The organism is Streptomyces gelaticus (assembly GCF_014649535.1).
Taxonomy (GTDB): domain Bacteria; phylum Actinomycetota; class Actinomycetes; order Streptomycetales; family Streptomycetaceae; genus Streptomyces; species Streptomyces gelaticus.
In genome coordinates this window covers 1-115,343 of the sequence record NZ_BMTF01000019.1, presented here as the reverse complement: position 1 = coordinate 115,343, position 115,343 = coordinate 1, and the positions used below count along the sequence as shown (strand labels likewise).

At 70.5% G+C, this 115,343-nt stretch carries 93 protein-coding genes, 5 tRNA genes, 4 pseudogenes and 1 CRISPR repeat array (1 of these 103 running past the window's edge); of the genes and pseudogenes, 46 read left to right on the top strand and 56 right to left on the bottom strand.

Going from position 1 to position 115,343, the window contains the following annotated elements:
• Both IE107_RS24865 and IE107_RS24860 read right to left on the bottom strand, forming a co-directional pair.
• A protein-coding gene (locus tag IE107_RS24865; protein WP_189546423.1) for a metallophosphoesterase crosses the window boundary here: on the bottom strand, positions 1 to 835 show its 5' portion. It extends 224 nt beyond the left edge of the window; 835 of the gene's 1,059 nt are visible here — the first part of the coding sequence; it begins with the start codon at positions 833 to 835; its stop codon lies off the left edge, out of view.
• A 173-nt stretch (positions 836 to 1,008) separates the two neighbouring features.
• Entirely contained in the window at positions 1,009 to 2,121 is a 1,113-nt protein-coding gene (locus IE107_RS24860; RefSeq protein WP_189546422.1) for a LacI family DNA-binding transcriptional regulator, read from the bottom strand.
• Between the two features lie 374 nt (positions 2,122 to 2,495).
• Here IE107_RS24860 and hisC point away from each other — a divergent pair, with 374 nt between their 5' ends.
• The 5 genes from hisC to IE107_RS24835 all read left to right on the top strand — a co-directional run bounded on the left by hisC (position 2,496) and on the right by IE107_RS24835 (position 11,881).
• Positions 2,496 to 3,575 carry a histidinol-phosphate transaminase gene (gene hisC, locus IE107_RS24855; RefSeq protein ID WP_189546421.1) on the top strand — a complete coding sequence of 360 codons (1,080 nt, stop codon included), beginning with the start codon at positions 2,496 to 2,498 and terminating at the stop codon, positions 3,573 to 3,575.
• 279 nt (positions 3,576 to 3,854) lie between these two features.
• Positions 3,855 to 5,363 (top strand): cytochrome ubiquinol oxidase subunit I, encoded by a 1,509-nt coding sequence (locus IE107_RS24850; protein ID WP_189546420.1) that lies wholly within the window; start codon positions 3,855 to 3,857, stop codon positions 5,361 to 5,363.
• 18 nt (positions 5,364 to 5,381) lie between these two features.
• Positions 5,382 to 6,383 carry a cytochrome d ubiquinol oxidase subunit II gene (gene cydB / locus IE107_RS24845; RefSeq protein ID WP_189546419.1) on the top strand — a complete coding sequence of 334 codons (1,002 nt, stop codon included), beginning with the start codon at positions 5,382 to 5,384 and terminating at the stop codon, positions 6,381 to 6,383.
• A gap of 106 nt (positions 6,384 to 6,489) precedes the next feature.
• Positions 6,490 to 10,047, top strand: a complete 3,558-nt coding sequence (cydD, locus tag IE107_RS24840) for a thiol reductant ABC exporter subunit CydD (RefSeq protein WP_189546418.1) — start codon at positions 6,490 to 6,492, stop codon at positions 10,045 to 10,047.
• A 130-nt stretch (positions 10,048 to 10,177) separates the two neighbouring features.
• Positions 10,178 to 11,881 carry a GAF domain-containing sensor histidine kinase gene (locus IE107_RS24835; RefSeq protein WP_189546417.1) on the top strand — a complete coding sequence of 568 codons (1,704 nt, stop codon included), beginning with the start codon at positions 10,178 to 10,180 and terminating at the stop codon, positions 11,879 to 11,881.
• 110 nt (positions 11,882 to 11,991) lie between these two features.
• Here the strand turns inward: IE107_RS24835 and IE107_RS24830 are convergent, their stop codons facing one another.
• The 6 genes from IE107_RS24830 to IE107_RS24805 form a co-directional block, all read right to left on the bottom strand.
• Positions 11,992 to 12,858, bottom strand: coding sequence for a Cof-type HAD-IIB family hydrolase (locus IE107_RS24830; RefSeq protein WP_229867222.1), 867 nt, complete (start codon positions 12,856 to 12,858; stop codon positions 11,992 to 11,994).
• Between the two features lie 116 nt (positions 12,859 to 12,974).
• Positions 12,975 to 13,886 carry an LLM class flavin-dependent oxidoreductase gene (locus IE107_RS24825; protein ID WP_189546414.1) on the bottom strand — a complete coding sequence of 304 codons (912 nt, stop codon included), beginning with the start codon at positions 13,884 to 13,886 and terminating at the stop codon, positions 12,975 to 12,977.
• A 45-nt stretch (positions 13,887 to 13,931) separates the two neighbouring features.
• Complete coding sequence (locus IE107_RS24820; RefSeq protein ID WP_189546412.1) at positions 13,932 to 14,474, bottom strand: RNA 2'-phosphotransferase; 543 nt, start codon at positions 14,472 to 14,474, stop codon at positions 13,932 to 13,934.
• 149 nt (positions 14,475 to 14,623) lie between these two features.
• A complete protein-coding gene (locus IE107_RS24815; RefSeq protein ID WP_189546410.1) occupies positions 14,624 to 15,601 on the bottom strand; it encodes a MerR family transcriptional regulator in 978 nt (325 codons plus the stop codon).
• Positions 15,598 to 17,370, bottom strand: coding sequence for an SDR family oxidoreductase (locus IE107_RS24810; protein WP_189546476.1), 1,773 nt, complete (start codon positions 17,368 to 17,370; stop codon positions 15,598 to 15,600). Before IE107_RS24810 ends, IE107_RS24815 begins: the two co-directional genes overlap by 4 nt.
• Before the next feature lie 5 nt (positions 17,371 to 17,375).
• Positions 17,376 to 18,227 carry a M24 family metallopeptidase gene (locus IE107_RS24805; protein WP_189546408.1) on the bottom strand — a complete coding sequence of 284 codons (852 nt, stop codon included), beginning with the start codon at positions 18,225 to 18,227 and terminating at the stop codon, positions 17,376 to 17,378.
• 244 nt (positions 18,228 to 18,471) lie between these two features.
• On the opposite strand from IE107_RS24805, the pseudogene IE107_RS24800 reads away from it, so the two are divergent.
• The 6 genes and pseudogenes from IE107_RS24800 to IE107_RS24775 form a co-directional block, all read left to right on the top strand.
• Positions 18,472 to 19,504 (top strand): annotated as a pseudogene (locus IE107_RS24800) (ABC transporter ATP-binding protein); the annotation flags it as partial.
• Positions 19,497 to 20,405 carry an ABC transporter permease gene (locus IE107_RS24795; RefSeq protein ID WP_189546406.1) on the top strand — a complete coding sequence of 303 codons (909 nt, stop codon included), beginning with the start codon at positions 19,497 to 19,499 and terminating at the stop codon, positions 20,403 to 20,405. The pseudogene IE107_RS24800 and the gene IE107_RS24795, both read left to right, overlap by 8 nt.
• Positions 20,402 to 21,313, top strand: coding sequence for an ABC transporter ATP-binding protein (locus IE107_RS24790; protein ID WP_189546405.1), 912 nt, complete (start codon positions 20,402 to 20,404; stop codon positions 21,311 to 21,313). The genes IE107_RS24795 and IE107_RS24790 overlap by 4 nt, the downstream gene beginning before the upstream one ends.
• A gap of 30 nt (positions 21,314 to 21,343) precedes the next feature.
• The gene (locus IE107_RS24785; RefSeq protein WP_189546403.1) at positions 21,344 to 22,063 is read left to right on the top strand and encodes an ABC transporter permease; all 720 of its coding nucleotides are present in this window, start codon (positions 21,344 to 21,346) and stop codon (positions 22,061 to 22,063) included.
• A gap of 327 nt (positions 22,064 to 22,390) precedes the next feature.
• Positions 22,391 to 23,089: a hypothetical protein gene (locus IE107_RS24780; RefSeq protein ID WP_189546401.1), complete on the top strand. Its 699-nt coding sequence runs from the start codon at positions 22,391 to 22,393 to the stop codon at positions 23,087 to 23,089.
• A 287-nt stretch (positions 23,090 to 23,376) separates the two neighbouring features.
• Positions 23,377 to 23,465, top strand: a tRNA-Ser gene (locus IE107_RS24775).
• Between the two features lie 45 nt (positions 23,466 to 23,510).
• On the opposite strand, the gene IE107_RS24770 is transcribed toward IE107_RS24775, so the two are convergent.
• From IE107_RS24770 to IE107_RS24730, 9 genes are all read right to left on the bottom strand, one after another.
• Positions 23,511 to 24,314, bottom strand: coding sequence for an HAD family hydrolase (locus IE107_RS24770; RefSeq protein ID WP_189546399.1), 804 nt, complete (start codon positions 24,312 to 24,314; stop codon positions 23,511 to 23,513).
• Positions 24,311 to 25,600 carry a serine--tRNA ligase gene (serS, locus tag IE107_RS24765; protein WP_189546398.1) on the bottom strand — a complete coding sequence of 430 codons (1,290 nt, stop codon included), beginning with the start codon at positions 25,598 to 25,600 and terminating at the stop codon, positions 24,311 to 24,313. Before serS ends, IE107_RS24770 begins: the two co-directional genes overlap by 4 nt.
• Before the next feature lie 663 nt (positions 25,601 to 26,263).
• Positions 26,264 to 27,199, bottom strand: a complete 936-nt coding sequence (gene pheA, locus IE107_RS24760; protein ID WP_189546397.1) for a prephenate dehydratase — start codon at positions 27,197 to 27,199, stop codon at positions 26,264 to 26,266.
• Between the two features lie 27 nt (positions 27,200 to 27,226).
• A complete protein-coding gene (efeB, locus tag IE107_RS24755) occupies positions 27,227 to 28,471 on the bottom strand; it encodes an iron uptake transporter deferrochelatase/peroxidase subunit (protein ID WP_229867228.1) in 1,245 nt (414 codons plus the stop codon).
• A 74-nt stretch (positions 28,472 to 28,545) separates the two neighbouring features.
• Positions 28,546 to 30,543, bottom strand: coding sequence for a copper resistance CopC/CopD family protein (locus tag IE107_RS24750; protein ID WP_189546396.1), 1,998 nt, complete (start codon positions 30,541 to 30,543; stop codon positions 28,546 to 28,548).
• A 14-nt stretch (positions 30,544 to 30,557) separates the two neighbouring features.
• Positions 30,558 to 31,007, bottom strand: a complete 450-nt coding sequence (locus IE107_RS24745) for a copper chaperone PCu(A)C (RefSeq protein ID WP_189546395.1) — start codon at positions 31,005 to 31,007, stop codon at positions 30,558 to 30,560.
• Positions 31,004 to 31,657, bottom strand: a complete 654-nt coding sequence (locus IE107_RS24740; RefSeq protein ID WP_189546394.1) for an SCO family protein — start codon at positions 31,655 to 31,657, stop codon at positions 31,004 to 31,006. The genes IE107_RS24745 and IE107_RS24740 overlap by 4 nt, the downstream gene beginning before the upstream one ends.
• A 45-nt stretch (positions 31,658 to 31,702) precedes the next feature.
• The gene (locus tag IE107_RS24735) at positions 31,703 to 32,437 is read right to left on the bottom strand and encodes a YcnI family copper-binding membrane protein (RefSeq protein ID WP_189546393.1); all 735 of its coding nucleotides are present in this window, start codon (positions 32,435 to 32,437) and stop codon (positions 31,703 to 31,705) included.
• Positions 32,438 to 32,587: 150 nt separating this feature from the next.
• On the bottom strand, positions 32,588 to 33,391 hold the full coding sequence (locus IE107_RS24730; RefSeq protein ID WP_189546391.1) for a hypothetical protein: 804 nt from the start codon (positions 33,389 to 33,391) through the stop codon (positions 32,588 to 32,590).
• A 212-nt stretch (positions 33,392 to 33,603) separates the two neighbouring features.
• Between IE107_RS24730 and IE107_RS24725 the strand changes: the two genes are divergently transcribed.
• A complete protein-coding gene (locus IE107_RS24725) occupies positions 33,604 to 34,149 on the top strand; it encodes an ATP-binding protein (protein WP_189546389.1) in 546 nt (181 codons plus the stop codon).
• A 44-nt stretch (positions 34,150 to 34,193) separates the two neighbouring features.
• Here IE107_RS24725 and IE107_RS24720 read toward each other — a convergent pair whose 3' ends face one another.
• Positions 34,194 to 35,657, bottom strand: a complete 1,464-nt coding sequence (locus IE107_RS24720) for an aminopeptidase P family protein (RefSeq protein ID WP_189546387.1) — start codon at positions 35,655 to 35,657, stop codon at positions 34,194 to 34,196.
• 117 nt (positions 35,658 to 35,774) lie between these two features.
• Positions 35,775 to 37,145 (bottom strand): PP2C family protein-serine/threonine phosphatase, encoded by a 1,371-nt coding sequence (locus IE107_RS24715; protein WP_229867218.1) that lies wholly within the window; start codon positions 37,143 to 37,145, stop codon positions 35,775 to 35,777.
• Positions 37,146 to 37,776: 631 nt separating this feature from the next.
• On the opposite strand from IE107_RS24715, the gene IE107_RS24710 reads away from it, so the two are divergent.
• On the top strand, positions 37,777 to 38,499 hold the full coding sequence (locus IE107_RS24710; protein WP_189546383.1) for a bifunctional DNA primase/polymerase: 723 nt from the start codon (positions 37,777 to 37,779) through the stop codon (positions 38,497 to 38,499).
• A gap of 756 nt (positions 38,500 to 39,255) precedes the next feature.
• On the opposite strand, the gene IE107_RS24705 is transcribed toward IE107_RS24710, so the two are convergent.
• The 3 genes from IE107_RS24705 to IE107_RS24695 all read right to left on the bottom strand — a co-directional run bounded on the left by IE107_RS24705 (position 39,256) and on the right by IE107_RS24695 (position 41,934).
• Positions 39,256 to 40,221: a DUF5926 family protein gene (locus tag IE107_RS24705; protein WP_189546381.1), complete on the bottom strand. Its 966-nt coding sequence runs from the start codon at positions 40,219 to 40,221 to the stop codon at positions 39,256 to 39,258.
• Positions 40,222 to 40,417: 196 nt separating this feature from the next.
• Entirely contained in the window at positions 40,418 to 41,047 is a 630-nt protein-coding gene (locus IE107_RS24700) for an ATP-binding protein (protein WP_189546380.1), read from the bottom strand.
• Positions 41,048 to 41,100: 53 nt separating this feature from the next.
• The gene (locus IE107_RS24695; protein ID WP_189546378.1) at positions 41,101 to 41,934 is read right to left on the bottom strand and encodes a glycerophosphodiester phosphodiesterase; all 834 of its coding nucleotides are present in this window, start codon (positions 41,932 to 41,934) and stop codon (positions 41,101 to 41,103) included.
• A gap of 316 nt (positions 41,935 to 42,250) precedes the next feature.
• Between IE107_RS24695 and IE107_RS24690 the strand changes: the two genes are divergently transcribed.
• The 4 genes from IE107_RS24690 (at position 42,251) to IE107_RS24675 (ending at position 46,588) form a co-directional block, all read left to right on the top strand.
• The gene (locus IE107_RS24690; protein WP_189546377.1) at positions 42,251 to 43,708 is read left to right on the top strand and encodes a S1C family serine protease; all 1,458 of its coding nucleotides are present in this window, start codon (positions 42,251 to 42,253) and stop codon (positions 43,706 to 43,708) included.
• A 177-nt stretch (positions 43,709 to 43,885) separates the two neighbouring features.
• A tRNA-Ser gene (locus tag IE107_RS24685) sits at positions 43,886 to 43,970 on the top strand.
• A 235-nt stretch (positions 43,971 to 44,205) separates the two neighbouring features.
• Positions 44,206 to 44,463: a hypothetical protein gene (locus IE107_RS24680; RefSeq protein WP_189546374.1), complete on the top strand. Its 258-nt coding sequence runs from the start codon at positions 44,206 to 44,208 to the stop codon at positions 44,461 to 44,463.
• Positions 44,464 to 44,998: 535 nt separating this feature from the next.
• Positions 44,999 to 46,588, top strand: coding sequence for an ABC transporter substrate-binding protein (locus IE107_RS24675; RefSeq protein ID WP_189546372.1), 1,590 nt, complete (start codon positions 44,999 to 45,001; stop codon positions 46,586 to 46,588).
• On the opposite strand, the gene IE107_RS24670 is transcribed toward IE107_RS24675, so the two are convergent.
• Positions 46,585 to 47,487, bottom strand: a complete 903-nt coding sequence (locus IE107_RS24670; RefSeq protein WP_189546370.1) for a bifunctional DNA primase/polymerase — start codon at positions 47,485 to 47,487, stop codon at positions 46,585 to 46,587. The two genes, IE107_RS24675 and IE107_RS24670, sit on opposite strands and share 4 nt — an antisense overlap.
• 347 nt (positions 47,488 to 47,834) lie before the next feature.
• Between IE107_RS24670 and IE107_RS24665 the strand changes: the two genes are divergently transcribed.
• The 8 genes from IE107_RS24665 (at position 47,835) to IE107_RS24630 (ending at position 56,016) form a co-directional block, all read left to right on the top strand.
• Complete coding sequence (locus IE107_RS24665) at positions 47,835 to 48,146, top strand: hypothetical protein (RefSeq protein WP_189546368.1); 312 nt, start codon at positions 47,835 to 47,837, stop codon at positions 48,144 to 48,146.
• 314 nt (positions 48,147 to 48,460) lie between these two features.
• Complete coding sequence (locus IE107_RS24660) at positions 48,461 to 49,672, top strand: acyl-CoA dehydrogenase family protein (RefSeq protein ID WP_189546365.1); 1,212 nt, start codon at positions 48,461 to 48,463, stop codon at positions 49,670 to 49,672.
• 149 nt (positions 49,673 to 49,821) lie between these two features.
• On the top strand, positions 49,822 to 50,772 hold the full coding sequence (locus IE107_RS24655) for a bifunctional MaoC family dehydratase N-terminal/OB-fold nucleic acid binding domain-containing protein (protein WP_229867217.1): 951 nt from the start codon (positions 49,822 to 49,824) through the stop codon (positions 50,770 to 50,772).
• A gap of 1 nt (position 50,773) precedes the next feature.
• On the top strand, positions 50,774 to 51,808 hold the full coding sequence (locus tag IE107_RS24650) for an acyl-CoA dehydrogenase family protein (protein WP_189546362.1): 1,035 nt from the start codon (positions 50,774 to 50,776) through the stop codon (positions 51,806 to 51,808).
• A gap of 2 nt (positions 51,809 to 51,810) precedes the next feature.
• Positions 51,811 to 52,206 carry a MaoC family dehydratase gene (locus IE107_RS24645; RefSeq protein ID WP_189546474.1) on the top strand — a complete coding sequence of 132 codons (396 nt, stop codon included), beginning with the start codon at positions 51,811 to 51,813 and terminating at the stop codon, positions 52,204 to 52,206.
• Entirely contained in the window at positions 52,203 to 53,369 is a 1,167-nt protein-coding gene (locus IE107_RS24640) for a lipid-transfer protein (RefSeq protein ID WP_189546360.1), read from the top strand. The genes IE107_RS24645 and IE107_RS24640 overlap by 4 nt, the downstream gene beginning before the upstream one ends.
• Positions 53,370 to 53,550: 181 nt before the next feature.
• The gene (locus tag IE107_RS24635) at positions 53,551 to 54,222 is read left to right on the top strand and encodes a SigE family RNA polymerase sigma factor (RefSeq protein ID WP_189546358.1); all 672 of its coding nucleotides are present in this window, start codon (positions 53,551 to 53,553) and stop codon (positions 54,220 to 54,222) included.
• A 144-nt stretch (positions 54,223 to 54,366) separates the two neighbouring features.
• Positions 54,367 to 56,016: a long-chain fatty acid--CoA ligase gene (locus IE107_RS24630; RefSeq protein ID WP_189546356.1), complete on the top strand. Its 1,650-nt coding sequence runs from the start codon at positions 54,367 to 54,369 to the stop codon at positions 56,014 to 56,016.
• A 69-nt stretch (positions 56,017 to 56,085) separates the two neighbouring features.
• On the opposite strand, the gene IE107_RS24625 is transcribed toward IE107_RS24630, so the two are convergent.
• On the bottom strand, positions 56,086 to 59,958 hold the full coding sequence (locus tag IE107_RS24625; protein ID WP_189546354.1) for a response regulator: 3,873 nt from the start codon (positions 59,956 to 59,958) through the stop codon (positions 56,086 to 56,088).
• 180 nt (positions 59,959 to 60,138) lie between these two features.
• A complete protein-coding gene (locus IE107_RS24620) occupies positions 60,139 to 60,594 on the bottom strand; it encodes an SSI family serine proteinase inhibitor (RefSeq protein WP_189546352.1) in 456 nt (151 codons plus the stop codon).
• 227 nt (positions 60,595 to 60,821) lie between these two features.
• Between IE107_RS24620 and IE107_RS24615 the strand changes: the two genes are divergently transcribed.
• The 8 genes from IE107_RS24615 (at position 60,822) to IE107_RS24580 (ending at position 69,381) form a co-directional block, all read left to right on the top strand.
• A tRNA-Ser gene (locus IE107_RS24615) sits at positions 60,822 to 60,912 on the top strand.
• 618 nt (positions 60,913 to 61,530) lie between these two features.
• Positions 61,531 to 61,603, top strand: a tRNA-Arg gene (locus IE107_RS24610).
• A gap of 88 nt (positions 61,604 to 61,691) precedes the next feature.
• Entirely contained in the window at positions 61,692 to 62,570 is an 879-nt protein-coding gene (locus IE107_RS24605) for a DUF2797 domain-containing protein (RefSeq protein ID WP_189546350.1), read from the top strand.
• Between the two features lie 37 nt (positions 62,571 to 62,607).
• Positions 62,608 to 63,486, top strand: a complete 879-nt coding sequence (locus IE107_RS24600) for an amidohydrolase family protein (RefSeq protein ID WP_189546348.1) — start codon at positions 62,608 to 62,610, stop codon at positions 63,484 to 63,486.
• Between the two features lie 82 nt (positions 63,487 to 63,568).
• Positions 63,569 to 64,309 (top strand): response regulator transcription factor, encoded by a 741-nt coding sequence (locus IE107_RS24595; protein ID WP_189546346.1) that lies wholly within the window; start codon positions 63,569 to 63,571, stop codon positions 64,307 to 64,309.
• Complete coding sequence (locus IE107_RS24590; protein ID WP_189546344.1) at positions 64,302 to 65,864, top strand: sensor histidine kinase; 1,563 nt, start codon at positions 64,302 to 64,304, stop codon at positions 65,862 to 65,864. Before IE107_RS24595 ends, IE107_RS24590 begins: the two co-directional genes overlap by 8 nt.
• 26 nt (positions 65,865 to 65,890) lie before the next feature.
• Positions 65,891 to 67,222: a bifunctional glycosyltransferase family 2/GtrA family protein gene (locus tag IE107_RS24585; protein ID WP_229867215.1), complete on the top strand. Its 1,332-nt coding sequence runs from the start codon at positions 65,891 to 65,893 to the stop codon at positions 67,220 to 67,222.
• A complete protein-coding gene (locus IE107_RS24580) occupies positions 67,219 to 69,381 on the top strand; it encodes an ArnT family glycosyltransferase (protein WP_189546342.1) in 2,163 nt (720 codons plus the stop codon). Before IE107_RS24585 ends, IE107_RS24580 begins: the two co-directional genes overlap by 4 nt.
• Before the next feature lie 3 nt (positions 69,382 to 69,384).
• Here the strand turns inward: IE107_RS24580 and IE107_RS24575 are convergent, their stop codons facing one another.
• Entirely contained in the window at positions 69,385 to 70,248 is an 864-nt protein-coding gene (locus IE107_RS24575) for an endonuclease/exonuclease/phosphatase family protein (protein ID WP_189546340.1), read from the bottom strand.
• Positions 70,249 to 70,385: 137 nt separating this feature from the next.
• On the opposite strand from IE107_RS24575, the gene IE107_RS24570 reads away from it, so the two are divergent.
• Positions 70,386 to 71,915, top strand: a complete 1,530-nt coding sequence (locus IE107_RS24570) for an MFS transporter (RefSeq protein WP_189546338.1) — start codon at positions 70,386 to 70,388, stop codon at positions 71,913 to 71,915.
• A 95-nt stretch (positions 71,916 to 72,010) separates the two neighbouring features.
• Positions 72,011 to 72,769: a TetR/AcrR family transcriptional regulator gene (locus tag IE107_RS24565; RefSeq protein WP_189546336.1), complete on the top strand. Its 759-nt coding sequence runs from the start codon at positions 72,011 to 72,013 to the stop codon at positions 72,767 to 72,769.
• A 50-nt stretch (positions 72,770 to 72,819) separates the two neighbouring features.
• Here the strand turns inward: IE107_RS24565 and IE107_RS24560 are convergent.
• The 4 genes and pseudogenes from IE107_RS24560 to IE107_RS24545 form a co-directional block, all read right to left on the bottom strand.
• Positions 72,820 to 72,942, bottom strand: a pseudogene (locus IE107_RS24560) (PPOX class F420-dependent oxidoreductase); the annotation flags it as partial.
• Between the two features lie 84 nt (positions 72,943 to 73,026).
• Positions 73,027 to 73,842 carry a YceI family protein gene (locus IE107_RS24555; RefSeq protein WP_189546335.1) on the bottom strand — a complete coding sequence of 272 codons (816 nt, stop codon included), beginning with the start codon at positions 73,840 to 73,842 and terminating at the stop codon, positions 73,027 to 73,029.
• A 153-nt stretch (positions 73,843 to 73,995) separates the two neighbouring features.
• Entirely contained in the window at positions 73,996 to 76,407 is a 2,412-nt protein-coding gene (locus IE107_RS24550) for an MFS transporter (RefSeq protein ID WP_506004917.1), read from the bottom strand.
• Between the two features lie 104 nt (positions 76,408 to 76,511).
• A complete protein-coding gene (locus IE107_RS24545; RefSeq protein ID WP_189546331.1) occupies positions 76,512 to 77,033 on the bottom strand; it encodes a MarR family winged helix-turn-helix transcriptional regulator in 522 nt (173 codons plus the stop codon).
• Positions 77,034 to 77,579: 546 nt separating this feature from the next.
• On the opposite strand from IE107_RS24545, the gene IE107_RS24540 reads away from it, so the two are divergent.
• Positions 77,580 to 77,789, top strand: coding sequence for a hypothetical protein (locus tag IE107_RS24540; protein WP_189546329.1), 210 nt, complete (start codon positions 77,580 to 77,582; stop codon positions 77,787 to 77,789).
• 40 nt (positions 77,790 to 77,829) lie between these two features.
• Here the strand turns inward: IE107_RS24540 and IE107_RS24535 are convergent, their stop codons facing one another.
• The 14 genes from IE107_RS24535 to IE107_RS24470 all read right to left on the bottom strand — a co-directional run bounded on the left by IE107_RS24535 (position 77,830) and on the right by IE107_RS24470 (position 94,853).
• Positions 77,830 to 78,612, bottom strand: coding sequence for a hypothetical protein (locus IE107_RS24535; protein ID WP_189546327.1), 783 nt, complete (start codon positions 78,610 to 78,612; stop codon positions 77,830 to 77,832).
• A 66-nt stretch (positions 78,613 to 78,678) separates the two neighbouring features.
• On the bottom strand, positions 78,679 to 79,545 hold the full coding sequence (locus IE107_RS24530; RefSeq protein ID WP_189546325.1) for an RNA polymerase sigma factor SigF: 867 nt from the start codon (positions 79,543 to 79,545) through the stop codon (positions 78,679 to 78,681).
• 235 nt (positions 79,546 to 79,780) lie between these two features.
• Positions 79,781 to 80,626: an RNA polymerase sigma factor SigF gene (locus tag IE107_RS24525; protein ID WP_189546323.1), complete on the bottom strand. Its 846-nt coding sequence runs from the start codon at positions 80,624 to 80,626 to the stop codon at positions 79,781 to 79,783.
• Between the two features lie 177 nt (positions 80,627 to 80,803).
• A complete protein-coding gene (locus tag IE107_RS24520; RefSeq protein ID WP_072488257.1) occupies positions 80,804 to 81,097 on the bottom strand; it encodes a Dabb family protein in 294 nt (97 codons plus the stop codon).
• 9 nt (positions 81,098 to 81,106) lie between these two features.
• Positions 81,107 to 81,334, bottom strand: a complete 228-nt coding sequence (locus IE107_RS24515) for a hypothetical protein (RefSeq protein ID WP_189546481.1) — start codon at positions 81,332 to 81,334, stop codon at positions 81,107 to 81,109.
• 468 nt (positions 81,335 to 81,802) lie between these two features.
• Positions 81,803 to 82,165, bottom strand: a complete 363-nt coding sequence (cas2e, locus tag IE107_RS24510) for a type I-E CRISPR-associated endoribonuclease Cas2e (RefSeq protein ID WP_189546322.1) — start codon at positions 82,163 to 82,165, stop codon at positions 81,803 to 81,805.
• The gene (gene cas1e / locus IE107_RS24505; protein ID WP_189546319.1) at positions 82,162 to 83,118 is read right to left on the bottom strand and encodes a type I-E CRISPR-associated endonuclease Cas1e; all 957 of its coding nucleotides are present in this window, start codon (positions 83,116 to 83,118) and stop codon (positions 82,162 to 82,164) included. The genes cas2e and cas1e overlap by 4 nt, the downstream gene beginning before the upstream one ends.
• Positions 83,115 to 83,840, bottom strand: coding sequence for a type I-E CRISPR-associated protein Cas6/Cse3/CasE (gene cas6e, locus IE107_RS24500; protein ID WP_189546317.1), 726 nt, complete (start codon positions 83,838 to 83,840; stop codon positions 83,115 to 83,117). Before cas6e ends, cas1e begins: the two co-directional genes overlap by 4 nt.
• Positions 83,840 to 84,592: a type I-E CRISPR-associated protein Cas5/CasD gene (cas5e, locus tag IE107_RS24495; RefSeq protein ID WP_189546315.1), complete on the bottom strand. Its 753-nt coding sequence runs from the start codon at positions 84,590 to 84,592 to the stop codon at positions 83,840 to 83,842. Before cas5e ends, cas6e begins: the two co-directional genes overlap by 1 nt.
• Entirely contained in the window at positions 84,589 to 85,827 is a 1,239-nt protein-coding gene (gene cas7e / locus IE107_RS24490) for a type I-E CRISPR-associated protein Cas7/Cse4/CasC (protein WP_189546314.1), read from the bottom strand. The genes cas5e and cas7e overlap by 4 nt, the downstream gene beginning before the upstream one ends.
• Before the next feature lie 90 nt (positions 85,828 to 85,917).
• On the bottom strand, positions 85,918 to 86,670 hold the full coding sequence (gene casB / locus IE107_RS24485) for a type I-E CRISPR-associated protein Cse2/CasB (RefSeq protein WP_189546311.1): 753 nt from the start codon (positions 86,668 to 86,670) through the stop codon (positions 85,918 to 85,920).
• Complete coding sequence (casA, locus tag IE107_RS24480) at positions 86,667 to 91,340, bottom strand: type I-E CRISPR-associated protein Cse1/CasA (RefSeq protein ID WP_229867212.1); 4,674 nt, start codon at positions 91,338 to 91,340, stop codon at positions 86,667 to 86,669. Before casA ends, casB begins: the two co-directional genes overlap by 4 nt.
• A 336-nt stretch (positions 91,341 to 91,676) precedes the next feature.
• A CRISPR array of direct repeats spans positions 91,677 to 93,658; the repeat unit is 29 nt; unit sequence GGGACCAACCCCGCGTGCGCGGGGACCAC.
• 113 nt (positions 93,659 to 93,771) lie between these two features.
• Positions 93,772 to 93,999, bottom strand: coding sequence for a DUF397 domain-containing protein (locus IE107_RS24475; RefSeq protein WP_189546306.1), 228 nt, complete (start codon positions 93,997 to 93,999; stop codon positions 93,772 to 93,774).
• Entirely contained in the window at positions 93,996 to 94,853 is an 858-nt protein-coding gene (locus tag IE107_RS24470) for a helix-turn-helix domain-containing protein (RefSeq protein ID WP_189546305.1), read from the bottom strand. Before IE107_RS24470 ends, IE107_RS24475 begins: the two co-directional genes overlap by 4 nt.
• Positions 94,854 to 95,131: 278 nt before the next feature.
• Here IE107_RS24470 and IE107_RS24465 point away from each other — a divergent pair, with 278 nt between their 5' ends.
• Positions 95,132 to 95,515 (top strand): ATP-binding protein, encoded by a 384-nt coding sequence (locus IE107_RS24465; RefSeq protein ID WP_229867210.1) that lies wholly within the window; start codon positions 95,132 to 95,134, stop codon positions 95,513 to 95,515.
• A gap of 468 nt (positions 95,516 to 95,983) precedes the next feature.
• Here the strand turns inward: IE107_RS24465 and IE107_RS24460 are convergent.
• The 4 genes from IE107_RS24460 to IE107_RS24445 all read right to left on the bottom strand — a co-directional run bounded on the left by IE107_RS24460 (position 95,984) and on the right by IE107_RS24445 (position 97,577).
• A tRNA-Ser gene (locus IE107_RS24460) sits at positions 95,984 to 96,071 on the bottom strand.
• A 45-nt stretch (positions 96,072 to 96,116) separates the two neighbouring features.
• The gene (gene tadA, locus IE107_RS24455; RefSeq protein WP_189546472.1) at positions 96,117 to 96,545 is read right to left on the bottom strand and encodes a tRNA adenosine(34) deaminase TadA; all 429 of its coding nucleotides are present in this window, start codon (positions 96,543 to 96,545) and stop codon (positions 96,117 to 96,119) included.
• A gap of 57 nt (positions 96,546 to 96,602) precedes the next feature.
• Positions 96,603 to 97,172: a tRNA adenosine deaminase-associated protein gene (locus tag IE107_RS24450; protein ID WP_189546471.1), complete on the bottom strand. Its 570-nt coding sequence runs from the start codon at positions 97,170 to 97,172 to the stop codon at positions 96,603 to 96,605.
• Positions 97,173 to 97,358: 186 nt separating this feature from the next.
• A complete protein-coding gene (locus IE107_RS24445; RefSeq protein WP_189546301.1) occupies positions 97,359 to 97,577 on the bottom strand; it encodes a hypothetical protein in 219 nt (72 codons plus the stop codon).
• 103 nt (positions 97,578 to 97,680) lie between these two features.
• Here IE107_RS24445 and upp point away from each other — a divergent pair, with 103 nt between their 5' ends.
• Positions 97,681 to 98,316, top strand: coding sequence for a uracil phosphoribosyltransferase (gene upp / locus IE107_RS24440; protein ID WP_189546299.1), 636 nt, complete (start codon positions 97,681 to 97,683; stop codon positions 98,314 to 98,316).
• A gap of 46 nt (positions 98,317 to 98,362) precedes the next feature.
• Here upp and IE107_RS24435 read toward each other — a convergent pair whose 3' ends face one another.
• Positions 98,363 to 98,956: a LytR C-terminal domain-containing protein gene (locus IE107_RS24435; RefSeq protein WP_189546470.1), complete on the bottom strand. Its 594-nt coding sequence runs from the start codon at positions 98,954 to 98,956 to the stop codon at positions 98,363 to 98,365.
• A gap of 204 nt (positions 98,957 to 99,160) precedes the next feature.
• Complete coding sequence (locus IE107_RS24430; protein WP_072488263.1) at positions 99,161 to 99,457, bottom strand: type II toxin-antitoxin system VapB family antitoxin; 297 nt, start codon at positions 99,455 to 99,457, stop codon at positions 99,161 to 99,163.
• 236 nt (positions 99,458 to 99,693) lie between these two features.
• On the opposite strand from IE107_RS24430, the pseudogene IE107_RS35255 reads away from it, so the two are divergent.
• Positions 99,694 to 99,879: pseudogene (locus IE107_RS35255) on the top strand (helicase HerA-like domain-containing protein); the annotation flags it as partial.
• A gap of 64 nt (positions 99,880 to 99,943) precedes the next feature.
• Here IE107_RS35255 and IE107_RS24420 read toward each other — a convergent pair.
• The gene (locus IE107_RS24420; RefSeq protein WP_189546297.1) at positions 99,944 to 100,561 is read right to left on the bottom strand and encodes an HhH-GPD-type base excision DNA repair protein; all 618 of its coding nucleotides are present in this window, start codon (positions 100,559 to 100,561) and stop codon (positions 99,944 to 99,946) included.
• Between the two features lie 209 nt (positions 100,562 to 100,770).
• Between IE107_RS24420 and IE107_RS24415 the strand changes: the two genes are divergently transcribed.
• A complete protein-coding gene (locus tag IE107_RS24415) occupies positions 100,771 to 101,577 on the top strand; it encodes an eCIS core domain-containing protein (protein WP_189546296.1) in 807 nt (268 codons plus the stop codon).
• Between the two features lie 69 nt (positions 101,578 to 101,646).
• Here IE107_RS24415 and IE107_RS24410 read toward each other — a convergent pair whose 3' ends face one another.
• Positions 101,647 to 102,984 (bottom strand): COG1470 family protein, encoded by a 1,338-nt coding sequence (locus IE107_RS24410; RefSeq protein WP_189546294.1) that lies wholly within the window; start codon positions 102,982 to 102,984, stop codon positions 101,647 to 101,649.
• A 210-nt stretch (positions 102,985 to 103,194) separates the two neighbouring features.
• Here IE107_RS24410 and IE107_RS24405 point away from each other — a divergent pair, with 210 nt between their 5' ends.
• From IE107_RS24405 to IE107_RS24390, 4 genes are all read left to right on the top strand, one after another.
• Positions 103,195 to 103,821: a response regulator transcription factor gene (locus IE107_RS24405; protein WP_189546292.1), complete on the top strand. Its 627-nt coding sequence runs from the start codon at positions 103,195 to 103,197 to the stop codon at positions 103,819 to 103,821.
• A gap of 229 nt (positions 103,822 to 104,050) precedes the next feature.
• The gene (locus IE107_RS24400) at positions 104,051 to 106,165 is read left to right on the top strand and encodes an HYR domain-containing protein (RefSeq protein WP_229867208.1); all 2,115 of its coding nucleotides are present in this window, start codon (positions 104,051 to 104,053) and stop codon (positions 106,163 to 106,165) included.
• Between the two features lie 28 nt (positions 106,166 to 106,193).
• On the top strand, positions 106,194 to 107,030 hold the full coding sequence (locus IE107_RS24395) for a Pvc16 family protein (protein ID WP_189546290.1): 837 nt from the start codon (positions 106,194 to 106,196) through the stop codon (positions 107,028 to 107,030).
• Positions 107,027 to 109,060 (top strand): ATP-binding protein, encoded by a 2,034-nt coding sequence (locus tag IE107_RS24390; RefSeq protein WP_189546288.1) that lies wholly within the window; start codon positions 107,027 to 107,029, stop codon positions 109,058 to 109,060. Before IE107_RS24395 ends, IE107_RS24390 begins: the two co-directional genes overlap by 4 nt.
• Positions 109,061 to 109,105: 45 nt before the next feature.
• Here the strand turns inward: IE107_RS24390 and IE107_RS24385 are convergent, their stop codons facing one another.
• The gene (locus IE107_RS24385; RefSeq protein WP_229867207.1) at positions 109,106 to 110,401 is read right to left on the bottom strand and encodes an RNA polymerase sigma factor; all 1,296 of its coding nucleotides are present in this window, start codon (positions 110,399 to 110,401) and stop codon (positions 109,106 to 109,108) included.
• A 2-nt stretch (positions 110,402 to 110,403) separates the two neighbouring features.
• The gene (locus tag IE107_RS24380; protein ID WP_189546284.1) at positions 110,404 to 110,766 is read right to left on the bottom strand and encodes a YciI family protein; all 363 of its coding nucleotides are present in this window, start codon (positions 110,764 to 110,766) and stop codon (positions 110,404 to 110,406) included.
• Positions 110,767 to 111,071: 305 nt separating this feature from the next.
• On the opposite strand from IE107_RS24380, the gene IE107_RS24375 reads away from it, so the two are divergent.
• Together IE107_RS24375 and IE107_RS24370 are read left to right on the top strand one after the other, a co-directional pair.
• Positions 111,072 to 111,863 carry an alpha/beta fold hydrolase gene (locus tag IE107_RS24375; protein WP_189546281.1) on the top strand — a complete coding sequence of 264 codons (792 nt, stop codon included), beginning with the start codon at positions 111,072 to 111,074 and terminating at the stop codon, positions 111,861 to 111,863.
• Positions 111,860 to 113,137, top strand: a complete 1,278-nt coding sequence (locus tag IE107_RS24370; protein ID WP_189546280.1) for a cytochrome P450 — start codon at positions 111,860 to 111,862, stop codon at positions 113,135 to 113,137. The genes IE107_RS24375 and IE107_RS24370 overlap by 4 nt, the downstream gene beginning before the upstream one ends.
• Before the next feature lie 39 nt (positions 113,138 to 113,176).
• On the opposite strand, the gene IE107_RS24365 is transcribed toward IE107_RS24370, so the two are convergent.
• A complete protein-coding gene (locus tag IE107_RS24365) occupies positions 113,177 to 113,653 on the bottom strand; it encodes a suppressor of fused domain protein (protein WP_189546278.1) in 477 nt (158 codons plus the stop codon).
• 112 nt (positions 113,654 to 113,765) lie between these two features.
• Positions 113,766 to 115,343 (bottom strand): annotated as a pseudogene (locus IE107_RS35250) (hypothetical protein); the annotation flags it as partial.

Below are 115,343 nucleotides of genomic sequence, written 5' to 3'. Positions count from 1 at the left end.
CCTGCGGACCCGACTCGTCACGGAAGGCGAACCGCTTGGTGAGCTTGCGGAAGAGGTCCCAGCACTCATCGGCGTCGTTACGCGTGAGAATGGCGTGCACCGTGTCGTTGACGTCCTCGATGGTGGTGCCGTATTCGAGGTAGGCCGTCGTGTCGGAGTGCATCAGCAGATGCCCGTCCTCCTCGACGATCGCGTCGAGCCGGGACATCCACTGGAGGTGGACGTCCTGGAGCCGCTCCATGTCGTTCTTCTGGCCGCCGTTGAGCAGCCAGGCGGCCTGGAAGGTGGCGGTGCCCGCGCCGGAGTTGACCGGGGTGTCGCTGAACCGCTTGGCACCGATGAGCAGCAGTTCGTGATTGCCCATCAGGGCCTTGCAGTAGCCGCCGGCGGCCGCGGCCTCGGCGGACAGGCGCATCACGAGGTCGATGACCCCGATGCCGTCGGGGCCCCGGTCGGTGAAGTCGCCGAGGAACCAGAGCCGGGCATTGCCCGCCGACCATTTGCCGTCGGCGTCGATCAGGCCCTGCTCGGCGAGGGCGGCGTGGAGCTCGTCCAGGTAGCCGTGGACGTCGCCGACGACGTACAGCGGTCCGAGGCCCTGGTCCGGGACGGGCCGCGGGTCGGGGACGGCCGTCACCTCCAGGGTGTCACCGCGGTTGATCACGGGAAGGTCGCGTGCGGTGGGTGTGTACCCCTCCGGCGGCTCGCCGGAGGGGACGGCGTTGCCCGGGTGCGGTGGTGATGGCGGCACCGGGGTCTGGGCATAGGGCGGTACGCGGAAGTCGCGCAACGTCGCAGTCCGCACCACGGGTTCCTGACCGGCCCCCTGTGTCATCGACCCCTCCACCACCGTCGCGCCGCCGTACACCTGACGGGCCCTGCTGGTCGGGGTGGTCCGCGGTGTCGTGCGCCCATCATAGGAATGCGGATCGTGCTGTGTGACGCACCAGGGGTGGTGAATCCGGACGCACGTCGGGTTCACCAACCGATTGGTCCGAAATCGCCAGATCAATCCCCTGCCGGAGAGCGGGGTGGGCTGACCGTGGTGCGGGGTGGACGGCGTTGCGAGGAGGTCCGCACGATGAGTTCGGTCGGTATGACCTGCTCCACCGGTCCGTCCTGATCCACGCCCTCGATCGCGTCGATCAGGAGCTGCACGACTGCCGTGCCGATTCTGCGCGGCTTGAGCGAGAGGGTGGTGATGGGGGGCTCGGTCGTCGCGTACACGGTGGACTCGCTGCAGCAGACCAGCAGCAGGTCCTCGGGGACGCGCAGACCGTACCGGCGGGCCGCCGCCAGCAGATCGGTGCCGTTGGGGTCGAAGAGTCCGTAGACGGCGTCGGGCCGGTCCGGGCGGGCCAGCAGACGGTCGGCGGCGACCGCGCCCGCGCACGGGTCGTGGGCGGGGTAGGACTCGTACACCGGGTCCTGGCCCACGCGCTCGCACCAGTGGAGGTACGCGCTGGTGGAGAGACGGGTGTACGTGTCGGTGGTGGTGCCGGTGAGCAGGCCGATGCGGCGGGCTCCGGCGGCGGAGAGATGGTCGAGCAGATCGAGCACGGCGGCCCGGTGGTCGTTGTCGACCCAGGCCGTGACCGGGAGGGTGCCGGCCGGACGGCCGTCCGAGACGACGGGCAGACCCTGGCGCACGAGTTCGGTGACGACCGGGTCCTGGTCCGAGGGGTCGATCACGACGGTGCCGTCGAGGGCGACGTTCGACCAGACGTCGTGGCGTGAGGTGGCGGGCAGGATGACGAGGGCGTAGCCGCGGGCGAGCGCGGCGGAGGTGGCCGCTCTGGCCATCTCCGCGAAGTACGCGAATTCGGTGAAGGTGAAGGGTTCGTCCCCGTAGGTCGTCACGGTCAGGCCGATGAGGCCGGACTTGCCGGTACGGAGGGTGCGGGCCGCGGCGGAAGGGCGGTAGCCCAGGCGCTCTGCGACCTCGCGGACATGGCGGCGGGTGGCGTCCGGGAGCCTGCCCTTGCCGTTGAGCGCGTCGGAGACGGTCGTGATGGAGACTCCGGCGGCGGCGGCCACATCCCGGATTCCCGCTCGTCCCTGCCGGCCGCCGCGCCGGGGTGTGTCCGTCCGGCTCACCTGGTGCTTCCCTGCTGCTGTCATGGCGAGCCGATAGTAGGGCTCGGAGGGGCGGTTGGCCCGGTCGCATAGTCACTCGTTGACAGGCACGTTTTTGCATGATCGTTAACGATCAAATGCCTTGAAAGTCAAGGATGTTGATGGGCCTGACCATAGTGTGTCATGTGTCGAAGTCGATGGGCCTACTAAATGGGCGATGTCTCGAAGAGGTCTCATCTCACCTCTTCGGGGGACGCGCGCCACGGAGTGAGCCACCGGCGCGCGCCGGAGGGCAGAGCGCTCCCCTCATTTCTGGTCGCACCGGACGATTGGACGCTCGGGGCCATTCGCAGCGGCGCCCAATCCTCATAAGGTGAGCAGTATTGATGTGTACAGAGACAGTCTGAGGAGGACCTGCGGTGAGCGAGACGAGCCCCAAGCTGCGCGCCGAGCTGGACGGCGTCCCCGCCTATGTACCGGGCAGGCCGGCCGCGGCCGGCGGACCGGTCGCGTTCAAGCTGTCCTCCAACGAGAACCCGTATCCGCCACTGCCCGGGGTGATGGAGTCCGCCCTGGCCGCGGCCGCGAACTTCAACCGTTACCCGGACATGGCCTGCACCGGCCTGATGAACGAGCTGGCCGAGCGTTTCGGTGTGCCCCTCTCGCACCTCGCCACCGGGACCGGCTCGGTCGGGGTGGCGCAGCAGCTGCTCCAGGCCACCTCGGGCCCGGGTGACGAGGTCATCTACGCCTGGCGTTCCTTCGAGGCTTACCCGATCATCACGCAGATCAGCGGTGCGACCTCGGTGAAGGTCCCGCTGACCGACGGCGAGGTGCACGACCTCGACGCTATGGCGGACGCGATCACCGACCGCACCCGGATGATCTTCGTCTGCAACCCGAACAACCCGACCGGCACCGTGGTGCGCCGGGCCGCGCTGGAGCGGTTCCTGGACCGGGTGCCGAGCGACGTCCTGGTGGTGCTCGACGAGGCGTACCGGGAGTTCATCCGGGACGTCGAGGTGCCGGACGGTATCGAGATCTACCGGGACCGGCCCAATGTGGCGGTGCTGCGGACCTTCTCCAAGGCGTACGGCCTGGCGGGGCTGCGGGTCGGTTTCGCCGTGGCCCACGAGCCGGTGGCGGCCGCGCTGCGCAAGACGGCGGTGCCCTTCGGGGTCAGCCAGCTGGCACAGGACGCGGCGGTCGCCTCGCTGCGCGCCGAGGACGAACTCCTGGGGCGGGTGGGCTCGTTGGTGTGCGAGCGCCAGCGGGTGCAGCGGGCGCTGGCCGGCCAGGGGTGGACCGTGCCGGATTCCCAGGCGAACTTCGTCTGGATGCGGCTCGGAGACCGTACCGCCGACTTCGCCGCGGCATGTGAGGGGGCCGGCGTGGTGGTCAGGCCGTTCATGGGTGAGGGCGTGCGGGTCACGATCGGGGAGGACGAGGCGAACGACCTGTTCCTGAAGGTGGCCGAGTCGTACCGCAAGGAGCTGTAGGCCGCCCGCGCGCCCCGGAGCCAGGGCCCCGTACCTCGTTCGACGAGGTGCGGGGCCCTTCTCGCTGCCGGGGATCCGCGGTGCTCCCGGAGCGTCTGTTTCGGGCAGATTGATCGGAACGTCCCAAAGGGGTACCCCGCCCGAAGGTCCCGAAAGTCTGTGCGCAATAATGCTTGTGATTGTGAACGCGTTCACAATCGCGTCCTGTTCCTCCCGTGATTAGTCGGATTTAAAGGGCAAACTGCCGGTGTGATTACGGCGACGTAAGGAGAAGACGACGTGGAGCTGGCTCTGGCGCCGGAAACCTTGGCGCGATGGCAGTTCGGTATCACTACCGTCTATCACTTCTTGTTCGTCCCCCTGACGATCTCTCTCGCCGCGCTCACCGCCGGCCTGCAGACCGCCTGGGTCCGGACGAACAACGAGAAGTACCTCAGGGCGACGAAGTTCTGGGGCAAACTCTTCCTGATCAATATCGCCATGGGCGTCGTCACCGGCATCGTCCAGGAGTTCCAGTTCGGCATGAACTGGTCCGACTACTCGCGGTTCGTCGGTGACATCTTCGGTGCCCCGCTCGCGTTCGAGGCGCTGATCGCGTTCTTCTTCGAGTCCACCTTCATCGGCTTGTGGATCTTCGGCTGGGACAGGCTGCCGAAGAAGATCCATCTCGCCTGCATCTGGATGGTCTCCATCGGGACCATCCTGTCCGCCTACTTCATCCTGGCGGCCAACTCCTGGATGCAGCACCCGGTCGGCTACCGGATCAACAAGGAACGCGGCCGGGCCGAGCTCACCGACTTCTGGCACGTGCTCACCCAGAACACCGCGCTCGCCCAGTTCTTCCACACCATCACCGCGGCCTTCCTGGTCGGCGGCGCGTTCATGGTCGGCATCGCCGCCTTCCACCTGGCACGCAAGAAGCACATCCCGGTGATGCGGACCTCGTTGCGGCTCGGCCTGGTCACCGTGGTCATCGCCGGACTGCTCACCGCCATCAGCGGCGACCAGCTGGGCAAGGTCATGTTCAAGCAGCAGCCGATGAAGATGGCCGCTGCCGAGGCGCTCTGGGAGGGCCAGGACGCGGCTCCCTTCTCGATCTTCGCGGTCGGTGACGTGGCCAAGGGCCACAACACCGTGGAGATCTCCATCCCGGGCGTACTGTCCTTCCTCGCGGACGACAGCTTCACGTCGTACGTGCCCGGCATCAACGACATCAACAAGGCCGAGCAGGAGAAGTTCGGCCCCGGCGACTACCGGCCCAACATCCCGGTCGCGTTCTGGAGCTTCCGCTGGATGATCGGCTTCGGGATGGCGTCCTTCGCCCTCGGCATCCTCGGACTGTGGCTGACCCGGAAGAAGTTCATGCTGCCGCCGGGACTGCGGACCGGCGAGGACGAAGTGCCCCACCTGGTCCTCTTCAAGAACAAGGCACTCAGCCCGAAGTTCGCCAGGTGCTACTGGATCCTCGCGCTCTGGACGCTGCTCTTCCCGCTGATCGCCAACTCCTGGGGCTGGATCTTCACCGAGATGGGCCGCCAGCCCTGGGTCGTCTACGGAGTGCTCCAGACCCGCGACGCGGTCTCCCCCGGTGTCTCGCAGGGCGAGGTGCTCACCTCCATGATCGGCTTCACCCTGCTCTACGCCGTGCTCGCGGTCATCGAGGTCAAGCTGCTCGTGAAGTACATCAAGGCAGGTCCGCCGGAGCTCACCGAGGCCGACCTCAACCCGCCCACCAAGATCGGCGGCGACCATGAAGACGCCGACCGGCCGATGGCCTTCTCCTACTGAGAGCAGAGGAGCTGAGAGATGGAACTCCACAACGTCTGGTTCGTACTCATCGCCGTCCTCTGGACCGGCTACTTCTTCCTGGAGGGATTCGACTTCGGGATCGGCGTCCTCACCAAGCTGCTGGCCCGCGACCGCAAGGAACGACGGGTCCTGATCAACACGATCGGGCCCGTCTGGGACGGCAACGAGGTGTGGCTGCTCACCGCGGGCGGTGCGACCTTCGCCGCTTTCCCCGAGTGGTACGCCACTCTGTTCTCCGGCTTCTATCTGCCACTGCTGCTCATCCTGGTCTGCCTGATCGTGCGCGGGGTCGCCTTCGAGTACCGGGCCAAGCGGTCCGGTGAGAAGTGGCAGACCAACTGGGAACACGCCATCTTCTGGACTTCACTGCTCCCCGCCCTGCTCTGGGGCGTGGCCTTCGGGAACATCGTGCGCGGCGTGAAGATCGACGCCGACATGGAGTACGTGGGCAACTTCTGGGACCTGCTCAACCCGTACGCCATCCTCGGCGGACTGGTCACGCTCGCCCTCTTCACCTTCCACGGCGCGGTGTTCGCGGGGCTCAAGACGGTCGGGGACATCCGGGAGCGGGCGGGCAGGCTGGCGCTGAAGCTGGGGATCGCGACCGCGGTGCTCGCGCTCGGCTTCCTGACCTGGACCCAGCTCGACAACGGGGACGGCTGGAGCCTGCTGGCGATGATCACCGCCGTGGTGGCGCTGGTCGCCGCGGTCGCCACGATCGCGGCGGGACGCGAGGGCTGGTCGTTCGCGTTCTCCGGTGTGACCGTCGCGGCCGTGGTCGCCATGCTCTTCCTGACGCTCTTCCCGAACGTCATGCCGTCCTCGCTGAACGATGCCTGGAGCCTCACGGTCACCAACGCCTCGTCCACCCCGTACACGCTGAAGATCATGACCTGGTGTGCGGGGATCGCCACCCCCCTCGTCCTGCTGTACCAGGGCTGGACGTACTGGGTGTTCCGCAAGCGCATCGGTACGCAGCACATCGCCGAAGCGCACTGAACGCATCCGAAGCCTGTCCGGCGGATCGCGGCCGGGGCACGAGACCGACCCCGATCCGCCGGACAGGCCCTGGTCCACCGACCGAGCTTGCTAGGGGCTGTTTCACGTGAAACCGATCGACCCGCGTCTGCTCCGCCACGCCCGCGCCACCCGCCTTTTCCTGGCAGCCGTGGTGGCGCTCGGAGTCGTCGGCGCTGCGCTGGTCATCGCCCAGGCCATGCTCATCGCCGAAGTGGTGGTGGGTGGCTTCGAGGACGGACTGACGGTCTCCGGGCTGCGGACCCCGCTGATCCTGCTCGCCGCGGTCGCGCTCGGCCGGGGGCTGGTCTCCTGGCTGACCGAACTGGCCGCGTACCGCGCCAGCGCGGCGGTCAAGTCCGAGCTCCGTGGCCGGCTGCTGGCGCGGGCCGCGGAGCTCGGTCCCGGCTGGCTGAACGGCCAGCGCACCGGCTCCCTGGTGGCGCTCGCGACCCGCGGCGTCGACGCGCTCGACGACTACTTCGCGCGCTATCTGCCGCAGCTCGGACTCGCGGTGGTCGTACCGGTGGCGGTCCTCGCCAGGATCGTCACCGAGGACTGGGTCTCGGCGGCGATCATCGTCGTCACGCTGCCGCTCATCCCGCTCTTCATGATCCTGATCGGCTGGGCCACCCAGTCCCGGATGGACCGCCAGTGGCGGCTGCTGTCCCGGCTCTCCGGACACTTCCTCGACGTGGTCGCCGGCCTGCCGACGCTGAAGGTCTTCGGCCGCGCCAAGGCACAGGCCGAGTCCATCCGTACGATCACCTCGCAGTACCGCCGGGCCACGCTGCGGACCCTGCGGATCGCGTTCCTGTCGTCCTTCGCCCTGGAACTGCTGTCGACGCTGTCGGTGGCCCTCGTCGCCGTCACCATCGGCATGCGGCTGGTGCACGGCGAACTCGACCTCTACACCGGCCTGGTGGTGCTGATCCTGGCGCCCGAGGCCTATCTGCCGATCCGCCAGGTCGGAGCGCAGTACCACGCGGCCGCCGAGGGGCTCTCGGCCGCGGAGGAGATCTTCGCGGTCCTGGAGACCGAGCCCCGGCAGGGCGGTACGGCGGACGTACCCGCTTCGCTGCGGCTGGAGCTGGAGGGGGTGACCGTACGGCACGAGGGCCGGACCGAACCCTCGCTGGACGGAGCCTCGCTGGTGGTGGACGAGGGGGAGACCGTGGCCCTGGTCGGCCCCAGCGGCGTCGGGAAGTCCACCCTGCTCGATGTGGTGCTCGGCTTCACGGCACCCGACGAGGGGCGGGTGCGGATCGGCGGCGTCGACCTGGCGACGCTCGCGCCCGAGAAGTGGCGGGAGCGGATCGCCTGGGTGCCGCAGCGCCCGTACCTCTTCGCGGGCACCATCGCGGAGAACGTACGGCTGGCCCGGCCGGACGCCGACGACAGCGCGGTGGCGGCCGCGCTGCGGGACGCCGGGGCGTACGACTTCGTGGCGGGACTCCCGGACGGGGAGCGGACGCCGATCGGTGAGGACGGGGCAGGTCTCTCCGCCGGGCAGCGGCAGCGGCTGGCGCTCGCGCGGGCCTTCCTCGCCGACCGCCCACTGCTGCTGCTCGACGAGCCGACCGCGAGCCTGGACGGCGAGACGGAGGCGGGAATCGTCGAGGCGGTACGGCGGCTGGCAGCGGGACGGACCGTACTGCTGGTCGTGCACCGCCCGGCGCTGCTCTCGGTGGCCGACCGGGTGGTGACCCTCGAACCGTCCGCGGCGGCGCGGCCGGTGAGGTCCGGGGCCGCCGCGGACGTGCCGTCCCCTACGAGCGCTCCCGGCGAGCGGAACGAAGAGGTACCGGAGCCCGTAGCCCTGCGGGACACCGCGGCCCGCTCCGGCGGGGTCCTGGCACGGGTCCGTGAGGCCGCGGGGCCGCAGCGCGGCCGGCTGGCACTGGCGCTGCTGCTGGGCAGCCTCGCCGTGAGCTCGGCCGTCGGGCTCATGGCCGTTTCCGGCTGGCTGATCGCGCGCGCCTCCGAACAGCCCCCGGTGCTCTATCTGATGGTCGCCGTGACCGCGACCCGCGCCTTCGGGCTCGGGCGAGCCGTCTTCCGCTACGCCGAGCGCCTGGTCTCGCACGACGCGGTGCTCAAGATGCTCGCCGAGCTGCGCGTCGCGGTCTACCGGGGTCTGGAGCGCGTCGCGCCCGCCGGACTGCGCCGGACCCGGCGCGGGGACCTGCTCTCCCGGCTCGTCGCCGACGTCGACGCCCTGCAGGACTACTGGCTGCGCTGGATGCTGCCCGCCGGGACGGCCGTGGTCGTCGGAACGGCGGCCGCCGGATTCATCGGCTGGCTGCTGCCGGCCGCGGGCGTCGTGCTGGCGGCCGGGCTGCTGCTGGCCGGGGTGGGAGTGCCGCTGGTCAGCAGCGCCTGCGCCCGGCACTCGGAACGCCGGCTCGCCCCCGCACGCGCCGATCTGGCCATCCGGATCACGGACCTGCTCGGCGGGACCGCCGAACTGACCGTCGCGGGTGCCCTGCCGGCCCGCGAGGAACGGACCCGGGACGCCGACGGCGTGCTGACCCGCATCGCCGCCCGCGCGGCGACCGCCACCGCACTCGGCTCCGGCCTCATCGCCCTGATCTCCGGCCTCACCATCGTCGCCACCGCACTCGTCGCCCTTCCCGCCGTGCACGACGGCCGGCTGGCGGGCGTGGAACTCGCGGTGGTGGTACTCACCCCGCTGGCCGCATTCGAGGCCGTGGCCGGACTGCCGCTCGCCGTGCAGTACCGCAGCCGGGTGGAGCGCAGCGCGCAGCGGGTGTTCGAGGTGCTGGACGCGCCGCTGCCGGTACATGAACCAGGCAGCCCTGCCGAGGCGCCCGCATCGCCCTTCCCGCTGGAGGTACGGGGGCTGTCGGCCCGCTACCCGGGAGCGGAGCGTGACGCACTCGACGCCGTCGACCTGACGTTGACGGCCGGTCGGCGCATCGCCGTCGTCGGGCCCTCCGGCTCCGGGAAGACGACCCTCGCGCAGATCCTGGTCCGCTTCCTGGACGCGCGGGCGGGGACGTACCGGATCGGCGGGGTCGAGGCCGGTGCACTGGACGGCGACACGGTCCGGCAGCACGTCGGGCTGTGCGCCCAGGACGCCCATGTCTTCGACAGCTCCATCCGGGAGAACCTGCGGCTGGCCCGTACCGGCGCGACGGACGAGGAACTGCGCGCCGCCCTCGGCCGGGCCCGGCTGCTCGGCTGGGCCGAGGCGCTCCCCGACGGGCTCGACACCCTGGTCGGCGAGCACGGCGCACGCCTCTCCGGCGGCCAGCGCCAACGTCTCGCCCTGGCCAGGGCGATCCTCGCAGACTTTCCCGTCCTCGTCCTGGACGAGCCCGCCGAGCATCTCGACCTGGCGACCGCGGACGCCCTGACGGCGGATCTGCTGGCCGCCACCGAGGGGCGCACGACCGTGCTGATCACCCATCGCCTGGAGGGGCTCGAAGCCGTCGACGAGGTGCTGGTGCTGGACGCCGGCCGGATCGTGCAGCGCGGCCCGTATGCCGATCTCGCCGCCGGGGAAGGCCCCTTGCGGCGGATGCTGGAGCGCGAGCGGGAGACCGCGCGGCTGCCCGACGGAGCCGTGGGAGTGCGGGAGAGCGAGCGGGTGCAGGAGGAAGCCGTGGGCGCGCGGGCGTGAGCCGCTTGGCCACGGCGGCCGGGTGGCCACGGCGGCCGGGCGTGGGCATGGGGGGCCACAACCACGAGGTGTGGGCCCGGTGATCACGGTCGGCTTTCCTCCCCAATCGGGACTAACTACTCTCGGGGTTATGCCGGAGCAGGACCCGAAGGACTCACTCGAAGCCGCCACCCAGGCGACCCGCAGCCTGCAAGGCCTGTCCACCGAGATCACCGCCCGCATCCCACAGCTGCTGGAGGCCATGCGCTCCGTCGGCGCGGGCCTGGAACTGCACTCCACCCTCGACCGGATCTGCGAGACGGCCGCCGAACTCACCCACTCCCGCTACGCCGCCATCGGCGTCGTCGACGAGGAGGGCGAGGGGCTCTCCGACTTCGTCACGTACGGAGTGCCGGACGAGGTGGCACAGGAGATCGGCCACCGCCCCGACGGGCACCGGGGGCTGCTGGGCGCGCTGATCCACGACCCGGTGCCGGTGCGGCTCGCCGATCTGACGGCCGATCCGAGGTTCGCCGGCTTCCCGCCCGGTCACCCCCCGATGCGGACCTTTCTCGGCGTCCCGATCCGCGTGCAGGGAGAGATCTTCGGAAACCTCTATCTGGCCGAGAAGGACGGCGGCGAGTTCAACGACTACGACCTGCACATGGTGCGGGTGCTCGCCACGGAGGCCGGGATCGCCATCGGCAACGCCCGGCTGTACGAGGCGGCACGCCAGCGCGAGCGGTGGATCGACGGATCGGTGGCCGTGACGACCGCCCTGCTCTCCGGCGGGGACGCCGACGACGCGCTCTCCGTCGTCGCCGAACAGGCCCGCCGGCTCGCCGACTCCGCCGCCGGGATCGTGCTGCTGCCCACCGAGGACGGCGGGCTGGAGATCGTCGCCGTCTCCGCGGACGACCCCTCCTCCTCGCTCGGAGTGATCATCGGGCCCGAGAGCCCGGTGGCGGCGAAGCTGCTGGGAGGCGAGCCGGTCTTCGCGGACGATTCGGCCGACGACCCCCGCATGGTCACCAGGCTGGCCCAACGGTACGGCCCGAGCATGCTGCTGCCCCTGCACAGTGGCGGGCGGGTGCTCGGCGCGCTCGCCACCCCCCGTGCCCGGGGCGGCAGACCGTTCACGGAGGCGGAACGGACCCTGGCCACCCAGTTCGCCTCACAGGCGGCGCTCGCACTGATGATGGCCGAGGCACAGCGGGACCGGGAGCGGCTCGCGGTCTACGAGGACCGGGACCGGATCGCCCGTGATCTGCACGATCTGGTCATCCAGCGGCTGTTCGCCACCGGGATGATGCTGGAGAGCGCCCAGCGCCGGTCGGTGGTGCCCGAGGTGCAGACCGGGGTCGGCCGTGCGGTCGACGAACTGGACGTGACCATCCAGGAGATCCGTACCGCGATCTTCGCCTTGCAGCAGGAACCCGCCGAGGCGCCGTCGGGGCTACGCACCCGTGTCCTGCGCGAGATCAACATGGCGGCGGTCCCGCTGGGCTTCAAGCCCTCGCACCGCTTCCTCGGCCCGGTCGACTCACTGGTCGGCGAACTGACCGGCAAGAACCTGGTCGCGGCGTTGCGCGAGGCGCTGTCCAATGCCTTCCGGCACGCCGAGGCGTCGCTGATCGACGTGGTCGTCGACGCGACCGTCACGCTGCCCGACGGGCGGGACGCGGTGCGCCTGTCGGTCGCCGACGACGGCGTGGGCATACCCGAGGGCGGTCGGCGCAGCGGGCTGCGGAACCTGGCGCGCCGGGCGGAGTCGCTCGGCGGAGCGAGCTGGTTCGGGCCCGGGATCGGGGAGGACGGAAACGGTACGACGGTGGTGTGGGAGGCGCCCCTCTGAGGGGGTGGGGATGCGCCGCTCCGAGGGCGTCCGGGAGGCGCTGCTCCGAGCGTGCGGGAGTCGGCCCCTCCGAAAAAGGGGCCGGGCGCCTGTCCTTCTCCGGAGGGGGCTCAGCGCCCGGCGTCGGCCGCCAGGCGCTCGGCGACGATCCGCTCGATGACGACCGCGACGCCGTCCTCGCCGTTGGTGGCGGTCCGGCCGGTGGCGGCGGCGAGCGCGGCCGGGTGGGCGTTGCCCATCGCGTACGAGGTGCCCGCCCAGCTCAGCATCTCCACGTCGTTGGGCATGTCCCCGAAGGCGACGACCTCGGCGGGCGAGATGCCGCGCTCGGCGCAGCAGAGCTCCAGCGTGCTGGCCTTGGAGACCCCGGGACCGCTGATCTCCAGCAGGGCCGTGGGGCTGGACCGGGTGAAGGAGGCCCGTGCCCCGGCCGTCGTACGGGCCAGGGCGAGGAAGTCGTCCGGGGTCAGTTCGGCGTGGTGGGCGAGGAGCTTCAGCACGGGGACGCCGGTGCCGGGCGCCTCCTCGTGCAGCAGCTTCTCGGCGACGGCGATCGAGGCGCACGGGTCGAGGTGGAACGGCGGGTAGTCCGGTTCGTAGTGGATGCCGGTGGCCAGCTCGACGGCGAAAGTGGTGCCGGGGGCGGCGGCGCGCAGCGACTGGACCACATCGAGGGCGATGAGGCGTTCCAGCGGGCGGACCTTGACCAGTTCGCCGCCGGCGTGCAGATCCGCGACCGCCGCGCCGTTGGCGCAGATCGCCAGGCCGTGGCCGTGCACATGGTCGCTGACGACATCCATCCAGCGGGCCGGGCGTCCGGTGACGAAGAAGACCTCGATACCGGCCTTCTCGGCAGCGGCCAGTGCGGCGACCGTACGGTCGGAGACCGTCTTGTCGTCACGGAGAAGGGTGCCGTCCAGGTCGGTGGCGATCAGCCGGATTGCGGCAGGCGAAGGCGAGTCGGTAGCTGAGGTCACCCGCCCATTCTCGCGTACGAGGGTGCACGGGCGTGCATAGGGGCGCACATCTGAGGATGCACGCCCCTGATCAGGTGAAGATGCCCGGTGCATATGCCGATGGAGTGACGGGTCGGTCAGTGGCCGAGCTGGGCCAGGCCCTCGGTGGCGATGCGTTCGAAGACCTTCTCGTCCGCCGCGAAGTCGGAGTCGGGGATCGGCAGGTGGATGACGATCTCGGTGAAGCCGAGCGCGAAGTGGGTGCCCGCGAAGTCCACGAAGGCGTCGAAGGACTGCAGCGGGCGGTCCGGGGTGAAGCCGGTGAGAAGGACCTTGTCCAGTTCGGCGGTGTCCCGGCCGATGGACTCGCAGGCCGCGCCCAGTTTGGTGAGCTGCCCCCGGATGGCCTCGACGGACTGCTCCGGGGTCCCCGTCTCGTACAGCTTCGGGTCGCCCGTGGTGACCCAGGCCTGGCCGTACCGGGCGGCGAGCTTCATTCCGCGCGGGCCGGTCGCGGCCACCGCGAACGGCAGCCGGGGCCGCTGCACACAGCCGGGGATGTTCCGGGCCTCGTTCGCCGAGTAGAACGTGCCCTCGTACGTCACCGAGGGCTCACGCAGCAGCTGGTCGAGCAGCGGTACGAACTCGTCGAAGTGGTCGGCCCGCTCGCGTGGCGTCCACGGCTGCTCGTCGCCGCGGCGCAGGGTCGAGGCGTCGAAGCCGTTGCCTCCGGCGCCGATGCCGAGGGTGAGGCGCCCGTCGGAGACGTCGTCGAGCGTGATGAGTTCCTTGGCGAGGGTGACGGGGTGCCGGAAGTTGGGGGAGGTGACGAGGGTGCCCAGGCGGAGGCGCTCGGTCGCCGTGGCGGCGGCGGCGAGGGTCGGCAGGGCGCCGAACCAGGGGCCGTCGCGGAAGGTCCGCCAGGCCAGGTGGTCGTAGGTGTAGGCGGCATGGAACCCGAGTTCCTCGGCGCGCTGCCAGAGCTTCCGGCCCTCGTTCCAGCGGTGGATCGGCAGAATCACAGTGCTCAGACGCATGGATACGACCATACGGGGCGGGCGCTCTCCGGTGGAGCGGGAGTACGGGCCGCCCGGTCAGTCGCGGAACCGCAGGAACTCGGGCGGCACGGCGGCGACGAGCCAGACGCCGTTGGCGCTGACGTGGAAGGTGTGACCCGCGCGGTGCATCGCGCCCGCGTCCACGGACAGGACGACGGGCCGGCCGCGCCGGGCGGCGACCCTGGTCGCCGTCTCGCGGTCGGGGGAGAGATGGACGTGCGTGCGGTTCATGGGCCGCAGGCCCTCGCTCCGGATCGGGCCCAGCGCATGGCCCACCGTGCCGTGGTAGAGGTACGCGGGCGGTTCGGCCGGCGGCAGGGCGAGATCCACCGGGACGGTATGGCCCTGGTTCGCGCGGATCCGGTCGTTCTCGACGGCGAAGCGCTGCTTGTCGTTGGCGGCGACGACATGGTCGAGCTCGGCGCGAGTGAGCGGGAAGTTGTTGCGCGCCATGGCGCGCAACAGCGTGGCGATCGGCACCCAGCCGTTGGCGTCGAGCGTGATGCCGAGCCGTTCCGGCTGATGGCGCAGGTGTTTCGAGAGGTACTTGGACACCTTGACGGTGCGTCTTTCATCCATACCGCCAGGGTGCCCGCGAGGGAGTCCTCGGTGCATCCGGGTTTCGCTCACGATGTGGCGGAGCAATTTTCGTGCACGAGGTTTGATCCACAGTCAGTTTGACTTATCCACAGGCTAATTGGCGATTCTGTGGACAAGTCGGTTTGAAATCAATCAGTTTGGGCAACTTGGCTTGCTTTGCCGGTAAATGACGTCAATGCGTCCAATGTCCTTGTTTGCACCTCGCGTTCCGTGGCCGCTGCGACAAAGGCGGAGACCTTGTCCGGACCAACCAGCTGCTGAACGGCCCGGATTGTCCCCGCCGGTAGATCGACACTCTGGGGCGCGAGTGACGGGGAGCCCGCACCGAGCGGAGTGTCCGCGCCGAGATGGTGATGCAAGTGCCGGGTGGCGAACGTCCGCATCGCACGGGCCAGTTCCGCGTCGACGGTCTGCTGGGCGAGCGGACGCAGCCTGCGCACCATGGCGGCCGCTTCGGCCGCATCCGAGTCGGTCGGCGGCCGATGACCCAGATAGCGCGCGAAGACGTGTTCGGTGGTGAACTCCAGGAAGCGCGAGGCAATCTGCTCGACCTGACCGCGAAGTTCCCTCAGATGCCCGGAGATCGCGCCGAGCGGCACGCCTGCCGCATGCAACTCGACGGCTACGGCCAGCTCTTGAGGGCTGGGCACCAGGAACTCGCCATCCCTGCCCGGGATCGGTTCGAGCACGCCGAGCTCGACCGCCTCGGCGACCGCTTCGTCGTCCGAGGTGCCGCCGAACTTGAGGTTCAGCTCCTCCCGCGTGATCCGGTCGGCCTGTTCGTCCGTCCACGGGCCGTGCACCTCGGCGACGAGCCCGAGCACCCCGCCCAGTCCGCGCCCGGTGTCCCAGGCGTCCAAGAGCTCCTTGATGCTGGCCAGGGTGTAACCGCGGTCCAGCAGATCGGCGATCTGCCGGAGCCGGGTGAGATGGGTGTCCCGGTATACATTGGCCCGGCCGCGCCGCTCCGGTGTCGGCAGCAGACCGCGGTCCTGGTAGGCCCGGATCGTGCGGACCGTGGCCCCGCTCGCGTGCGCCAGGTCCTCGATCCGGTACTCGGCGGCGGCCTGCCGGTCCGCCGCCGACGACCGCCCGGCGCCGCTCACAGCGGTGGCTTCAGCCGGGCGATCCCGCGCAGCGCACCGGGGCTGAACCGGGACAGCAGCCGGGCACCGCGTGCCTCCGGGGTCACCGGCACGACGGCCTGGTTGCGCACCACCGCCTTGAGGATCGCATCGGCGACCCGCTCCGGCGGGTAGTTGCGCAGCCCGTACAGCCGACTGGTCCGCTTCCGTAGCCGCTTCTCCTCCGCGGCGTCGGCTCCGGCGAAGCGCGCCGTTGCGGTGATGTTCGTATTGACGATGCCGGGGCAGATGGCGCTGACGCCGATCGACCGCTCGGCGAACTCGGCCCGCAGGCATTCGCTGAGCATCAGCACGGCCGCCTTGGAGGTGCTGTACGCAGGCAGCGCCCGGGACGGCTGATAGGCCGCGGCGGAAGCCGTGTTGACGATATGGCCGCCCTGGCCGCGCTCGGCCATCTGCCTGCCGAAGATCCGGCAGCCGTGGATGACCCCCCACAGATTGACGTCGAGGACGTTCTTCCAGTCCTCGCTCGTGGTGTCCAGGAAGGAGCCGGACAGGCCGATCCCGGCGTTGTTGACCAGGACGTCGACGATTCCGTACTCGGCGGCGACCTTCTCGGCGAGCTTCTCCATCGCCTGCTCGTCGCTGACGTCCACCGCTTCGCCCCAGGCGGCCGGGGCTCCGATCAGCCGGGCCATCTCGGCCGTCCTGACCGCTCCCTCCGCGTCCCGGTCCACGGCCACCACCCGCGCACCCGCCTCGGCGAAGGCGAAGGCGGTGGCCCGGCCGATGCCGCCGGCCGCGCCCGTCACCAGGACCAGCCGGCCGCCGAACCTGTCCGCGTACGCTCCGGTCGGGGCGATGTCCTGCACCGGGCCGCCGTTCTCCTTCGCCGCCTCGTTCGTGGCGATGAACTCGCTGATCCAAGCGGCGAGTTGGTCCGGCCTGGTGCGCGGCACCCAGTGCTTGCCGTCCAGCGATCTGCGCACCAGCTGCGGTGCCCACAGCTCCAGCTGGTCGTACAGCTTCTCCGAGAGGAAGATGTCACCGGTCGGCGTGATCAGCTGGACCGGCACATGTGCGTAGGCGTCGGTGCGCGGCCGGCTCAGCCGGGCGCGGACGTTGTCGCGGTACAGCCAGGCGCCGTGCGCCGCGTCGCCGGGCAGCGAGGGGGTCGGGTAGTCGCCCGCCGGTACCTTCTCCAGCCGCTGGAGCATCCGCGGCCACCGCTTGCCGAGCGGGCCGCGCCAGGCGAGCTCGGGCAGGACCGGCGTATGCAGCATGTAGACGTACCAGGACTTGGCGCCCTGGCCGAGCAGCTGGCCGACCCGGCGCGGGGTCGGCCGGGTCATACGCTGCTTGATCCAGTGCCCGAAGTGGTCCAGCGAGGGGCCGGACATCGAGGTGAACGAGGCGATCCGGCCCTCGGTCCGCTTGATCGTGGCGAACTCCCAGGACTGGACCGAACCCCAGTCGTGCCCGACGAGATGCACCGGCCGGTCCGGGCTCACCGCATCGATGACGGCCAGGAAGTCATCGGTGAGCTTCTCCAGGGTGAAGCCGCCGCGCAGTGGCTTCGGGGCCGTGGACCGGCCGTGTCCGCGCACGTCGTACAGCACGACGTGCCACTGGTCGGCCAGCCGGCTCGCCACCTCCGTCCAGACTTCCTTGCTGTCCGGATAGCCGTGCACCAGAACGACCGTCGGCCGCCCCTCCTCGCCCAACTCGGCGACGCACAGCTCGATTCCGCCCGTACGCACCCGGCGCTCGCGTGCCCCCGGCAGATCCAGCAGACTCATGCCGCCACCCTTTCCTCGGCCCAGCGCCGCACATGCGGCAGATCGTCGTCCAGCCAGAAGGCGCTCTCTTCGGGGTCCTTGGAGTCGGTGACCACCAGGATCTCCTCGAACTTGGCGCCCGTGCCCCGGAACCCGAGATGGGGCTCGACCGCCCACAGACCGGGCTGCGGCGGATGGTCGGAGAAGCGGTGCGGACTCCACAGCGGCGACCAGCCTTCCCGGTGCCCGTGCAGCGCGTCGCTCATCAGCCCCTTGAGGGACTGGGTGCCGAAGCCGAACACGTGGGGGGACCAGCGGTGTTCGGCGACGCGGTCGACCTTGTGGGCTATGACACCGAAGGGGTAGGCGCGATGCCTGTTGGTGTACCCCTGCCTGATCATCAGGCGCTCGACGTCCTCGTATATCTCGCGCAGGGAACGCCGCTCGCGCACCTCGCGCAGTATCAGCTCGCGGTGGGCCTCCAGATCGGCCAGCAGCTTGTCGTGCAGGGGGTTGAGCCCCAGACAGCCGGAGTAGCCGATGTCGGCCGTGAAGCCCTTGTGGACCGGAGCCATGTCGAGGATGAAGGGCATCCCCGGCTCCAGCCTCCGGTTGGTCGGGAAGAACTGCAGGGGAATCCTGAAGCCGGCGAACGCCGTGCGGTCCCCGAACCAGGCGAAGGGGAGGTGGAACCAGTCCCGCACCCCGCGCTCACGCAGCCAGTCATGCTGCATACGGGCCGCCTCGCGCTCCGTCACCCCCGGCCGGAGCCGGCCCGCGACCGCTTCCGCGCAGGCGTACGCGAGGCTCTGCACCTCTCTGAACCCCCGCAGATCCGGGGCTTTTCCGTCCTTCACCGCCGAGGCCATGCCATCGTCCGTTCCCTGCCGTGTGCGGTACGTGTTGGTAACGTGACACTGATGAATGTGACAATGTCCGGCGGCTACGTCAAGGGGTGCGCGGAGACCTGTGGACTACTCGGCCGGCCTCCCTCTCCGGTCGCGGATGTCATACCCCGTGGTGGCCCCCTACGGGTCCGTACATCTGGAGTCGGAGGCCGATCCAGCCACCAGGGCTGACGACTGATGTGGCCCGCGCCACTACCTTCGGACTGTGACTGTGATCTCGACCGAAAGCCTGAGCAAGCGGTTCCCCCGGGTGACCGCGCTTGACCGGCTCTCCTTGGACATCGGCCCCGGTGTGACCGGCCTGGTGGGTTCCAACGGAGCCGGCAAGTCCACATTGATCAAGATCCTGCTGGGTCTGTCCCCCGCCACCGAGGGCCGGGCCGCCGTGCTCGGGCTCGACGTCGCCACCCATGGTGCCGCCATCCGGGAGCGGGTCGGCTACATGCCCGAGCACGACTGCCTGCCACCGGACGTCTCGGCCACCGAGTTCGTCGTCCACATGGCGCGGATGTCCGGACTGCCGCCGACGGCGGCGCGCGAACGCACCGCCGACACGCTCCGGCACGTGGGCCTCTACGAGGAGCGCTATCGCCCCATCGGCGGTTACTCGACCGGTATGAAGCAGCGCGTGAAGCTGGCGCAGGCGCTGGTCCACGACCCGCAGCTGGTCCTGCTCGACGAGCCGACCAACGGCCTCGACCCGGTCGGCCGCGACGAGATGCTCGGACTGATCCGCCGCGTCCACACCGACTTCGGCATCTCGGTCCTGGTCACTTCGCACCTCCTGGGCGAGTTGGAACGCACCTGCGACCACGTCGTCGTCATCGACGGCGGCACACTCCTGCGCTCCAGCTCCACCAGCGACTTCACCCAGACCACCACGACCCTCGCGGTCGAGGTCACCGACAGCGACACCCACCCGGACGGCACCGACGCGCTGCGCCAGGTTCTCACCCGGGCCGGCGTGAAGTTCATCGGCCAGGACGGACTCGACGCACAGGGGCTGCCCGGCGCGGGCCACATCCTGCTGGTCGAGGCGACCGGCGAGGAGACGTACGACATCGTGCGCGACAGCGTCGCCGGCCTCGGACTCGGCCTCGTGCGGATGGAACAGCGGCGCCACCACATCGCCGAGGTCTTCCGTACCGAGGGGGCATCCGCCTCCGCAGTGGTGGCACAGAACGCGCCCGTGGCCGCGGAACGCCGTACAGCAGAAGGGGAGCGGTCGTGATGAGCACCGAGACCGGGACCGTGACCGGGAGCGAGACCTCCCGCATCCACAACATCGGGTACCGCTCCTACGACGGCCCGCGGCTGGGCCGCGGCTATGCGCGGCGCTCGCTCTACTCGCAGTCGCTCCGCGGTGCCTTCGGACTGGGCCGTTCCGCCAAGTCCAAGGTGCTGCCGATGCTGCTCTTCGGCGTGATGTGCATGATCGCGGCGATCATCGTCGCCGTCGCCATCGCCGCCCCCGGTACGACGTCCCTGCCGATCAAGTACACCGCGTTCGCGATCTATCTCCAGGCCGTGATCGGCCTCTTCCTCGCCGCTCAGGCACCGCAGTCGGTCTCCCGGGACCTGCGGTTCAAGAGTGTGCCGCTGTACTTCTCGCGGCCGATCGAACGGGTCGACTACGTCCTGGCCAAGCTGGCGGCCATGGCGTCCGCGCTCTTCATTCTCACCGGCACGCCGCTCCTCATCCTCTATGTGGGCGCGCTGCTCGGGAAGTTCGACTTCGCCGACCAGACCAAGGGATTCGGACAGGGGCTGGTCTCGGTGGCACTGCTCTCCGTGCTCTTCGCCGCACTCGGCCTGGTGATGGCCGCGCTGACACCGCGCCGCGGCTTCGGTGTCGCCGCGGTGATCGCCGTGCTGACCATCACCTACGGCGCGGTCTCCACCGTCCAGGCCATCGCCTGGCAGACGGGCTCCTCCGGGGCCATCGAGTGGCTGGGGCTCTTCTCCCCCATCACGCTGATCGACGGCGTGCAGACGGCGTTCCTCGGGGCCAACTCGGCCTTCCCCGGAGGGGAAGGCCCGGGAGCCGGGGCCGGCCTGGTCTATCTGATCGTTGTTCTCGCGCTCGTCGCCGGCTCGTACGCCGTACTGATGCGCCGCTACCGGAGGGTCGGGCTGTGACCACCATCGAGATCGACCACACCTCGCGCTGGTTCGGCAATGTGGTCGCCGTCAACGACGTGAGCATGACGGTGGGACCGGGCGTCACCGGTCTGCTCGGTCCCAACGGCGCGGGAAAGTCCACGCTGATCAACATGATGGCCGGCTTCCTCGCCCCGTCGACGGGCACGGTCACGCTCGACGGCCGGCCGATCTGGCGCAACGAAGCCGTGTACAGGGAGATCGGGATCGTGCCGGAGCGGGAGGCCATGTACGACTTCCTGACCGGCTACGAGTTCGTCGTCGCCAACGCCGAGCTCCAGGGGCTCGGCAACGCCGAGGCGCAGAAGGCGCTGGCCACGGTCGAGATGGAGTATGCCCAGGACCGGAAGATCTCGACGTACAGCAAGGGCATGCGCCAGCGCGTGAAGATGGCGTCCGCGCTGGTGCACGAGCCGTCCGTGCTGCTGCTCGACGAGCCGTTCAACGGCATGGACCCGCGCCAGCGGATGCAGCTGATGGAACTGCTGCGGCAGATGGGGGCAGAGGGCCGTACGGTGCTCTTCTCCTCCCACATCCTCGAAGAGGTCGAGCAACTCGCCTCCCACATCGAGGTGATCGTGGCGGGACGGCACGCGGCGTCGGGCGATTTCCGCAAGATCCGCCGGCTGATGACGGACCGCCCGCACCGCTATCTCGTACGTTCCAGCGACGACCGTGCCCTCGCCGCCGCGCTGATCGCCGACCCGTCGACGGCCGGCATCGAGGTGGATCCGGGCGAACGGGCCCTGCGCATCCAGGCGGTCGACTTCGGACGCTTCACCGAGCTGCTGCCGAAGGTCGCGCGTGAGCACGGGATTCGTCTTCTGACTGTTTCGCCGTCCGACGAGTCCCTCGAATCGGTCTTTTCCTATCTTGTAGCGGCCTGAGTAGTGGCCTGAAAGGAGCTGTGAAGCGTCATGTACGACCCCACAGTCGCCCGGCTCACCTACCGGGCCCTGCTCGGCCGGCGCCGGGCCGCCATCCTGTTCGTCCTGCCGGCGCTGCTGGTGGCCATCGCCTTCGCGGTACGGGTGCTCACCGGGTCCGACGACCAGGTGGCCTCGGACGTGCTGGGCGGCTTCGCCATCGCCACGATGGTGCCGCTGATCGGAGTGATCGCCGGGACCGGGGCCATCGGTCCCGAGATCGACGACGGCTCCATCGTCTACCTGCTGGCCAAGCCGGTGAAGCGGCCGACGATCATCTTCACCAAGCTGATCGTGGCCATCGCCGTCACGATGGTCTTCTCCGCGCTGCCCACGTTGATCGCGGGCCTGATCCTCAACGGCAACGGCCAGCAGATCGCGGTGGCCTACACCGTCGCGGCACTGGTCGCCTCGATCGCGTACAGCGCGCTGTTCCTGCTGCTGGGCACCGTCAGCCGGCACGCGGTCGTCTTCGGCCTCGTCTACGCGCTGGTGTGGGAGGCCCTGTTCGGCACCCTGGTGCCCGGGGCGCGCACGCTCAGCGTTCAGCAGTGGTCCCTCGCGGTCGCCGAGAAGGTCGGCGGGGCGGGAGCGATCACCTCCGACGTCGGACTGCCCACCGCGACGGTCCTGCTGGCGGCGGTCACAGTGGTGGCGACCTGGTACGCGGGCCAGAAGCTGCGCACGCTGAAGCTGGCCGGCGAGGAGTGACCGGAGGCCCGCCTCCCGGCGCCTCTCTCTGAGTACTCCGTTCCTGAACACTCCCGCATCCGTCAACCCTCGCCTTCCGGGCGGGGGTTGACGCATTTTCACGGACAGCCGTACGCGTAACTGTACGGTTATCGGTTCGTTGGGCAGGGTGCGTGGAGGCAACTGGGATCTGTGGCGTCGTAGCGTTCGTGAAACAGGGATTGCCGATGCCGGCGAGAAAGTGCCCGCCGGGTCGGTCATTGAGTGAGTGGCAACCGTGAGCGTCCTCCGCCCTTCCGGCCCGGGACAGGGCTGACCGTCGTCGTTTCACGATCGGAAGGCATGCCCATGCCCACAGAAGTCGCCCTGCTCGAATCGCGCGCGCTGCGCGTGGAGCAGATGGAGCGCGTCGATGTCCTCGACAAAGTCAAGAGCCTTGTCATGCTCCCGGACGGAATTCGCCTTCGCACAGAGGACGTGGCACGGTACTTCGAAGTATCCACAGTCGCCGTCAGAAGGCTCACCGACCGCCATCAGGACGAGCTGATGGAGAACGGAATGCAAGTGCTGCGCGGCGCTGACCTGCGCTCCTTCCATAGCGACATGATGTCGCTATGGGCGGGTGAGGGGCCGGAAAGTTATCCACAGGCAGTGACCCAGCTGAGGGTCTACACCCGCAGGACCGTCCTCAACGTCGCGATGCTTCTTCGCGACAGCGACATCCCCCGATGCGTCCGGACGTATCTGCTCGACGCCGAGCAGGACCTGCGCGCGGGCTATGCCTCGCTCGAACACCGCGTCACCCGGGTGGAGAGCTGTCTGGCCGGAGTCGGTACCGCGCTCCAGGAGCTCGGGCCCGTCCTCAACCGGATGTCGCACCGGCTCGACAGCCTCGACCGGAGGCTCGACGTCACGCATCAGGTCGTCGGCGCCATGAGCGTACGGCTGGGCCACATGTCCGAGGACATCATCCGTATCGACGGCAGGATGGATGATCTCGCCCGCAAGCTGAAGGATCTGAGCCGCCGCAACAACAAGCAGCGCTGATCCGGCCGGAGTTCACGGCCGTTCGGCGCCGCCCGGAAAACGGGTGGCGCCGAACGGCCCTTCCCGGCACAGTTGTCGCTGCGGCACGCGCCGACAGGAACAGCACACCCCGACAGGCACGCCACGGACCGGGAGAGGAGCGCGACGATGACCGAGAGTCCGAGTCCGTCGAGTTCCCCGCAGGGCGGACCCGAGCAGGCACCGGAGTAGTCACCGACGACTCCGCCGTACCGCTCGGGGCAGAACGCCCGGGGCGGCCTGCCCGCACATCGCGCGGCCGCCCACCTGGAGGATTGGCCGAGTGGTAAGGCAGCGGCTTGCTAAGCCGTCGTCGGGGCCCTGAAACCCCGCGCGCGTTCGATCCGCGCATCCTCCGCCGCAGCAGGGCCGCGCGCCGGTACGCGACCCCGCACCCGTACTTTTACGACTGGAGCAGCTGTTCCAGCACCACGGCGATGCCGTCGTCCTCGTTGGACGCGGTGATCTCCTGGGCCACGGCCTTCAGGTCCTCGTGCGCGTTGGCCATCGCCACGCCCCGCCGCGCCCAGGCGAACATCGGGATGTCGTTCGGCATGTCGCCGAAGGCCAGCGTGTCCGCGGCCTTCACGCCCAGCCGGCGTGCGGCCAGCGAGAGCCCGGTCGCCTTGCTCAGCCCCAGCGGCAGGATCTCCACCACGCCCGGACCGGCCATGACCACGTCCACGAGATTGCCGACAGCCGCGCGCGCGGCCTTCGCCAGTGCGTCGTCGTCCAGGTCGGGATGCTGGATGTAGACCTTGTTCAGGGGCGCGGACCACAGCTCGGCCGGGTCCTTCACGAAGACGGCCGGAAGCGGACCTTCCTGTACCCGGTAGCCGGGGCCGACCATCACCTCGCCGTCGAGCCCGTCCCGGCTCGCCGCCAGGGCCAGCGGACCGATCTCGGCCTCGACCTTGGACAGCGCGAGACCGGCGAGCTGCCGGTCCAGCGTCAGCGAGGTCAGCAGCTTGTGCTCGCCCGCGTGGTAGACCTGGGCGCCCTGGCCGCAGACGGCGAGTCCCTCGTAGCCGAGGTCGTCCAGTATGTGGCGGGTCCAGGGGACTGCGCGGCCGGTGACGATGATGTGCGCGGCACCGGCCGCGGTGACCGCGGCCAGTGCCTCACGGGTGCGCTCGGAGACCGTGTCGTCGTCACGCAGCAGCGTGCCGTCGAGATCGGTCGCGACGAGCCTGTACGGGAAGGTCACTTGGCGACCGGCTCCAGAACCTCGCGCCCGCCCAGATACGGCCGGAGCACCTCGGGCACCCGTACCGAACCGTCGGCCAGCTGGTGGTTCTCCAGAATCGCCACGATCGTGCGCGGTACGGCGCAGAGCGTGCCGTTCAGAGTGGCCAGCGGCTGGAGGACCTTCTTGCCGTCCCGGGTGTCGCGCATCCGGACGGACAGGCGGCGCGCCTGGAAACCGTCGCAGTTCGACGCGGACGTCAGCTCGCGGTACTTGCCCTGCGTCGGGATCCACGCCTCGCAGTCGAACTTGCGGGAGGCCGAGGCGCCCAGGTCGCCGGTGGCGACGTCGATCACCTGGAAGGGCAGCTCAAGAGCGGTGAGCCACTGCTTCTCCCAGTCGAGGAGCCTGCGGTGCTCCGCCTCGGCGTCCGCCGGGTCGACGTACGAGAACATCTCGACCTTGTCGAACTGGTGCACCCGGAAGATGCCACGGGTGTCCTTGCCGTACGTACCGGCCTCGCGGCGGTAGCAGGGGGAGAAGCCCGCGTAGCGCAGCGGCAGCTTCTCGGCGTCGATGATCTCGTCCATGTGGTACGCGGCGAGCGGGACCTCGGAGGTACCGACCAGGTAGAAGTCGTCCTTCTCCAGGTGGTACACGTTCTCCGCGGCCTGGCCGAGGAATCCGGTGCCTTCCATGGCGCGCGGGCGGACCAGCGCCGGCGTCAGCATCGGGACGAAGCCGGCCTCGGTGGCCTGCGCGATCGCCGCGTTGACGAGGGCCAGCTCCAGCAGCGCGCCGACGCCCGTCAGGTAGTAGAAACGCGAGCCGGAGACCTTGGCGCCGCGCTCCATGTCGATGGCGCCGAGCTTCTCGCCGAGCTCCAGGTGGTCCTTGGGCTCGAAGCCCTCGGCCCCGAAGTCACGGATCGTGCCGTGCGTCTCCAGGACGACGAAGTCCTCCTCGCCACCGACCGGCACGTCCTCGTGGACGACGTTGCCGATCCGGAGCATCAGGCGCTTGGCCTCGGCGTCGGCCTCGTCCTGTGCGGCGTCGGCAGCCTTGACGTCGGCCTTCAGCTGCTCGGCCCGCTTGAGCAGCTCGGCGCGCTCGTCGGGCGAGGCCTTGGGGATGAGTTTGCCGAGCGCTTTCTGCTCGGAGCGGAGTTCGTCGAAGCGGACCCCGGACGACCTGCGCCGCTCGTCGGCGGAGAGAAGGGCGTCGACGAGTTCGACGTCCTCTCTACGGGCGCGCTGGGAGGCGCGAACACGGTCGGGGTCCTCACGGAGCAGGCGAAGGTCAATCACCCCTCCAGGCTACCGGTGTGCACTTCCCCCGCTCGAACCGATATTGCCAAGCGTGTCACTTTGTCCTTATTGCCTCGATTGGCGATGCTGGGGGAGATTGTGTGGCTGGGGTGGGTCCCGCCCGTCAATAAAAAGAGCCTACTCGCCTAAATGGGGCAGGTGGCTTCACTCGTCTTGACGTATACCCCTTGCCTGGAACGACAGTTGACCGTTACTTGTCCACAGGTTTCCGGGCTTCCGAAAGTTATCCACAGGTTGTGAGGAAGGCCTGTGGATGCCGGAAGAGGTCATTCCGAGAGTTGCGTGATGGCTCGCCGATTTCCCGTTCAAACCCGCTTCAGACGCTCGTTCGGGTGGGAAATTACCGTCCTAAAGAGTTGATCGGTGGAATTGGGGCGGGACGGGGTGGCTCAAGTGGCCTGCTGGCCTGTGGATGCATCTGGGGCGACTGGGGGAATATGTCGACCATGTCCCATTGGGGTGTCGACTTGTCCCCAGGTCGAGAACCGCCCCTGTGGATAACTCTGTGGATACCGAAAATCGGGGAATAGCACCGGAGGCGAGGGCGTGCCGGGAGCCCCGACGGGACCGGTTCCCGATCTGCCCGTCGGCCGGTCCCCGAAGTCCTCGGCTCCCGACCCCGGTCCCGTCGAGTCCCGTCCGTCAGCCCCGGCCGTCCAGGTTCCTGGCCAGCCAGTCGGAGGCCTCCGTGAACTCCGCGTCCGACGTCCCCGCGCGCAGCGGCCGTACGTCCTGCAACGCCACCCCCGCCCGCGGGTACGAACCCAGGAACCGCACCTTCGGACAGATCCGCTTCAGCCCCATCAGGGCCTCGCCGACCCGGCGGTCCGCGATGTGCCCCTCGGCGTCCACCGCGAAGCAGTAGTTCCCGATGCCGGCACCTGTCGGCCGCGACTGGATCAGCATCAGGTTCACCCCGCGCACCGCGAACTCCTGGAGCAGTTCGAGCAGCGCACCGGGGTGGTCCTCGCCCAGCCAGATGACCACCGACGTCTTGTCCGCGCCTGTCGGCGCCGCGGGCCGGGCCGGGCGGCCCACCAAGACGAAGCGGGTCTGCGCGTTCTCCGCGTCATGGATCTCGGTCACCAGCGGCTCGAGACCATAGGTCGCCGCCGCGAACTCCCCGGCGAAGGCGGCGTCGTACCGGCCCTCCTGCACCAGCCGGGCCCCGTCCGCGTTGGAGGCAGCCGACTCCCACACCACGTCCGGGAGGTGGGCGGCCAGCCAGTTGCGCACCTGCGGCTGCGCGGCCGGATGCGCGGTGACCGACTTGATGTCGGACAGCTTCGTACCCGGCCGCACCAGCAGCGCGAAGGTGATGGAGAGCAGCACCTCGCGGTAGATCATCAGCGGTTCGCCCGTGGTCAGCTCGTCGAGCGTCGCGGTGATGCCGCCCTCGACGGAGTTCTCGATCGGCACGAGCGCCGCTGCGGCGGCCCCGCTCCGTACCGCGTCCAGAGCCGCCGGTACGGAGACCATCGGGACGAGTTCGCGGGTGGCGGCTTCCGGGAGCGTACGGATGGCGACCTCGGTGAAGGTGCCTTCGGGGCCGAGATATGCGTAGCGCGTGGCGGACATACCGTCACCCTAATGCGCCCCGGTGGCTCAGGACTCCAGCAGCCGCTGCCCCACGTACTCGCCGTCCGCCGCCCCGCCCGGAACGGCGAACAGGCCGCTCGCCTCGTGCCGGATGAACGGCGACAGGGCGTCGCCCCGGTCCAGCTTGCGCTGCACCGGGACGAACCCTCGCAGCGGATCCGCCTGCCAGCAGATGAACAGCAGGCCGGCGTCCGGAGTGCCGTCCGCCGAGATGCCGTCGTGGTACGAGAACGGGCGCCGCAGCATGGCCGCACCGCTGTTCTTCTCGGGGGAGGAGATCCGGGCGTGGGCGTTGTCCGGGATCAGCAGCTTGCCGTCGGGGCCCGCCCGGTCGAGGTCCATCGCCGTGGTCTCGGTGCCGCCGCTCAGCGGGGCGCCGTCCTTCTTCCGGCGCCCTATGACCTGCTCCTGCTGTGCCACGGGGAGCTTCTCCCAGTCGTCGAGCAGCATCCTGATCCGGCGTACGACCACGTACGAGCCGCCCGCGAGCCAGTCGTACTTCGCATCGGTTCCGACGGGGACGAAGACCCGGCGCCCGAAGTCGTTCCCGGACGGCTTCGGGTTGTTGGTGCCGTCGACCTGGCCCATCAGATTGCGGGCGGTCATCGGCTGGGCCGTGGCGCCGGGGCTGCGGTTGAAGCCGTTCATCTGCCAGCGGACCCTGGCCGCCGGGGCGGCCTGCCTCTGTACGGCACGCAGTGCGTGGAAGGCGACGAGGGCGTCGTCCGCGCCGATCTGGACCCAGAGGTCACCGTCGGAGCGCCTGGCGTCGATGTGGTCGGAGGAGAAGGGCGGCAGCGGGTCGAGCCCCGGCGGGCGGTGGTCCGTCAGGCCCGTGCGTTCGAAGAAGGTCCGGCCGAAGCCGAAGGTGACGGTCAGCGAGGACGGTCCGGCATCCAGCGCGATTCCGGTGTCGTGGTCCGGGCCGTCCGCCGCACCGCTCGTGGCGGGCTCGCCCGCCATCAGACGCTCGGCCGCGGCCGACCAGCGGCGCATCAGGGCAATGGCTTCCTTGCGTCCGGCGCCGGGCACCAGGTCGAAGGCGACGAGATGGCCGCATGCCTGAAGCGGAGTGGTGATCCCCGCTTGATGTTTCCCGTGAAACATCACCCGGGTGGAGCCGACCGTGGTCAGTGCCGAGGGTTCGTCGGGCCGGGTGGCGGCGTAGCCGGTGGCACCGCCCGCCGCTCCCAGCACCAGCCCGGTCGCACCGGCCGCGCCCGCGCTGCCGATCAGCCGGCGCCGGGAGATACCCCCGCTGCCACGGGCACCGTCGTCCCCGCTGCCGGATGCTTTCCTGCTGTTTTCTGCGCTCACGATCCTGCTCAACCGATCTTCACGTTCTTGTCGATGGTCGTCTGATCGATGTCCGACGTACGTACGGTCACCGCGACCTTCCAGTTGCCCGCCATCGGGATCTGGACGCCGTCGGCGGTCCAGTGGCCCTCGGCCAGCCGGGCAGGGACGACGGGGAGCGGGCCGATGTCCTTGGACTCCAGGGTGAAGGCGACCTTCACCTCGGGGATGTCCATGGCCTTTCCGTCGCTGCCGTCGATCCAGAGGTGGAGCTCATTGGCGCCGGTACGGGCGGGGGTGATCTCCATCCGCACCGTTCCCTTGCCGTTCTCGCCGCCCGTGTCGAAGGGCAGCTTCAGGCTGACCGGACCTTCGTTCGCCGGGGCGGTCGCCGCCGTGGACGCGCGGGCCGCTTCTTCCTCGGTACGCGCCGGCTCGGTCGAGGTCAGTACGGTCGTCACCGCCAGCAGTGCCACGGCGACCCCCACTTCGGCCAGCACCGACCGGCGCAGCCCCGACCGGTCGGGGTCGGCGTCGCGGATCCGCTTCTTCTGGGCGGTGGCCACGGCGGCCTGCTGCCGGGCGAGTTGGGCCGCCCGCGCGGGATCCTCGGCCGTGGGCGCCGATACGACCGGGGCCCCGGCCTTTTCGGCGGCCTCTGCCGATGACCGCTTTCCGCCCCCGGCGCTGTCCCTGTCACCGGACTCGGACCCTGTTGTCGCGGACTCCGTCGCCGTGCCGCCCCCGCCCGTGACCAGGCGAGCCGTCCAGCGCCGCGAGAACCAGGCGATCCCGATCAGGACGGCGACCAGCCCCACCTTCACGAGCAGCAGCTGCCCGTATGCGGTGCCGGTGAGCGCGGACCAGGTGCCGACCTGGCGCCAGGACTGGTAGATCCCGGTCGCGGCGAGCACGAGCACGCTGCCGAACGCGACGCCGGAGAAGCGGCGTACGGCGGTCGCATCGATGTCGGGGGTCCGGTGGAGCGCGACCAGCAGAGCCGTGAGACCACCGAGCCAGGCGGCGACGGCCAGCAGATGGAGCACGTCGACCGGCATGGCGATGCCGGGCTGGATCCCGGCCGAGGCGTGCTCGGCGAGCGCCCATGTGCCGGCGATCCCGGCCGCGATCACCGTGCCCCCGATGGCCAGTCCGAAGGTGAGGTCCCTCTTCTCGCGTGCGTCCTCGCGCTTGGCGTAGGCCCCGAAGAGCACGGCGATGAAGAGCGCCGAGGCGCCGAGCAGCAGCAGCCGGGAGACGAGTGCGGCGCCGGGCTTGGTGTCGAGCACGGCCTTCAGCCCGTTGAGGTCGAAGGCGTCCGCGAGCTCTCCCGATCCGGTGTACGGGTTGCGCAGGAGCAGCATGGCCAGGGTGGCGACGGTGAGGGTCATCCAGCCGCGTGCGACCAGGAGCTGGAGGGGGCGGGCTCCCGCCCCGCGCTGCCAGCAGGCCAGTACGAAGGCGGAGCCGCCGACCAGCAGGATGAAACCGGCGTACGCGGCGTAGCGCGCGATGTCGTAGAGCGCGCCGACGAGGCCGCCGCCGGCCTGGTCCGTCGGGAGCGCCACGGCGGTCTTCGAGGGCGTTCCGACGGAGAAGGTGAAGGCGCCGGAGATGGGGTGGCTGTCCGCCGACACGGCCTGCCAGGCGACGGTGTACGTCCCGTCGGGCAGTCCGGAGTGCAGCGACATGCCGTACTTCACCGTGGAGCCGCTCTGTAGATCACGTGGCGCGCCGCCGGTGTCGGCGCGTTTGCCGGTGGGGTCCAGGATGCGGATGGAGTCGTCGCCGAGGGCGACCTGCTCGGAGAAGGTGAGCGTGACTTCCTTGGGGGCGGTGGCGACCACCGCCCCGTCCTGCGGATCGCTCCCGGTCAGTGCGGCATGCGCGGACGCGGGGCCCGCGCCTCCCAGCAGCAGGCCGAACACCATGCCGACGAGGGCGGCGAGGAGTGCGGCCGCGGCGAGTGGACGGCGTGTCGCGGGAGTTGACGGGGGCGGTCCGAAGTGCGGGGCGGTGGCTGTCATGACGAGTCAGTCCCTCACTGCTTCTTCGGGTTGTAGGTGGTCTCCTTCACGGGAAGGTCGACCTTTATCGGGTCGGCCTTCTCGAAGTGCAGCTCCACGGACACCTTCTCGCCCTGCTTGGGCCGCTGCTTGAGTTTCATGAACATGATGTGCTTTCCGCCGCGCCGTAGATCCAGCTCGCCTCCTGCGGGCACGTCGAAGGACGTCACCATGCGCATCGTCTGGTCCTTCGTCTCGTGGATCGTGACGTCGTCGGAGAGCGGGCTGGTGACGGAGGTGAGCCGGTCGGACGTCCCGCCGCTGTTCTTCACGACGAGGAATCCGGCCGCCATGTCGCTGACGGGCTGCGGCATGAACGCGCCGCTCACCTTCAGCTCCGGCTCGCTGTCCGAGGACGAGCAACCTGTCAGTGTCAGGCCTGTGGTGAGGGCGATGACGCCGACGAGGGAGGTGCGACGGTTCACGGGGTCTCCCCCTTGACGATCTCGGGGAGGTCCTTGGTGTAGTCGTCGGGCGAGGTGTCCTCGCTGTAGACGAGGTAGCCCTTGTCGGTCTTCGGGGAGAACGCGATGACCTGGGACCCGTGCATCGAGACGACCGTGCCGTCCTTCTCCTTCTTCGGCGCGTCGATGCCGATGCCGATCTGGCGTGCGCCCGCCTGGATGGCCGGGAAGTCGCCGGTGAGGCCGATGAAGGAGGCGTCCTGGGACTTGAGCCAGCTGCCGAGCGAGGACGGGGTGTCCCGTTCGGGGTCGGTGGTCACGAAGACGACCTGGAGCTTGTCCTGGTCGGCCTTGGGCAGCGACTTCTTGGCGATGGCGATGTTGCTCATGATGAGCGGGCAGACGTCGGGGCAGTTGGTGTAGCCGAAGTAGATCAGGGTCGGCTTGCCCTTGGTCTGCTCCCGGAGGTCGTACTTCTTGCCGTGGGTGTCGGTGAGGACGAGGTCCGGCTTGGTGAACGGCTGGTCCAGGACGGTGGCGGCCTTGGTCTTCGGCTGCACCGATACGTCGGCGACGGGCTTCTTCGCGTTGTCGTCGCTGCTGCCGCAGGCGGACAGGGTGAGTGCGGCCGCGGCGACGAACGCCGCGGCCAGCACCGTTTTCTTAGGCATGGAGCACTGGTTCCTGGTGGTCGGTGGGACGGGTGGAGCTGTGGATCAGGCGGCGCGGCGGCGGCCGGCGAGGACGCCGAAGGCGACCCCGGCCACGCCGATGACGATGCCGATGACGCCGAGGACGCGCGCCGTGGTGTCGCTGGAGGACGCCTCGGCGGCCGCGGTCTGCTTGTCCGCCGCCTCGGCGCCGGCCCCCTTGGCGTCGGCGGGCGCGCCGTGTTCGCCGGTGGCCGGCGCGGTCAGTGCGAGGACGGGCGCCGGGCTCTCGGGCTCGTCGGCGCCGGTCTTCTGCTCCTCGATCCAGCGGACGACTTCCTTGTTGTCGTACGTCTGGATGGCCTTGAACACCAGTTGGTCGGCGTCCTCGGGGAGCTGGCCGATGGAGAGCGGGAACTGCTGGAAGTCACCGGGGCGGATGCCGCGCTCGTCCTTGTCGCCCTTGGCGGTCCAGGTGACCTTGGAGACGGCCTCGTTGATCTTCTTGCCGTGCATCTCCATCGGCTTGGCCAGCTTGCTCTTGGTGACCTCGATGTCCCAGCCGGGTACGGCCTGTGGCATGACGGAGGCCAGTGGGTGCTCGGTCGGGAAGTTGACCTCGACCTTGGTCGTCGACGCGTCGTCGCGCTCGTTGGGGACCTTGAAGTTGACGGTGGCGTAACCGCCCTTGGCGGCCTCGCCCTGCGGCTGCACGCTGACGTGTGCGGAGGCCGTACCGGCGAGGATCAGGACGGTGGACGCGGCGACGCCGCCGGCGAGGGCGATGCGGGAAACGTTCATGACAGGTATCACTCCACGAAGCACGTAGGAAAGGTGGTCCGGCGCGCGGGTGCGCGCCGACATCACGACACCTCTCCCCCTGAACGGCGTGCATACGCCGACCGGGTGCGGCACGGAGTGGTCCGTGCGCCGCGGGCGGAGGGTGTCGCGTCAGGCCGCGAGCGCGTACGCGGGTGGCGGACCGCGCCTGATCACCTGGTGCTGCAAGGGGTCCCCGGCGGCGAGGGACGGGGCGTCGACCGCCGTACGGACGGTGTGCGGCCCGGTCGTGAGGCCGCCAGGAAGCCCGGCCCGCAGGGCCGCGACGAGAGCGAGCGCCGCGCGCAGCGCGCGCAGCCGGGCGCCGGCCGCGATCTGCTGGGCGCCGTGCGCGGACAGCCGGACCAGCCGGAACAGGGCGATCTCGCCGCGACGCAGCAGCCAGCCGGTGGCCGCCGCGGCCAGCAGGTGGCCGAGCAGCATGGGCAGGTCGGGCAGCAGGGCGCTGAGGGCGGCCGGGTCCGTGCCGGACACGGTGGCCACGTGGGGGTGGCCGCCGGCCGCCACCGACGCAGGATCGATGCCCGCGGTGGTGACGATGCGCCGTGCCTCGGCGGCGTTCAGCTGCGCCGGCCCGGCCCCGCACACGAGGCTCGCCGCGAACCGGATCAGCGAGTCGTCGCCCGCAGCCGTGTTCACCGGGGTGCCGTGCGTGCCCATGCCGAACAGGGCGTGCAGGGCGATCTGTCCGCCGGCCAGTGCGGCGGCGATGGACGGCAGCGAACGCTCGCGTCCGGCGAAGAGCGCCACCGTCGCGAACATTCCCAGGAAACCCACGAGCAGGGTCCACCAGGGGACGGTCGCGCAGGAAGCCAGGGAGTGACCTGCCGCGGACAGCGCGACGCAGACCGCGGTGAACACCGCGGCCCTCAGGAGCCGCAGACCGGCTCCGGCGCGTGCGACAGGCATAGACATGGCGGGGCCATCATCGCACCGGGCCTTCGGGCTCCGTACGGCAGGTCCGGAAGGTCGCCTTCTGTCCGATGCGGCCGCCAGGCCGGGCATACACGGGTGTACGGAGAGCTGGTATCCGCCGAATGAGCGGTCTCACATCCGGTCTGTGCTTACTCGTGGTGCCGGGCGGCAATAGGTATCGGTATGTCGAGCCGCGGCCAGGAGGCTGGAGCATGAGCATCTGGTGGTCCCTGCATCTGCGGCGCGAGGCGGCGAGCGTTCCGCTCGCCCGCCGCTTCCTGCTGGGCACCATGGAGACCGCGGGTGTGGACCCGGACATCTCCTTCGACCTGTCGGTCGCGCTCAGCGAGGCCTGTGCGAACGCCGTCGAGCACGGCGGCGGCCGCAGGGCCGGGGAGGACAAGGAGGACCTGGGAGGCCAAGGCGTTCCGCGGGGCCGGTGGGACGTATGGGACGAGCTGCCGGGGGCGGCCTCCGCGCGGTACCGGGTCACCGCCTACCTGGACGGTGAGAAGTGCCGTATCGAGGTCGCCGACTCGGGGCCCGGTTTCCCCGCCCGGTGCACCCTTCGTACCGCGGCGCAGCAGCACGAACCGCAGCAGTATCCGTCGCTCACCGCCGAGGACGGGCGGGGCCTGTGTCTGATCGAGCAGCTCGCCGACCATGTGCACTTCGGCAACCGCCCCGGCAGCGGTGCCGTCGTCAGCTTCGACAAGGTCCTGAAATGGCGGAAGGACGCCCTGCTCATGGTGTCCTGAGCAGAGCGCCCTTCGGTCCGGCGGCCTTCGCGGACCGGCCGGGATCAGCCCTTGAGCCGGGCCATCCACTCCTCGACCTCGTCGGCCCGACGCGGCAGCTTGTCGGAGAGGTTCCGGTTGCCGTCCTCGGTGACGAGGATGTCGTCCTCGATCCGGACGCCGATGCCCCGGTACTCCTCGGGCACGGTCAGGTCGTCGGCCTGGAAGTACAGGCCGGGCTCGACCGTGAGGCAGACTCCGGGCTCCAGCGTTCCGTCGACGTACGTCTCGGTGCGCGCGGCGGCGCAGTCGTGGACGTCCATGCCGAGCATGTGACCGGTGCCGTGCAGCGTCCAGCGGCGCTGGAGTCCCAGCTCCAGGACCTTGTCCACGGACAGGTCGCCCAGCAGGCCCCACTCGACGAGCTTCTCGGCGAGTACCCGCTGCGCGGCGTCGTGGAAGTCGCGGTAGTCGGCGCCGGGCTTGACGGCGGCGATGCCCGCCTCCTGGGCCTCGTACACGGCGTCGTAGATCTTCCGCTGGAGCGGCGTGAACGTGCCGTTGATCGGAAGGGTGCGGGTCACGTCGGCGGTGTAGAGGTCGTTGGTCTCCACACCGGCGTCGAGGAGCAGGAGCTCGCCGGAGCGCACCGGGCCGTCGTTGCGCACCCAGTGCAGGGTGGTGGCGTGCGGGCCGGCCGCGCAGATCGAGCCGTAGCCGATGTCGTTGCCCTCGATGCGGGCACGCAGGAAGAAGGTGCCCTCGATGTAGCGCTCGCTCGTCGCCTCGGCCTTGTCGAGGATCTTCACGACGTCCTCGAAGCCGCGCGCGGTGGCGTCGCAGGCCTTCTCCAGTTCGGCGATCTCGAAGGCGTCCTTGACCAGGCGGGCCTCGGAGAGGAAGACGCGCAGCTCCTCGTCCCGCTCCGCGGTGACCTTGTCGGTCAGCGCGGCCTCGATGCCGGCGTCGTGGCCGCGGACGTTGCGGACCGGGCCGGTGGCCTCGGTCAGCGCGGCGGGGAGCTCGCGCACGTCCTTCGCCGGGATGCCCAGCAGCTGCTCGGCCTCGGTGAGGGAGTGGCGGCGGCCGACCCACAGCTCGCCCTGGCCGTCGAGCCAGAACTCGCCGTTCTCGCGGTTGGAGCGCGGCAGCAGGTGGATGGTCGCCTCGTGGCCGTCCTCGGTCGGCTCCAGGACGAGGACGCCGTCCTGGGTCTGGTCGCCGGTGAGGTACGCGTACTCGGTGGAGGCGCGGAAGGCGTACTCGGTGTCATTGGAGCGGGTCTTCAGGTTGCCCGCGGGGATGACCAGTCGCTCACCGGGGAAGCGCGCGGAGAGCGCGGCGCGGCGGGCGGCCGTGTGTGCGGCCTGGGCGATGGGTTCGAGGCCGTGCAGTTCGGTATCGGCCCAACCGGACTTCATGTTCGCGGCGAGTTCATCGGAGACGCCCGGGTACAGGCCGTTCTTCCGCTGCTTGACCGTCTCTTCTTCCTCGGTCTCCGGGTTCTCCGGGGTGAGCTCCTCAGCCACGATTTGTCTCCTTGATACGACACTGGACCCCGTCCATCGTACGGGCGTACGGAAGGGGGCACAGGGCCGGAAGACCTGTTACACGGCGGGGCCCGGGGGATCGGTATCCCGTGGAGCTCAGTCGAATCGCGCGGCCAGGACGACCACGTCCTGCGCGCCGTCGCCGCGGTCCAGCCCGTCCGGCAGCACGGTGCGCAGCACATGGTCGGCGATGGCCCCGGCGTCCTGGCGCATCGCCTTCGGTACGGAGGCAGCCGCGGAGTGGAGCCGTGCGAACGCCCGGTCCGTCGAGTCGCCGGTGCGGCGCAGCAGCCCGTCGGTGCAGAGCAGTACGGTCTCGCCGGGCGCCGGGGTGATCTCCACGCTGGGCGCCTCCCAGCAGGCGAGCATGCCCAGCGGCGCGGAGACCGAGGTCTCGACGAACTCGGTGCGGCGGTCGCCGATCAGGAGCGGCGGGGTGTGGCCGGCACCGGCCAGCAGGATCTTGCGCTCGGCCGGTTCGCAGTAGGCGAAGAGCGCGGTCGCCGTACGGGCCGGTTCGGTGAGTCGCAGCAGCAGTTCCAGGTCCGAGAGCACGGCGACCGGATCCTCGCCCTCCATGACCGCGTACGCCCGCAGCCCGGCCCGCAGTCGTCCCATGGCGGCCAGGGCGCTCGGCCCGGAGCCGTTCACCGAGCCCACGGCGAGGCCGAGCGCACCCTCCGGCAGCGCCAGCGCGTCGTACCAGTCGCCGCCGCCCCGGGGCGTGCGGCGGTGGCGTGCGGCCAGCTGCACACCGGCGACCCTGGGCAGCCGGCTGGGCAGCAGCTCCTCCGTGATGGTGGCGATATCGGCCCTGGCCCGCTCCAGCTCCAGCAGCCTGGCCAGGTGCTCACCCGCGTACCCGGCGTAGAGGCCGGCGAGATGGCGCTGGCGCTTCAGCGGTTCGGCGGGTTCGTCGTACAGCCAGACGGCGGCGCCGAGCCTGCCGGTCGCCTCGGCGGTGACCGGTACGGCGTAGCTGGCGGCGTATCCGAGCCGGGCGGCGACTTCGCGGCGACGGGGGTCCAGGGCGGTGTCGCCGAGCAGGTCGGGGGTGCTCAGTGCTCCTTCGGTTTCCGGGAGCCCCTCCAGGATCCGGCCGTAGGTGGTGGCGGTGCGCGGCACCGTCTCGATCAGCCCGAGTTCGGCGTGGGAGAGCCCGAGGCCGACGGTGCTCACGGGGCCGCGGCGGTCGGACGGTTCGAGGACGACCAGGCCGCGGCGGGCGCCGACCAGGGCGGCTCCGGCGTCCAGGAACTCATGCAGCGCGTCGTCGAGGGTGCGGGTTCCGGCCAGCCGCTCGGTGAGCTCGTGCAGGGTGGTGAGATCGGAGACCCAGCCGGCGAGCCGGTCCTGGATGAAGGCTCCTGGAGCGGACGGCACTTCGGACAGAGACCCGGCAGTGTGCGCCGAAACCGGAACTGCGGGATCGATTCCAGCCACTTTTGGCAGGTGTGGGGCGCTCATGGCCGTCGGCTTCCCGACCAGTGCTTTTCGTCGAATAGCATCGCAAACCCCCATGTCATTCTGCGTCGCTATCAGTGCTTCCGCATGTACACGTGCACCACATGTACACGCACAAGTGAGGCGATGTCCAGCATTGTCCCCACGGTAAATGTGGTGTCCAAGAGACCGTCAAGTTGGCCAAAAATTGCACCCCGAGACGGGCATTTGCGGTCGACTGGGCGTGCTCGAACAGGGGGTGTTCTCGAGGTGAAGTCCTAGAGGGAGCGTCGCTGCGGGCATGCTGGGTACGTAATCGATGAAGGCCAGGGCGGTTCTGATCGCCCCGGAACCCGGCAGACGGCCCGGGCGTCCTCTCTTGTGACGGCCACACCCCCACCCCCGAGTGGCGGGGTTTGTACCTCGGGACGACAGGTGCGATCTCTGCGCCGCTCCTCGCCATGCTTGTCCGGACCTGCTCGTCCGGACCGTCTCGCACCTGCTCGACTCGGCTGGGCCCGCGCTCGGTACCGACGACCCACCTGTACCGCAGATTTGAAGAGCATGTACGCACAGTGAAGTGATGTACGCGTAAAGCAATTCGCGCGTGGTGTGATGTGGACCCTCGGCGTTCAACGGAAAGGAACGAGCGCTCATGCGCGAGATCCTCGGAAGGCGACGCAGGCTCCGGTTCCGGCGCAGGGGAAGGCCCGCCCAGCTCGACGCGGCCCTGACCTGTGCCATCGCATGGCAGTGGCCCGTGCTCCCCGGAGTGGCATCGGAGGCGACCGCAGGTCGCGGGGGCCGCGGCCGTGGCTGCGCCTGTCCCGATCCCGAGTGCGCCGTGCCCGGTGCACACCCCTTCGATCCCGGTCTCCTCGCGGCGACCACCGACGAGCGCATGGTGCGCTGGTGGTGGGCCAACCGGCCCACCGCTCCGATCATCCTGGCCACCGGCGGGCGCGCCCCGTGCGCACTGAGCCTGCCGGCCGTGGCCGCCGCCCGCGCGCTGACCGAGCTGGACCGGATGGGTGTGCGGCTCGGGCCCGTGGTGGCGACGCCCACCCGATGGTCCCTGCTGGTCGCTCCGTACGACCTCGAACGGCTCGGTGAGCTGCTGTACGCCCAGGACTGGGTGCCCAGTTCGCTGCGTTTCCACGGCGAGGGCGGCTATCTCGTCCTCCCGCCGTCCGAGGTCGGGGCGGGGCAGGTGCGCTGGGAGCGGGCTCCTTCCCCGGAGCCCCGGCCGCGTCCGCACGGAGGGGGCCCGGTGGCGGCATCCGCCGCGCCGTGGCTGCCGGACGTGGGTGAGGTGCTGGATGCCCTGGTCGAGGCGAGCAGCGGAGCCCCGGACGGCGGCAGCCGACTCGCGTACTGACGGGGGTGTGGCGGGCGCGCATGTGCCCGCCACCGGGGTAATGGGGCGAGCCGGGTCGGAACCCTATTCCGTCGGAATGTCCGGCGGACCGTCAGAAACTCATGCGAAGCCGACACATGGGGCCGAGTGATTATCCCGGTGATCGATATCCGGCGTTCGTTATCCGGGTAGCGGATACGGCTCCGGATGTGATCCGTATGCGGCCCCGGATGCGATCAGCCCATGCGGCGCAATGCAAAGTCTGCCGCTGCAAAGTCCGGCGGCAGAAGGCTTTCTGATGGCCTTTCCGGAACACCTCGGACGGATTTATCGAATATCTATTCGAGTGCGTTCGGGGTGAGGCGTTTCGTGGAGATCGTCCATCATTCGGCATCCGTACGGGCCGGTCCGGGCCGCTGTCCGGCTCGTCGGTGCGTCGGGCGTCCGGGCTTCTGCGGCGGTCGGCATCCGCGTGAAGGTGCCGATGGCAGCGGGGCGGTTACGGGGCCGCAGCGCTCGATGAGGCGGGGCTTACCGGGGAGGGGATCGTGCGCGGGCTCGTGCGCCGCGTTGCGCACTGTGCGCCGTATCCGGAAATGAGGATGCCCGATCGCTGGCGACGGGGGATGCACCAGCGACCGGGCTTCTAGAACGGTAACAAGAGATCTGCCGTTCGCAAATTCGATCTCGCGTATTCGGACAGGGATTTACCTGTCAGTACGGCGAGTTGTGACGCGAGTCACCTGATGGGCACGGTGAGTTCGGGGGCTTTCCCTGTCAGCTGAGTGTCACCTGGCGGTTGGTGAGACCGCCACGGGCCCGCCGCTCCTCCGCGGTGAGCGGTGCTTCCGAGGCGAGCGCCTCGGTCAGCCGCTCCGCGAACTCGGCAGCGGGCTTTTCGCATTCCTCGGCACCCATCGCGCTCGGCAGGTCCCAGACCGGGACCATCAGCCCGTGCGCCCGGAAGGAGCCGACCAGTCGGGTCCCTTCGCCCAGCGAGGAGGTGCCGGCGGCGTGCAGCCGGGCGAGCGCGTCGAGCAGTTGCTCCTCGGCGTGCGGCATGACCCAGCGAAGGTGGTTCTTCTCCGGCGTCTCGCACCAGTAGGCGGCGTCCACACCGGCGAGCCGCGTCGTCGGGATCGCCGCCTCGTTCGCGCGCTCCAGGGAGGCGGACACCTCGGGGGTGGCGTTCTCCGCGTCCGGAACCCAGAACTCGAAGCCGGAGTGGACCACGGGCTCGAACGCCGCGTCGGGATCGAGCACGTCCTGCAGCCGCGGAGCGTCGGCCGGCACGCGCTGCGCCGCCACCGGCGAACCGGGCTCGGCCGCCAGCGCCCGCCGCAGCGTGTCCGCGAGGTCACGGCTGAGATCACCGGACGGAGTGTCGTTCTGCAGGGCGAGCAGCACCGAACCGTCGTCGCGGCGCAGCGCCGGCCAGGCCATCGGCAGGACGGTCGCGAGCGTCACCGAGGGCACTCCCTCGGGCAGCCCGTCCTTCAGGGTCAGCTCGACCGTGGCGGCGGGCACCAGCTCGCGCAGCGCGACCCAGTCGCACTCGCCGGCCAGACCCTCGAAGGGGCGGTGGACGAGTTCGGCCACGGCCTGGGCGGCGGCACGGCCGTGGCATGCCTTGTATCGACGGCCCGAACCGCACGGGCAGGGCTCACGAGCCCCGACCACCGGGATCTCGCCGTCCTTGAGTTGCTGCTTCCCGGCCTTGGTCTGAGGGCGCTTCTTGGCCATGGTGGGCTTTCTCCCGATTGCGACATTGCGGTCTGGGCCGCGAGCCTAGCGGTCCCTGTCGCGTGCGGGACACATATGCCCGCACGTCCGGCCGTACGGAGTGCGGAACGCGCCGCTTCGCGCGAACGCGCCCCGATGCGCCGCCCGATGGCGATGTCGTCACCGCCGCGGCGGCCGGTGCCCGTGCCGCAGGGCGTCAGACCACGTCGTCGAAGGCGTCCGCGAAGCCGAGCCCGTCGAGCGACACGCCCGCCCCGGCCGGTGTGCCGGGCCCGCCCGGTATCCCGGACACCTGACCGTGCCCCTCGTTGACGAGGACCCAGACGGTCACTTCACCGGACGAGCTGTCGCGTACGCCCCACTCGTCGGCGAGCGCGCTGATGATGTTGAGCCCGCGGCCACCACGCGCCGTCACCGACGGTGTGGCCGGAACCGGGCGGGTGGGCCCGCCACCGTCCGTCACTTCGACGGTCAGCCCGCCCGTCCTGTCGACCCGCCATGCAGCGCGGACGTCGCCGTCACCCATCTCTGTGTGCCGGCCCAGCGGCCTGCCGTGCCGGCAGGCGTTGCTGAGCAGTTCGGAAAGAATCAGTACAGCATCGTCGACGACCGAATCCGAGACCCCGTGGCTGCGCAACTGCTCGCGCATCCGGTGCCGCGCCTGGCCCACGCCCGCAGGGCCATGGGGAACGGCCATGCTCGACGACGTGGGCACTTCCTGTGCCACCACCAACGCCACCCCCGAGACCTCCTTTGCCCCACGCCACGGTGTGGATGCCCTCCTGGGCTGGACCGGAAACCGGCCAGTGGATTGCCGGTGACGCACTCGTAACGATCGAGTACGGTTCGAATGCGCCGGTGCACTCCGTGTAACTGATGTTAAGAGCGTCCTAGTTGTGACAGGACCTGTTTCGGGCGGTTCGTGATGATTGCCTCGACGCCCAGGTCGACGCAGAGTTGGACGTCGGCCGGTTCGTTCACCGTCCAGACATGCGCACGGTGCCCCGCGCGGTGCAGCCGTTCGATGTATCCGGGGTGGTTGCGAACGATCCGCATCCCCGGCCCCGCGACGCGCGCCCCGGCCGGCAGCCGTCCGTCGCGCAGCCGCGGCGAGACGAACTGCATCAGATACACGGTGGGCAGAGTGGGGGCTGCTGCCTGGACGCGGTGCAGGGAGCGAGCCGAGAAGCTCATGATGCGTACCGGTGACGGGCCGTCGGCCGGCGGGGCGTCGAGCTCGAACTGCTTCAGCAGATGCAGCAGCCGCTCCTCCACCTGGCCCGCCCAGCGGGTGGGGTGCTTGGTCTCGATGGCCAGCTGGAGCGGACGCCCGGCGGCCCGGGTCTCGACGACGAGTTCCAGCAGCCGTTCCAAGGTGAGTACGGAGGTGAGCTCGCCCGGCACCGGATCCCAGTCCGGGGACTCCGACTCCTCGCGGTCCTTCCAGGAGCCGAAGTCGAGGGCGGCGAGCGCGGAGAGCTCCAGGGTGGAGACGGCGCCGCGGCCGTTGGAGGTGCGGTTCACCCGTCGGTCGTGTACGCACACGAGGTGGCCGTCGGCGGTGAGCCGTACATCGCACTCCAGGGCGTCGGCGCCGTCCTCGATCGCCTTCCGGTACGCGGCCAGGGTGTGCTCGGGGGCGTCGTCGGACGCGCCCCGGTGCGCGACGACCTGGATGGGACGATGCTTGGATTGCTGCCGTGCGTGGGTCACGGCCTCATCGTGTCACCGCTGGGCGACCGCTGTGCGCACGGTGCGCGGCGGATCTGTGTACCCCCGCGCCGCGCCCGCGCCGCGCCCGCGCCGCGCCCGCGCCGCGCCCGCGCCGCGCCCGCGCCCGCGCCGCGCCCGCGCCGCGGGCTGCGGTGCGTCTTGTGCCGGGGATCGTTTTGCCCGATGTAAAGATTGGTGTGCGGATGCACAGGTCCTGCTTACAGTGGCCTGACGTGCCTTGGGAAAAGCTGTTGCCGGACACGTACACAGCGGATCTCTTGCCGAAAATTGATGTGGAACCGAGGAGTAAAAAGCTGTGAGCACAGAGAACGAGGGCAACGAGGGCACTGCGGCCGAGGTCGTCCCGTCCGTTCCGTCCGTACCTCCCGTGCCGGCCGATGCTCCTCAGGGGTCCCCCGGGAGCACGCCCGCGTCCACCCCCGCCCCGGCGGAGGAACCGACCACCCAGGCCGCCACCACACCCATGGCTTCCGTCCCGGCGACGCCCTCCCACACGCCCCACGGACCCCAGTCGGCCGCCGAGGCCAACTGGCCGCCGCCTCCCGCGGTGCCCGCGTACGCGTCCCACGGTGCGAGCGGCGGTGGCGGTCCGGTCTGGGGTGCCCCGCCCCAGCCCCAGCCGTACGGTCCCGAAGGTCCGCGCAAGCGGGGCATCGGCGGTCTGGTGGCGGCGGTGGCCGCCGCGGCGCTGGTCGCCGGCGGCATCGGTGGCGCCTTCGGCTACTGGGCGGCCGACCACAACCCCTCCGGCTCGACCACGGTCTCGGCCTCCGGCAACCCGCAGGACCTCAAGCGCGATCCCGGCACGGTCGCGGGAGTGGCGGCCAAGGCGCTGCCCAGCGTGGTCACCATCGACGCCCAGGGCGGTGACGGCGAGGGCGGTACGGGCACCGGCTTCGTGTACGACAAGCAGGGCCACATCCTCACGAACAACCACGTGGTGGCCTCCGCGGCGGACAGCGGTCAGCTCACGGTGACGTTCTCCAACGGCAAGAAGTACGGTGCCGAGGTCGTCGGCCGGGCGCAGGGCTACGACGTCGCCGTACTGAAGCTGAAGAACCCGCCGTCGGGGCTCACCCCGCTGGCGCTCGGCGATTCGGACCAGGTCGCGGTCGGCGATTCCACGATCGCGATCGGTGCCCCGTTCGGCCTGTCCAACACGGTCACCACGGGCATCATCAGCGCGAAGAACCGCCCGGTCGCCTCCGGTGACGGTGCCGGCGGCGGCAACTCGTACATGAGCGCCCTGCAGACCGACGCCTCGATCAACCCGGGCAACTCCGGCGGCCCGTTGCTCGATGCGCGCGGCGCGGTCATCGGCATCAACTCCGCCATCCAGTCGACCGGCAGCAGCGTCGGCCAGACGCAGGCGGGCTCCATCGGCCTCGGCTTCGCGATCCCGATCAACCAGGCGACGAACGTCGCCCAGCAGCTGATCAAGACCGGCAAGCCGGTCTACCCGGTGATCGGCGCCACGGTCACCATGGACGAGAGGTCCGGCGGCGCGGTCATCTCGGACCGGGGAGCGGGCGGCACGGAAGCGGTGACGAAGGACGGCCCCGCGGACCGGGCCGGCCTCAGGGCCGGCGATGTCATCACGAAGTTCAACGACACCGTGATCGACAGCGGCCCGACCCTGATCGGCGAGATCTGGACCCACAAGCCCGGCGACCGGGTGACGCTGACCTACACGCGCGACGGCCGTACGGCAACGGCCCAGGTCACCTTGGGGGAGCGCAGCGGCGACAGCTGACCGGACGAGGCCCGTCGGCCACTGATCCACCGGCTGGCGGACCCCGTTGAGCCGCGTACTCCCCCGCGAATGGCCACGGACCCGGGTTCCCCCGGGGCGGGCGGCCGACCGGGATTGCCCGACGGAATCGATCAGCCGGTACGCTGTAGGCGCTCCGCCACAGGCGGGCGGGGCAGGGGTGGGTTGCCCGAGCGGCCTAAGGGAACGGTCTTGAAAACCGTCGTGGCGCGAGTCACCGTGGGTTCAAATCCCACACCCACCGCAGCAGTTCAGCGGACACGCTGATCAGAAGGGGTGCCCCGACCAGGGGCACCCCTTCGTCATGTGCCCTGTCTCGCTCTGATCCGCCCGTGTGGCGCTTCTGGCAGCTTGGCCACCGCGCCTCGTGCGGGTGGCCAAGCTGCTCGCGGAGTCGCTCCCCGGGCGGCGACTGGTGGCCAGAGGAGGAACGGCTGCCGTGGCCCGAGACCGAGGAAGAACTGTGGGAGCACGAGCTCGTGCAGCACGACGGGACGCATTCGATCCTCGGCATCTTCCGGATCATCGGGCCCGACGAGGAGCCGGACTGCGGCACGGTCAAACAGGTGACCGAGGAGGAGGCGCTGCGTGTCCTGGGCACGCGGAAGCTCACCCGGGGGCACGTGGCGAGGTTCGAGGAGTTCGACCACTGGCGCTGGTACGGGCGGTGCGCCGTGCTCCATGACGACGAGGGGGAGCCACAGGAGATCTACTTCCGGGGCTTCTTCGGCGACTGAGCCGACCCGGCGGACGAAGAAGACCGATCGGGGCCGTTCTGCGGTGTGTTGCCTGTGTATGGGTGCCGTTGCGGTACGCACCATTCCGGACGGACTGGGGGAGGGTGCGGGCCCGTTGAGGTGTGGCCCACGTCGCGTTTATCCGGGGGAAGTTCGCTGACCAGGGGGGTAGGAGCGGAGATCGGTGGGGCGGGTCCGCCGGGACGGTTCGATACCAGCCATTTACGCTGATGGCACCGGCTGCCGGTGACGATTTTTGTCACCGGATGTGGCACCACGTAGCGCCCCCTCTACTAGATTGTCAAAGCACCACGAGACCGATCACGAATTGCGCTCCATCGTTCATCAACTGCCCTTTGGTAGTCAGTCACTACGAAGAACCCTGGTGAACACCATGTCTGGGCAGGCTGTCGGACCGCACCACCGCGCACGGCCGGGCTGACAGTGCTGGACGGCCGCGACGTTCGCAGTTGTTCCTGACCTGATCCGGTTGTCCGGGCCCCATGTTCCCGGCCGAGAGTATGAGGCACGTTCTGTGAAGGTTCGTACGAGGCGGTCGGCCAGCTTGATCTCCGGGGGACTGGCGGCGGTGCTGTTGGCGGGCTGCGGCTCCGAAGATCAGATCTGGCCGTTCGAGAGCAAGGACAGGATGGTCGTCGGCATGTCCGACGGGATCCTGGCAACGGATCCGGCCGCGGGGTACGACCCTGGCACCTGGCTGCTGTTCAACAACGTCTTCCAGTCGCTGCTGAGTTTCCCGCCCGGGGGCTCCATACCGGTGCCGGAGGCCGCCGAAGAGTGCGGTTTCTCGGACGGCAGCAAGACCTACACCTGCACCCTGCGCGACGGGCTGAAGTTCAGCAACGGCCACAGCCTCACCTCGGCGGACGTCAAGTACTCCTTCGACCGGGCGATCAAGATCAACGACCCGTCGGGACCCGCGCCGCTGCTCTCCACCATCTCGTCGATCAGCACTCCGGACGACAAGACCGTCGTATTCCGGCTCAAGGTGCCCGACGCGACGTTTCCCAGCAAGATCGCATCGGGTGCCGGCTCCATCGTGGACAGACGGGTGTATCCCAAGGACAAGCTGCTCAAGGGCGGCAAGACGGTTGGCTCGGGCCCTTACAAACTGGACTCCATAGACAAGTCGAAGGCCGACTTCTCGGTCTATTCCGGCTATCGCGGCACCGCCGAGGTGAAGAACTCCGGTGTGACGCTGAAGCTCTTCCAGGGTGACCAGAAGGCGCTCAGAACCGCCCTGGAAGAGGGCGACGTCGATATCGCGTACCGCGGTCTCACCGCCAAGACGATAGCCGCCCTGGACACCTCGCCCACCGCCGAGAAGGACGGCCTCGATGTCGTCCAGGGCAGCAGCGCGGAAGTCCAGCACATGGTCTTCAACGTCTCCGACCCGGTGGTCGGCAAGCTCGCCGTGCGCAAGGCCATCGCCTATCTCGTCGACCGGTACGCCCTGGTCAGCGAGGTCTACCAGTCCACGGCGACCCCGCTCTACTCGATCGTTCCGGTCGGCATCACCGGGCACGGCAACTCCTTCTTCAACACCTACGGAGACAGCCCGCAGCCGAAGAAGGCGAAGGACGTCCTGAAGGAGGCCGGAATCACCGACAAGGTGCGCATCACCCTGTGGTCCACGCCGAGCCGGTACGGCCCCGCCACCGACGACGAACTCCAGACCATCGCCGATCAGTTGAACGAGAGCGGGCTCTTCGACGCCAGCATGAGGTCCGTCCCCTTCAACGAGTACGAGAAGGGCATCGCCGAGGGCAAGTACGGCGTCTATGTGAAGGGATGGGTGCCGGACTATCCCGACCCCGACAACTTCACCCAGCCGTTCTTCGGCAAGGGCAACGTCCTGTCGAACAATTACGAGAACAGCGACATCACCAAGCAGATCATCCCGCAGACCTCGTCCATGACCGACCGCTCGAACACCCGGACGCCGTTCATCAAGCTGCAGGACATCGTGGCGCGTCAGCTGCCGCTCCTGCCGCTCTGGCAGGGCAAGCAGTACGCGGTCGCCAAGGAGAACGTCCGGGGTCTGCAGAACTGTCTGGACACGTCGACCGTCTTCCGGTTCTGGGAGCTCAGCACCGCCGATTAGGGCCTCGATCCGCCGGGCTGGCCCCAGGGCTCGTCCGGCGCGGCCGTGGTGAGACGGGCCGCCGACGCGATCGTGGCGCGGGCCTCGTGTGCGGTGAGCCCGGTGCGTACGGCGGCATGGGTGAGGGCGTCGGCCAGGGCGTCGCCGTTTCCGTGTTCGTAGGCGCGGCAGGCTGCCCAGAAGAGCCGGGCGTTGCGCTCGCCCTCGTGTGCCGTGAGGACAAAGCGGATCAGACCGCGGCCCCGGTCGGACCGGTCCGTACGGGCCGGGCGGCGCGCGGGAGGCATGAGCAGGCGCAGGAGTGCGCGGGGGCAGGGCGCCGGAGGCAGGTCGGCGGTGCCCGGGGCGATCCGGTAGCGGCCGTGCAGGGTGACCGAACCGGGCCCCACCAGATAGCCGCCGATGCCCCGGATGTCGATGCCGGGGGCGAGCCGGCTCGCGGAGTTCGGTACGGGAACGCCGGGCGGGCCGGTCAGCCAGATGTGCCGCCCGCCGCTGGGGGTGAGGACCACGACGGTCGGCGGGATCGCGAACAGGTGGTGCAGGGCCAGCTGCCGCAGCGACGCGGCGGAGTCACTGTTGCCGGTGGTGTCGACGTCCAGGTCGATGCCGATGAGGTGGTGCGGGGGCCGCCCGCAGGCGATGCCGTAGCCGGTCGCCCAGGGGGCGGCGGCGAAGAGGGCCTGCACGGCGGCCGGGTCGGTGGTGGCGTCGTGGACACCGTGCCCGGGAAGGCCGCACGCGCCCCGGCAGGTGGACCGGCGGTCGTCGTTCCGGTGGGGGGAGGGCAGCGCAGGGAGTTTGCGGGCGGTCAGCGGGATGACGGGGAGCCCGCGCTCGGCGGCGGAGAGCGCGTGGGCGAGGGCCAGGGTGGCGGTGCGCCGGTCGGTGATGGCCATGGTTCTATTTTCGTTCAGGTGTTCGAAAAAGGGAAGGGAGCGTGGCGCCGGTCGACCGGGCGCCGGAACGGTTCTTCCCTTGGGGGCAGGGGCTCGGGCACGGCCGGGCGGGCGGGCTCGGGCGGGCGGGTGGTTCCGGGTGGGGCTCGTACGGGGTGTGAGCTGGGGCGTTCGGGGGCGTGAAGGTTTGTCGGCGCTTCCTCACGCCTGCGGGGGAATCGGATCGCACGGGTGGTTCGCCGGGGACCTGCTGGGCAGCTCTGGTCTCGCGACGTCGTGACCGATGCCGGGGCGGTCGGCCAGCTGCCTCGGAACAAGCCGCACTTCCCATTCCTGGAGGAATTGACATGGCAAGCATCCGTACCGCTCGTGCCCTCGCCGCTGTTGCCGCCCTGCCCCTCGCCGCCGCGCTCTTCGGTGGTGTGGCCCGGGCCGACAGCGGCTCGTTCGCGAACGACGGATCGAACGCGGCCGTTGCGACGGTCGTCGGCAGCGGTGTCGGCGGCAACAACACCGGCAACTCGGCCACGTCCCAGCAGCAGGCCGTCGGCCCCGGAGCGTCGAACCGGAGCAACTCCGCGCAGGTGAACGGCTCGGCCTTCACCGTGGTCGACCAGCACAGCGAGAACGTCGCGGTGTATTTCACCAACCTCTGGTGAGTCCTGACCGGTCGTGGGCCGGTCGGGGGGTCGGGCCAGGGCCGGCGGGAGCAACGGCCCGCGCGAGGGTGCTTCGCCACCTCGCGCGGGCCGTTTCGCGTGTGCGGACGAACGGTGTGCGGACGAACGGTGCGCGGGCAAACGGTGCGCGGGCAAACGGTGCGCGGGGAAAAGGTGCGCGGGGAAAAGGTGCACGGGCAAACGGCGGGCGGGGAATCGGCGGGCGGGGTGTCGCCGACCTTGACAGCCGCCCTATATCTGACGGACAGTCAGAAATCCTGATCCGTAAGCCCCGTGTCCGGGAGGCAGCCGCCGTGCACCTCGCCCAGACGGAACGTCAGCGACAGCTGCGTGCCGAACTCCGTACGTACTTCCGCGAGGTGGTGCCCGGGAGGGAGGCCGGTACGGCCCCGGGGGACGGAGATCCGGCCGGGCAGCGACGCGTGCTGCGCAGGATCGGCGCCGACGGGATGCTCGGGCTCGGCTGGCCCGTCGAGTACGGCGGCCAGGGGCGGGGTGCCGACGAGCAGTTCATCTTCTTCGACGAGGCGTACCGGGCGGGGGCGCCCGTCTCGATGGTCACCCTCAACACCGTCGGCCCGACGCTGATGAAGTACGGGACCGACGAGCAGAAGGCGTACTTCCTGCCCAGGATCCTCAGCGGCGAGCTCGTCTTCGCCATCGGTTACAGCGAGCCCGAGGCCGGTACGGATCTCGCCTCGATGCGCACCAGGGCTGTGCGGGACCGCGCGGACGCCTGCGGCTCGGACGGTGCCGAGGGCGGCGGGCACTGGGTGATCGACGGGCAGAAGATCTTCACCAGCAACGCCCAGAACGCGGACTGGATCTGGCTCGCCTGCCGTACGGACCCGGACGCGCCCAAGCACCGGGGCATCTCGATCATCCTCGTGCCGACCGACGCCCCCGGCTTCTCCTGGACGCCGATCGAGACCGTGGGCGGGCTCACCACGACAGCCACGTACTACGACGGGATCCGGGTGCCCGCCGGTCATCTGGTGGGCCCGGAGAACGGTGGCTGGGGGCTGATCACCAACCAGCTGAACCACGAACGGGTGGCGCTGGCCGCGATCGGGATGCAGGCCGAGGACTTCTACGAGGCGGCCCTCGCCCACGCCCGCACCCCCGATCCCGTGACGGGCAGGTGCCCGGCCGACGAGCCGTGGGTGCGCGCCCGGCTGGCCGAGGCGTATGCCCGGCTGGCGGCGACGCGTCTGCTCAACTGGCGTCTGGTGGGGGACGTCGGGGCGGGTTCGCCGGCGCCGGGCGAGGCGAGCGGCGTGAAGTTCGCGGGGACCGAGAGCGCCGTCGAGGTGTACCGGATGTGCCAGGAGATCACCGGGGAGGCGGGCCTGGTCCGGGGCGGTTCGCCCGGCTGCTTCGGGGACGGGGAGCTGGAGCGGACGAACCGGGCGGCACAGATCAACACCTTCGGGGGCGGGGTGAGCGAGGTGCAGCGGGAGATCGTCGCGACGATGCGGCTCGGCATGAAGAGGGGCAGGCGGTGACGGTGGTGCGGGAGGGGCGGAAAGCGCCGGAGAAGCGGCAGATGCCCGGGGGGCGGAAAGCGCCGGAGAAGCGGCAGATGCCCGGGGGGCGGGAAGTGCCTGAGGAACAGCAGATGCCCGGGGGGCGGGAAGCGTCTGAGGAACAGCAGATGCCCGAGGGGCGGCAGGCGTCCGAGGAGCCGGACGAGTTGTACGAGCGGCTCAAGGCGTTCGAGGGGCGGGCCGCCGCGACCGCGGGCACCGGCAAGGACCCGGTCAACGAGCCGATGATCAGGCACTGGTGCGAGGCGATGGGGGACACGAACCCGGCGTACGCGGGGCCGGACGCGGTCGCTCCGCCGACGATGCTCCAGGCATGGACGATGGGCGGTCTGTCGGGGCACACCGACCGCTCCGCGGCGTACGAGGAACTCTTCGGCCTGCTCGACGGCGCGGGCTGCACCTCGGTGGTCGCCACCGACTGCGAGCAGGAGTACCTGCGGCCGCTGCGACCCGGGGACCTGATCACGTTCGACGCGGTCATCGAATCGGTCTCGGAGCGCAAGACCACCAAGCTGGGGACAGGCTATTTCGTCACCACCCGCATGGACGTCCGGGCGGACGGGGAACCCGCCGGGACGCACCGCTTCCGGATCCTCAAGTACGCCCCGGCGGCGCCGAAGCGGGCGGCGGAGCGCGGCGGCCGGAGCCTGCGCCCGAGGCCGGTGATCAACCGGGACAACGCCGGGTTCTGGCAGGGCGTCGCCGAGCACCGGCTGCTGATCCAGCGCTGCGGCGACTGCGCCGCGCTGCGCTTTCCCTGGCTGCCCGGCTGCAACGCGTGCGGCTGCCAGGAGTGGGACACGGTCGAGGCGAGCGGCGAGGGCGCCGTCTTCAGCCAGGTGGTGATGCACCACCCGCCCTTCCCCGCCTTCGGCGCCGACGGCGCGGGCGGTCCGTACGCAGTGGCGCTGATCGAGCTGGCGGAAGGGGTGCGGATGGTCAGCAATGTGGTCGGCGTGCCGTACGACAAGGTGCGGATCGGGATGCCGGTGCGGCTGGAATTCCTGCGTACGGACGACGAGTTGGAGCTTCCGGTCTTCCGGGGAGGCGAGGGCTGAGATGGATTTCGCACCCACCGAGGAGCAGACCGCGGCGCAGGGGCTCGCCGCGCGGATCTTCGGCGATCTGTCGACGCCCGAGCGGCTGGCCGTGGCCGGCACGGGGACGGACGCCGAGCTGTGGAAGGAACTCTGCGCGGCCGGGCTGGCCGCGGCCGTCGAGGAGACCGGGTTGCTCGGCCTGGTACTCCTGCTGGAGGAACAGGGGCGCACGACGGCGCAGGTGCCTCTCGCGGCGAGCTGTGTCTACGGGCTGCTGGCGGTCGCCGGGCACGGCACGGCCGAACAGCGCCGACGACTGCTGCCGCCGCTGAGGGAAGGCACCGCTGTCGCCACCGGTGCCTTCCCGGCCCGCGGCGGGATACGGGCCGACGACTCCGGGCGGCTGAGCGGCGGTGTGCCGTACGTGCCGTGGCTCCGGGACGCGGACCTCGTCCTCGTCCCGGACCGGGAGCGGCGGCTGTGGATCGTGCGGACCGCCGGCCCCGGTGTGCTGACCGAGCCGGTGGAGACCACGGCGCCGTGGTCGGCCGCGCGGCTGGTCCTGGACGGGGCGACCGGGGAGCGGCTCGGCGGCGCCGGGGCGTACGAGGCGGTGCTGGCCGCGGGCCGGACGGCGTTCGCCGGGCTTCAGGCCGGGGTGTGCGCCGGCTCGCTGGCCCGCGCCGTCACCCACGCGAACACCCGCGAGCAGTTCGGGCGCCCGCTCTCCACCAAGCAGGGCGTCCTGCTGCGCGCAGCCGACGCCCATATGGACACCGAGGCGATCCGGGTCACCGCGTACGAGGCGGCCTGGCGCCATGACGCGGGGCTGCCCTGCGGGCCCCAGGCGCTCACCGCGGCCTGGTGGGCGTCGGAGGCGGGAAAGCGGGTGGTGCACACCGGGCAGCATCTGCACGGCGGCACCGGCGCGGACCTCGACCACCCTGTGCACCGCCACTTCCTCTGGGGGCGGCAGCTCGACGCCTATCTGGGCTGCGGCGGCGAAGTGCTCCAGGAACTCGGTGAGTCGCTGGTGAAGGAGGGTGCGGAGTGAAGGTGAAGGCCGGTGACGAGCTGGCGCCGCTGGAGATCGCGGTGACCCGCACCCTGATCGTGGCGGGCGCGATCGCCTCCCGCGACTACCAGGACGTGCACCATGACGCGGAGCTCGCCCGGGAGAAGGGCTCCCCGGACATCTTCATGAACATCCTGACGACCAACGGTCTGGTCGGCAGATACGTCACCGACCGCCTCGGCCCCCTCGCAGTGCTCCGCAAGGTCGCCATCAGACTGGGCGCGCCCAACTACCCCGGGGACACCATGGTCCTGAGCGGCACGGTCAACGCCGTCGCGGACGACGGAACGGCCGAGGTGAAGGTCGTCGGAGCCAACGGTCTCGGCCGTCATGTCACCGGCACGGTGACCGTGGGCCTTTCGCGGGGGGCGGCATGAGTCTGCGCAGGGCCGATTCGCTCGGCGGCAAGGCGGCGGTCGTGGGGATCGGCGCGACCGAGTTCTCCAAGGACTCCGGGCGCAGCGAACTGAAGCTGGCCGTCGAGGCGGTGCGGGCCGCCCTCGACGACGCCGGGCTGACCCCCGCCGACGTGGACGGCCTGGTCACCTTCACCATGGACACCAGCCCGGAGATCACCGTCGCGCAGGCGGCCGGCATCGGTGAGCTGTCGTTCTTCTCCCGCGTCCACTACGGCGGCGGGGCGGCCTGCGCCACCGTCCAGCAGGCGGCCCTGGCCGTGGCGAGCGGGGTGGCCGACGTCGTGGTCTGCTACCGCGCGTTCAACGAGCGCTCCGGGCGCCGGTTCGGCTCCGGCGTGCAGCAGCGGGAGCCCACCGCAGAGGGCACGGCGCTCGGCTGGAACCTGCCCTTCGGGCTGCTCACTCCGGCCTCCTGGGTAGCCATGGCCGCCCAGCGCTATCTGCACGCCTACGGGCTGACGCCGGAGGTCTTCGGCCATGTCGCGGTCACCGACCGGCGCCATGCCGCCCGGAACCCCGCCGCGTACTTCTACGGGAAGCCGATCACCTTGGCCGACCACGCCGCGTCGCGGTGGATCGTCGAACCCCTGCGGCTGCTCGACTGCTGCCAGGAGACCGACGGCGGGCAGGCGATCGTCGTCACGAGCGCCGAACGCGCCCGCGACCTGCGGCGGCCGCCCGCCGTGATCGTGGCCGCCGCGCAGGGCGCCGGGCGGGCGCAGGAGCAGATGACGAGCTTCTACCGCGACGAGCTGACCGGTCTGCCGGAGATGGGGGTGGTCGCCCGGCAGCTCTGGCGCAGCTCGGGCCTGACCCCCTCCGACATCGATGTGGGGATCCTCTACGACCACTTCACCCCGTTCGTCCTGATGCAGCTGGAGGAGTTCGGCTTCTGCGCGCCGGGCGAGGCGGCCGGTTTCGTCGCGGCGGACGCGCTGCCCCTGAACACGCACGGGGGCCAGCTGGGGGAGGCGTATCTGCACGGGATGAACGGCATCGCGGAGGCCGTCCGGCAGATCCGGGGCTCGTCGGTGAACCAGGTGCCCGGGGCGGCCAGGACCCTGGTCACGGCGGGCACCGGCGTCCCCACCTCGGGCCTGATCCTCGGCACGGACGGCTGAGCGCGCGTGGCCGGAGCGGCATTCCCGGCCACGCGGGACCTCAGGGGACGCCCCTGAGCCCCGAGGACGAGGAGTCCACCTACAGGAGGTGGAGCAGGCCCTACCCCTACACCCTGAGGCGGACGCGGTTTCGGGACCTGGGGCCGATCCCCGGCGCTGCGCCCGCTCCTAGCGTGGAGACATGACCACGCCAGTCTGCACGGGCAGCTCCGGGGGAGCCGCCACCACCGGACACGCACCGCACACACCGCTCCCGGGACACAAGCCGCACACCCTGCACACCACGGGGCACGGCTCGCCCGGCCAGCACGGAGCGCGCAGCGCACGCCCCGCGTACGCCTCGCGGACGCCGTACGCCCCGTATTCGTCCTTCTCCTCCTTCGTCCGGGCGAGAGGACCGGTGCTGCTGCGCGCCGCGCGCTCGCTCACGGCCAACCCGAGCGATGCCGAGGACCTGCTGCAGACCGCGCTCACCAAGACCTACGTCGCCTGGGAGCGGATCGAGGACCACCGGGCGCTCGACGGTTATGTCCGCAGGGCCCTGCTGAACACCCGGACCTCGCAGTGGCGCAAACGCAAGGTCGACGAGTTCGCCTGCGACGAGCTGCCCGAGCAGGAGGCCCCCGAGGGCCCCGACCCGGCCGAGCAGCAGTCGCTGCGCGACGCGATGTGGCGTGCCGTGCTGAAGCTGCCGGACCGTCAGCGGGCGATGGTCGTCCTGCGCTACTACGAGGACCTGAGCGAGGCCCAGACGGCCGAGGTGCTCGGGGTCTCCGTCGGCACTGTGAAGAGCGCGGTGTCACGGGCGCTCGGCAAGCTCAGGGAGGACCCGGAGCTCGCTCCGGTGCGCTGACCCCTGTCGGTGCCGCCGCACCGGCCAGGTGTGATTTTGCCGATCGAAGCCGATTCGTACTCCCGGAACTAGTGACATACCAAACGGTATGTGAGCAGAATCAGGCCAACCTTACTGCCGCGTAGCGCCCACCGGGAGGACGCCGTGCTGAGCACCATGCAGGACGTACCGCTGACCGTCACCCGCATCCTCAAGCACGGGATGACCATTCACGGGAAGTCGCAGGTCACGACCTGGACCGGCGAACCCGAGCCGCAGCGGCGCAGCTTCGCCGAGATCGGCCGGCGGGCGACGCGGCTCGCGGGCGCGCTGCGCGACGAGCTGGGTGTCGAACCCGACCAGCGGGTGGCCACCCTCATGTGGAACAACGCCGAGCACGTCGAGGCGTATCTCGCGATCCCCTCGATGGGTGCGGTCCTCCACACGCTCAACCTCCGGCTCCCGGCCGAGCAGCTGGTCTGGATCGTCGGGCACGCCGACGACAGGGTCCTCATCGTCAACGGCTCCGTGCTGCCGCTGCTCGCACCGGTCCTTCCCAGGCTGACGTCGGTCGAGCACGTCATCGTCACAGGTCCGGGCGACCGTTCGCTCCTCGACGGGGCGGCGCCCCGGGTGCACGAGTACGAGGAGCTGATCGCCGGCCGCCCCACCCACTACGACTGGCCCGAGCCGGACGAACGCCAGGCCGCCGTCATGTGCTACACCTCCGGCACCACCGGCGACCCCAAGGGCGTCGTCTACTCGCACCGTTCCATCTACCTGCACTCCATGCAGGTGAACATGGCCGAATCGATGTCCTTGACCGACAACGACACCACGCTGGTGGTCGTCCCCCAGTTCCATGTGAACGCCTGGGGGCTGCCGCACGCGGCGTTCATGTCCGGCGTCAACATGCTCATGCCGGACCGGTTCCTGCAGGCCGCCCCGCTCGCCGAGATGATCGAGCGCCAGCGGCCGACCCACGCCGCCGCCGTCCCCACCATCTGGCAGGCACTGCTCGCCGAGGTCACCGCCAACCCGCGCGACATCAGCTCCATGGCCCGCGTCATCATCGGCGGCGCCGCCTGCCCGCCCTCCCTCATGACGGCGTACGAGAAGTTCGGCGTCCGCCTCTGCCATGCCTGGGGCATGACGGAGACCTCGCCGCTCGGCACCATCGCCCACCCGCCCGCCGGACTGACCGAGGAGGAGGGATGGCCCTACCGCACCACCCAGGGCCGCTTCCCGGCAGGAGTGGAGGCACGGCTGGTCGGCCCCGGCGGCGAGCACCTGCCCTGGGACAACGCGTCGGCCGGTGAGCTGGAGGTGCGCGGCCCCTGGATCGCCGCGGCCTACTACGGAGGTACGGACGGCGAGCTCCTGCGCCCCGAGGACAAGTTCAGCGAGGACGGCTGGCTGAAGACCGGTGACGTCGGTGTGATCAGCGAGGACGGCTTCCTCACGCTCACCGACCGGGCCAAGGACGTCATCAAGTCCGGCGGCGAGTGGATCTCCAGCGTCGAACTGGAGAACGCCCTGATGGCGCACCCCGATGTGGCCGAGGCGGCGGTCGTCGCCGTCCCGGACGAGAGGTGGGGCGAGCGCCCGCTGGCGACCGTGGTCCTCAAGGAAGGTGCGATAGCCGACTACGAGGCGCTGCAGGACTTCCTCGCCGCGTCCGGCATCGCCAAGTGGCAGCTGCCGGAGCGCTGGACGGTCATCGCGGCCGTACCGAAGACCAGCGTCGGCAAGTTCGACAAGAAGGTGATCCGCAGACAGTACGCGGAGGGCGAGTTGGACATCACCCGGCTCTGAGCCGGGCCCGCGGACACGGCGGGGGTGGTACGGGACGACTCCCGTATCGCCCCCGCCGTGTCCCGCGTCTCAGTTCGTACCGATCTTCGCGAGCAGATCGACGATGCGGGCCTGGACCTCTTCGCTCGTGGACCGTTCGGCCAGGAAGAGCACGGTCTCGCCCGAGCTGAGCTTCGGCAGCTCCGACCCGGTCATGTCGGCGGAGGTGTAGATGACCAGCGGGGTCCGGTTCAACTGACCGTTCGCACGCAGCCAGTCGACGATCCCGGCCCGGCGGCGGCGTACCTGCATCAGGTCCATCACCACCAGATTGGGCCGCATCCGGGTGGCGAGCGACACCGCCTCGCTGTCCGTGGAGGCCCGCGCCACCTGCATGCCGCGGCGCTCCAGACTCTCCGTCAGCGCCAGCGCGATCTCCTCGTGCTCCTCGATCAACAGCACCCGGGGCGGATGCTGTTCGCTGTCGCGCGGGGCGAGCGCCTTGAGGAGCACGGCGGGGTCGGCACCGTACGCCGCCTCCCGCGAGGCCTGCCCGAGCCCGGCCGTCACCAGTACCGGGACCTCGGCCGCCACCGCCGCCTGGCGCAGCGACTGGAGGGCCTTGCGGGTGATCGGGCCGGTCAGCGGATCGACGAAGAGCGCGGCGGGGAACGCCGCGATCTGGGCGTCGACCTCCTCGCGCGAGTGCACGATCACCGGCCGGTAGCCGCGGTCGCTCAGTGCCTGCTGGGTGGAGACATCGGGCGCGGGCCAGACGAGCAGCCGGCGCGGGTTGTCCAGCGGCTCCGGGGGCAGCTCGTCGTCGACCGGCTGCGGCGACGGACGGTTGGCGACCTCGACCGCGCCACCCGGACCGTCCAGCGGCTCCGGCCCCTCGGCGCCCTCGTCGGGCGCCCCTATCGCGTACGCGCGTCCCTCGGCCTCCGGCGCGGAGCGCCGCTGCCCCGGCCCCTGACCCGGGACCTGTGCCGGACCGGCGGGGACGGACGGGGACGGCACGGCCTGCGAGGTGGGCTCGTCCTCCGGCGGCGCGGCGAGCTTGCGGCGCCGGCCGGCACCGCCGAGCGTCTGGTTCTGCTGGTGCGCGAGGTGCTGGGCGAAGGGCACGCCCTGCCCGAGCGTCCGCACACTGAACGCGCGCCCCTGCGTCGAGTCCGGCGAACCGCCGGGCATCGGCGCCTCCGCGGGCAGCGGCTGTCGACGCGCGTCCACCACGGGCGGGACGTTCTGCGGGTGGTCCTCCGCGCTTTCCGGGGAGCCCGGAACGGCCGTATCGCCGGTGGCGTGCGCGGTCGGTCCGGCCGCGGTCCGGTCCGCACCGCCGCCGGGCGGCTCCTCGGCCCGCTCGCCCGGGACGGCGGGCGCATCGGGCCCACCGGGCAGCTCGGGCGCCTCGGAGCGCGGGGCCCGGCGACGGCCGGTCGGTACGGGATGGGCCTGCGGCGGTGTGTGGTCCTCGCCCGGCGCGATGCGTACGGCGTCATGGCGGCCCGGCAGCGAGGCGTCCGCGCCGGCCGCCGCGTCGGAAGCCGTGGCCGGGGACCGGTCGGCCTCCGCGGGCGGGAGAGCGAAGGCGGTCCGGGGCCCTGCGGGCTCGGCCTGGGCGGCCCGCTCCTGGGTGGCGGCCAACGCCCGCCGGGCCCGCCGCCCGGTCGGCTGAGGAGCCTGCGCGGGTCCGGCCCCGGAGCCGTCACCGGGCTGCGGGCCGCCCTCGGAACCGGCGGCGGGAGCGGCCGCCGGAGCCGGCAGGGCCAGCTGGTTCTCGGCGCCCCGACGCGCACGGTGACCGCCCGCAGGCACGGGCACCGGGATCTGCCCCTCGGCCGGAACGCCCTGCGGCGGCACGGTCTGGCCCAGCTGCGGCCGGGCGCCGCCGCCCTGCGCGCCCTCGGCCGCCGTCACCACGGCTCCCTCGGACGGCGCGGCGGCCGCGGGCAGCGCCAACGCCTGCCCGGCGCCCTGCCCCTGTGCCTGCTCGGGCAGCTGGACCCCGGCCTCGGCCGGACTCGGCCGCCCCCGCCTGCGCCCCGAACCCCCGCCCTGCGTGTCCTGCGCCCCCGGCACCGCGCGCTCGTCCTCCGCGCCGGGCTCGCGGCGCGCCCGCCGCCGCCCCGTCGGCTCGGCCGCCGCCGTGTCACCGCCGGACCCGTCACCCGCCCCGGAACCGCCCACCGGGCTCTCCAGGAACGCGTCCGTGGACGCCCGCCGCGCGCGTCGCCGCCCGCCGCCGGGCTGCTGCGCCGCCTCGGGCCCGGGAGCGGGCTGCACGCCGGCCTCCGGCTCCGGCTCGGAGGCGGGCGCCGTCACCGTCCCCGAACCGGCGCCCAAGGGCACTTCGAGCACATAAGCGCTGCCGCTCATCCCCGGCACCTCGTGCGTCTGGAGCACGCCGCCGTGCGCCCGCACGATCCCGCGCACGATCGGCTCGTGCACCGGGTCACCCCCGGCGAACGGTCCGCGCACCTCGATCCGTACGACCTCACCGCGCTGCGCCGCCGCGACGACGACCGTGGAGTCGACGTACCCGCCGCCGGGCATCATCCGGGCCTTGCCGGTCGAGTCGACCCCGGCGACGTCCGCGACCAGATGGGCGAGCGCGGTCACCAGCCGGGCCGCGTCCACCTCGGCCTCGATCGGCGGCGCGTGCACGGCGAACTGGGCGCGCCCGGGACCGATCAGCTCGACGGCCGCGTCGATACCGGCCGTCACGACCGAGTCCAGCAGCACGTTCGACTTGACCAGCTTCTCGGAGCCGGCGTCCAGGCGCTGGTAGCCGAGCACGTTGTCGACGAGGGTGGTCATCCGGGCGTAGCCCGCGGCCAGGTGGTGCAGGATCTGGTTCGCCTCGGGCCACAGCTGCCCCGCCGGGTCGGCGGCGAGCGTGGACAGTTCGCCGCGCAGCTCCTCCAGCGGGCCGCGCAGCGATTCGCCGAGCACGGCGGTGAGCTGGGTGTGCCGGGCGGTCAGCGCCGCCAGCAGGTCGGCCTGCGCCTCCAGTTCGGCCGCGTACCGCTCGGTCCGGTCGGCCAGCTCCGTGCTGTGCCGCTCCGTCAGCTCGGCGAGTTCCGCGGTGTGGTTCTCGGTCAGTTCGGCGACCTCGGTCCGGTGCTGGGCACCGAGCTGCTCGTACGGCCTGCGGTCGGTGAACGTCATGACGGCGCCGACCAGCTGGTCGCCGTCCCGGACCGGGGCGGTGGTCAGATCGACCGGCACCTGCGCGCCGCTCTTGGACCACAGGACCTGGCCGCGCACCCGGTGCTTGCGCCCGGACCTGAGGGTGTCGGCGAGCGGCGATTCCTCGTACGGGAACGGCTCGCCCTCCGCCCGCGAGTGCAGGATCAGCGGATGCAGCTCCTGGCCGCCCAGGTCGCTGGCGCGGAAGCCGAGGATCTGCGCGGCGGCGGGGTTGACCAGGACGACCCGGCCCTCGGTGTCCGTGCCGACCACGCCCTCGGCCGCCGCCCGCAGGATCATCTCGGTCTGCCGCTGCGAACGGGCCAGTTCGGCCTCGGTGTCCACGGTGCCCGACAGATCCCGTACGACGAGCATCAGCAGCTCGTCGCCCGTGTAGCTGCCGCTGTAGGTGCTCTGGAAGTCGTTGTACGCGGCGTGTCCGTCCTCCAGGCCGGCGCTGGTGACCTCGACGGGGTACTCGGTGCCGTCGGTCCGCCGCGCGGTCATCCGGGTCGGCTTCGTGCGGCCGCGGCCGGCGGCGGCGTCCGGGCGGCGCATCGAGCCCGGGATCAGCTTGGAGTCGAACTCGGGCAGCAGATCGAGGAGCCCGCGACCGACGAGCGCGGTGCCCGGCGTCTCGAACATTTCGAGGGCGATGGTGTTGGCGTTGACGACCGTGCCGTTGCAGTTGACGAGCAGCAGCCCGTCGGGGAGTGCATCGAGTATGGCTGCGAGGCGAGCAGTGCCCCGGGATGGCCTGCTGCTCACGACGACGCTTCCTCCCTGATTACCGCACCTTGCCGACAGCGGGCCCCATCTTGCCCCTCGGGCCGCGGGCTGTCACTGGAGGAGTCTAAAGGCAGCGAAGGAACGTGGGGCTGTGGATGAGGAGGAGCTCTCACCAAGGTCCTGTGCATACCGTGTACGAATCCGTCCGCTGCGGCCCGGTCAGCGGACGTTCGGCAGCACCGGCCCCAGGTTGTTCCAGCGGGAGATCTCGCAGCCGTCGGACCGGCTGAAGACCGTGTCGATGCGCCGCCCCTGCCAGGTTCCGGCGACCCGGGCGGCGGCCGGGCCCCCGAACTGCTGGGTGCACAGCGCGTCCCCGGGCACCGGGGCGAACGGGTCCGCGCCCTCGCCCGCCAGCTCGTCCAGCCGTTCGCAGGCCCGCTCCGCCACCGGGTGACTGCCGCCCGCCGGAGCGCACCTCAGCTCGAAGGTGCCCTCGGCCGCGGGGTTCTCCGAGCCCGAGACCGTGATCGTCAGCCGGGTGCGGGCGTCGTCCCGCAGCGCGGGCAGCGGCAACGGCAGCGGAAGGGGGCCGGTGGCCGCGGTCGCGGCCGGTGCGGCGGCGGACAGCGCGGCGAGGGACGCGACGGCGGTGAGGGCGAGGCGGCGCAGCATGCGGGCTCCTGTGCTCGTGCACTTCGGCGAGGTGCCGGTGGAACGGACGGAAGGACGGGAGGGCAGTGCCTCCACCATCACTAACGCTCCGCACGCCACGGCGTTGCGCAACCGCAGGGGCTTTGCCCTCACGGCCGAGTGCCTAGTACCGTAGGCATCGATTGGTGACGCACCGCGCAACTGTGTCATCATCTGCACGCACCACTCGCGCTCGCGCGGGGTGTGCTGGAGGCGTCGCCTAGTCCGGTCTATGGCGCCGCACTGCTAATGCGGTTTGGGTCTTAAAGCCCATCGAGGGTTCAAATCCCTCCGCCTCCGCTCTCTGACCAGGGAGTTCAGCCTGTATCGGCTGAACTCCCTGAGTCGTTTTCAGCGCCGTTCCGGTGGCTGACGACGGGTCTCGTAGCGCAATGCGTTCGGGTGATCGCGTAAAGCGATCAACTGGGGGGTCCGGCCGAACCTGCTCGGCAGGTTTGCGGAACCCTCCCTGGCGGCTCCCGTCGCACGCACGCTCGCCCGTGCCGCCGCCAGTGCGCCGCGCCCCTTGTCCGCGCCTCCTGGTTCTCTCCCGCCCGCCCCGTCGTGGCCGGAAACCTCCGCTGTGCCTCTTGTGCCCACCCCTCCCAGGGTGAATCGGTCACCGCCGGAGTTGACGCCCCCGGCGCCGCCGCGTCGGCGGCCGCGTGAACATCCGTGGAGACGGGGGACGCTGGCGCGCGTCCCGGGCCTCGCTGCAGGTGGCGGGGCTTCGGCAGCATGCGGACCCGAGCCGTCCGCCGACCGCCCGCAGAGGCGCACCGGCACTCCCGCGCAGCTGCCGATCATGGTGTTTCCCCAGGTCGGGGCGGGTTTGGCTAATGGATTTCGCGCTACGGCGCAGGTCATGTAATGTTGTTCTCGCAACGCCGACCGGGAAGAAAAAACCGGGAAGCACAAGCACTCGTAGCTTAACGGATAGAGCATCTGACTACGGATCAGAAGGTTGCAGGTTCGAATCCTGCCGAGTGCACAGCAAGCAAGAGGCCCCCAGGAGAAATCCCGGGGGCCTCTTGCTGTTTCCTCCCTCTGTATCGGAAGCCGGGGGTTCGACCATGGGCATGGCGTGGCAGTGCACCGGGCTGCGGTGGCCCGACGCGCAGGGGCCGCCCGTGCTGGGCTGGCGGCGGGGCGGGGTCGTGCGGGTGAGCGCGCAGGCGTACGGGACGGAGTTCGGGTTCCGGGCCGAGGGGGAGCGGCGCTGTGTCGGGGCGCGCGGGAACGTGTGTCCGGTGGGGGCCGCGGTGTCGGGGCGGAGCACGGGGGCGCGGTGTCCGGAGTGTGCGCGGCTGGACCGGGCGCATTCGGTGGCTGCTGACACGATCGCCGATGACCCGAGGACGTACCGCGTGTATCTGGCCTGGTTCGGGCCGGGGATGGTGAAGGTCGGGATCACCGCCGAGGCACGGGAGGCGGCGCGGCTGCGTGAGCAGGGGGCCGTGGTGTTCAGCTGGCTGGGACGGGGGCCGTTGATGGCGTGCCGGCGGACCGAGGAGGTGCTGCGGTCGGCGCTCGGGGTGCCGGACCGGATTCCGTACATGAGGAAGCGGGCCGTGCGCGGGGCGCTGCCGGGGGCGGCGGAGCGCCGTGCCGAGGTGGCGGAGCTGTACGGGCGGGCCGTGGCGCTGGAGGGTGCCGGGTGGCCGGAGTCGCTGGCGCGGTTGCCGTTCGAGGCGGTCGACCACGCGGGGCTGTTCGGGCTCGACGGCGAGGTCGAGGTGGCCTGGGCGGTCACCGGGTTGGTGGCCGGGGGCGCGGTCGCGGGGCGGCTGGTGGCGGCGGCCGGGCCCGATCTGCATCTGGCGACGGCGGACGGGGCCGTGGTGCTGGACACCCGGCTGATGACCGGGTGGGAGCTGGCGGCGGCGGACGCACGGGCCGGGGTGGGGGTGCCGCTGACCGACATCGGGGGCGGTGGCGTGCAGGGCGGGCTGTTCTGAGATCGTCGGAATCGTCCGGACAGTGAGGGGGCGCGGGATGAGTGGTGACGCCGACGACGTCAGGCGGTTCTGGGAGCGGCTGGGTCTGCCCGGGATCATCGATGTGCATACGCACTTCATGCCGGAGCGGGTGCTCCGCAAGGTCTGGGCGTACTTCGACTCGGCGGGGCCGCTGACCGGGATGGAGTGGCCGATCGAGTACCGCCACGACGAGGACGAACGGCTCGCGCTGCTGCGTTCGTTCGGCGTGCTCCGGTTCACCTCGATGCTCTATCCGCACAAGGCGGGGATGGCCGCCTGGCTGAACGGCTGGGCGGCCGACTTTGCGCGCCGGGTGCCCGACTGCCTGCACACCGCGACCTTCTTCCCCGAGGAGGGCGTGGCGGACTATGTGCGCGAGGCCGTCGAGGCGGGGGCGCGGGTCTTCAAGTCGCACCTCCAGGTCGGCGCGTACGACGCCAACGACCCGCTCCTGGAACCGGTCTGGGGGCTGCTCGCGGAGGCCGGGGTCCCGGTGGTGATGCACTGCGGTTCGGGACCGGCGCCCGGCAAGCACACCGGCCCCGAGCCGGTCGGCCGGCTGCTCGCCCGGCATCCCCGGCTGCCGCTGATCGTGGCGCACATGGGGATGCCGGAGTACGCGGAGTTCCTGGCACTGGCGGAGACGTACCCGCAGGTGCGGCTCGACACGACGATGGTGTTCACGGACTTCACGGAGGACTTCACGCCGTTCCCGCCGGCGGAGCGGGGGCGGCTCGCCGCGCTCGGGGACCGGATTCTGCTGGGCACGGACTTCCCGAACATCCCGTACCCGTACGTGCATCAACTGCACGCGCTGGAAAGGCTGGAGCTGGGGGACGACTGGCTGAGGGCGGTCTGCCACGGGAATGCGAGCGCTTTGTTCGACGTGGGCTGACGGTCCGTCGGGGCGGTACTTTCTCAGGGAAATCACAGATTCGGGTAAGGCCCCTTTCAGGGGAGCCTCACAGGGTGGGGGCATGACGACGACGACCTCGCCCCAGGGGCGTACCGAACTGCTGAGGGCGGACCGCACCCCCGTCCGTGTGCTCGTGGTGGACGACGAGGCACCGCTCGCCGAGCTGCTGTCCATGGCGCTGCGTTACGAGGGCTGGGAGGTACGCAGCGCCGGGGACGGTGCCGGGGCCGTCCGGATGGCGCGCGACTTCCGGCCCGATGCGGTGATCCTCGACGTGATGCTGCCCGACACGGACGGGCTCGCCGTGCTCGGCGGACTGCGCCGGGAGCTCTCCGAGGTCCCTGTCCTCTTCCTGACCGCGCGCGACGCGGTGGAGGACCGGATCGCCGGGCTCACGGCGGGCGGCGACGACTACGTGACCAAGCCGTTCAGCCTGGAGGAGGTCGTGGCGCGGCTGCGCGGGCTGATCAGGCGGTCCGGTACGGCGGCCGTGCGCAGTGAGTCGACGCTGGTCGTCGGTGACCTGGTGCTCGACGAGGACAGTCATGAGGTGAGCCGGGGCGGTACGTCCATCCACCTCACCGCGACCGAGTTCGAGCTGCTGCGCTACCTGATGCGCAATCCGCGACGGGTGCTGAGCAAGGCGCAGATCCTCGACCGGGTCTGGAACTACGACTTCGGCGGGCAGGCGAACGTCGTCGAGCTGTACATCTCGTATCTGCGCAAGAAGATCGACGCGGGACGGTCATCGATGATCCACACCCGGCGAGGGGCGGGATACCTCATCAAGCCCGGTGAGTAGGCGTCCGGGCCGGTGGCGCGGGCCGTGGACGCTGCGGACCCGGCTGGTGGTCTCGGCGGTCACGCTGATCGCCGTCGTCGCCGCGGTCATCGGGACGGTCACCACCATCGCCTTCCACGGCTACATGTACGGCAAGCTCGACGACCAGCTGCACACCGTCGCCCTGCGGGCCGCGAAGCCGCCCGGCGGGGGACCGCCGCCCGGCGGTGGGGAACCGCAGCGCTTCGACCCGCTGGCCTTCGTCGACGCGCGCGGGCTGCCCGTCGGCGCCTTCGGGGCCGTGGTGGCGGACGGCACGGTCACCGACTCGCGCGTGGTCGTGGAGAGCGCCACCACGCCGGGTCCCGGGGCCGAGGACAGCGGGCAGCCGATGACCGCGGCCCAGCGCGGGGCGCTGGAGGCGGCCGGCCTCTCCGCCGGGGAAGACGCGCGCACCGTCGATCTGCCCGGACTCGGCTCCAGCCGGGTGGAGGCGGTCACGGACCCGCACGGGACGACCGTCCTCGTCGGCCTCCCCGCCGCCGAGGTGGGTTCCGCGCTCACCACCCTGATCGTCGTCGAGGTCTGTGTCACCGGCGCGGGTCTGATCGCGGCCGGCATCGCGGGCGCCGCCATGGTCGGAGTCGCCCTGCGCCCGCTGCGCCGGGTCGCCGCGACCGCGACCCTGGTCTCCGAACTCCCGCTGCACAGCGGCGAGGTGGCCCTGCTGGAGCGGGTCCCGCAGGCCCAGGCCGATCCGCGGACCGAGGTCGGCCAGGTGGGCGCGGCGCTCAACCGGATGCTGGGACATGTCGGTTCGGCGCTGGAGGCGCGGCAGGAGAGCGAGACGCGGGTGCGGCAGTTCGTCGCGGACGCCAGCCATGAGCTGCGCACCCCGCTGGCCTCGATCCGCGGATACGCCGAACTGACCCGGCGCGGCCACGAGAAGACCGGCCCCGACACCCGGCACGCCCTGGGGCGGATCGAGTCCGAGGCCGAGCGGATGACGGGCATGGTGGAGGATCTGCTGCTGCTCGCCCGACTGGACGCCGGACGCCCGCTCGGCCTGGAGAGCACCGATCTCTCCCCGGTCGTCGTCGACGCGGTGAGCGATGCCCGCGCCGCCGGTGAGCGCGGCCACCACTGGCGTCTGGAACTGCCGGACGAACCCGCGACCGTGCACGGCGATCCGACCCGGCTCCATCAGGTGCTGGTCAATCTGCTGGCAAACGCCCGTACCCACACCCCGCCGGGGACGACCGTCACCGTCCGGGTCCGGTCCACGGCAGGCCGGCCCTGGGTGGTGCTGGAGGTCGCGGACGACGGGCCCGGCATTCCGCCCGAGCTGCTGCCGCATGTCTTCGAACGGTTCGCGCGGGGTGACGCCTCGCGCTCCCGCAGCGCGGGCTCCACCGGGCTCGGGCTCGCCATCGTGGAGGCGGTCGTCGCCGCGCACGGCGGCCGGGTGGAGGTGGAATCGGTGCCGGGACGCACGGTGTTCGCCGTCCGCCTGCCCGCGCTTCCCCCGGCCACCGCGCACTCACAGCAGGGGGACAGGCTCAGCACATCGGCGTGACAGCGGGCTCGGCGAGTGTCGCTGCCATGCGAACCGACACTCCATGGAGCACCCTGCCGGTCCGGGACCACCTCCTCGCCGGAGCGGTCGATGCGGCAGGCGCGCCGGTACTCGATGTGGTCGTACCTGTCCACAACGAGGAGAAGGACCTCGAACCGTGTGTACTGCGCCTGCACGACCATCTGGAGCGCACCTTCCCGTACGCCTTCCGGATCACCGTCGCGGACAACGCGAGCACCGACCGGACGCCGCAGGTGGCGGCCCGGCTCGCGGACCGGCTGCCCCGGGTGCGGTCGTACCGGCTGGAGGAGAAGGGCCGGGGGCGGGCGCTGCGGACCGTCTGGTCGGGCTCGGACGCCCCGGTGCTGGCCTATATGGACGTCGATCTGTCCACCGACCTCAACGCGCTGCTGCCGCTGGTCGCACCGCTGATCTCGGGCCACTCCGACCTGGCCATCGGCTCCCGGCTGGCCCGTAGCTCGCGGGTGGTGCGCGGATCGAAGCGGGAGTTCGTCTCGCGCGCCTACAACCTCATCCTCCGCTCGTCGCTGGCCGCCCGGTTCAGCGACGCGCAGTGCGGGTTCAAGGCCATCCGGCGCGATGTCGCGGAGCGGCTGCTGCCGATGGTGGAGGACTCGGGGTGGTTCTTCGACACCGAGCTGCTGGTGCTCGCCGAACGCGCCGGGCTGCGCATCCACGAGGTGCCGGTCGACTGGGTGGACGACCCCGACTCCACCGTCCACATCGTGCGGACGGCGACCGAGGATCTGAAGGGCGTGTGGCGGGTGGGGCGGGCGCTGGCGGTCGGCGCGCTGCCGCTGGACCGGCTGGTCCGCCCCTTCGGGGACGATCCGCGCGACCGGGCGCTGAGCGGGGTGCCGGGCGGTCTGGCCCGGCAGCTCGTCGGGTTCTGCGCCGTCGGCGCGCTCTCCACGCTCTGCTGTCTCGCCCTGTACTCGCTGTTCCGGCTGGGCGCCGGCCCGCAGGCCGCCAACGGCGGCGCGCTGCTGGTGGCGGCCGTCGCCAATACGGCAGCCAACCGGAGGCTCACCTTCGGCGTACGGGGCCGGAGCGGGGCCGTACGCCACCAGGCACAGGGACTGGTCGTCTTCGCCATCGGTCTCGCGCTGACCAGCGGCTCACTGGCCGCGCTGTCGGCGGCCTCCGGATCGCCGTCGCACTCCACCGAACTCGCCGTGCTGATCGCGGCCAACCTCGCGGCGACGGTGCTGCGCTTCCTGCTCTTCCGCGCCTGGGTCTTCCCGGAGCGTCAGGTCCGCAACGCCGCGGCACCCGAGGCCGCGGCTCCTTCGGCCGGGCACGCCGACACTCACCACGAACTGGGGAACGCCCGATGACCACGCTGCATCCCGACCACCTCCCGGCCCCGCCGGGTGCGCGGGCGCCCGCGCCGGCCCGCACCGGCCCGAACGGGTCCCTGGCGCACCGCGTGTGGCGGGGCAGGCCGGAGGACCCGCGCTGGGCGCGGCCGGCCTTCCTCGCGCTGCTGCTGGTCATCGGGGCGGCGTACCTGTGGAATCTCAGCGCCTCCGGATACGCCAACTCCTTCTACTCCGCAGCCGCCCAGGCGGGCGGCCGGAGCTGGAAGGCCTTCTTCTTCGGCTCGCTGGACGCGGCCAACGCCATCACCGTCGACAAACCCCCGGCCGCCCTCTGGCCGATGGCCCTGTCGGTGCGGATCCTCGGCCTCAACTCCTGGGCGATCCTGGCCCCGCAGGTGCTGATGGGGGTGGCCACGGCCGGGGTGCTGTACGCGGGCGTACGCCGCCGGTTCAACGCCGCGGCCGGGCTGATCGCGATGGCGGTGTTCGCGCTCACACCGGTGGTCGCGCTGATGTTCCGTTTCAACAACCCGGACGCGCTGCTGGCGCTGCTGATGACCGTCACCGTCCACTGCGTGCTGCGCGCCATGGAGCACGGCCGCACCAAGTGGCTGGTGTGGGCGGGTGTCGCGGTCGGGTTCGCCTTCCTGGCCAAGACCCTCCAGGCGTTCCTGATCCTGCCGCCGCTGGCCGTGCTGTACGCAGTGTTCGCGCCGGTCCCGGTACGCAGACGGCTCGGCCAGCTCGCGCTCTCGGCGCTCGTGACGGTCGTCGCGGGCGGCTGGTGGGTCGCGATCGTCGAACTGTGGCCCGCCTCGTCGCGTCCGTACATCGGCGGCTCGCAGAACAACTCCTTCCTGGAGCTGACCTTCGGCTACAACGGGCTCGGCCGGATCAACGGTGACGAGACCGGCAGCGTCGGCGGCGGAGGCGGGCCCGGCGGCCCCGGCGGTCAGTGGGGCGAGACCGGCATCGGCCGGATGTTCAACTCCGAGATCGGCGGCCAGATCTCCTGGCTGCTGCCCGCCGCGCTGATCCTGCTGGCCGCGGGCGTCTGGCTGACCTGGCGGGCGAAGCGTACGGACACGGCCCGCGCGGCCTTCCTGGCCTGGGGCAGTTCGCTGCTGATGACCGCGGCGGTGTTCAGCTTCATGGCCGGCATCTTCCACCAGTACTACACGGTGGCCCTGGCCCCCTACGCAGCGGCGCTGATCGGCATGGGCGCGACGGTCCTGTGGGAGGAGCGGTCCCGCTGGTGGGCGGGTGCCGCGCTCGGCGTCACGGTCGCCGTGACGGCGTACTGGGCGTACGTGCTGCTGGGGCGGACCCCGGACTACCTGCCGTGGCTGCGCACGGCCGTGCTCGTCGCCGGGATCGTCGGCGCGCTGGGGCTGTTGCTCGTGTCCCGGTTGGGGCGCCGGCCGGCGCTCCTCGTCGTGGCTCTGGGCCTCGCCGCGTCGCTGGCCGGGCCGTCCGCGTACGCCGTGAGCACGCTGAACACCGGGCACCAGGGCTCGATCGTCACGGCCGGCCCGTCCGCGGGCGGCATGGGCGGTCCCGGCGGCATGGGCGGTGGCGGACGCGGTGCTCCGGGCGGCGGGATGCGTTTCCCGGGGCAGGGCAACCAGCAGGGCGGTGGCATGGGGCAGCCCCCGACCGGCACCCCGCCCGGCCAGGGGCAGCCGCAGGTCCAGGGGCAGATGCCGGGCCGGCCCGGCACCGCGCGGAACGGGCAGCAGCCCGGAGCCATGCCCGGCATGGGTGAAGGCTTCAAAGGCGGAGCCCCGGGAGGCGGCGGCATGGGCGGACTCCTCAACGGCGCGTCCGTCGGCGCCGAGGCCAGGAAGCTCCTGGAGAAGAACGCCGACGACTACACCTGGGCCGCCGCCGCCGTCGGATCCCAGAACGCCGCGAGCTACCAACTCGCCACCGGTGACCCGGTGATGGCGATCGGCGGCTTCAACGGCAGCGACCCGTCCCCGACGCTCGACCGGTTCAGGCAGTACGTCGAGGACGGGAAGATCCACTACTTCATCGCGGGTGGAACGGGCGGGGGCGGCGGCAACAACGGCACCTCCTCGCAGATCTCCTCCTGGGTGGAGGACACCTTCGAGGAGGTCCCGGCCGACAGCGCCACCTTCTACGACCTGACCCGGCCGAAGGAGAGCGGCTGAGGCTCAGCGCCGCAGCAGCAGATCGGCGACGACGGGGCGGTGGTCCGAGGCGAGTGTCTCGGCCACCGCCGCGTCGCGTACCCGCACGGAGTCCTTCGACACCGCCACGTAGTCGATCCGCTGCACCGGATCCTGCGCCGGGTAGGTGGGCCCGCCCGGGTCTGCGTCCGTCAGCTCCTGCCACAGCGGGGCGAGTTCGGGGGCGGCCGGCGCCGCGTTGAAGTCGCCGAGCAGGATCTGACGTACCGGCGACCGCTCCGACGTCTGGTCCTCGGCCATGATCCGGCGGGTGTCGGCGACCTGGGCGCTGCGTACGGACGGGTCGGCCCGGTAGTCCAGATGCGTCACGTAGACGTGCACCGGCAGCTCCTTCACCCGTACGACCACCTCGCCGAAGCCGGGGGCCGGGGCCGGAACGGGGTTCGGGACCTGGGTGGAGAGCCGGGTGATCTCGTGGTTCTCGGCACTCACGATGCGGTACCTCGACAGCACCGCGACCCCGAATTCCCGTCGCGGCGCCCCCGGCGTCTCCGGATCGAGGCTGTAGACCGGGGCGAACGACACCTGCATGCCCAGCCGCTCGGCCAGCTCACTTGCCAGGTCGCGCCACTGGCTGCGGGTGCCCCAGTGGACGTCGACCTCCTGGAGCCCGATCACATCGGCGTCCAGCGAACGGAGCTCGGCGGTCTGCCGGTCGAGATCGAAGACGTTGTCCATGCCCGCACCCGCATGGATGTTGTACGTGGCCACGCGCAGCGGCACCGCGCGAGCCTGCCCCTCCCTGGCGGCCGCTGCGGGAGGCGCGAGCGCGGTCCCCAACAGTCCTGCCGCGACGAGCACTTCCACCGTACGACGACGCAGTGACATACCACTCCAGCCCTTGTCGGATCAGCGGCGAGCACCGTACCGCGCGGAAAGCGGAAATGCGTTGTACACCGTACAGGGCTGCTATACGGTGTACAGCGCTTGCTACTCGTACACCGTATAAGGGATCAGGAGTCCGTATGACGGCGACCGTCGCCGAGCAGAACCCCCTCTCGTCGCCGAGCCATCCGCAACGCTGGCTGATCCTCGGTGTCATCTGTCTCGCCCAGCTCACCGTGCTGCTCGACAACACCGTGCTCAATGTCGCGATCCCCTCCCTCACCCGGGAGCTGGACGCCTCCACCGCCGATGTGCAGTGGATGATCAACGCCTATTCGCTGGTCCAGTCGGGTCTGCTGCTCACGGCCGGCAGCTCCGCCGACCGTTACGGCCGCAAGAAGATGCTGATCGCCGGGCTCGCCCTGTTCGGCATCGGCTCGCTGGCGGCCGGACTGGCCCAGACGTCCCTCCAACTGATCGCCGCCCGCGCGGGCATGGGCATCGGCGGGGCGCTGCTGATGACCACGACCCTGGCCGTCGTCGTGCAGATCTTCGACGAGGGCGAGCGCGTCAAGGCCATCGGCATCTGGTCGACCGTCAGCTCGCTCGGATTCGCCGTCGGACCGCTGGTCGGCGGAGTGATGCTCGACCACTTCTGGTGGGGCGCGATCTTCCTGATCAACATCCCGGTCGCGGTCATCGGACTGGTCGCCGTGGCCCGGCTCGTCCCGGAGTCCAAGAACCCCAGGGGCGAGCGTCCCGACCTGCTCGGAGCCCTGCTCTCCACCATCGGCATGGCCTCCGTCGTCTACGCGATCATCTCCGGCCCGGAGCACGGCTGGACATCGGGCCGGGTGCTGCTGACCGCCTTCGTCGGGGTCGCCGTCCTCACCGTGTTCGTGCTGTGGGAGCTGCACATCCCGTACCCGATGCTGGACATGCACTTCTTCCGGAACCAGAAGTTCGTCGGGGCGGTCGCGGGCGCGATCCTGGTCGCCTTCGGGATGGGCGGCTCGCTCTTCCTGCTCACCCAGCAGCTCCAGTTCGTCCTCGGCTACGAGCCGCTGGAGGCCGGTCTGCGCACGGCTCCGCTGGCCCTGAGCGTCGTCGCGCTCAACCTCACCGGACTGGGCGCCAGGCTGGTGCCCAGGCTGGGCACGCCTGTCACCATCGCGGCCGGGATGAGCCTGCTGGCCGCGGGGCTCGCCGCGATCGCGCTGCTCGGCGGCGACGGCTACGGCGGCATGCTGCTCGGCCTGGTCGTGATGGGCGCGGGCATCGCGCTCGCCATGCCGGCCATGGCCAACGCGATCATGAGCGCCATCCCACCGGAGAAGGCGGGCGTGGGCGCCGGGGTCAACGGCACGCTCGCCGAATTCGGCAACGGCCTGGGGGTCGCCGTCCTCGGGGCGGTGCTGGGCTCGCGGTTCGCCTCGCTCGTACCGGCGGCCGTCGGGGCCGCGTCGCTGCCCGCCGCACTCGCCTCGGCCGGCGACGCCGGCGAGCGGGCACGGATCACGGACGCCTTCGCCTCCGGGCTGGAGACCAGCCAGCTCTTCGGTGCCGTCGCGGTGCTGGTCGGCGGATTGCTGGCAGCAGTGCTGCTGCGCCGTGCGGAGCGGGCAGAATCTGCTCCGGTCGACTCGGCCGGGCGAGCAGCAGCGGCATAGCATCGAGGCGGGGCGCACTGGACCGTACGGATCCGCTTCGTGCGTACGGGTACGCATCCCGGTCCGTCCCGCCGGCAAGACGAGGAGAGAGTGCCATGGTGTCTGCGGCCGACCGTGTGAAGAACCCCGCCAGGACCAGCGTGTGGCTGGACCGGAGGACACCGTCGCGCGCTCGTAGAACGGACCAGCCGGCAGGTCTCGACCGGGACAGGATCACCGCCGCTTCCGTCCGGCTGCTGGACGCCGAGGGCCTCGCCAAGTTCTCCATGCGCAGGCTTGCCGCCGAGCTGGACGTCACCGCGATGTCCCTCTACTGGTACGTGGACACCAAGGACGATCTGCTGGAGCTGGCCCTCGACTCGGTCTACAGCGAGATCGCGCCCCCTCGCGAGGACGCGCACTGGCACGACCGGCTGCGCGAATTGGCCATTGCCTACCGGGAATTGCTGGTCCGCCATGGCTGGGTGTCGCCGCTCGCCGGCCATTTCCTCAACATGGGTCCCCATTCGATGCTGTTCTCGTACGCCATGCAGGACGTGGTCCGGGCGACAGGGCTGCCGCTGCACCAGCAGACGGGGGCGCTCTCCGCGGTCTTCCAGTTCGTGTACGGATTCGGCACCATCGAAGCCCATTTCGTGCAGCGCAGCGCGGAGTCGGGGGTCAGCCAGGACGAGTTCTTCCAGCAGGCGCTGGGCACCATCCGGAGCCAGCCGCAGCTCAAGGAGATCGTGGAGGCCTCGCAGGACCTGATGGACGCCCGCGGCGGCGACACGGTCGAGGAGATGCGCGACCGGGACTTCACCTTCGCGCTGGACCTGCTGATCGCGGGCATCGAGGCGATGCGGGACCGCTGAGGGCCGGGCCACCGGCGGCACGTCCCGCGCACGGGGCGGGCCGCCGGTGGTCAGCCGTCGGACGCCGGACGGGCCGGGAAGCCGCCGGTGGCGACCGGCTCCCACCGCTCCGGGGTGATCCGGATGATCGACTTCCCCTGCTTCACCATCGCCGCCCGGTACTCGTCCCAGTCCGTCGAGTTCCACAGTCGTGTTCGTCGCGATATGGGGTGTCATGTCCGCGGACTACGACGGCAGGGACTCACCCCGCACGGCGACTACGACGGCAGGGACTCACCCTGCACGGCCTGGACGTCGAGCTCCACCCGCAGCGTCGTACCGATCGCCGAGATGCCCGCCTGCACCACCTGGTTGTAGTTCATGGCGAAGTCCTCGCGGCGCAGCTCCGCCGTCGCGTTGAACGCCGCGCGCACCCCGCCCCACGGGTCCGGGCCCGTCCCGAGGTAGCTCAGGTTCAGGTCGACCGGGCGCACGACACCGTGCATCGTCAGCTCGCCGTGGACCAGCCAGCGGTCGGGTCCCGCCGGGGTCAGCCCGTTCGAGCGGTACGTGATCTCCGGGAACCGGTCCGAGTCCAGGAAGTCGGGCGAACGCAGGTGCTTGTCGCGCATGCCGTTGCCGGTCTCGATGCTCGCCGCGCTGATGACGGCGTCGACCCGGGACCGCTGGACGTCCTCCGCGATCTCGATCCGGCCGCTGAACTCGGTGAACCGGCCGTGCACGCTGGAGATCCCCAGGTGCTGTGCGACCGCGGCCACCGAGGAGTGCGCCGGGTCCAGCGACCAGGCACCCGGCGGCGGCAGTTCCACACCGCCCTGGCGGGTCAGCACCACCGTGCCGGCCTCGACCCGTCCGCTCGCCGTGACGAGGGCGGTGGAGGCGGCGGGGGCGTACCCGACCGCCGTGACGATCACCGTGTACGCGCCGGCCGTCAGGGGGCCGTCGGTCCGCACCGTCCCGTCCTCGTCGGCGGTGGCCCGCAGCACCTGCGTGCCGGTCATGTCGGTGACCGTCACGATCGCGTGCTGGACCGCCCAGCCGTCCCGCGTCCGTACCTGTGCGCGAAGTCCCATCCCGTTCTCTCTCCTTGCTCCATGACTCAATGAGCCGGGCCCCGGGGCGGGGACGGCAGGCCGTCCCCTGCTTGCCGTCCCCGCCCCGGGGCCCATTTCCACCGGCCGGTACAGCGTCTCCGCTCGAAACGCCGACCCGCCAGGGGTCTGTGATTACTCGCCGGGGTGGGCGAGCTCGATGTCGTGACCGTCGGCCCCGCGGCCGGCCACGGTCAGCGCGCTCGCCACCGGCGGGTAGCCGGTCGCGATGACCGAGTACTCGCCCGCGTCCAGGTCGGTGAAGGCGTACGCCCCGTCCTCCCCGGTCGTCGAGGTGGCGACCACATTGCCCGCCGCGTCGACCAGTGTGACCCGGGCGTCCGGCAGCGGTCGCCGGGCGGTACCGGCCCGCACGGTGCCCTGGACCAGCGCACCGGCCTGGAGCGCGGCCTCGACCCGGGTGACGCCCTGGCCGCCGATCTCCACCGGCAGGGCCAGCGGACGGAACCCGGCGGCGTTCACCGCGACGGTCACCGCGCCGGGCACCAGCTCACCGAAGGTGAACTCGCCGGTCTCGCCGGACCTGCCGGTGGCCAGCACATCGCCGCGTACATCGGTCACGACGACCATGGCGCCCTCCACCGGTGCGGCGGACTCCGCGGCCCGCACGACGCCGGCCAGTCCGCTCGTGCCGGAGAGCAGGATGTCGTACGCGAGCGGCTCGTCACCGACGACCACCGTGGACGCCTGCGGCTGGAAGCCGTCGGCGGAGGCGATCAGGACGTAGGAGCCGGAGCCCGGCGCGTCCAGACCGTAACTGCCGTCGGCCTGGGCGACGGAGCGCCCCAGCTGCCGGCCGGCCAGCGAGATCAGCGTGACGGCGGCGCGGGCGACGGGCGCACCCTCGGCGCCGCGCACCACACCGTGCACGGACGTGCCGTGCAGGGTGGCGACCGGGGCCTGAAGGGTGTCGACCGAGGCGGCGGCGGGCGTCGCCTCGAAGACCGGAGCGTCGGCGATGGCGGCCGGGGCCTCGACCGCCTCGACGGCGGGGGTCTCGGCCGTGGCGGCCGGGGTCTCGCTCGAAGCGCTGGTCTTCAGGGCGACCTCCTTGATGAAGATCGTGATCAGGAAGGCGATCAGCGCGGCCGGAGCGGCGTACAGGAAGACGTCGCCGACACCGTGCCCGTAGGCGCTCTCCACGACCGTGCGGAACGGCTCGGGCAGCTTGTCCAGGTCGGGGATGCCCCCGCCGCCGGTGCCGCCGTGACCCATGGCCGCGCCCTTGGGGCCGAGCTCCGCGAGGCCGTCCTTGACGTAGTGGGTGACGCGGTTCGCCATGACGGCGCCCAGCGCCGAGACGCCGATCGCACCACCGAGGGAACGGAAGAAGGTGACGACGGAGCTGGCCGAGCCGAGGTCGGACGGAGCGACCTGGTTCTGCGTGGCGAGCACCAGGTTCTGCATCATCATGCCGATGCCGAGACCCATGACGGCCATGTAGACCGCGATGTGCCAGTACTCCGTGTCGTACCGGAGGGTGCCCAGCAGGCCGAGCCCGGCGGTGACCAGGAAACCACCGCTGACCAGCCAGGCCTTCCAGCGGCCGGTCTTGGTGATGATCTGGCCGGAGACGGTCGAGGAGATGAACAGACCCGCGATCATCGGGATCGTCATGACGCCCGACATCGTCGGCGACTTGCCGCGCGCCAGCTGGAAGTACTGGCTGAAGAAGACGGTGCCCGCGAACATCGCGATACCGACGAACAGCGAGGCCAGCGAGGCCAGCGTGATGGTGCGGTTGCGGAAGAGGCGCAGCGGGATGATCGGCTCGCTGGCCTTGGCCTCGACGGCGACGAAGATCGCGCCGAGCACGACGGAACCGGTGACCATCGCGGCGGTCTGCCAGGACAGCCAGTCGTACTTGTCACCCGCGAAGGTCACCCAGACGAGCAGCAGCGACACGGCGGCGCTGATGAAGAACGCGCCCCACCAGTCGACCTTGACCTCACGCTTCACGACCGGGAGCTTCAGCGTCTTCTGGAGCACGATCAGCGCGATGACGGCGAACGGCACACCGACGTAGAAGCACCAGCGCCAGCCCATCCAGCTGGTGTCGGTGATGACACCGCCGAGCAGCGGACCACCGACGGTGGCGACGGCGAACACCGCACCGATGTATCCGCTGTAGCGACCGCGCTCACGCGGGGCGATCATCGCCGCCATCACGATCTGCGCGAGGGCGGAGAGACCGCCGACGCCGATGCCCTGGATGACACGGCAGGCGATCAGCATGCCGCTGCTGGTCGACATACCGGCGACGACCGAGCCGGCGACGTAGATGATGAGGGCTATCTGGACCAGCAGCTTCTTGCTGAACAGGTCGGCGAGCTTGCCCCACAGGGGGGTGGTGGCGGTCATCGCCAGCAGCGAGGCCGTGACGACCCAGGTGTACGCGCTCTGGCCGCCGCCGAGGTCGGAGATGATCTCGGGCAGTGCGTTCGAGACGACCGTCGACGACAGGATCGCGACGAACATGCCGAGCATCAGCCCGGCCAGTGCCTCCATGATCTGCCGGTGTGTCATCGGCGCGCCGGACGAGGAATCGGATGATCCCCCGTGCTTGGCGTGGCCGCCCCGCACACCGGTCGGTGTGGTCGTAGCCATTTAAGTCCTTGTCTTTGCTTTTGTTACACGGGTGTACGGGTGTGCGCGTCGTTGTCGCTGCCGGAATGCCGGGGGCGGCAGTCGCCGCTGTGCTTTCCGGGGCCGCACCCGCTGGGCCCGCGGCAGACGAAGCTGTCGCGCAGCCGGGCCAGCAGCGTGTTCAGCTGTCCGACCTCGTCGTCCGACCAGTCGGAGAGGTTGTGGGCGAACATCTCGGTGGTCCGCCGGTTCAGGTCGCTGAGTACGTCACGTCCGTCGGGGGTCAGCCGCAGGATGCGGGACCGCTTGTCCGCCGGATCCGGGGACCGTTCGATCCAGCCGCGCTCTGCCACATGGGCGACATGGCGGCTGGTCACCGACATGTCGACGTCCAGCAGCTCGGCCAGTCGGCTGATCCGCATCTCGCCGTGCTGCCTGAGAAGAGCCAGTACGGCGGCGGAGCCGCCCGGACATTCGGCGGGCAGGATCCGGGCGAGCCCCCGTTTGACGGCCCCGACGGCGCTGAGCTGCCGGGCCAGTTCTTCGTACTGACTCCGTGCGGCCACGGGACCCCCAGACATCTCAGCCGTTCATCTTGTTGCTTAGGGCAACCATAGAAGCCGTTGGTTGCTGCAGGCAAACGAAAAGGGGCTTGCAGAAGTAAAGGAAAACAAAAGGCTGCGTACGGCTCGGGTCAAAGGCTCAGCGTGTGCGGTGCGGCTGGGACGAGGTGTGTGTCGCGCCACAGTCGAGGCCGGTGGGGCCTCGCTCCGGGTGGCTGTGGCGGCGTGAGGAAACGAGCACGCCGCGTGCGCAGGGCGGGGCCCCGGCGCGTGCGCGAGGCGCGCTCCCTGCGCGCGTACGGGAGCTGCCGGCAACGCCAAGTGCCGCCCGAACCCGGCGGGTTGCAGCACTTCCCTTCCCGCCGGACCTCGCAACTGCCCTGCGTGCGCACCCGAGTTCTCCCTTGAACGCCCCTGTATCCGGGGTGTACGGGCTCCCGCTCCATCGCCGCGCCCCGGCCACTTCCCCGCCACCCCCCGGTCCTGGCCTGGGCCCTTCGCCGACCCGGGGGTTGGGCCGCAACGCCGAGTTCGCTAGGGTCCTGGCCCATGGCACACAACCCCCACGCCCCGCAGGGCCCCGAGGGCAACCACGACCCGGCCGGCAGCACCCAGATGTTCCGCGCCTTCGTCGACGAGGGCGAGCCGCAGCGCCGGCAGCAGCCGGCCGCCTCGTCCGGACCGAAGGTCGGGGTGATCGCCGCCGTCGTCGCGGTGGTCGTCGTCCTCGCGGCGGTCGCCTGGCTCGCGCTCGGCTGACCGGCGCCGCCGGTCACCGCACACAGCTCCCGTCCACCCGTCACTTCAATACGGCGGTGACGTCCCGGGTCTCGACATGCATGCCCAGGGGCACCCGCCAGGCGTCCACGCAGACGGTGTACGTCTCCGTCCGTGCCGCTCCCGCGTCGATCGGCGCGGGCAGCGGCCCGGTCGACTCGATCGTCGCCCAGTCGACTCCCAGCGCACCGATCACATGCGTGGCGAAGGTGACGGTTCCCGCGCGCGCCGGTGATCCTCCGGTGTTCCGGAACTCCACGGTCACCTTCTCGCACCAGCGCTCGTCCGCCGCCGCCCGTACAGGCTTGCCCACCGCCAGCTCGGCGGGCCCGGCGGGTGTGCCCGATCCGGGTGCCGAGGGGGTCGCGGGCCCGGTGGGGTCCTCTCCGGGGCCGGACGTGCCGGGCCGGGTGGGCGAGCCGGACGGTCCGGGAGTCGCGCCGGGCGTGGCTCCGCGGCGAAGGGGGCGGCCTCCACCGCCATCGCCGTCATCACTGCCGGGATCACGGCTCTCACCGGGGTGGCGGCCCTTGCCGGAATCACGGCCACCGCCGGAGCCGCGGTCGTCGCCGGGGCGGCCCTTTCCGTCCGGGTCCAGCGGGACCAGCGTCACCTTCCCCGACGGCGCCACCGCCCCCGTCGGAGCTCTCCCGGGATCCGTCCCCGCCGCGCCGAGCGCCACATAGCCCTCGTCCGCCGCATCGCCGCCGCAGGCGGCCAGTGCGCCGCCCAGACACAGCACGACCGCCGAGGCGGCGATCACGGTGCCCCGGCGGCCGTTCGAGCCGAGCTTCTGACGTCGCATCGCGCCAGTGTGGCTGACGGTCCGTCAAAGCGGAACCCTCTTGCTCCGGTACGGGAGTTCACGGTGTCAGTCGGCGATGAGCCCTTCCCTGAGCTGGGCGAGCGTACGGGTCAGCAGGCGCGAGACATGCATCTGCGAGATGCCGACCTCCTCGCCGATCTGCGACTGGGTCATGTTGGCGAAGAACCGCAGCATGATGATCTGGCGCTCGCGCGGCGGGAGCTTGGCCAGCAGCGGCTTGAGCGATTCGCGGTACTCGACGCCCTCCAGCGCGGAGTCCTCGTAACCGAGCCGGTCGGCGAGGGAGCCCTCGCCGCCGTCGTCCTCGGGCGAGGGGGAGTCCAGCGAGGAGGCGGTGTAGGCATTGCCGACGGCCAGCCCGTCGACCACGTCCTCCTCGGAGACCCCGAGCGCCTTGGCCAGCTCGGGCACGGTCGGCGAGCGGTCGAGCTTCTGCGCGAGCTCGTCGCTGGTCTTGGTCAGCGCGAGCCGCAGCTCCTGGAGCCGGCGCGGGACGCGCACCGACCACGAGGTGTCACGGAAGAACCGCTTGATCTCCCCGACGACGGTCGGCATCGCGAACGTCGGGAACTCCACGCCCCGTTCGCAGTCGAACCGGTCGATCGCCTTGATCAGGCCGATCGTGCCGACCTGGACGATGTCCTCCATCGGCTCGTTGCGGCTGCGGAACCGCGCCGCGGCGTACCGCACCAGTGGGAGATTGAGCTCGATGAGTGTGTCCCGTACGTAGGCACGCTCCGGGCTGTCCGTTCCATCGGGGCCGGGTGCCGGCCCCAGCGCGGCGAGCCGCAGGAACAGGGAGCGGGACAGAGTGCGGGTGTCGATGGCTTCCGACGAGCCGGTGAGCACAACGGGTGCGGGTTCGCTCTTGGTGAGCGTGAGCACCTTCGAGCTGCCCTGTTCTGCGGACATGCCACCCCCTTGAGGTCGCGGACGGTCGCGTTGAGCCGCGACCATCGGAGGAACGCAGCCTCCACCTGAATACCGGAGGCGAGGCCACGGCAAACGCGGTTCCCGCAGAATGTCACATGTCGGCAACACGCTGTAGTGACATGTCGACAAGTCTTTGTGGCGTCTGCGCAGTTAACAGGGGGTGCGAGGCATTTGGGTCGCGCGAACCGGACTTCGAGCGCTCTACCCGATCCGGTTAGGCCTCGATCCTGTTTGCGGATCGGAGTCGGGCAAAGCTTCGGGCCAACAGCCTTGACACATGCATCTGGGAGACCCCCAGTTCCGCACTGATCTGGGACTGCGTCAGGTTGCTGTAGTAGCGCAGCAGAAGGATGCGCTGCTCGCGCTCGGGCAGCTGTACGAGCAGATGCCGGACGAGGTCGCGGTGCTCGACCCCGGTGAGCGCCGGGTCCTCGTAGCCGAGCCGGTCCAGCAGCCCGGGCAGCCCGTCGCCCTCCTGGGCGGCCTCCAGCGAGGTCGCGTGGTAGGAGCGGCCGGCCTCGATGCAGGCGAGCACCTCGTCCTCGGAGATCCTCAGCCGCTGGGCGATCTCCGCGGTGGTCGGCGAACGGCCGTGAGCGGTCGTCAGGTCCTCGGTGGCACCGGTGACCTGGACCCACAGCTCGTGCAGCCGCCGGGGTACGTGGACGGTCCGTACGTTGTCCCGGAAGTACCGCTTGATCTCGCCGACGACGGTGGGCATCGCGAACGTCGGGAACTGGACGCCGCGTTCGGGGTCGAACCGGTCGATGGCGTTGATCAGGCCGATCGTGCCCACCTGGACGACGTCCTCCATCGGCTCGTTCCGGCTGCGGAACCGCGCCGCGGCGTACCGCACCAGCGGCAGGTTCGCCTCGATGAGGGCCGCCCGCACCCGGCCGTGCTCGGGGGTCCCCGGCTCCAGGTTCTTGAGCTGTCCGAAAAGCACCTGGGTGAGCGCCCTGGTGTCCGCGCCCCGGGTCCTGGCGGGCGTCGTCGTGCTGTCGGTCTCCTCGGTCTGGACGGACTGGGGAGGCACTTGAGGCGCTGTACTGGCCGGCACGATGAGGCCACCCCTTTGCAGTCAACTTCGGTCAACTCATCCGTCAAAAGCGGTCATAGCATCACAAGACATGTCCACTGTGTGCAAGCACCGTATAGCGCCGTGTTGGGGTCAACTTGGTTTGAACGCCAAAAAAGCCCCTCGCCGTGATGGCAAGGGGCTCGGGGGCCGTCCGGATCAGAACGGGTAGTCGGCGATCACCCAGCTGGCGAATTCGCGCCACTGCCCGGCAGCGGCCTGATGGGCGGGGTGCTCGATGTACCGCTTCAGGGCGTCCTGGTCGGCGACGGCGGAGTTGATGGCGAAGTCGTACGCGATCGGCCGGTCGGTGATGTTCCAGGCGCACTCCCAGAACTCCAGCTCGGGGATCTGCCCCTCCAGCTTCCGGAAGGCCTCCGCCCCGGCGACGACCCGCGGGTCGTCCCGCTCGACGCCGTCGTTCAGCTTGAACAGGACCAGATGGCGGATCACGGTGTACTCCTACTTCACGAGCTCGGACATGAAATCTCCGACGCCCTGTGCGGCACTCGAAACGCCCTCGAACCCTACCTGGACGAGATCCGCCGCCCGGGCCGGGGAGGTGATGATCGTGTACAGCACGAAGACGACTATCACGTAGAGAGCTATCTTCTTCGCTTGCACCACAGCCCCTGCCTCCCCGTTGATCCCCTGTTTCGGTCCTTTGCGCAGTCCGGCGAGTCTATCCACACGGATGGCCGCACCCCCGGGAGGTTTCCGACCGCTCACACGGCTTTTAGGGACCAAGGACCCGGCGATCGAGGCCCTTCGCCCGCCCGTACGGCCCCCGGGCAGGAGCAGGATGGACGGTGAGCCCAGCGGATACGGCAGGAATCCGAGGGGCATGGAACGGGACCTCACTGTGGGGCCCTCGTCGCGGACCACCCCCTGATCGCGACGAGGGCTTGAGGCCTCCGTTCTCACCGGGGGAAGCGGCTTGTCCCCCCGATGCCGCTTCCCCCGACCTGAGCACGGGTGAGCGGCGGCCCCGCACGACGGACGTCGTGCGGGGCCACGGTCGTACGCGAGGCACTGACCCCGTATGCGCGGAGATCACGGTGACCGGGTCGACGCCGGCCAGGGACCACAGGGACCGGCCCCGCACGCGCGGGGACCACGTGCCGTCGTCGCCCGCACCCGCATTCCGCGCAGCACACGCTATCGGCCGCCGTATTTTCTCCGCTTCGAAGCCTTGCTCCAACCCTGGCGAGGGACATCGGGCAGCTTCTGTGCGGCGCGTGGCGCCCCTGGGTTCGGGCGACGGATCAGGGTGAGGCCCTCGTGGTCCGTCGGGTGCCATGCGTGATCGTGGGTCTCGAAGGTGTAGCCCTGTTCGTTGTTCGTCTGGTACGCGAGCAATGCCCGGCCTTGCCCCGCGTACTGGCGGACCTCGTTCCACAGGACTTCGCGGATGCGTGCCGATGGTGCGCCCAGGAAGACTCCGGGCGAGATCTCCAGCAGCCAGCGCGTGAGGAACCCTCGCAGGCCGACAGGGCAGTTGGTGAGAACGATGACGGTCACCAGATGATCTCGTCCCCGTAGTTGCGACCACTCTCGACATGGCGGTCACCGTCGGACTGGAGGGTGACGCGGTCCTGCGCGTCGTTCGCCTCTGCGGTGTCGCGGGTGCCGTCGTAGCCGAGCAGTTCCTTGATGTCCCGGACGCAGCGGTCGAGCAGACCGGTCCGATTGATGTGGTCCCGGAGCATCCGACGCGTCCGCGTCGCCACGTCCTCCTCGCCCTCTGCCGCCGCGTCGAACGCGACGGGGATCGCGATCTCCGTCCGGTAGAAGTCCGCCACGTCCATGACGAACGAGCGCTCGTGCCCGGAGTGCACGAATCCCAGGCCCGGAGAGCAGCCGAGGGCCGCGATCACGGAGTGGGAGACCCCGTACATGCACTGGGCGGCGGCCGTGATGGCCTGGTTGGGCGCGTCTCCGGCCGAGAAGTCGTCGCGGTGGTACTCGCGTCGGCGCCAGGGCACGCCCGTACGTAACGACTCCCGCTTGTAGCAGTCCTTCAGGCGTCGGCCTTCCATTCCGAGAAGCTCATGCCGGGTGCGGCCCGCGGTGTCCTCGCCCGGGAAGCGCAGGCGGTACATGGCACGCGCCACGTCCAGCCGGGTGCGCCGGTTCGCCCAGGCGGTGGCCTGTGCCTCGACCAGGCCCGAGGAACGCGTCAGGGCCCGTCCGCCCGCGTAGTACCGCACGCCGTGTTCGCCCACCCAGGCCACGCCGGCACCGGATTCGCCGAGGAGCGCCATCGCCTGGTGGGTGACACGGGTACCCGGCCCGAGCAGCAGCGTTCCGATGGTGGCGGACGGGATGTGGGTGATGCCGTCCACGTCCTCCGCGGTGATCGCGTTGGAGTCCCGGTGCACGGTGCAGCGCTCCAGGTAGACGAAGGAGAGACGGTCACCGACCCGGGTGAGCTCGCGTGGTGAGGATGCTCCTCTGCGGCCGACCGTACTCATGTCTTCCCCCGTACCGGGGCCAAGGTCATCAGGCCGCAGCCGTACGCCTTCGCCTTGCCCAGGCCATGGGTGAGCGTGCGACGGAAGAGGTCCGGCTCCGTGACGCGCAGGCGGCCGTCGAAGGTGACCTTGGTGATCTGCACGTCGTTCTTGCGCGCCTCCGCAGAGGAACGGCGGAACTGCAACGGGATCTGGCCGCGGACGATCAGCTCGTACTCGTCGCCCTCGGGCAGCAGCCGACGCTCCACCGGCTTCTGGACGATCTCGAAACCGGCGCCCTCCTGCCGCTTCAGCAGCCAGTCCATCTGGTGACGGGGGGTCTTGTGCGCGGCGCGCTTCGTCCGCTCGCCCGCCTTGACGTATTCATGGCGGATGTTGTGCACGGGGTTGGCAGTGAGCCGGAATCCCCAGGTGTCGCCCGGCTGAAGCCCGGCGAGAAAGTCCTCGTACGCGAATGTCGTCCAGCCCGGCTCGTCCGAGGCAGGCCAGCCCGCCTGCTCGACCAGGTGGGTCAGATCGGGGCGGTTGGGGCTGACGATGTACAGCAGCGTCTCGGAAGTGCCATTGCTGTCCACCCGCCACAGGACGCGGGGACCGGATCCGTCCCGGGACGGCGGCATGGGGAAGGAGGCGTTCACCGCCCCGTGCATGCGGTGGGGCGAGCTGAGCAGCCGCCGGGCGTCGGACCGTGCGGTGTTCACGCGGAAACGGGTGAGGTACATCAGTCGGTCCTCGGTGTGACGGGCGTGAGCAGGGCGGTGGGTTCGTGAGGCGGGGGAGGCGGCGATCCGGGGCCGTCGGGTACGGAAACCTGGAGCGTCCGGATGCCGCGCAGCCCGTACCTCCGGTGGCGCGGGTCGAAGCTCACCGGGAGATCGCGCAGCGTGACGTCCGGCCGCACCTCGGGCGGACTGTCCAGCAGCAGGTCCAGAGGAACCGCGTCGGGCGCCGTTCCGCCCCTGCGCCGGAGGGACGCCGTGTGGCGCTGCCGGTACCGTTCGGACGCTTCCCACGTGGCCTCGCGCAGGGCCTGTTCAAGGCCCATGTCCAGCGGTTCCCCGATCGTGATCGGTTCCGAGGGAGGGCAGGAGCGGCGCCCCAGGTACGGCAGGAAGACGGGCTCCAGCAGCGCCTCGTACAGCCGTTGTACGAGCGCCGCTTCGCCGCTCACGCCCGCCACGAACACGGCGTCCGCCAGGTAGAAGCGCTCCGACAGCGGCATCGCCTTGAGCGTGTCGCTGTGATGCGCCGTCTGGAAATCCCGCAGCCGGGTGCCCGGCTGATCGATGCGGACACCGAACTCCAGCGCTGCCAGATCGGAGAGGTCGGCATCCCGCCTGCGCCCCTGGGCTGCGGCGAGGAGCCCGAGGACTCCGCTCTTCGTCGGCGCGTTCTCGGTGGTGCGGCGCACGAAGCGGGCCGCGGACCCCCAGGACTGCAGGGGGCCCGCGAGCCGCATCAGCAGCACGCTCATGTCCCGGACTCCGCGGCAGCCCCGACCCGGCCGACTGCGGCTGTCTCCGGCTGGAGCCGATCGACCACGGTGTCCCCCACGGCGGCCAGCAGCGCGGGCAGGTTCACCCCGGTGCCCAGCCCGTCGAGAGCGCTCGTCTCGTCGCCCACCCGCAGCACCCACCCCTGCCCGTTCCCGGCGAGGCCGTACCGGTCCTCCAGATCCGGTACGAACGTGGCGAGCTGCTCGCAAGCATCCTGGAGGAAGCCGCCGTTCTTCCCCATCGGGACCGGTCGCTCGAAGGCTCCGACGTAGCTGATCGGCCGCCTGGAACGGACCTTGACGATCACAGCGGCCGGCAGCGTCTGATTGCCGAAGGTGTTGATCTTCCCGGTCGGGAGCGAGGTGATGAAACCTTCGAGGAACGCGGTGACCGCTCGCCGCGTGGCTTCCACCGGCCGGTCGTCGTCGTTCCCGCCGGAACCCAGATTCTCCTGGAGACGGTTCACGTCGACCGCCGCATACCGGTACAGGGTCGCGGAGCTGAATTCGACGGTGCCGATCATTCCGGCACCCGGCTCGGCGTCCGTGTTCCTGTCGTCGACCGCCGTGTAGTAGTCCGACTCGACTTCCACCGGGTGCACACTCAGCGCGTGGGCGACCTGCACCGCCGCGTCCACGCTCAGGTCGGCGGAATCCGCGACCATGCGCCCGAACAGCGCGATGTCCACCGAGTGTTCGGTGTCGGCCGCCTGCTTGGCCCGGTCCTTGTTCGCCTTGACCTTGAGGAAGTCCTTGAGCGCCTTGACGTCACCGCCCTTGCCCCCCTCGACCGCGAGAGCGGCGAGGGCGTTGAACTGCCGGTCGCTCAGGAACATGAGGTACCCGGATTCCCCAGCGGGATCCTCGGCATCGTCCTTGCTCTTGCGCTTGGGCACGGCGATCTTCGAACCGGTCGCCGTGGAGATCGTCTCGGCGGCCAGCTCCAGCGCGGCGGCGCGCGTCAGCGTCGGGTCGAGCGCCTGGACGCGTCCCGCGAGTTCCTCCGCGACCTTCTTGGTACGGATGCCCAGTTCGGACTTGTCGAGCAGCTCGGTGAACGCCTCGCGGGTGGCCCGCTTCCATGCCTGGCTGGAAACCCGGGAACGCTGTACACCGCCGTACGTCGCCGACTTCGGCGCCCCCGTGTCGTCGCGGTTCAGATTGCTCGGCGGGACGGTCTGGAGGATGTGGATGTCAAGAATCAACCTGGTCACGCGTGTTCGAGTCCTCTGTGTAGTCATGCGGTTGATGCAGCAGCAGGCGGTTTCGCCGGGGTGCGGTGAGGGTGGCGAAGGCAGGGGACGTCACTCCCCAGCCGCGTACCCGCCGTACGTTCCGTCCTCGTCCGCGCCCAGCTCCGGGTCGATCGCGTCGTCTCCCTCGGCACCAGGGGCCTTACCGCTCCTGCCGCGAGAAGCAATGGCGGCCAGGTGGAACTCGCGCCCCCACTCGCGCTGCACACCGGCACGCTCGGGCCGGTGCTGCCACCGGTAGAGCTGACCGGCCAGACGCGCGTAGTCGAGGGGGAGGGGCTCCGGTGCGGTGCGCAGAAGCAGCACGATCTCCCTGAGCCGTACGGCGACCGAGTCGAGCGACTCGGCCGTACCGACGCGGACCAGGCGCTTGCGCAGCGGGGATTCCTCATCGTCCGTGCCCGGCGAGTCCTTCTGCCGGATCAGCGAGCGGACCGCGCCGCCGAGGCTGCGACCCTTGGCATACATGCCCTGGTCGCGGCGGGACTGCTGATGCAGTGCCCACAGCGTCGAGGCGAGAAAGACCGCCTCCTCGGCGTCCTCGAGGCGGTCGGAGCCGTGTCCTTCCTCCAGCAGCGCGGCAAGATCCTCCAGAGCGCCGACTCCCCACAGGTCCTTGACCTGGTGCGCCCTCTTTCCCGCACCGCGCCGCAGCCGGGCAAGTTCTGCCACGGCCGGCGAATGATCTTTGAGGTACCGGGGTTGGAGCCGCCCGATGTACGTACGCGTCGCTTGTTCGACCAGGTTCTGGACCGGTGGTTCCTTCGTCTGACTGCTTGGTCGTTCGCCCGAAGTGGTGGTCATAAGACTCCCCCCGGAGGGTTGTCGTCGGGATGCGGGCCGACGGACGGCCCCGGCTGTTGGTCCGGCAGTGGCGCTTCGGGCCTTTTCGGCAGCACCTTGTTCATCCGGGTCCGGAACCACAGGTCCGCCCGTGAGCTGTCGATCCAGCGCTTCCCGACCCCGGGCAGCTCCACCACCCGGCCCTCGGCTGCCGCCCGGCCCGCGCTGTCGAGAAGCTCGCGGCCGAGGCCGAGAACGATGCGGCGGGCGTCGGCCTGCCACGCCGCGCGTGCGGCATCCGGGTCCGCAGCCTTCCCGAGGTCCATCAGCCAACGCCGGTAGGGCCCGTCGAGCGCCCCGAACCCCAGATCGCGCGCGGTGTCCGTGGCCGGGCCGGGCGGCGCCCCTGTCGCACGGGCGAGATTCCCGGCCAGGTGCCCCAGCGCCGACACGGCCCGCTCGGCGTCCGTGACCGCGCCCACCGCCGCCGCGCCGTGCAGCGGGCGGTGCTCGTGGAGCAGGACGACCGGCAGGGTGACCCCGTCGTCGACCACCTCGTCCACCACGGACTGCTGCGTCCCGTACACCGCGCCGACTAGGCGGGTCCGGATCAGCGACTTCTCCGGCAGCACGCCCTCGTTGGACAGCATGGACAGCCACCGCACCACCCCGGACGGCTTGCTCTCGTCCGTACCCCGGCTCGACGCCCCGGTGTCCGATCCCTGCGCGTACAGCAGACTTGCCAGCCCCCGCCAGGCGGCCCGGCTCGGATCGTGCTGACGCGGAAGGTAGACCAGCGGACGGCCCAGCTTCTTCTCCTGCGCCCGGCTGCGCCGCCACCCGGTCATGGGTTCGGCCTTCCACCGGTTGGCGGGCGCGAGCGGATCGCCGTAACCGAGGACGACCCCCGTGACGTCACTGCCCTCGGTGTGCAGAAGCAGCCGCCGCGACTGCCAGGTGTAGAGGTCACGCGGACCGGCGGGTCGGGGTACGGACGGGTCGCCGTCCAGTGTTCCGGGGCCGGGCGGTGTCTCGCGGCGCCAGACCGGAAGGTCGGCCTTCCCGTCCGCCGTCGAGTCCAGGATGTCTTCCTGCGTCGGTACGAGGTTCAGCAGCAGCGTCTCGCGCAGCGTGCGCCCCTCGGCGTGGACGCCGCCGAGCCCGCCCACCCAGCCGACACCCTGGGGATAGACCTTTCCGCCCTTGGCCCGTTCGTCGCCCTCCATTCCGGACTTGATGCCGGAGGAGTCGTAGGCGTGGGTGTGGACCAGCCACCGGGCGGCCTCGGCAAGGCTCAGCCGGTCCACGCCCGGTCGGCGCATCGAGAAGAACGCCTCCCCGTTCGGCACGTCGGCGACGATCCGGTTCAGCGGGGCGATCTCGTGGTTCGTCGTGTGCAATCCGGCGACCTGGAAGAACGGACGCTCGGGGTGCAGCAGGTCGAAGCGCTCGCGGTGACGGTCGAGGTAGTCCGCGACGACGGCGAGGGACTTCTCGTCGTGCCACAGCTGCTCCCACTCCTCCAGCTCGGCCGGAGCGCCGGATCTCCCCTCTCCTGCCTCGTCGAGCGCGTCGTACAGGATCGCCAGCAGCAGCCGCAGCAGGGCGAACTCCTGGGTGGGCAGATCGCCCACCAGACGCCGCAACGTGTGGGCCTGTGCGAAGACGTCCGTCAGCGACAACTCGTCCGTGGAGCCGTCGTCGCGCTGTACGGGCAGCCAGGGCCGGGAGACCAGGTCGAAGGAAGGCGCCATCGGTTCAAGCCCCTTTGGTCTGCTTGTTCCGCTTGTTCTGCGCGTGCCGACGGACCCCACCCGGAGTCCGTCATCGGCGCTGTAGTGGATTTCCAAGCCTGACAGGTGGGTCTGACAACGCTCGTCGAGCACGAGCAGCAACTCACCCGCCAGCCAGGGGCATTCCTTCACCTGCCAGGCGGGAACGACGAATCGCTCCAGTTCGGAGATGGTCCGGTCGATCACGCCGGGATGTGTCAGGGCGCGAGGCAGCGTCAGCGCGCTCGCGGCTACCGCCTCGGCGGCCCGGCGTACCGGAGGAGCATGTTCCGGGAGGTCCAGTCCGCCGCGTCCGCCGTCGAGCCAGCCCACGGTGGTCAGCCGGCCGTCGTCCCGGCGCTGGACGACGAGTACCTCCAGGGTCTCCTCGCTGTCACGCACCTGGGCCCGTCCGGCGCGGCTGTCGTCGGCGTCGCCGGCATTGCCGTCCAGCCAGCCGATGACCGCCCGCCCGGCCCGTCGTACCGGCGCGAGCCGGAACGCGTCCGCGCGCACCCGCTTTTCCGCGAGGTGCTTCAGGTAGTCCCGTCGGGCGTCGTCCAGCGCGGGAGCCCAATGCTCGGGCCCGGCCGGCCGGTCGTCGTAGGCGGCCTGCACCAGCGGACTGATGTGGTCCGGCAGCACCAGCGGGGCACCGTCGAGATGCGGGCCGAGCACCGCGAGCGACCGGAGCAGGGTGTGCGCCCCCTGGTACACGGCGAGCGAGCCGCGTACGGGTACGGGCGGGTCGGCGCCCCAGTCCTCCACCCCCGTCACCAGACAACGGGCCTCCGCCAGGAGCGGCGGACGCGTACGGGGATGCCGGTGCAACCGCCCCATGCGCTGGAGCATCAGGTCCACGGGTGCCAGGTCGGTGACCAGGAGGTCGAAGTCGATGTCGAGCGACTGCTCGACGACCTGGCTGGCCACGACGATGTGCGGCCCGGCGGGCCGGTCACCCCCGGGCCCGAACCGTTCGCGCAGGTCCGTGTCCTTGCGCGCCCGGTCGGCGGCAAGGAACCGGGAGTGGGCGACGGTCACGGCCTGCGGGCCGAAGCGCTCGCGCAGGTACGCGGCGGCCTCCAGCACACGGTCGACGGTGTTGCGTACGACCAGCGCGCACCCGCCGTCCCGCAGCGCTTGCGCCAACCGCTGTGCCAGCGAAGGGAGGTCGTCATCGAGCCGTTCCACCGCCACTTCGGTACGGCGCCCCGAGGCCGCCTCGGGCCGAGCGGTGCGGACGGTGCCTCCGGGAGCGACCGCGGTGATCAACGGGTAGGCGGTATCGGGGAGATGCAGCACGTCCGCCAGTTCCGCCGACTCCTCCCCGGCATACGCGGCGGCCAACTCCCGCCGCCGCACCGCAGGGAGAGTCGCGGAAAGCATCACCACCGGCACCCGGTAGGCGGCCAGCCACTCCAGTACACGGTCGAGATACGTATTCATATACGCGTCGTAGGCGTGGACTTCGTCGATCACGACGACCTTGCCCGCGACGGCCAGATGCCGCAGAGCCAGATGCCGGCTCTTGAGCCCCGCGAAGAGCACTTGATCGATGGTGCCCACCGCGAAGGAGGAGAGCAGTGCCTTCTTGCGCCCGCGCAGCCACTGATGGGCGTGCAGTTCGGCCGGGTGCGCGGGGTCGGCTGCCCCGGGACCGGACATGTCCTCGCAACCGTCCAGGTCGACGGCTGCGATCGTGCGGTTCCCCGCCTTCGTCATCCCGGCCCAGACCTCGTTGAGGGCGGCCTTGGCATGGGCGAGGACGACGGACTTCGGGCCGTCCGAGGGCAGATGCTTCAGCCAGCTCAGCAGCCGGGGGAACATGGCGTCGCCGGTGGCCCGGGTCGGCAGCGCGAACAGGCAGCCTCCCGCTCCGGTACCGGCCGCCAGGATCTCCGCCGCCGCGAACGCCGCCTCGGTCTTGCCCTCGCCCATCGGCGCCTCGATGATCAGCAGCCCGGCGGCGGGCATGCTCCGGGCCATCCGTACGGCTTCCTCCTGCACGGGCCGGATCGCGGCGCCGTCCGGCAGGTCGAAGCGGTCCCGGAACAACTCGGCCGCGCTCTGCTCCGGCACCTCCGGCCGCCACGGACCCGGCAGGTCCAGCCCGGCCCAGGCGGCATCGAGCCGCCGGTCCTCGCCGTCCTTCCCTCCCGACGAGGACCAGGACGAGGGATCGTACGGGAACAGTTCGGACGAGCTGGCGATCCAGTCGGAGACGATCACGAGCGCCGTCAGCACCACCTGGACGGTCTGTGGCAGCCGCACGGCCTGCCACTCTGCGAACCGCCCCACCACCCCTGCCCGCCGCGCGCACGCGTCCAGCAACTCGTACTGCACCGAGCGCCAGACGGCCTCGCTGTCCCCCTGCGTACGCAACAGCCGTGGATGGAGCCCGAGATCGTGAATCTGCTGGTGATCCGGAGGCGTCCCGTGATGCCCACCCGCCACAACGGCGAACTGCCCCGACGCCCGCCCGCCCCAGCCGAACCGCTCGGCCAGCCACTCCTGGATGAGCAACTGCCCGGCCAGCCCGTGCGGGGCCATACGACGGTCCTCACCGAACTGCTTCTGGTCCGGCATATCGAGCCCGGCCCTCCGCATCCGGTGGGCGAGCCCCTCCACCTGGCATGCGAACGCGGGTGTCGCCTTGCCGATGTCATGCACACAGGCGAGATAAACGGCCAGCCGACGGGCGTCCGCCGCGCCCCGGGGGAGCGGCTCGGCAACAAGCGCCTTCACGCTCTCCGGCACCCACGCATCCCACAGTCGCCCGGCGACAGCGGCACTGTCCGCCATGTGCCGCCACAAGGGGAGCCACTCCTCGGTCGCCCGGTCGTGCTTGCCCCAGGCTGTCCGCGCTGCGGGGGACAACTTGGCGTAGGCCGTGGGGACTTCGGGGTCGTCATGGTGCATAGCTGTATTTGACATGGGTGGGTGGCGCTCGTGTGTCGGATTCCGAAATGGATCCAGAGTGTGTGACTTTGATCGAGTTATGCCTCTGGTTGATCGATTCATTGGTTGAGGACCGAGGGCTGCGCGGGGGTGTGGGATGCCCGATTCCTTCTCTGTGTGCTGCTGGAGGATGACCGTGGACATGCTGCCCTCGGACTTGGGCTGGTTCTGGTTGATAGGGCTGGCCGAGTGTGCGTGGGGACTACTTCCTCGTCCGTGAAACCGCCTGGCTGTCGTAGGACCAGCCTGCATGCGCGGGGACCACCACGTCCTGCTGATCGAGCGAGGCTGGGACCCGGGACCAACCCCGCACGCGCGGGGACCACCGCATCGTCCAGTCCGGCGAGGAACAGACGGAGGGACCAACCCTGCACGCGCGGGGACCACGGTCACGTCGTCCACGTCAGCGGCTACGGCTCGGGACCAACCCCGCGTGCGCGGGGACCACGGATCCGCTGTGACGTCGGCAAGGGTCAGCTCGGGACCAACCCCGCGTGCGCGGGGACCACAAGCTCAAGGACTACGCCGCGCAGGCGCGGAAGGGACCAACCCCGCGTGCGCGGGGACCACAAGCCCTGCACGGACGACCTCATCGTCAAGGCGGGACCAACCCCGCGTGCGCGGGGACCACTGGAGGTAGCCGTCGATGAGGCCGGTGGCGTAGGGACCAACCCCGCGTGCGCGGGGACCACCCACCGGACGGCTTGCCCGGGACGATGCTTGTGGGACCAACCCCGCGTGCGCGGGGACCACCTCTGCGAGTCCCGGAGTCCGGGAGTCACAGAGGGACCAACCCCGCGTGCGCGGGGACCACGGGCCGCGAAGGGTCTGGCCGGCGACGTGCCGGGGACCAACCCCGCGTGCGCGGGGACCACACCAGATGAGCCGTTGCGGTGGTCAGCTCTGCGGGACCAACCCCGCGTGCGCGGGGACCACCCCGCAACCGCCTCTGACCTGCGAGGTTGTAGGGGACCAACCCCGCGTGCGCGGGGACCACCGCGCGAGGAAAGCAACCCCCCGGCCGGGGAGGGGACCAACCCCGCGTGCGCGGGGACCACCTACAGCCACCTCGGCAGCCGGGGCATCACCCCGGGACCAACCCCGCGTGCGCGGGGACCACGCCTTGAACGTGATGTCTTCGCCGTCCTCGATGGGACCAACCCCGCGTGCGCGGGGACCACCGCTACGAGCCGCGGGGCGCGGCCCAGGACTTGGGACCAACCCCGCGTGCGCGGGGACCACGACCGGGTTCAGCGCCTTGAGGGTGAAGGCGAGGGACCAACCCCGCGTGCGCGGGGACCACATGCCGACCGGAGCGCCGCTACCGACTGGCCAGGGACCAACCCCGCGTGCGCGGGGACCACGGCGACCAGTCCGGTGACCAGTCCGGTGACCAGGGACCAACCCCGCGTGCGCGGGGACCACCATCTTTCTCAGGCGGGCTCCTCCGGCGCGAAGGGACCAACCCCGCGTGCGCGGGGACCACGGAGCGTTCGGGACCGACCAGCCGAGGGATACGGGACCAACCCCGCGTGCGCGGGGACCACGAGGGCATCCAGCGTTCTGCCGAACTTGCGGAGGGACCAACCCCGCGTGCGCGGGGACCACAGTGTGTCCACGCTGCGCCGATACCCGCTCCAGGGACCAACCCCGCGTGCGCGGGGACCACGAGGCGCAGCCCGGTCCCCAGTTCTCGATCAGGGGACCAACCCCGCGTGCGCGGGGACCACTCGACGTAGTGCGCGCCGGTCAAGGAGCTGATGGGACCAACCCCGCGTGCGCGGGGACCACCCGTAAAAGGCACCGTTGACGTCCATAAGAAAGGGACCAACCCCGCGTGCGCGGGGACCACAGCGGGCGTACGAGGCGCGTCGGCAGCGGGAGGGGACCAACCCCGCGTGCGCGGGGACCACTCCCCGGTGCTGCCAGGCGGGAGGGACGCCCCGGGACCAACCCCGCGTGCGCGGGGACCACCCGCCGCACTCGTTCTTGGCACACGCGGCGCAGGGACCAACCCCGCGTGCGCGGGGACCACAACAAGGCACGCACCGTGCGTGCCTACTTCCTGGGACCAACCCCGCGTGCGCGGGGACCACGACTGTCCCCGCTATCGATTGGTGGACGGCAGGGGACCAACCCCGCGTGCGCGGGGACCACATCCGCGCCGAACGGCGGCTGCAACGGCGGCGGGGACCAACCCCGCGTGCGCGGGGACCACCAGCTTCGGGGGCCGAAGCGGAGATCGTCCGCGGGACCAACCCCGCGTGCGCGGGGACCACAGTTGCTGACCTGCTGGCTTATGTGAGCAGGAGCCTGTTTTTACTTACTTCTTGAGATTCGGACATTTCGACGCACCCTGGCATGTCCGTCTTCCGGATCGGGCGAGGCCGGATCACACAAGGCCGCCGGCTACCGCGTCGACCATCGCGGAGAGGGCGTCGCGACCGAAGATCAATGCCGGGCCGTTCGGAACCTTGCTGTCGCGGACTGCGATGCTCTCGGCGTCGACGACCCCGCACTCCACGCAGTCGGACTGGGCAGCTGACTGCGACGACTTCCACCACGCTGCGGGGAGGGTGGAAGAGTCACGAACGGTGCGTGGTGCAGAAGTTGTGGTCATATCTGGTCCCTAATCTCAGTGATCAAATCTGCCGAGTCGGTTGCTGACAGCGCACTGGCGCCGAGGGTTTCGATGGCGTCCTGGTAGGCAGCTACGTTTTCTCTGCCCTCGACGTAGAGGGCCTGTGTCAGTGACTCGATGTGAACTACGTCGAGACTGGCGTGAGATCCGTAGCCAAGGATGGAGTACGCGCCGGTCTGGCCCACGTGCGGCGGGTGGCTGAGCGGCAGCACCTGGACTGTCACGTTTGGCCATCGGCCCGCTGCGAGGAGCCGGGTGAGCTGTTCCGACATGATCCGTGGGTCTTCGGTGCGGGTGCGCAGCGCAGCCTCGCCGATGATCGCTCGCAGGGTCAGTGGATCGTGCCGTGTGAGTACGGCTTGCCGGGTCAGGCGCACCTCAACCAGGGCGGTGACGCGATCCGCGATGGCGTCACCCATGGCGGTGGCTGAGATTATCTGCTTGGCGTACTCGCCGGTCTGGAGAAGACCCGGGATCATGACGGGCTGCCAGGTGCTGACCTGCTCTGCCTCGGACTCAAGGCTGATGAGGTCTTCGTAAGCAGGGCTGAGGACGCTGCGGTACGACTGCCACCACCCGCGGCGGGCGCCCTCGCGCGTGAGCCGGAGCAGCCCGGACCGCGTCTCTTCGTCGGTGATGCCACATGCATCGAGGATGAGCGCCACGTCCGCAGCTGTCGCTGCCGTCACGGCAGTCTCGATACGGCTGATCTTCGCGCCGTTGAGCTTGCCGCCTGAACGGGCCGCTACCTCGTCCTGCTTGAGGGCGAGTGATTCGCGAAGGGCCCGCAGCGTGCGGCCGAGCTGCCGCCGCCTCACTGTGGGTGCGCTCACGAATTCCGGTCCTCTCGCAGTGTGGTTGGGATCAGTCTGCCGCGACCTGTGGCGCTCTGTCACCTTCGCGCACCCCCTCCTACAGGCATTCTCTCCTGCATGTGTAAATTCTCATTTCACTCGTAAGATACTTGCAACTCTAGTCGCATGGCCTGCACTCTGATGTCGGAGTTCCATCGTTGCCGACGTGGGATCCAGGACCCGCGTCGGCCATACCTTGAGGGGTGCGTATGGGTTCACGCGCGTTACCGTCGGCTCGACTTTCCAGGGGGTCTGCCGTGCCCCCACAGGCGATCTATCTGTCCGTGCCGGAATCGGTGCGACCTGCCAGGCGGTACGTCCGAGAGGCAGCCGCCTACCAGGAACCGTCCATTCCTGATGACGCGCTCGACACGCTCGAACTGCTTGCCAGCGAGCTGGTGACCAACGCCGTGCGGTACGGGCAGGAGCCCGGCGACTCGTTGAAAGTGACTGTCGAAGCGTCACCAGGGCGGTGTCGGGTCGAGGTGCATGACACTCGCCGCAGGCAGCCGCGCGCTCGGCCGGTCTCGAACGAGCGTGCCCGGGGTCGGGGGCTGCATCTCGTTCAGGCCCTGGCCGCGCAGTGGGGCGTCGTGGAGCGGTCGTTCGGGAAGGTCGTGTGGGTGGTGGTCACATGGTGACGGAGGTCGGGCGGTGGCAGGTGGCCGACGACGAGGTGTTGCACCGGGCCGTTCTCGACCACACGGTGCTGTGCGACACGTGCAGTCGGGGCGGCCCGTGTTCGTACCTGAGGCGGCTGCGGGCGCTCGCACGCGTCGCGGCCCGAATCCGGGTGGCGGGAGCTGGTCCCGCGCTCGGGTGTGTGGGGAGGGGCTCGCCCCCCTGCCGGGGGCGGGATCAACGGCCCCGGACTGCGTGGCGGATGCGCATCCGTCTGCGGCGGGGGCGCGTGTGATTGTCGCCCGAGGGAACCTCGATAGGGCGCTTTGACAGGGCGACGGAAGCGGGGCGTCCCCGGAGTGGTCAAGACCCCGGGGGCGCCCTCCGCCCACACGGTAGTCGGTGCGCGGCGGGAAGGTGGCCGCACCATCCCCGTAACGCGCGAACGTCCTCCCGCTCTGCGTTTCCGCAGTTCGGGAGGACGTCGATGGCGGTAGCGGAGGGATTTGAACCCTCGGTGAGTCTCCCCACACTCGCTTTCGAGGCGAGCTCCTTCGGCCGCTCGGACACGCTACCGAGAGAGAGCTTAGACCATCCCGGGCCATGGAAAGAAATCGGTTCTCAGCGGATGCGGAAGAAGGCCGTCAGGAGGCTCGCGCACTCCTGCTCCAGGACGCCCTGGATGACCTCGGGGCGGTGGTTGAGCCGGCGGTCGCGTACGACGTCCCAGAGGGAGCCCGCGGCGCCCGCCTTCTCGTCGCGGGCGCCGTAGACCACCCGGTCCACGCGGGACTGCACCAGGGCGCCCGCGCACATCGTGCAGGGTTCCAGGGTGACGACCAGGGTGCATCCGGTCAGCCGCCACCGGCCGAGGGCCGCTGCGGCCCTGCGGACGGCGAGGATCTCGGCGTGGGCGGTCGGGTCGCCGGTCGCCTCGCGTTCGTTGTGGCCCGTGGCGAGCAGGGCGCCGTCCGGGCCGAGCACGACGGCGCCGACCGGCACATCGCCGGCCGCCGCCGCCAGGTCGGCCTCGGCCAGGGCGCGGCGCATGTGCGCCCGCCACGGGTCTCTCACGGGATCGTGCGGTGGTTCGCTCACCCGCGGACCCTAACGGACGGCCTCCAGGACCTCGGCCGCACCCAGCGCGTCCGCGATCTCCGCCATGGCGTCCGCGCGCAGCATCAGCAGTTCGGCCTCGGGGAGCCCGAGATCGGCCAGGATCCGGGTGTCGCCGAGCGGGCCGGCCGGTACGGCATCGTCGTCGAAGCCGTCGTCATCGTCGTCATCGTCGTCGTCGGTGTTGTCGTTGTCGGGGGTGGTGTCCGGGTCGTCGTCCTCCGTGTCGTCGAGACCGACGAGCTCTTCGAGGGCGGCGATCGTGTCCTCGGCCCCGGGTTCGCGGCCGAGCAGTTCGTCGGTGAGCAGGATCTCGCCGTACGAGGAGCGGGCGGCGGCGGTGCCGTCCGAGATGAAGATACGGGGGTCGTCCTCCCCGTCCACCCGGACGACGCCGAACCAGGCGTCCTCCTGTTCGATGAAGACGAGCACCGTGTCCTCGTCCACCGAGGCATGACGGGCCAGATCCGTCAGGTCGGACAGGGTCTCCACATCGTCGAGTTCCGTGTCGCTCGCTTCCCACCCGTCTTCGGTGCGCGCGAGCAGTGCGGCGAAGTACACCGTGACTCTCCCACTTGTCATAGGGGTGTCGGTCCGGCGGGAGGGCAGTCGGTGGTCCGGCTGCCCTGGGTCCCGCCCATCGGAATCGTGGCAGAAACAACGGCTCCACGAGAGGAGTTCGGCCGTTGCGTCGGCCATCAGTTCTCCTGGACGCCGCCACCAGAGGGATGCCGGGTGGCGTCCGGACTACCAGCGGAAGGTGCGCATGCGCATGGCCTGGCGCATCCGGGCCGCCCTCGCGCGGCGGGGCTGTACCCGGTCGCGGAGCGCCTTCGCCTCGTGGAGCTCGCGCAGGAACTGGGCGCGCCGCCTGCGGCGTGCCGCGTCGCTCTCCTCCGGGTCCTGCGGGACCTCCGCGTCCTGCGGGACCGGCTGGTCCCGCTTCCGCTTTTCGCCGTCCGGCATCGGCTCATCACCCCAAGGCTGGGTCCGTCTGCCCCCACCTTCCCCCCGAACATGCGGTTGATGCCAGCGCACGGGTGCGGGAGGCACGGTTACTGTTGAACCCATGCGGATCCACGTCGTCGACCACCCACTGGTCGCGCACAAGCTCACCACCCTGCGCGACAAGCGCACCGACTCCCCGACTTTCCGGCGGCTCGCCGACGAGCTGGTCACCCTGCTCGCGTACGAAGCCACCCGGGATGTGCGCACCGAACAGGTCGACATCGAGACCCCGGTCACACCGACGACCGGGGTGAAGCTGTCGCACCCGCGGCCGCTGGTCGTGCCGATCCTGCGGGCCGGTCTCGGCATGCTCGACGGCATGGTGCGGCTGCTGCCGACCGCCGAGGTCGGCTTCCTGGGCATGATCCGCAACGAGGAGACGCTCAAGGCGGAGACCTACGCCACCCGGATGCCGGAGGACCTCTCGGGCCGCCAGGTGTACGTCCTGGACCCGATGCTGGCCACCGGCGGCACGCTGGTCGCGGCCATACGGGAACTGATCGAGCGCGGTGCGGACGATGTCACCGCGGTCGTGCTGCTCGCGGCGCCCGAGGGCGTCGAGGTGATGGAGCGCGAGCTGGCCGGTACGCCGGTGACCGTCGTCACCGCCTCGGTCGACGAGCGGCTCAACGAGAACGGCTACATCGTCCCGGGCCTCGGTGACGCGGGCGACCGCATGTACGGCACGGTCGACTAGAGCGGAGAACCCGCACGTACGGCTGCCGGGACCGCCCCGGCAGCCGTCAGCAGGACGGGGCGGGAGCCGGCTTGGTCAGGGCGGCGAGGGCCGCGGCCGCCGCCTGGGGCGTGCTGAGCGCCTTGAACTTCGTACCGAGAATCAGATCGACGTCCGCCGTCCTGCGGGCGTCGGTCTTCGGAGTGGCCCCCGCCAACTGCGTTCCCAGGACCGGGAACGAGCCGTTCGTGGCCGACGGGGCGCCCAGCAGCACCCCGGGTCCGGGGACCTTCTTGTCGTACGCGGCCGGGGCGTTTCCCACCTTGCCGATGGTGAAGCCGCGCTTCTTCAGTTCGTCGGCGGCCTGCTTGGCGAGCCCGCTGCGCGGGGTCGCGTTGTAGACGTTGACGGTGATCTTCGCGGGCTTCGGCAGCACTCTCGCGGGCGCGGACGGCTTGGCGGAAGGGCAGTCCGTCTCGTGGTCGGCGGCGCTGGCCTTCCGGTCGCCGCCGGTGAAGACGTCGATGAGCTGCATCGTGCCCCATCCGGCCAGCCCGAGGGCGACCACGGAAGCGGTGGCAGCGAGGATCAGTTTGCCGCGACGCCGGGGGCGGCGCATCCGCGGGTACTTGTCGCCTGTGATGCGGTACTTTCCGCCCATGCCGGGGGGAGTGAGCATGCTCATGGGCGCAGCGTAGTGCGACCCGGTGATGCTGCCTACTAAATGATCAATGGATCGCACCCGTCCGGGTGCGAAAGCACCCGAACGAACCCCGGAGCGCCCGTGGGGCTCGCGGGGTCACGTCGGTCCTGCCGGTCCCGCGGGACCGGGAGTCCGCGGCTCCGTGGACGGAACCCGCTTCGGTCAGCCGAGTTCGAGCACGCGGGCGTGCAGTACCTGGCGCTGCTGAAGTGCGGCGCGGACCGCGCGGTGCAGTCCGTCCTCCAGGTAGAGGTCGCCCTGCCACTTCACGACGTGCGCGAACAGGTCACCGTAGAACGTCGAATCCTCGGCGAGGAGGGTTTCGAGGTCCAGGTTGCCCTTGGTGGTCACCAGCTGATCGAGGCGGACCGGGCGCGGCGCGACATCCGCCCACTGCCGGGTGCTTTCCCGGCCGTGGTCGGGATAAGGCCGCCCATTTCCGATGCGCTTGAAGATCACACGGAAAGCCTACCGGGCAAGAGCCTCCGGGCGCAGCCACGGGGCCGACTGCAATGTCGGCGAGAACGCCACAAATGCAGGCATTTCGGAACATGGTCCCCGATCAGTGACAGCCCGAGTGACAGCACGGGTGACGGCCCGAGCGCCGGATTGACCGACAGCTCGACCGACAGCGGCAGTACGGGCGGTGGCACGGGCGGCAGTGCGGGCGGCGTGCGGACGGTGGTGCTCTGCCGGAGCCGCTGAGCGAGGACGGCGCGCCGACGCCGGCCGCCGCGCCCCGGCTGCGGGCGCCGCAGTCGCTGATGGCCCCCTGCCCTGCGGCGGATCTCGACGCGGCGGTGAAGGGCTCGTCGCTGTACGGGCGTTGCGCACAGGCCGTGGACCGGGAGTCGGCGTACGAGAAGCTGAGCGCCGGTCAGGACGTGAAGCGGCGGCCCGCCGACGGCGGGCGGGGCCGGGGCGGAGCGGTACTGCTCGGGGGTGCTACCGCTCTGCCGCGCGCTTGGCCGCCTTGGCCGCCTGCTTCGCGTGCTGCTTGAACGCGCGGACCTCGGCGAGCGATTCCGGGCCCGTGATGTCGGCGACCGAGCGGTGCGAGCCGGCCTCGCCGTACGGTCCCGCCGCCTCGCGCCAGCCCGTCGGCCGGACCCCGTACTGCTTGCCCAGCAGCGCCAGGAAGATCTGTGCCTTCTGGGTGCCGAACCCGGGCAGCGCGTTCAGCCGTTTCCGCAGCTCGGCCCCGTTGGAGACATCGGTCCACACCGCGCTCGCGTCGCCGTCGTACTGCGCCACCAGGTACTGGCACAGCTGCTGGACCCGCTTGGCCATGGAACCGGGATAGCGGTGCAGGGCGGGCTTCGCGGTGAACAGCCCGGTGAACGCCTCCGGGTCGTAGGCGGCGATCTCATGGGCGTCCAGGTCGTCCCCGCCCATCCGCTGCGCCAGGGTGTACGGGCCGGAGAAGGCCCACTCCATCGGCACCTGCTGGTCCAGCAGCATGCCCACCAGCGCGGCGAGCGGGCTGCGCCCGAGGAGCTCGTCCGCCTTCGGCTCCTGGGCGATCCGCACGGTGACGGGCTGGTCCTCGTTGCTCTCGGTCATGCCTTTGATCATCCCGACGGCGGTGCGGCCCGGCCACTCCAGGCCCGCCTGTGCAGCCGTTTGCCGTACGGACGGACCGGCTGCCCGAAGGGGCAGGACCGGCTGCCCCCGGCCGGCGGGGTCCGGGCTGGACGGGGCAGTGAGGCGTCGTGAAGGTGGAGTGGTGAGGCCATCACGACGCGCCTTCGACCGGGGCGCGGGCAGGGGAGATGACGATGCACGCACAGGAATGGGACCAGGAGCACGACCACGAGCGGGATCACGGACACGGGCATGAGCACGATGAGCCCGTACACGCGGCGAGAGCGTCCGAGGGCCGGGAGCCGGCGGACACCCCGCACCTCTTCCGGGCGGCGGCCGCCGGGCGGGCCGATGTGGTCGGGGCCGGCGGCATGAGCGTGCTCCAGCGGGCGGTCGGCAACAGCGCGGTGGGGGCGATGCTCCAGCGCAAGGAGGAGGAAGAGCGCTCCCCCGTGCACGATGTGGTCTCGTCGGGCGGAGGGCAGCCCCTGGACACCGACACCCGGGCCGATATGGAGGGGCGGATGGGCGCGGACTTCTCCGACGTACGCATCCACACGGACTCCGCCGCCCACGAGTCCGCGAAGGGCGTGGGCGCCCACGCGTACACGGTCGGCAACAACGTGGTCTTCCAGCGGGACGCCTACGATCCGTCCTCGCCGCAGGGCCGCACCACGCTGGCCCATGAGCTGACCCATGTGATCCAGCAGCGCAACGGCCCGGTCGAGGGTACGGAGGCGCCGGGCGGGATCCGGGTCAGCGACCCCTCCGACCGGTTCGAGCGGGAGGCCGTCGCGAACGCCGACCGGGTGCTCGCGGACCCGGCTCCCGCTCCGGCTCCCGTGTCGGATTCGGCACCGGCCCCGGCTCCGGCGGCGTCCGTGCAGCGGGCCGCGACGGAGGACGAGGACGAGCAGCCGGCCGATGTGCAGGGCTCCTTCGTACAGCGGGCGGAGGCGGGTGCCGAGGAGGAGGAAGAGGCTCCGGCCGAGTGACGGGGCCCGCGGCGGACGGTGCCTTCGGTGGGACACCTCGCGGGCCGTCCGCCGCTCGTGCCGGTCGCGTCAGTCCGCCGTGTCCGTCTTCATCGTGCCGCCGAGGAACAGCGACTCCGAGCACCGCGAAGGCGTGGGCGCGTTCACCGGCTTGCCCACCTTCCGGCAGTCGACGGTCATCGTGACCTTGCCCCCGGCGGGCACCAGGATCGGCGTGACGAAGTGGTAGTCGGAGTCGCGGAAGTTCTCCAGCGCCAGCCGGAGCACGGGCGCGCCCCGGCCCGAGGAGACCACGACCGTGCCCGCGTCGCCCTGCGGGTTCTGGACGACGATGTCGGTCAGCTGGAAGGTGTGCCCGGCGGGCACCTGGAGGGCCGTCGAGGTGTTCGATCCTCCGCCCACCGAGTCCTTGACCTGCACCTGCGCACTGGTCGGGGCCGCGGCGCCCGCGTCGGAGGAGGTACCGGCGCTCGGTGAGGGGCTCGGCTTCGGCGAGCCGCCGTTCGCCCCGGAGGAGTCGCCACCGCCCGAACTCGCGCCGCCCGAGCTCGCGCCGGCCGAGGATCCCTTGTCGGGGGCCTTGCTCTTGTCGGCCGCGGCGGCGGACCGTACCGCGTCCGGTGTGATCGCCTCGCGGGCCGCCGACTTCACGGCCGGGCGCAGCAGCGCGTACCAGAGCCCCACCAGCGCGATGAGCAGCACGGCCGCGGTGATCAGCGCCCGGGGGAGCCAGCGCGGCAGGATCGGCTCCTGCTGGTACGAGCCGTCCACGACCACCGGTGCGACCGGGGTCTGGTCCTCGGCCACGTCCGGGGTGGCGGTCAGCTGGAAGGGGTGCGTGACCGGGATGCCGCGCCACACCCGCTTGGCCGGCCGGATCCGCACCTTCCCGAACTCCGCCCGGCCGGGCGCGATCTGCAGGGTGTCCGCCGCGAACGAGACCCGCGCCCGCTCCGTACCCGACCGGGCTCCCAGTCGTACGGTGACCGGGGCGTTCCCCCGGTTGTCGACGGCGAGTTGATGCCTGCCGCGCCAGGCGCCGTGCGAGCTGCGCGGCACGAGCTCGGCGGTCGTCTCGGTGAAGGGCAGCACGGTCACCCGCCCCTCGGGCACCACCGTGTCGCCCTGCTCGCTGGTGGGCACCACCCGTATCCCGAAGGGCGTGTCCCCCGCGAGTACGGTCGAGTCCCGGGGCGGTCGCAGCATGAGCGAGACCGTCTGCGAATCGCCCGGATACAGGGACAGCGTCGCCGGCTCGACCGTCGACCAGGCGGCACAGGCGCCGACCACCTCGAAGCGGTACTCCTCGACGGTGCTGCCGGAGTTGAGGATCCGCAGGGGGAGGGCCGTCTCCTCGCCCGGTGCGGCGGTGACGGACGAATCGTCGAGGCTTGCCGTGAGACTCATACGGCGCACCGTAGGTTCGCCGTCGAAGGTCGACATCGGCCGTGAAGGAACACTTCCGGGCAGATTCTGTGCCCGGATCGGCTTTTCTGTTTCCCTGTAAGGAAACACGGGCATCTTTTGACCGCCTCAGACGAGTGAGGCATACGAAAACAGCCGTGTTGGTTGTGATCGACGTGATGCCATCGGCTGTTGCCCAGGGGGAGCATTGCCATGGAGCGCATCACTGTCGCACTACGGGCCCAGGATCCGATCTCGCAAGCGGGTGTGGCCAGTCAGTTACGCACCCGGCCCGAAGTCAGCGTGACGGAGTGGGGGGAGGGCGACGACTCCCCTCAGATCGTGGTCGTCGTCGTGGACACGGTCGACGAGGCGGTGTTGACGATGCTGCGTCACATCCAGCGCACCAGCACCTCGCGCATCGTCCTGGTCACCACGGACATCGACGAGCAGAAGCTGGTGAGCGCCGCGGAGTGCGGTGTCGCCGGTGTGGTCAGGCGCTCCGAATCGACTCCGGAGCACCTGGTGCAGGTCATCGGAACGGTGGCGCGGGGCGAGGGCCATCTCCCTTCCGACCTGCTGGGAAGGCTCCTTGAGGAGGTGGGCCGCCTCCAGGGACAGGTGCTCGGCCCCCGAGGGCTGCACTTCACCGGTCTCGCGGCGCGCGAGGTGGATGTGCTGCGGCTGGTCGCGGAGGGGTACGACACCGCGGACATCGCGACGAAGCTGGCCTACTCCGAGCGCACGATCAAGAACGTGCTCCATTCGGTGATGACCCGGCTGCAGCTGCGGAACCGGTCGCATGCGGTGGCGTACGCGATGCGGCAGGGGCTGATCTGATCCTGCCCGCACGGGGGTGCGCGGACGGGCGTGCGTACGGCGCTGTCGTGCGCGGCCCATGTGCGTACGGCACTTCGGTGGATCCTCGGCTGCACTTTCGGGCAGCGGGGCCTTCCCGGGGGTGTGACTCCCGTACCGCTGTGCGTCCGCCGCCGGTGCAGGACCCTGACGTCCGGTGTGCCGATCGACGTCCGGTGTGCCGATCGGGCGAGGGTGGGGGAGGACTTCCGTGCGCTGGTTCCAGCCGCTTCAGCGGGCGCTGCGGGTGCCGTGGTCGCGGCGGAGCGGATCGATCCGGACCCGACGCACACCGGGGTTCCGGCCGTCCGCCTCGCGCCGCACCCTCGCCGTACTCCGCGTCCCGGCCCTCGCGCTGCTCCTCGTGGCCACCGGCATCGCGCCCGGGTCGGCGGTCACCACCAGTGCGCCGGCAGTGGCGGTGCCCGAACCCTGGGTCACTCCCGCCGAGTTCACCGACGCGGTCGACCCGGGCGGCTCCACGGGCGTGGACAAGCAGGTCCGTACGCCCGCCATCCCGCCGAGGCCGGACGTGATCCTGCTGGTGGACGGCACGGGCAGCATGGACCTCCCGATCCGGCGGGTGCGGGAGCGGATCCCCCAGATCACGAAGGCGATCCGCGACGAGCAGGCGGATTCGCGTTTCGCCGTGGCCACCTTCGGCGACCAGCAGGTGGACCCCGACGCGGGCTTCAAGGTGCTGCAAGGGCTGACCTACGACCTGGGCGAGGTGCAGACGGGCGTCGACCAGCTCAAGGCCGAGATGGGCGAGTACAGCATCGGCCCGCCCGAGGACTGGATCTATGCCCTGTGGAAGCTGGCCAATGGCGGTGACGGAAAGACCGTGTTCCGCCCCGACTCCAGCCCCGTCATCGTGCTCGTCGGCGACGCGTCCAGCCACGAGCCCAGCAACTACAAGTACTACTTGAATGATGCCGAGGTCGCCCTTCAGGACGCGGGAGTGCGGCTGATCGCGGTCGGCCTGACCAGTGACAAGGGAGACGGCCTCAACGGCAACGGTCAGATTCCCGACTACCCCAATGACAAGAAGCACGATCCGGACCAGGCCCTGCGACTGGCGAACGCCACCAACGGCCGGATGATCGAAGGCATCGAGGGCGATGACGTCGTGGACGCCATCATCGAGGGCTTCCGCAACTTGCCCACCAATGTGAGTTACCGCCTGGACAACTGTGATCCGCATCTGTCCGTCGGCCTCGACCCACCCACCCGGCAGCTCACCAGCGGGGACACGGCGCACTTCGCCGAGAACATCGACGTCTCCGCGGACGCGCCCCAGGGCACCCGGCTGAGCTGCACCGTCCAGTTCCTGATGGGCACCCAGGTCCCGGGCGCGGAAACGATCGGGCCGGCCGCGGCGGCCGATCCCGACTTCCAGGAACAGATCAACATCGATGTGAACGACATCGACGCGCCCGTCGTCACCGTGGACGATCTGACCGTCCGGGCCAAGGACAAGAAGGGCGCCCGCGTGACGTACGCCGCCACCGCCCAGGACGCCACCGACGGCACGCTCCCGGTGACCTGCACCCCTGCCTCCGGATCGCTCTTCCCGGTCGGCCGCACCACGGTGACCTGCTCGGCGACCGACTCGGCGGGCAACACGGGGACGGACACGGCGGAGATCGAGGTCCTGGAGGCCCCCGTACCGCCCTCGGCGGATGTGGCGATGAAGGTCGACGTCAGCCCGGACCGCACATACACCGGCCGCCCGGCCCGTGCGCGATTCGTCGTCACCAACGCCGGTCCGGACCCGGCGACCGGCGTGGTCATCGGTTCCGCCTGGCCGGAACCGTCCAAGGGGAGGGACCGCAGCCTGCCCGCCCTGACCCGCTGCACGGCGGCGAAACCGTGCACCATCCCGGCCGGTGGCCGCATCGAGGTGACCCAGACGGCGACGTACCGCGCGGCGGTCACCGGGGACGTACGGGCCACCGTGCGCGGCACGCTGCCGGACCGCCGCAAGGCCGACAACCGGGACACCGACCGGCTGCGCGTCCTGAAACCCTCGCTGACCGTCACCCCACAGGTCGCCAAGCCGGGCCAGCCGGTGCTGGCCCGCGGCAAGGACTACCCGCCGGGCGCGACCGTACGTTTCACGTGGAACACCGGCATCACCCCCGGGGGAGCGACCGCATCGGTGGGCCGCGACGGCACCTTCGAGGTGCAGGTCCTGGTCCTGCGCAAGGACAAGCTGGGCCCGCGCGAGCTGAGGGCGGACTCGCATGACCTCGACCGGCTGAAGAAACCGGTCCTGGTGGTGCAGCGAAATCTCCAGCCACCGGACTTCGCGGGCCGCGCATGAGCGCCGGTGACCGCAGGGGAGTGATCAGGTGATCCACGAGGTCGACGACGTACTGCGGGCGCTGATCAGGGCGGAGGTGCTCGGAGGCGGCCAGATCGCGGTGGTCTTCGACGCCCCGACCCGGGAATGGGCGGCGAAGGTCAACGCACCCATGGTCAACCTGTACCTCTACGACATCCGCGAGGACATGCGCAGGCGCGAGCGGGGTCTGCACAACGACTACGACGAGCGCGGCACGATCGTCGCGCGCCGCCGCCCGCCCCGGTTCTTCAAGCTGTCGTACCTGATCACCGCTTGGACGAAGCGCCCGGAGGACGAGCACCGGCTGCTCTCCTCGCTGCTCGGCTGTCTGCTGCGTTACGAGGCGCTGCCGCCGGAGCGGCTGGCGGGCACCCTGGCCGAGATCGGGGCGCCCGTACCGATGTCGATCGCGCTGCCGCCGCCGGAGGACCGCTCGTTCGCCGATGTATGGAGCGCGCTGGGCGGGGAGTTGAAACCCTCGCTCGACCTGGTCGTCAGCGTGCCGGTGACGGCGTCGCCGAGCTATGTGGTCGGGCCGCCGGTCGGGGACGAGGGGCTGCAGACCCGCTTCGGGGACGTGCCCGAAGGCCCCGAGCCGGTGTCGGAACCGACGCCAGGCCGGGGGGGCCTCCCGGTGTACGGAGGGCGGCCGGGGCGGCCGGAGCGTCCGGGGCGTCCGGGCGGGGGAGCCGTCTCGCGCACCCCCGACGCGGAACGGCGGCGCGGTCTGTCCCTGCGCATCACGGAGACCCGGAAGGCCCGGAACACTCGCGCGGAAACCCGGGAGCCGCGGGACGCTCGCACGGAAACCCGGAAGGCCCGTACGGAGGACAGTGCCGAATGACCACCGCGGGTGATCCGAACCTGCGCCATCTCCTCGCCCGCGCGGTGGCCGTGGAGCAGCGCATCCGGCGGGCGGTCGAGGCCCGGCAGCTCACCGATCCGGACCCGGACGACGCCTTCCGAGGTCTCTACCTCACGGACGAGAACATCGCCCGTCTGCTGGACGAGACCGAGGCCCGCGCCTTCCCGTACCCCGTGCCGGACCGGGGTGAGGCGCCGGCGGAACGGTCCAGGCTGACGTCCCTGGCGGGCGAGTTCGGCCTCACCGACCTCGACGTCGAGATCCTCCTCATCTCGCTCGTACCGGATCTCGACGACCGCTTCGAGGCGTTCTACGGCTACCTGAACGACGATGTCACCCGTCGTCGTCCGTCCATCGGGCTGGCTCTGGGGTTGTGCGGGCTGTCCCCCGCCGACCAGGCGGCGCGCGGCCGGCTGTCGGCCCGTGCCCCGCTCCGCGAGGGCCGCCTCCTCCTGGTCGAGGACCTGGACCGGCCGTTCCTGACCCGGGCGCTGCGCGTCCCCGACCGGGTCACCGCGCACCTGCTGGGCGACGACACCCCCGACCCCCGGCTGACCGACCTCCTCGCCCCCTGGCACGCCGTACCGGGCGTCGGCGACCCGGCCCCGCTCGCCGGGGCGCTCGCCCACGGTGCCTCGCTGGCCTACCTCCGCGAGGACCAGGGCGGCGCGGGCACGGCCCTCGCGGCCTCCGCGCTGACCCGTGCGGGCCACCGGGTCCTGGGCCTGGACCTGGCGCGGCTGGCCGAGGACCCTTCCCCGACCGAGGCGGTCCGCTCCCTGGTCCGCGAGGCCCGGCTGACCGGCGCGGGCGTGGTCTGCGCCCCGCTCGACGCGGTCTCCCGCGAGCACCCGGAGCTCCTGCGGCTGCTCACCGGCACCCCGGTCCCCACGATCCTGGTGGGCCGGGCCCCCTGGGACGCGTCCTGGTCCGCCGCCCCGCCCCTGCTCCTGCACGCCCCACGCGTGGAACCCGCCACCAGAGCGGCCCTCTGGACCGACGCGTACGACGCCCCCGTCCCCGAGTCCATCGACGTCGACCGGCTGCTCTCGCCGTTCCTCCTCACCCCGGAACAGATCACCCGGGCCGCCCGGGGAGCCGCCCAGACCACCCACCTGGACGGCGGCACCCTCACCCCCGACCACGTCCGCCAGGGCGCCCGCGCCCAGAACGCGGCGGGCCTGGACCGCCTGGCCCGCCGCATCGAACCCACCGTCACCTGGAACGACCTGGTCCTCCCGCCCGACACCCACGCCCAGCTCCGTGAACTCACCGCCCGCGCGAGGCATCGCGACCGGGTCCTGGGGGAGTGGGGCATGCGCCCCGGCGGCGGCCGGGGACGGGGTGTATCCGCCCTCTTCGCCGGCGACTCGGGAACCGGCAAGACGATGTCGGCGGAGGTCATCGCCGCGGACCTGGGCCTGGACCTCTACACGGTCGACCTGGCGACGGTGATCGACAAGTACGTGGGCGAGACGGAGAAGAACCTGGAACGCATCTTCTCGGAGGCGGCGGGCGTGAACGGAGTCCTTCTCTTCGACGAGGCGGACGCGATCTTCGGCAAGCGCTCCGACGTGAAGGACGCCCACGACCGCTACGCGAACGTCGAGAGCGCGTACCTCCTCCAGCGCATGGAGTCCTTCGACGGCCTGGCCATCCTCGCCACCAACCTCCGGGCCAACCTGGACGACGCGTTCACCCGCCGTCTGGACCTCGTCATCGACTTCCCGGTCCCGGACCCCGAACAGCGCCTCGTCCTCTGGGAGCGCTGCCTGGGACCCGTACTGCCTCGGGGCAAGGACCTGGACCTCGCCTTCTGCGCGGAGAACTTCGAGCTGGCGGGCGGCAACATCCGCTCGATCGCGGTGACGTCCGCGTATCTGGCGGCGGACACGGGCGAGCCGGTGACGATGCCGACGCTGATCCACGCGGTCCAGCGCGAATACCAGAAGCTGGGCCGGCTGACCCTGGCGTCGGAGTTCGGCCCGTATCTGGAACTTCTGGCGTGAGGTGGCGCTGCCGGTGTGAGGCGGCGCTGCTGCGGCGACCTGGTGTTACCGGTGTGATGTGGGGCGTCGGTGTGATGTGGTGCCGCCGGCGCTGCCCGGGGTCGCCGATGCGAGGCGTGCCGCTCGGGAGGTGAGGTGGCGGCGTTCTGGCGCGCTGGTGGTATGCCGGGCGGCCTCGCGATAGTCCGCCGCCGCAGCGGCGTACCGGCCGAGCAGCTCCAGGAGGTGGGCCCTGGTGGCGAGCAGCCGATGATGGTGCGCCATGTGTTTGACGGGCTCCAGGGTGGCGAGCAGATCGAGTCCGGCGGCGGGACCGTGCACCATGGCGACGGCGACCGCGCGGTTGAGGGTGACCATCGGGTTGGGTGCGAGGCGCTCCAGCAGTTCGTACAGGGCGAGGATCTGCGGCCAGTCCGTGGCGTCGACATGCCCGGCCTCGGCGTGGACGGCGGCGATGGCGGCCTGGAGCTGGTACGGGCCGAGCTGCCCCCGCGGCAGGGTTTGGCTGATCAGCTCGATCCCCTCGGCGACGAGCCGGTGGTCCCACCGGCCGCGGTCCTGTTCCGCCAGCGGTACCAGCTCGCTGTCCGGGCCGATGCGGGCGGGGCGGCGCGCATCGGTGAGCAACATCAGTGCCAGCAGCCCGGCCGTCTCCGTGTCCTCGGGCAGCAGGCGGTGCAGCAGCCGGGCGAGCCGGATCGCCTCGGCCGACAGGGCGGGTGCGGTCAGGTCGGCGCCGTCCGTGGTGGTGTACCCCTCGTTGAAGATCAGATACAGCACGTGCAGGACCTCGCCCAGGCGCTCGGCCCGGTCCGCCGCCTCCGGCATGCGCAGCGGTGTGCCGGAGGTCTTGACGGTCTGCTTGGCCCGGCTGATGCGCTGGGCCATGGTCGACTCCGGCACCAGGAAGGCCGCCGCGACCTGAGCGGTGGTCAGGCCGCCGACCGCGCGCAGTGTCAGGGCGATCCGGCTCGGCGCGGACAACGCCGGGTGGCAGCAGAGGAACAGAAGCGCGAGGGAGTCGTCCCGGTCGGCCTCCGGCTCGGCGTCGGCGGCCCGGCTGAACAGTTCCGCCTGTGGGGTGGCCAGGGCCATACGGTGCTCACGGTTACGCCGGGCCTGCTCACTGCGCACCTGGTCCACCAGCTTGCGCGAGGCGACGGTGACCAGCCAGCCCCTCGGATTGTCCGGCGTCCCCTCGGCGGGCCACTGGAGCGCCGCGGCGAGCAAGGACTCCTGTACGGCGTCCTCACACGCGTCGAAGGCGTCGTACCGGCGGAGCAGCGCGCCGAGGACCTGCGGCGCCAGCTCGCGCAGCAGGTCCTCGACGCCGGGAGCCACGCTCACATGTCCGCCGCGGACTCGTGCAGGATGGGCCACAGCTCGACCGGTTCCACATCGGCGAAGGGCATGTCCGCGGCGATCTGCTGGGCGCGCTCCTCGCTCTCGCAGTCCAGCAGGTAGAAGCTGGCGATGTACTCCTTGGTCTCCAGGTACGGTCCGTCGGTGACCGCCGGGACGCCGTCCTTGCGGCGTACGAGCTGGACGTTGGCCGCGTCCGCCAGGCCGTAGGCGCCGATGAGCTCCCCGCTCTCCCGGTACTTCTTGTTGAACGCCTCCTGCTTGGCGATCGCCTCCGGCCAGGCCTCGGCCGGGAAGGAGTCCCACTTGGCCTGGTTCCCGTAGATCATCGCGACGTACTTCATCTTGGGTGTCCTCTCGGTCCCGCGCGCCCCGTCGGCGCGCTGTCACCCTTCAGTCGGTGCCGCGAGCGGGCGCTCGACATCGGACGACAACTTATTTCGATTTTCTTCCGCACGTCTTCCGCACGTTCTCCGCACCGCAAAAATGATCACCTGCCCCGGCCCGGTCTCGCGGCTCCGTCTCCCGACCCCGTCTCTCCGCCCGGTACTCAGCCTGGTCCGCCGTCCGGTCCCTTGCGCGGGATGGGAGTTGGCGCGACCGTGGTCTGTGGGACGGCCGGTGACCGACCGGCCCACCCCACTCGCTGATGGGAGCCGGTGTGACCGCTTTATCTGTTCTGCCCCACGAACTGCACGGCGAAGGCCCGCACAAGGTGATCGCGGTGCATGGCTGGCTCGCCGACCGCTCCGCGTACGCCCCCGTGCTGCAGGACCTCGATCTCGGCTCGTTCCAGTACGCGGTGGTGGACCTGCGGGGCTACGGCGAGGCGCGGGACGCGGGCGGCTCGTACACCACGGCCGAGGGGGCCGAGGACGTGCTCGCACTGGCCGACCGGCTCGGCTGGGAGCGGTTCTCGCTGATCGGCCACTCGATGGGTGGCTCCGTCATCCAGCGCACACTGGCTGCCGCGCCGGAGCGGGTGCGCAGAATCGTGGGGGTGTCGCCGGTCCCCGCATCCGGTCTCCCGCTCCCGCCCGAGCAGTGGGAACTCTTCGCCGGGGCGGCGCACACTCCGCAGAACCGTCGCGTCATCCTCGACACCACCACTGGAGGCCGGCGCCCGGCGGGCTGGCTGGACCGCATGGTGCGCCGCTCGGTCGACTGCAGCGACGCCAAGGCGTTCCGGGCCTGGCTGGACTCCTGGGCGGGCGAGGACTTCCACGACCGGATCGAGGGCTCGTCCGTACCGGCCCTCGCCGTCGTGGGCGCGCTGGACCCGGCCCTCTCCGCCGAGTTGCAGCGCGCCACCTGGATGCGCTGGTTCCCCCGGGCCGAACTGGTGGAGCTGCCGTCGTGCGGCCACTACGCGATGGACGAGACCCCGCTCGACCTGATCCGCGTGATGGAGGACTTCCTGCGGGCGGACGCGGAGGCATGAGCGGTCCCGCCCCCGCCGAAATGCCCGTACCGGACATCTTCGACCCGAGGCTGTACGGGCAGGGCATCCCCCACGACCTCTACCGCCACCTGCGCGACCACCACCCCGTGGCGTGGCAGGAGGAGCCGGAGGTGCTCGGCTGGCCGGCGGGCCCCGGCTTCTGGGCGGTCACCCGGCACGAGGACGTGGTCCGGGTCCTGAAGGACTCCGCGACGTACTCCTCGTACCTGGGCGCCACCCAGATCCGCGACCCGGACCCCGCCGACCTCCCGTTCATCCGCCGCATGATGCTCAACCAGGACCCACCGCACCACCGACGCCTGCGCGTACTCGTCAGCCGTGCCTTCACCCCGAAGCGCATCGACCGTTTCACCGTGACCGTCCGCGAACGCGCCCGCTCCCTGCTCACCCGCGCGGTCGCCGAGGCGCGGGCCGGCGACGGCACCTGCGACGTCGTCACCCAGGTCACCGACGACTACGCCCTGCTCAACCTCACCGACCTGCTCGGCGTACCGGACACCGACCGCGCGCTCCTCCTCCACTGGACGCAGCGCGTCATCGGCTACCAGGACCCCGACGAGGCCGGAACACCGGAACTGGGCGCGGACGGCAAACCGCTCAACCCCCGTTCCCCCTCCGCCCTGCGCGACATGTTCGCCTACGCCCACGCCCTGGCTGCCCACAAGCGCCGCCACCCCGCCGACGACGTGATGACGTCCTTGGCCACGGACCCCGAACTGACCGCCCCCGAACTGGAGATGTTCTTCTTCCTGCTGGTGGTGGCCGGCAACGACACCGTACGCAGCGCGGCCCCCGGCGGCCTGCACCTCCTGGCGGAGCACCCAGACGCGTACCGCAGCCTGTGCGACGGCGAGGTGGGTTTCGCGACCGCCGTCGACGAACTCCTCCGCCGCCACCCCCCGGTCCTCACCTTCCGCCGCACGGCCACCCGGGACACGGAGCTGGCCGGCACCCGTATCCGCGCCGGCGACAAGGTGGTCGTCTTCCACGCCTCCGCCAACCACGACGAACGCGTCTTCCCCGCCCCGTTCACCCTGGACCTCGCCCGCACCCCGAACCCCCACGTCTCCTTCGGCGACGGCCCGCACGTCTGCCTGGGCGCGCACTTCGCCCGACTGCAACTGCGGGTGCTGTACGAGGAAACGTGCCGCGCACTACCGGCATCGCTCGAACCTGCGGGTTCACCGAGGCGCCTGGTGTCGAATTTCATCAATGGGATGAAGTCGCTACGAGTGCGGGTGCCGAATGCTTGAGGGCAATTGCCTGGTGGGTTCTGTCTGCGTTGCACGGCGTCACAGGGCCGGTTCCCGTTCAGGGTCTGCTGGGATCATTCCCCGGTTGATGAGGGCACGGTAGCCCCCGTGCCGGTCAGTGGAGGACTCCACGAAGTCTGCTTCCACCGCGAACAACGGCACTACCCGCAGCAAACCGACATCGGTGACTGGCGCGGGGAAACGGAAGCCGTAGACCGAATCCCAGTCGATGAGCATGACCATCGAGAACCGTGGGAACAGCGGGAGTGAGACATTCGTTAGGATCTGTCCGTCACGGAAAGGGAGGCCGTTCTCCAGCGGTACCGAAGCCAATTCGGCTAGTGCCTTGGCCAAGGCCATGGCAGAGACTTCGTCCAGTTTTCCCATGACTTCCATGGCCAGTTCGCACGGGAAATCAGCGCAGAGCACCTCTGAGCCGAATCCGGCAGTCCCCAGCAGCGTCAGGTCGTCCGCCGGGTCCAGCTGTTCGATTTCGTCCGGAAGATAGACCACCACGGCGGCCTCGCCGGCGTGTGGCCCCGTGCGGGAGAGCCGCAACGTACGAGTCGGTGGGTCATACAACTCCGTGTATGCCGCGAGGACCGAAGGGATGAATTCTTGACTGTCCTCAACTGTGTTCCCACCACGATTCGTGACTTCCGCGTTCCTTGCTTGGCAGCTCGTATCGCTCGGCCGATGATCCGCTTGCCGCCGACTCATCCTCGTGCTCGGGCCCGTGGTAGCTGGACGGTCGCTGGTTCCAGGCACGATTTTCCTCCCGGGTCTGTTTGTGTCCCGTTCTGTTCCAGTGGCCCGACGCTCCCGGCGAGGCATGCCCGAGAATTGCCTTCGGGAACAGGAAGTCCGAATATCTTGCGGGGTTCACGACGCTCTGATAATGGGCGTGTTGCTGGTGATATGCGGCGTTCGTCTTCTCGCTCGGCGTCGCGAGTTTGAAGGATCCTCCTGAGCCGATACTTCCGAGCAGCCCCTTGCTCAGAATTTCGAGTCCAGCGGCTGAGCTCTTGCTTGGGTTTACATACCCATACTTGTGTCGGTTATTCGGGTTGGTCTCGCGCCACTCGGCGACTGCCGGATCGAAAGTGTTCTGACCCAGTGGATCGCTTCCGTGGGACTGCACGCGGAAGATGGCCCCCTTGTCGACCCAGGTTTGAACCGCTCTTTCCGCTGTCCGCTTCGATACGCCCAGAAAATCGCTCAAGGCGCGAGTGGTGAACGGGCTCGACTTGAAATTGTTCTTGGCCTTCTGGAGGCGTTCGTCCAAGCCGTGGCCGAGGCGGTCCTGTACTGCGGCAATCGAACTGCGTAGATCCTCCTGAGTCGTCGCTATTTCATCGCGTATCCTGTCGAGAACCGTGATTGCTGCCCCAGCCTTTGACTTGGTCTCATATTCGGTAAGAGCGGCTTTCAGAGAATTCAGATCGCTCTGCACCTTGGCGATCTTCCCGGCCGTGTCCGCGTCGTTCGGCTGGTCCTTCTTCGCCTGCTCCCGGTAACTCTCGATTGCTGCGTCGACTGGATGCGGTCTGCTGGCGATCATCGGCACATAGTGCTGACCGGTTTGAGTGATCCACAAGCGATGGGATTCGGTGCGCACGGTCCATGTGAGGTTTTTTCCGACCGGCCCTAATTTCTTCCTGTCGTCCGTCGGTGCTTTCGTGTCCTTCTTCTCGCCGTTACTGGCGGTGGAATTTCGTATTTTTCTCCACAGATTCTTTCCTGCTTTGACGATGAGTCCGACTATTTTGTCGATGGCGCGGTTGACGGGGCGGGACACGGAGTGGAACACGCTCTTTACCTTGTTGGCGAGGCTTCCGATGCCCAGTAGCGAGGCGAGGAAGCCGATGAGAAGGGGGATGCTGGCCGCCAGGGCGGTCTCGATGAGTTTAGGGACTCCGGCGGTGCCGCCGTTGGCGATGGCGATGACGGCGTCGAGGACGGCGTTGACGAACTCCACTATCTGGGCGCCCTGGTTCACGATGAACGTGACGATGTCGATGATTCCCTTGACCGCGCGGACGAACGCGGAGGCGGGGTTGAGGAGGGAGATGATCCAGGTGATCCCGGCGATGATGACGGTGGGGATCAGGTAGCTGGTGAGTTTCTCCAGGATGGTGGCCTTGAGGTCGCCGGCCTCGGCCTCGATTTCCTTGACGGCGCCCGCGGGGCCCTCGGTGGCGAGTTT

Excerpts from the sequence above, each read along its gene's own strand:
- IE107_RS24860 (WP_189546422.1), bottom strand. The coding sequence starts at position 2,121 with ATGACAGCAGCAGGGAAGCACCAGGTGAGCCGGACGGACACACCCCGG.
- cydB (WP_189546419.1), top strand. The coding sequence starts at position 5,382 with ATGGAACTCCACAACGTCTGGTTCGTACTCATCGCCGTCCTCTGGACC.
- IE107_RS24835 (WP_189546417.1), top strand. The coding sequence starts at position 10,178 with ATGCCGGAGCAGGACCCGAAGGACTCACTCGAAGCCGCCACCCAGGCG.
- IE107_RS24825 (WP_189546414.1), bottom strand. The coding sequence starts at position 13,886 with ATGGTCGTATCCATGCGTCTGAGCACTGTGATTCTGCCGATCCACCGC.
- IE107_RS24820 (WP_189546412.1), bottom strand. The coding sequence starts at position 14,474 with ATGGATGAAAGACGCACCGTCAAGGTGTCCAAGTACCTCTCGAAACAC.
- IE107_RS24805 (WP_189546408.1), bottom strand. The coding sequence starts at position 18,227 with ATGGCCTCGGCGGTGAAGGACGGAAAAGCCCCGGATCTGCGGGGGTTC.
- IE107_RS24795 (WP_189546406.1), top strand. The coding sequence starts at position 19,497 with ATGAGCACCGAGACCGGGACCGTGACCGGGAGCGAGACCTCCCGCATC.
- IE107_RS24785 (WP_189546403.1), top strand. The coding sequence starts at position 21,344 with ATGTACGACCCCACAGTCGCCCGGCTCACCTACCGGGCCCTGCTCGGC.
- IE107_RS24780 (WP_189546401.1), top strand. The coding sequence starts at position 22,391 with ATGCCCACAGAAGTCGCCCTGCTCGAATCGCGCGCGCTGCGCGTGGAG.
- pheA (WP_189546397.1), bottom strand. The coding sequence starts at position 27,199 with ATGTCCGCCACGCGCTACGCATATCTCGGCCCCGAAGGCACCTTCACC.
- IE107_RS24750 (WP_189546396.1), bottom strand. The coding sequence starts at position 30,543 with ATGACAGCCACCGCCCCGCACTTCGGACCGCCCCCGTCAACTCCCGCG.
- IE107_RS24740 (WP_189546394.1), bottom strand. The coding sequence starts at position 31,657 with ATGCCTAAGAAAACGGTGCTGGCCGCGGCGTTCGTCGCCGCGGCCGCA.
- IE107_RS24735 (WP_189546393.1), bottom strand. The coding sequence starts at position 32,437 with ATGAACGTTTCCCGCATCGCCCTCGCCGGCGGCGTCGCCGCGTCCACC.
- IE107_RS24730 (WP_189546391.1), bottom strand. The coding sequence starts at position 33,391 with ATGTCTATGCCTGTCGCACGCGCCGGAGCCGGTCTGCGGCTCCTGAGG.
- IE107_RS24725 (WP_189546389.1), top strand. The coding sequence starts at position 33,604 with ATGAGCATCTGGTGGTCCCTGCATCTGCGGCGCGAGGCGGCGAGCGTT.
- IE107_RS24715 (WP_229867218.1), bottom strand. The coding sequence starts at position 37,145 with ATGAGCGCCCCACACCTGCCAAAAGTGGCTGGAATCGATCCCGCAGTT.
- IE107_RS24710 (WP_189546383.1), top strand. The coding sequence starts at position 37,777 with ATGCGCGAGATCCTCGGAAGGCGACGCAGGCTCCGGTTCCGGCGCAGG.
- IE107_RS24705 (WP_189546381.1), bottom strand. The coding sequence starts at position 40,221 with ATGGCCAAGAAGCGCCCTCAGACCAAGGCCGGGAAGCAGCAACTCAAG.
- IE107_RS24670 (WP_189546370.1), bottom strand. The coding sequence starts at position 47,487 with ATGGCCATCACCGACCGGCGCACCGCCACCCTGGCCCTCGCCCACGCG.
- IE107_RS24665 (WP_189546368.1), top strand. The coding sequence starts at position 47,835 with ATGGCAAGCATCCGTACCGCTCGTGCCCTCGCCGCTGTTGCCGCCCTG.
- IE107_RS24655 (WP_229867217.1), top strand. The coding sequence starts at position 49,822 with ATGCCCGAGGGGCGGCAGGCGTCCGAGGAGCCGGACGAGTTGTACGAG.
- IE107_RS24650 (WP_189546362.1), top strand. The coding sequence starts at position 50,774 with ATGGATTTCGCACCCACCGAGGAGCAGACCGCGGCGCAGGGGCTCGCC.
- IE107_RS24640 (WP_189546360.1), top strand. The coding sequence starts at position 52,203 with ATGAGTCTGCGCAGGGCCGATTCGCTCGGCGGCAAGGCGGCGGTCGTG.
- IE107_RS24635 (WP_189546358.1), top strand. The coding sequence starts at position 53,551 with ATGACCACGCCAGTCTGCACGGGCAGCTCCGGGGGAGCCGCCACCACC.
- IE107_RS24620 (WP_189546352.1), bottom strand. The coding sequence starts at position 60,594 with ATGCTGCGCCGCCTCGCCCTCACCGCCGTCGCGTCCCTCGCCGCGCTG.
- IE107_RS24605 (WP_189546350.1), top strand. The coding sequence starts at position 61,692 with ATGGCGTGGCAGTGCACCGGGCTGCGGTGGCCCGACGCGCAGGGGCCG.
- IE107_RS24600 (WP_189546348.1), top strand. The coding sequence starts at position 62,608 with ATGAGTGGTGACGCCGACGACGTCAGGCGGTTCTGGGAGCGGCTGGGT.
- IE107_RS24595 (WP_189546346.1), top strand. The coding sequence starts at position 63,569 with ATGACGACGACGACCTCGCCCCAGGGGCGTACCGAACTGCTGAGGGCG.
- IE107_RS24585 (WP_229867215.1), top strand. The coding sequence starts at position 65,891 with ATGCGAACCGACACTCCATGGAGCACCCTGCCGGTCCGGGACCACCTC.
- IE107_RS24580 (WP_189546342.1), top strand. The coding sequence starts at position 67,219 with ATGACCACGCTGCATCCCGACCACCTCCCGGCCCCGCCGGGTGCGCGG.
- IE107_RS24575 (WP_189546340.1), bottom strand. The coding sequence starts at position 70,248 with ATGTCACTGCGTCGTCGTACGGTGGAAGTGCTCGTCGCGGCAGGACTG.
- IE107_RS24570 (WP_189546338.1), top strand. The coding sequence starts at position 70,386 with ATGACGGCGACCGTCGCCGAGCAGAACCCCCTCTCGTCGCCGAGCCAT.
- IE107_RS24565 (WP_189546336.1), top strand. The coding sequence starts at position 72,011 with ATGGTGTCTGCGGCCGACCGTGTGAAGAACCCCGCCAGGACCAGCGTG.
- IE107_RS24555 (WP_189546335.1), bottom strand. The coding sequence starts at position 73,842 with ATGGGACTTCGCGCACAGGTACGGACGCGGGACGGCTGGGCGGTCCAG.
- IE107_RS24550 (WP_506004917.1), bottom strand. The coding sequence starts at position 76,407 with ATGACACACCGGCAGATCATGGAGGCACTGGCCGGGCTGATGCTCGGC.
- IE107_RS24540 (WP_189546329.1), top strand. The coding sequence starts at position 77,580 with ATGGCACACAACCCCCACGCCCCGCAGGGCCCCGAGGGCAACCACGAC.
- IE107_RS24535 (WP_189546327.1), bottom strand. The coding sequence starts at position 78,612 with ATGCGACGTCAGAAGCTCGGCTCGAACGGCCGCCGGGGCACCGTGATC.
- IE107_RS24530 (WP_189546325.1), bottom strand. The coding sequence starts at position 79,545 with ATGTCCGCAGAACAGGGCAGCTCGAAGGTGCTCACGCTCACCAAGAGC.
- cas1e (WP_189546319.1), bottom strand. The coding sequence starts at position 83,118 with ATGAGTACGGTCGGCCGCAGAGGAGCATCCTCACCACGCGAGCTCACC.
- cas6e (WP_189546317.1), bottom strand. The coding sequence starts at position 83,840 with ATGTACCTCACCCGTTTCCGCGTGAACACCGCACGGTCCGACGCCCGG.
- cas5e (WP_189546315.1), bottom strand. The coding sequence starts at position 84,592 with ATGAGCGTGCTGCTGATGCGGCTCGCGGGCCCCCTGCAGTCCTGGGGG.
- casB (WP_189546311.1), bottom strand. The coding sequence starts at position 86,670 with ATGACCACCACTTCGGGCGAACGACCAAGCAGTCAGACGAAGGAACCA.
- casA (WP_229867212.1), bottom strand. The coding sequence starts at position 91,340 with ATGCACCATGACGACCCCGAAGTCCCCACGGCCTACGCCAAGTTGTCC.
- IE107_RS24475 (WP_189546306.1), bottom strand. The coding sequence starts at position 93,999 with ATGACCACAACTTCTGCACCACGCACCGTTCGTGACTCTTCCACCCTC.
- tadA (WP_189546472.1), bottom strand. The coding sequence starts at position 96,545 with ATGCGCCGCGCCCTGGCCGAGGCCGACCTGGCGGCGGCGGCCGGCGAT.
- IE107_RS24445 (WP_189546301.1), bottom strand. The coding sequence starts at position 97,577 with ATGCCGGACGGCGAAAAGCGGAAGCGGGACCAGCCGGTCCCGCAGGAC.
- upp (WP_189546299.1), top strand. The coding sequence starts at position 97,681 with ATGCGGATCCACGTCGTCGACCACCCACTGGTCGCGCACAAGCTCACC.
- IE107_RS24435 (WP_189546470.1), bottom strand. The coding sequence starts at position 98,956 with ATGGGCGGAAAGTACCGCATCACAGGCGACAAGTACCCGCGGATGCGC.
- IE107_RS24420 (WP_189546297.1), bottom strand. The coding sequence starts at position 100,561 with ATGACCGAGAGCAACGAGGACCAGCCCGTCACCGTGCGGATCGCCCAG.
- IE107_RS24415 (WP_189546296.1), top strand. The coding sequence starts at position 100,771 with ATGACGATGCACGCACAGGAATGGGACCAGGAGCACGACCACGAGCGG.
- IE107_RS24410 (WP_189546294.1), bottom strand. The coding sequence starts at position 102,984 with ATGAGTCTCACGGCAAGCCTCGACGATTCGTCCGTCACCGCCGCACCG.
- IE107_RS24405 (WP_189546292.1), top strand. The coding sequence starts at position 103,195 with ATGGAGCGCATCACTGTCGCACTACGGGCCCAGGATCCGATCTCGCAA.
- IE107_RS24390 (WP_189546288.1), top strand. The coding sequence starts at position 107,027 with ATGACCACCGCGGGTGATCCGAACCTGCGCCATCTCCTCGCCCGCGCG.
- IE107_RS24380 (WP_189546284.1), bottom strand. The coding sequence starts at position 110,766 with ATGAAGTACGTCGCGATGATCTACGGGAACCAGGCCAAGTGGGACTCC.
- IE107_RS24375 (WP_189546281.1), top strand. The coding sequence starts at position 111,072 with ATGGGAGCCGGTGTGACCGCTTTATCTGTTCTGCCCCACGAACTGCAC.
- IE107_RS24370 (WP_189546280.1), top strand. The coding sequence starts at position 111,860 with ATGAGCGGTCCCGCCCCCGCCGAAATGCCCGTACCGGACATCTTCGAC.